Annotated in this window: 101 protein-coding genes and 2 pseudogenes (1 of these 103 cut by a window edge); 57 read left to right on the forward strand and 46 right to left on the reverse strand. The window is 64.5% G+C overall.

All coding sequences use genetic code 11. The features are described from left to right. The 3 genes in view from AC5P5R_RS04120 to AC5P5R_RS04130 are tightly spaced (at most 8 nt apart) and all read left to right on the forward strand, a layout consistent with a single transcriptional unit that may run on beyond the window. A protein-coding gene (locus AC5P5R_RS04120; RefSeq protein ID WP_021201906.1) for an efflux RND transporter periplasmic adaptor subunit crosses the window boundary here: on the forward strand, nt 1-487 show its 3' portion. It extends 464 nt beyond the left edge of the window; only the last 487 of its 951 coding nucleotides appear in the window; the start codon falls outside the window, past its left edge; the stop codon is at nt 485-487. Between the two features lie 8 nt (nt 488-495). Continuing rightward, nucleotides 496-3,687, forward strand: coding sequence for an efflux RND transporter permease subunit (locus tag AC5P5R_RS04125; protein ID WP_049402758.1), 3,192 nt, complete (start codon nt 496-498; stop codon nt 3,685-3,687). Next, the gene (locus AC5P5R_RS04130) at nt 3,684-3,959 is read left to right on the forward strand and encodes a hypothetical protein (RefSeq protein WP_019184735.1); all 276 of its coding nucleotides are present in this window, start codon (nt 3,684-3,686) and stop codon (nt 3,957-3,959) included. The genes AC5P5R_RS04125 and AC5P5R_RS04130 overlap by 4 nt, the downstream gene beginning before the upstream one ends. 15 nt (nt 3,960-3,974) lie before the next feature. Here the strand turns inward: AC5P5R_RS04130 and AC5P5R_RS04135 are convergent, their stop codons facing one another. After that, nucleotides 3,975-5,072, reverse strand: coding sequence for a UvrD-helicase domain-containing protein (locus AC5P5R_RS04135; RefSeq protein WP_043033512.1), 1,098 nt, complete (start codon nt 5,070-5,072; stop codon nt 3,975-3,977). Beyond that, entirely contained in the window at nt 5,050-6,630 is a 1,581-nt protein-coding gene (locus tag AC5P5R_RS04140) for an ATP-dependent nuclease (protein WP_026070029.1), read from the reverse strand. Before AC5P5R_RS04140 ends, AC5P5R_RS04135 begins: the two co-directional genes overlap by 23 nt. 274 nt (nt 6,631-6,904) lie before the next feature. Between AC5P5R_RS04140 and AC5P5R_RS04145 the strand changes: the two genes are divergently transcribed. Further along, on the forward strand, nt 6,905-7,957 hold the full coding sequence (locus AC5P5R_RS04145) for a DNA-binding protein (RefSeq protein ID WP_021201903.1): 1,053 nt from the start codon (nt 6,905-6,907) through the stop codon (nt 7,955-7,957). A 20-nt stretch (nt 7,958-7,977) separates the two neighbouring features. Here the strand turns inward: AC5P5R_RS04145 and AC5P5R_RS04150 are convergent, their stop codons facing one another. Continuing rightward, nucleotides 7,978-8,736, reverse strand: a complete 759-nt coding sequence (locus AC5P5R_RS04150) for a hypothetical protein (protein ID WP_223224790.1) — start codon at nt 8,734-8,736, stop codon at nt 7,978-7,980. A gap of 122 nt (nt 8,737-8,858) precedes the next feature. Here AC5P5R_RS04150 and AC5P5R_RS04155 point away from each other — a divergent pair, with 122 nt between their 5' ends. The 13 genes from AC5P5R_RS04155 to AC5P5R_RS04215 all read left to right on the forward strand — a co-directional run bounded on the left by AC5P5R_RS04155 (nt 8,859) and on the right by AC5P5R_RS04215 (nt 20,130). Further along, on the forward strand, nt 8,859-9,209 hold the full coding sequence (locus AC5P5R_RS04155) for a helix-turn-helix domain-containing protein (protein ID WP_043033515.1): 351 nt from the start codon (nt 8,859-8,861) through the stop codon (nt 9,207-9,209). A 174-nt stretch (nt 9,210-9,383) separates the two neighbouring features. After that, the gene (gene copL / locus AC5P5R_RS04160; RefSeq protein ID WP_012480218.1) at nt 9,384-9,803 is read left to right on the forward strand and encodes a transcriptional regulator CopL; all 420 of its coding nucleotides are present in this window, start codon (nt 9,384-9,386) and stop codon (nt 9,801-9,803) included. Between the two features lie 113 nt (nt 9,804-9,916). Continuing rightward, a complete protein-coding gene (locus tag AC5P5R_RS04165) occupies nt 9,917-11,785 on the forward strand; it encodes a copper resistance system multicopper oxidase (RefSeq protein WP_012480217.1) in 1,869 nt (622 codons plus the stop codon). After that, nucleotides 11,782-13,050: a copper-binding protein CopB gene (locus tag AC5P5R_RS04170; RefSeq protein WP_005413421.1), complete on the forward strand. Its 1,269-nt coding sequence runs from the start codon at nt 11,782-11,784 to the stop codon at nt 13,048-13,050. The genes AC5P5R_RS04165 and AC5P5R_RS04170 overlap by 4 nt, the downstream gene beginning before the upstream one ends. Before the next feature lie 12 nt (nt 13,051-13,062). Beyond that, nucleotides 13,063-13,833, forward strand: coding sequence for a c-type cytochrome (locus AC5P5R_RS04175; protein WP_005413420.1), 771 nt, complete (start codon nt 13,063-13,065; stop codon nt 13,831-13,833). After that, nucleotides 13,817-14,362, forward strand: coding sequence for a nuclear transport factor 2 family protein (locus tag AC5P5R_RS04180; RefSeq protein ID WP_223224792.1), 546 nt, complete (start codon nt 13,817-13,819; stop codon nt 14,360-14,362). The genes AC5P5R_RS04175 and AC5P5R_RS04180 overlap by 17 nt, the downstream gene beginning before the upstream one ends. 14 nt (nt 14,363-14,376) lie before the next feature. Beyond that, a complete protein-coding gene (locus AC5P5R_RS04185) occupies nt 14,377-14,901 on the forward strand; it encodes a DUF411 domain-containing protein (RefSeq protein ID WP_012480214.1) in 525 nt (174 codons plus the stop codon). 70 nt (nt 14,902-14,971) lie between these two features. Continuing rightward, the gene (locus AC5P5R_RS04190; RefSeq protein ID WP_012480213.1) at nt 14,972-15,322 is read left to right on the forward strand and encodes a four-helix bundle copper-binding protein; all 351 of its coding nucleotides are present in this window, start codon (nt 14,972-14,974) and stop codon (nt 15,320-15,322) included. Nucleotides 15,323-15,500: 178 nt separating this feature from the next. Continuing rightward, nucleotides 15,501-15,884 carry a copper homeostasis periplasmic binding protein CopC gene (gene copC, locus AC5P5R_RS04195; protein ID WP_005413416.1) on the forward strand — a complete coding sequence of 128 codons (384 nt, stop codon included), beginning with the start codon at nt 15,501-15,503 and terminating at the stop codon, nt 15,882-15,884. A gap of 10 nt (nt 15,885-15,894) precedes the next feature. Further along, nucleotides 15,895-16,824: a copper homeostasis membrane protein CopD gene (gene copD / locus AC5P5R_RS04200; RefSeq protein ID WP_017354978.1), complete on the forward strand. Its 930-nt coding sequence runs from the start codon at nt 15,895-15,897 to the stop codon at nt 16,822-16,824. Nucleotides 16,825-17,071: 247 nt separating this feature from the next. Beyond that, nucleotides 17,072-19,207 (forward strand): copper-transporting P-type ATPase, encoded by a 2,136-nt coding sequence (locus AC5P5R_RS04205; RefSeq protein WP_024957401.1) that lies wholly within the window; start codon nt 17,072-17,074, stop codon nt 19,205-19,207. Nucleotides 19,208-19,228: 21 nt separating this feature from the next. After that, on the forward strand, nt 19,229-19,504 hold the full coding sequence (locus tag AC5P5R_RS04210) for a hypothetical protein (protein ID WP_005413412.1): 276 nt from the start codon (nt 19,229-19,231) through the stop codon (nt 19,502-19,504). Between the two features lie 74 nt (nt 19,505-19,578). Continuing rightward, nucleotides 19,579-20,130, forward strand: a complete 552-nt coding sequence (locus AC5P5R_RS04215; protein WP_031269107.1) for a DUF305 domain-containing protein — start codon at nt 19,579-19,581, stop codon at nt 20,128-20,130. Between the two features lie 29 nt (nt 20,131-20,159). On the opposite strand, the gene AC5P5R_RS04220 is transcribed toward AC5P5R_RS04215, so the two are convergent. Beyond that, nucleotides 20,160-20,348 (reverse strand): arginase family protein, encoded by a 189-nt coding sequence (locus AC5P5R_RS04220; RefSeq protein WP_187756563.1) that lies wholly within the window; start codon nt 20,346-20,348, stop codon nt 20,160-20,162. A 46-nt stretch (nt 20,349-20,394) separates the two neighbouring features. On the opposite strand from AC5P5R_RS04220, the gene AC5P5R_RS04225 reads away from it, so the two are divergent. Both AC5P5R_RS04225 and AC5P5R_RS04230 read left to right on the forward strand, forming a co-directional pair. Further along, the gene (locus AC5P5R_RS04225; RefSeq protein ID WP_223025135.1) at nt 20,395-20,724 is read left to right on the forward strand and encodes a TonB-dependent receptor; all 330 of its coding nucleotides are present in this window, start codon (nt 20,395-20,397) and stop codon (nt 20,722-20,724) included. Nucleotides 20,725-20,750: 26 nt separating this feature from the next. Continuing rightward, nucleotides 20,751-21,581 (forward strand): DUF4198 domain-containing protein, encoded by an 831-nt coding sequence (locus AC5P5R_RS04230; protein WP_005413408.1) that lies wholly within the window; start codon nt 20,751-20,753, stop codon nt 21,579-21,581. Nucleotides 21,582-21,685: 104 nt separating this feature from the next. Here AC5P5R_RS04230 and AC5P5R_RS04235 read toward each other — a convergent pair whose 3' ends face one another. The 5 genes from AC5P5R_RS04235 to AC5P5R_RS04255 all read right to left on the reverse strand — a co-directional run bounded on the left by AC5P5R_RS04235 (nt 21,686) and on the right by AC5P5R_RS04255 (nt 28,508). Further along, the gene (locus tag AC5P5R_RS04235) at nt 21,686-24,826 is read right to left on the reverse strand and encodes an efflux RND transporter permease subunit (RefSeq protein WP_495226319.1); all 3,141 of its coding nucleotides are present in this window, start codon (nt 24,824-24,826) and stop codon (nt 21,686-21,688) included. Next, nucleotides 24,823-26,337, reverse strand: coding sequence for an efflux RND transporter periplasmic adaptor subunit (locus AC5P5R_RS04240; RefSeq protein WP_005413406.1), 1,515 nt, complete (start codon nt 26,335-26,337; stop codon nt 24,823-24,825). The genes AC5P5R_RS04235 and AC5P5R_RS04240 overlap by 4 nt, the downstream gene beginning before the upstream one ends. Continuing rightward, on the reverse strand, nt 26,334-27,638 hold the full coding sequence (locus AC5P5R_RS04245; RefSeq protein WP_170935783.1) for a TolC family protein: 1,305 nt from the start codon (nt 27,636-27,638) through the stop codon (nt 26,334-26,336). The genes AC5P5R_RS04240 and AC5P5R_RS04245 overlap by 4 nt, the downstream gene beginning before the upstream one ends. Before the next feature lie 73 nt (nt 27,639-27,711). Then, on the reverse strand, nt 27,712-28,107 hold the full coding sequence (locus tag AC5P5R_RS04250; RefSeq protein WP_005413404.1) for a hypothetical protein: 396 nt from the start codon (nt 28,105-28,107) through the stop codon (nt 27,712-27,714). A gap of 137 nt (nt 28,108-28,244) precedes the next feature. Further along, nucleotides 28,245-28,508, reverse strand: a complete 264-nt coding sequence (locus AC5P5R_RS04255; RefSeq protein ID WP_021201833.1) for a heavy-metal-associated domain-containing protein — start codon at nt 28,506-28,508, stop codon at nt 28,245-28,247. Between the two features lie 294 nt (nt 28,509-28,802). Between AC5P5R_RS04255 and AC5P5R_RS04260 the strand changes: the two genes are divergently transcribed. The 5 genes from AC5P5R_RS04260 to AC5P5R_RS04280 all read left to right on the forward strand — a co-directional run bounded on the left by AC5P5R_RS04260 (nt 28,803) and on the right by AC5P5R_RS04280 (nt 33,093). Beyond that, entirely contained in the window at nt 28,803-29,096 is a 294-nt protein-coding gene (locus AC5P5R_RS04260; protein ID WP_223224794.1) for a BPSL0761 family protein, read from the forward strand. A 2-nt stretch (nt 29,097-29,098) separates the two neighbouring features. Continuing rightward, a complete protein-coding gene (locus tag AC5P5R_RS04265; RefSeq protein ID WP_049401588.1) occupies nt 29,099-30,040 on the forward strand; it encodes an SseB family protein in 942 nt (313 codons plus the stop codon). Nucleotides 30,041-30,212: 172 nt separating this feature from the next. Next, on the forward strand, nt 30,213-30,845 hold the full coding sequence (locus tag AC5P5R_RS04270; RefSeq protein ID WP_021201832.1) for a hypothetical protein: 633 nt from the start codon (nt 30,213-30,215) through the stop codon (nt 30,843-30,845). An 88-nt stretch (nt 30,846-30,933) separates the two neighbouring features. After that, nucleotides 30,934-31,365 (forward strand): NIF family HAD-type phosphatase, encoded by a 432-nt coding sequence (locus AC5P5R_RS04275; protein WP_031269101.1) that lies wholly within the window; start codon nt 30,934-30,936, stop codon nt 31,363-31,365. 1,269 nt (nt 31,366-32,634) lie between these two features. Continuing rightward, complete coding sequence (locus tag AC5P5R_RS04280; RefSeq protein WP_021201830.1) at nt 32,635-33,093, forward strand: cyclin-dependent kinase inhibitor 3 family protein; 459 nt, start codon at nt 32,635-32,637, stop codon at nt 33,091-33,093. A gap of 314 nt (nt 33,094-33,407) precedes the next feature. On the opposite strand, the gene AC5P5R_RS04285 is transcribed toward AC5P5R_RS04280, so the two are convergent. The 3 genes from AC5P5R_RS04285 to AC5P5R_RS04295 form a co-directional block, all read right to left on the reverse strand. Next, nucleotides 33,408-34,082, reverse strand: coding sequence for a helix-turn-helix domain-containing protein (locus tag AC5P5R_RS04285; RefSeq protein WP_005413401.1), 675 nt, complete (start codon nt 34,080-34,082; stop codon nt 33,408-33,410). A gap of 242 nt (nt 34,083-34,324) precedes the next feature. Beyond that, the gene (locus tag AC5P5R_RS04290; RefSeq protein ID WP_401750236.1) at nt 34,325-34,909 is read right to left on the reverse strand and encodes a DUF6988 family protein; all 585 of its coding nucleotides are present in this window, start codon (nt 34,907-34,909) and stop codon (nt 34,325-34,327) included. 379 nt (nt 34,910-35,288) lie between these two features. Further along, the gene (locus AC5P5R_RS04295) at nt 35,289-35,549 is read right to left on the reverse strand and encodes a hypothetical protein (protein ID WP_049401600.1); all 261 of its coding nucleotides are present in this window, start codon (nt 35,547-35,549) and stop codon (nt 35,289-35,291) included. A gap of 61 nt (nt 35,550-35,610) precedes the next feature. Between AC5P5R_RS04295 and AC5P5R_RS04300 the strand changes: the two genes are divergently transcribed. Further along, nucleotides 35,611-35,811 (forward strand): hypothetical protein, encoded by a 201-nt coding sequence (locus tag AC5P5R_RS04300; protein WP_032966765.1) that lies wholly within the window; start codon nt 35,611-35,613, stop codon nt 35,809-35,811. Here AC5P5R_RS04300 and AC5P5R_RS04305 read toward each other — a convergent pair. The 8 genes from AC5P5R_RS04305 to merT all read right to left on the reverse strand — a co-directional run bounded on the left by AC5P5R_RS04305 (nt 35,808) and on the right by merT (nt 43,511). Next, the gene (locus tag AC5P5R_RS04305; protein ID WP_005413400.1) at nt 35,808-38,774 is read right to left on the reverse strand and encodes a Tn3-like element TnAs1 family transposase; all 2,967 of its coding nucleotides are present in this window, start codon (nt 38,772-38,774) and stop codon (nt 35,808-35,810) included. The two genes, AC5P5R_RS04300 and AC5P5R_RS04305, sit on opposite strands and share 4 nt — an antisense overlap. Before the next feature lie 3 nt (nt 38,775-38,777). Further along, a complete protein-coding gene (locus AC5P5R_RS04310; protein WP_010921730.1) occupies nt 38,778-39,338 on the reverse strand; it encodes a recombinase family protein in 561 nt (186 codons plus the stop codon). Nucleotides 39,339-39,513: 175 nt separating this feature from the next. Continuing rightward, nucleotides 39,514-40,503, reverse strand: a complete 990-nt coding sequence (locus AC5P5R_RS04315) for a DUF3330 domain-containing protein (RefSeq protein ID WP_164281485.1) — start codon at nt 40,501-40,503, stop codon at nt 39,514-39,516. After that, nucleotides 40,500-40,736 carry a broad-spectrum mercury transporter MerE gene (gene merE, locus AC5P5R_RS04320; protein ID WP_003132004.1) on the reverse strand — a complete coding sequence of 79 codons (237 nt, stop codon included), beginning with the start codon at nt 40,734-40,736 and terminating at the stop codon, nt 40,500-40,502. Before merE ends, AC5P5R_RS04315 begins: the two co-directional genes overlap by 4 nt. Then, nucleotides 40,733-41,098, reverse strand: a complete 366-nt coding sequence (gene merD, locus AC5P5R_RS04325; RefSeq protein WP_000995360.1) for a mercury resistance co-regulator MerD — start codon at nt 41,096-41,098, stop codon at nt 40,733-40,735. The genes merE and merD overlap by 4 nt, the downstream gene beginning before the upstream one ends. Before the next feature lie 17 nt (nt 41,099-41,115). Then, a complete protein-coding gene (gene merA, locus AC5P5R_RS04330; protein WP_003156770.1) occupies nt 41,116-42,801 on the reverse strand; it encodes a mercury(II) reductase in 1,686 nt (561 codons plus the stop codon). A 71-nt stretch (nt 42,802-42,872) separates the two neighbouring features. Beyond that, nucleotides 42,873-43,148, reverse strand: coding sequence for a mercury resistance system periplasmic binding protein MerP (merP, locus tag AC5P5R_RS04335; RefSeq protein WP_003131987.1), 276 nt, complete (start codon nt 43,146-43,148; stop codon nt 42,873-42,875). Between the two features lie 12 nt (nt 43,149-43,160). After that, the gene (gene merT / locus AC5P5R_RS04340; RefSeq protein ID WP_003131974.1) at nt 43,161-43,511 is read right to left on the reverse strand and encodes a mercuric ion transporter MerT; all 351 of its coding nucleotides are present in this window, start codon (nt 43,509-43,511) and stop codon (nt 43,161-43,163) included. Nucleotides 43,512-43,582: 71 nt separating this feature from the next. Here merT and merR point away from each other — a divergent pair, with 71 nt between their 5' ends. Together merR and AC5P5R_RS04350 are read left to right on the forward strand one after the other, a co-directional pair. Next, a complete protein-coding gene (gene merR / locus AC5P5R_RS04345) occupies nt 43,583-44,017 on the forward strand; it encodes a mercury resistance transcriptional regulator MerR (RefSeq protein WP_005413387.1) in 435 nt (144 codons plus the stop codon). Nucleotides 44,018-46,470: 2,453 nt separating this feature from the next. Continuing rightward, a complete protein-coding gene (locus AC5P5R_RS04350; protein ID WP_032966761.1) occupies nt 46,471-47,247 on the forward strand; it encodes a hypothetical protein in 777 nt (258 codons plus the stop codon). Here AC5P5R_RS04350 and AC5P5R_RS04355 read toward each other — a convergent pair. The 4 genes and pseudogenes from AC5P5R_RS04355 to nudI all read right to left on the reverse strand — a co-directional run bounded on the left by AC5P5R_RS04355 (nt 47,244) and on the right by nudI (nt 49,160). Continuing rightward, nucleotides 47,244-47,651 carry an HNH endonuclease gene (locus AC5P5R_RS04355; protein ID WP_349675278.1) on the reverse strand — a complete coding sequence of 136 codons (408 nt, stop codon included), beginning with the start codon at nt 47,649-47,651 and terminating at the stop codon, nt 47,244-47,246. The genes AC5P5R_RS04350 and AC5P5R_RS04355 overlap by 4 nt on opposite strands. A 172-nt stretch (nt 47,652-47,823) precedes the next feature. Then, nucleotides 47,824-48,006: pseudogene (locus AC5P5R_RS04360) on the reverse strand (hypothetical protein); the annotation flags it as partial. Between the two features lie 412 nt (nt 48,007-48,418). Further along, nucleotides 48,419-48,586 carry a hypothetical protein gene (locus AC5P5R_RS04365; protein WP_157803269.1) on the reverse strand — a complete coding sequence of 56 codons (168 nt, stop codon included), beginning with the start codon at nt 48,584-48,586 and terminating at the stop codon, nt 48,419-48,421. A gap of 142 nt (nt 48,587-48,728) precedes the next feature. Next, the gene (gene nudI, locus AC5P5R_RS04370; protein WP_043033528.1) at nt 48,729-49,160 is read right to left on the reverse strand and encodes a nucleoside triphosphatase NudI; all 432 of its coding nucleotides are present in this window, start codon (nt 49,158-49,160) and stop codon (nt 48,729-48,731) included. Between the two features lie 180 nt (nt 49,161-49,340). Here nudI and AC5P5R_RS04375 point away from each other — a divergent pair, with 180 nt between their 5' ends. Further along, nucleotides 49,341-51,536, forward strand: a complete 2,196-nt coding sequence (locus AC5P5R_RS04375) for an AsmA family protein (RefSeq protein ID WP_043033620.1) — start codon at nt 49,341-49,343, stop codon at nt 51,534-51,536. Nucleotides 51,537-51,623: 87 nt separating this feature from the next. Beyond that, nucleotides 51,624-52,109 carry a TspO/MBR family protein gene (locus AC5P5R_RS04380; protein WP_043033530.1) on the forward strand — a complete coding sequence of 162 codons (486 nt, stop codon included), beginning with the start codon at nt 51,624-51,626 and terminating at the stop codon, nt 52,107-52,109. Nucleotides 52,110-52,119: 10 nt separating this feature from the next. Here the strand turns inward: AC5P5R_RS04380 and AC5P5R_RS04385 are convergent, their stop codons facing one another. Then, nucleotides 52,120-52,413, reverse strand: coding sequence for a hypothetical protein (locus AC5P5R_RS04385; protein ID WP_111722989.1), 294 nt, complete (start codon nt 52,411-52,413; stop codon nt 52,120-52,122). A 250-nt stretch (nt 52,414-52,663) separates the two neighbouring features. On the opposite strand from AC5P5R_RS04385, the gene AC5P5R_RS04390 reads away from it, so the two are divergent. The 3 genes from AC5P5R_RS04390 to AC5P5R_RS04400 are packed head-to-tail and all read left to right on the forward strand — an operon-like array spanning nt 52,664 to nt 57,757. After that, a complete protein-coding gene (locus AC5P5R_RS04390) occupies nt 52,664-54,901 on the forward strand; it encodes an ATP-binding protein (protein WP_099473160.1) in 2,238 nt (745 codons plus the stop codon). Continuing rightward, nucleotides 54,898-55,365, forward strand: coding sequence for a response regulator (locus AC5P5R_RS04395; protein ID WP_019659676.1), 468 nt, complete (start codon nt 54,898-54,900; stop codon nt 55,363-55,365). Before AC5P5R_RS04390 ends, AC5P5R_RS04395 begins: the two co-directional genes overlap by 4 nt. After that, nucleotides 55,358-57,757, forward strand: a complete 2,400-nt coding sequence (locus AC5P5R_RS04400; RefSeq protein ID WP_099473158.1) for a hybrid sensor histidine kinase/response regulator — start codon at nt 55,358-55,360, stop codon at nt 57,755-57,757. The genes AC5P5R_RS04395 and AC5P5R_RS04400 overlap by 8 nt, the downstream gene beginning before the upstream one ends. 2 nt (nt 57,758-57,759) lie before the next feature. Here the strand turns inward: AC5P5R_RS04400 and AC5P5R_RS04405 are convergent, their stop codons facing one another. Genes AC5P5R_RS04405 through AC5P5R_RS04415 form a run of 3 tightly spaced genes read right to left on the reverse strand, consistent with a single transcriptional unit; the run spans nt 57,760 to nt 59,758 of the window. Continuing rightward, nucleotides 57,760-58,452 carry a Rossmann-fold NAD(P)-binding domain-containing protein gene (locus AC5P5R_RS04405; RefSeq protein ID WP_099473174.1) on the reverse strand — a complete coding sequence of 231 codons (693 nt, stop codon included), beginning with the start codon at nt 58,450-58,452 and terminating at the stop codon, nt 57,760-57,762. An 11-nt stretch (nt 58,453-58,463) separates the two neighbouring features. Then, a complete protein-coding gene (locus AC5P5R_RS04410; RefSeq protein WP_099473156.1) occupies nt 58,464-59,138 on the reverse strand; it encodes a ChrR family anti-sigma-E factor in 675 nt (224 codons plus the stop codon). Continuing rightward, nucleotides 59,135-59,758 carry a sigma-70 family RNA polymerase sigma factor gene (locus AC5P5R_RS04415; protein ID WP_100438525.1) on the reverse strand — a complete coding sequence of 208 codons (624 nt, stop codon included), beginning with the start codon at nt 59,756-59,758 and terminating at the stop codon, nt 59,135-59,137. Before AC5P5R_RS04415 ends, AC5P5R_RS04410 begins: the two co-directional genes overlap by 4 nt. 132 nt (nt 59,759-59,890) lie before the next feature. On the opposite strand from AC5P5R_RS04415, the gene AC5P5R_RS04420 reads away from it, so the two are divergent. The 12 genes from AC5P5R_RS04420 (at nt 59,891) to AC5P5R_RS04475 (ending at nt 71,730) form a co-directional block, all read left to right on the forward strand. Next, nucleotides 59,891-60,658, forward strand: a complete 768-nt coding sequence (locus AC5P5R_RS04420) for a hypothetical protein (RefSeq protein ID WP_099594719.1) — start codon at nt 59,891-59,893, stop codon at nt 60,656-60,658. Between the two features lie 81 nt (nt 60,659-60,739). After that, nucleotides 60,740-61,690 (forward strand): acyl-CoA desaturase, encoded by a 951-nt coding sequence (locus AC5P5R_RS04425; protein ID WP_099484198.1) that lies wholly within the window; start codon nt 60,740-60,742, stop codon nt 61,688-61,690. A 1-nt stretch (nt 61,691) separates the two neighbouring features. Then, a complete protein-coding gene (locus AC5P5R_RS04430; RefSeq protein ID WP_111722988.1) occupies nt 61,692-62,969 on the forward strand; it encodes an NAD(P)/FAD-dependent oxidoreductase in 1,278 nt (425 codons plus the stop codon). Then, nucleotides 62,966-63,733: a DUF1365 domain-containing protein gene (locus AC5P5R_RS04435; protein WP_099484200.1), complete on the forward strand. Its 768-nt coding sequence runs from the start codon at nt 62,966-62,968 to the stop codon at nt 63,731-63,733. Before AC5P5R_RS04430 ends, AC5P5R_RS04435 begins: the two co-directional genes overlap by 4 nt. Beyond that, complete coding sequence (locus AC5P5R_RS04440) at nt 63,730-64,989, forward strand: SAM-dependent methyltransferase (RefSeq protein WP_100438523.1); 1,260 nt, start codon at nt 63,730-63,732, stop codon at nt 64,987-64,989. The genes AC5P5R_RS04435 and AC5P5R_RS04440 overlap by 4 nt, the downstream gene beginning before the upstream one ends. 1 nt (nt 64,990) lies before the next feature. Next, nucleotides 64,991-65,536 carry a DUF2878 domain-containing protein gene (locus AC5P5R_RS04445; protein ID WP_024957374.1) on the forward strand — a complete coding sequence of 182 codons (546 nt, stop codon included), beginning with the start codon at nt 64,991-64,993 and terminating at the stop codon, nt 65,534-65,536. After that, the gene (locus AC5P5R_RS04450; RefSeq protein WP_100438522.1) at nt 65,533-66,318 is read left to right on the forward strand and encodes a DUF1295 domain-containing protein; all 786 of its coding nucleotides are present in this window, start codon (nt 65,533-65,535) and stop codon (nt 66,316-66,318) included. Before AC5P5R_RS04445 ends, AC5P5R_RS04450 begins: the two co-directional genes overlap by 4 nt. Further along, nucleotides 66,315-67,388, forward strand: coding sequence for an SAM-dependent methyltransferase (locus tag AC5P5R_RS04455; protein ID WP_100438521.1), 1,074 nt, complete (start codon nt 66,315-66,317; stop codon nt 67,386-67,388). Before AC5P5R_RS04450 ends, AC5P5R_RS04455 begins: the two co-directional genes overlap by 4 nt. Before the next feature lie 8 nt (nt 67,389-67,396). Further along, entirely contained in the window at nt 67,397-67,930 is a 534-nt protein-coding gene (locus AC5P5R_RS04460; RefSeq protein ID WP_099484205.1) for a lipocalin family protein, read from the forward strand. A 96-nt stretch (nt 67,931-68,026) separates the two neighbouring features. Continuing rightward, nucleotides 68,027-68,533: a GNAT family N-acetyltransferase gene (locus tag AC5P5R_RS04465; RefSeq protein ID WP_043033545.1), complete on the forward strand. Its 507-nt coding sequence runs from the start codon at nt 68,027-68,029 to the stop codon at nt 68,531-68,533. 30 nt (nt 68,534-68,563) lie between these two features. Continuing rightward, nucleotides 68,564-69,421, forward strand: a complete 858-nt coding sequence (locus AC5P5R_RS04470; protein WP_224119204.1) for a LuxR C-terminal-related transcriptional regulator — start codon at nt 68,564-68,566, stop codon at nt 69,419-69,421. Nucleotides 69,422-69,423: 2 nt separating this feature from the next. After that, nucleotides 69,424-71,730, forward strand: coding sequence for an ATP-binding protein (locus AC5P5R_RS04475; RefSeq protein WP_012480152.1), 2,307 nt, complete (start codon nt 69,424-69,426; stop codon nt 71,728-71,730). Here AC5P5R_RS04475 and AC5P5R_RS04480 read toward each other — a convergent pair whose 3' ends face one another. The 9 genes from AC5P5R_RS04480 to AC5P5R_RS04520 all read right to left on the reverse strand — a co-directional run bounded on the left by AC5P5R_RS04480 (nt 71,731) and on the right by AC5P5R_RS04520 (nt 81,887). Next, entirely contained in the window at nt 71,731-72,486 is a 756-nt protein-coding gene (locus AC5P5R_RS04480) for a SapC family protein (protein WP_012480151.1), read from the reverse strand. It lies immediately after the preceding gene. 110 nt (nt 72,487-72,596) lie between these two features. Continuing rightward, complete coding sequence (locus tag AC5P5R_RS04485) at nt 72,597-72,869, reverse strand: hypothetical protein (protein WP_005409616.1); 273 nt, start codon at nt 72,867-72,869, stop codon at nt 72,597-72,599. Between the two features lie 248 nt (nt 72,870-73,117). Next, nucleotides 73,118-75,154 (reverse strand): elongation factor G, encoded by a 2,037-nt coding sequence (gene fusA / locus AC5P5R_RS04490; protein ID WP_495226322.1) that lies wholly within the window; start codon nt 75,152-75,154, stop codon nt 73,118-73,120. A 483-nt stretch (nt 75,155-75,637) separates the two neighbouring features. Continuing rightward, on the reverse strand, nt 75,638-76,387 hold the full coding sequence (locus AC5P5R_RS04495) for a hypothetical protein (RefSeq protein WP_100438520.1): 750 nt from the start codon (nt 76,385-76,387) through the stop codon (nt 75,638-75,640). 64 nt (nt 76,388-76,451) lie between these two features. Then, nucleotides 76,452-77,213 (reverse strand): heme ABC transporter ATP-binding protein, encoded by a 762-nt coding sequence (locus tag AC5P5R_RS04500; RefSeq protein ID WP_087803521.1) that lies wholly within the window; start codon nt 77,211-77,213, stop codon nt 76,452-76,454. Then, nucleotides 77,210-78,253 carry a FecCD family ABC transporter permease gene (locus tag AC5P5R_RS04505; RefSeq protein ID WP_012480148.1) on the reverse strand — a complete coding sequence of 348 codons (1,044 nt, stop codon included), beginning with the start codon at nt 78,251-78,253 and terminating at the stop codon, nt 77,210-77,212. The genes AC5P5R_RS04500 and AC5P5R_RS04505 overlap by 4 nt, the downstream gene beginning before the upstream one ends. Next, nucleotides 78,250-79,299 (reverse strand): heme/hemin ABC transporter substrate-binding protein, encoded by a 1,050-nt coding sequence (locus AC5P5R_RS04510; protein WP_065183790.1) that lies wholly within the window; start codon nt 79,297-79,299, stop codon nt 78,250-78,252. The genes AC5P5R_RS04505 and AC5P5R_RS04510 overlap by 4 nt, the downstream gene beginning before the upstream one ends. 51 nt (nt 79,300-79,350) lie before the next feature. Next, on the reverse strand, nt 79,351-80,736 hold the full coding sequence (locus tag AC5P5R_RS04515; protein ID WP_100438519.1) for a YncE family protein: 1,386 nt from the start codon (nt 80,734-80,736) through the stop codon (nt 79,351-79,353). A 122-nt stretch (nt 80,737-80,858) separates the two neighbouring features. Beyond that, on the reverse strand, nt 80,859-81,887 hold the full coding sequence (locus AC5P5R_RS04520) for an alpha/beta hydrolase (protein WP_100438518.1): 1,029 nt from the start codon (nt 81,885-81,887) through the stop codon (nt 80,859-80,861). Between the two features lie 321 nt (nt 81,888-82,208). Between AC5P5R_RS04520 and AC5P5R_RS04525 the strand changes: the two genes are divergently transcribed. Next, nucleotides 82,209-82,583, forward strand: a complete 375-nt coding sequence (locus AC5P5R_RS04525; RefSeq protein ID WP_005413292.1) for a hypothetical protein — start codon at nt 82,209-82,211, stop codon at nt 82,581-82,583. 73 nt (nt 82,584-82,656) lie between these two features. On the opposite strand, the gene AC5P5R_RS04530 is transcribed toward AC5P5R_RS04525, so the two are convergent. From AC5P5R_RS04530 to AC5P5R_RS04550, 5 genes are all read right to left on the reverse strand, one after another. Then, entirely contained in the window at nt 82,657-83,046 is a 390-nt protein-coding gene (locus AC5P5R_RS04530) for a DUF805 domain-containing protein (protein ID WP_099523880.1), read from the reverse strand. Nucleotides 83,047-83,207: 161 nt separating this feature from the next. Continuing rightward, a complete protein-coding gene (locus tag AC5P5R_RS04535) occupies nt 83,208-84,506 on the reverse strand; it encodes a replication-associated recombination protein A (RefSeq protein ID WP_224119203.1) in 1,299 nt (432 codons plus the stop codon). Between the two features lie 338 nt (nt 84,507-84,844). Further along, nucleotides 84,845-85,483, reverse strand: coding sequence for an outer membrane lipoprotein periplasmic chaperone LolA (gene lolA, locus AC5P5R_RS04540; protein ID WP_024958744.1), 639 nt, complete (start codon nt 85,481-85,483; stop codon nt 84,845-84,847). A 111-nt stretch (nt 85,484-85,594) separates the two neighbouring features. Beyond that, complete coding sequence (locus AC5P5R_RS04545) at nt 85,595-87,538, reverse strand: DUF3857 domain-containing protein (RefSeq protein WP_100438516.1); 1,944 nt, start codon at nt 87,536-87,538, stop codon at nt 85,595-85,597. A gap of 39 nt (nt 87,539-87,577) precedes the next feature. Continuing rightward, nucleotides 87,578-89,938 carry a DNA translocase FtsK gene (locus AC5P5R_RS04550; protein WP_005413288.1) on the reverse strand — a complete coding sequence of 787 codons (2,361 nt, stop codon included), beginning with the start codon at nt 89,936-89,938 and terminating at the stop codon, nt 87,578-87,580. A 233-nt stretch (nt 89,939-90,171) separates the two neighbouring features. Between AC5P5R_RS04550 and trxB the strand changes: the two genes are divergently transcribed. After that, a complete protein-coding gene (trxB, locus tag AC5P5R_RS04555; protein ID WP_005409600.1) occupies nt 90,172-91,143 on the forward strand; it encodes a thioredoxin-disulfide reductase in 972 nt (323 codons plus the stop codon). Between the two features lie 102 nt (nt 91,144-91,245). Further along, nucleotides 91,246-92,370, forward strand: a complete 1,125-nt coding sequence (locus AC5P5R_RS04560; RefSeq protein WP_100438515.1) for a GNAT family N-acetyltransferase — start codon at nt 91,246-91,248, stop codon at nt 92,368-92,370. 108 nt (nt 92,371-92,478) lie between these two features. Here the strand turns inward: AC5P5R_RS04560 and AC5P5R_RS04565 are convergent, their stop codons facing one another. Further along, nucleotides 92,479-93,747, reverse strand: coding sequence for a hypothetical protein (locus AC5P5R_RS04565; RefSeq protein WP_111722983.1), 1,269 nt, complete (start codon nt 93,745-93,747; stop codon nt 92,479-92,481). 72 nt (nt 93,748-93,819) lie between these two features. On the opposite strand from AC5P5R_RS04565, the gene aat reads away from it, so the two are divergent. The 3 genes from aat to AC5P5R_RS04580 all read left to right on the forward strand — a co-directional run bounded on the left by aat (nt 93,820) and on the right by AC5P5R_RS04580 (nt 95,449). Continuing rightward, a complete protein-coding gene (gene aat, locus AC5P5R_RS04570; RefSeq protein ID WP_032966047.1) occupies nt 93,820-94,560 on the forward strand; it encodes a leucyl/phenylalanyl-tRNA--protein transferase in 741 nt (246 codons plus the stop codon). 86 nt (nt 94,561-94,646) lie between these two features. Continuing rightward, on the forward strand, nt 94,647-94,865 hold the full coding sequence (gene infA, locus AC5P5R_RS04575) for a translation initiation factor IF-1 (RefSeq protein WP_005409596.1): 219 nt from the start codon (nt 94,647-94,649) through the stop codon (nt 94,863-94,865). A 200-nt stretch (nt 94,866-95,065) separates the two neighbouring features. Next, nucleotides 95,066-95,449, forward strand: coding sequence for a hypothetical protein (locus AC5P5R_RS04580; RefSeq protein ID WP_062606987.1), 384 nt, complete (start codon nt 95,066-95,068; stop codon nt 95,447-95,449). Between the two features lie 78 nt (nt 95,450-95,527). Here AC5P5R_RS04580 and clpA read toward each other — a convergent pair whose 3' ends face one another. Beyond that, a complete protein-coding gene (clpA, locus tag AC5P5R_RS04585) occupies nt 95,528-97,813 on the reverse strand; it encodes an ATP-dependent Clp protease ATP-binding subunit ClpA (protein ID WP_005409594.1) in 2,286 nt (761 codons plus the stop codon). 138 nt (nt 97,814-97,951) lie between these two features. On the opposite strand from clpA, the gene AC5P5R_RS04590 reads away from it, so the two are divergent. Continuing rightward, on the forward strand, nt 97,952-98,764 hold the full coding sequence (locus AC5P5R_RS04590; protein WP_005413282.1) for an APH(6) family putative aminoglycoside O-phosphotransferase: 813 nt from the start codon (nt 97,952-97,954) through the stop codon (nt 98,762-98,764). A gap of 137 nt (nt 98,765-98,901) precedes the next feature. Here AC5P5R_RS04590 and clpS read toward each other — a convergent pair whose 3' ends face one another. Beyond that, the gene (gene clpS / locus AC5P5R_RS04595) at nt 98,902-99,228 is read right to left on the reverse strand and encodes an ATP-dependent Clp protease adapter ClpS (protein WP_005409592.1); all 327 of its coding nucleotides are present in this window, start codon (nt 99,226-99,228) and stop codon (nt 98,902-98,904) included. Between the two features lie 112 nt (nt 99,229-99,340). Between clpS and AC5P5R_RS04600 the strand changes: the two genes are divergently transcribed. The 6 genes from AC5P5R_RS04600 (at nt 99,341) to AC5P5R_RS04625 (ending at nt 103,692) form a co-directional block, all read left to right on the forward strand. Then, a complete protein-coding gene (locus tag AC5P5R_RS04600) occupies nt 99,341-99,811 on the forward strand; it encodes a hypothetical protein (protein WP_005409591.1) in 471 nt (156 codons plus the stop codon). Between the two features lies 1 nt (nt 99,812). Beyond that, complete coding sequence (locus AC5P5R_RS04605) at nt 99,813-100,274, forward strand: NUDIX hydrolase (protein ID WP_005413281.1); 462 nt, start codon at nt 99,813-99,815, stop codon at nt 100,272-100,274. Further along, on the forward strand, nt 100,271-101,413 hold the full coding sequence (mnmA, locus tag AC5P5R_RS04610; protein WP_005413280.1) for a tRNA 2-thiouridine(34) synthase MnmA: 1,143 nt from the start codon (nt 100,271-100,273) through the stop codon (nt 101,411-101,413). The genes AC5P5R_RS04605 and mnmA overlap by 4 nt, the downstream gene beginning before the upstream one ends. Next, entirely contained in the window at nt 101,410-102,024 is a 615-nt protein-coding gene (hflD, locus tag AC5P5R_RS04615; protein ID WP_005413279.1) for a high frequency lysogenization protein HflD, read from the forward strand. Before mnmA ends, hflD begins: the two co-directional genes overlap by 4 nt. A gap of 163 nt (nt 102,025-102,187) precedes the next feature. Continuing rightward, nucleotides 102,188-103,378 (forward strand): methyl-accepting chemotaxis protein, encoded by a 1,191-nt coding sequence (locus AC5P5R_RS04620; RefSeq protein ID WP_005409587.1) that lies wholly within the window; start codon nt 102,188-102,190, stop codon nt 103,376-103,378. A 98-nt stretch (nt 103,379-103,476) separates the two neighbouring features. Further along, nucleotides 103,477-103,692 (forward strand): hypothetical protein, encoded by a 216-nt coding sequence (locus AC5P5R_RS04625; protein ID WP_088428728.1) that lies wholly within the window; start codon nt 103,477-103,479, stop codon nt 103,690-103,692. 11 nt (nt 103,693-103,703) lie between these two features. On the opposite strand, the pseudogene AC5P5R_RS04630 reads toward AC5P5R_RS04625, so the two are convergent. Continuing rightward, nucleotides 103,704-103,828: pseudogene (locus AC5P5R_RS04630) on the reverse strand (IS110 family transposase); the annotation flags it as partial.

The following is a 103,828-nucleotide window of genomic DNA, read 5'->3' on the forward strand; positions in this document are numbered from 1 at the left end:
GTTTGAGGTCGCCGACCTGTCCACGCTGTGGGTGGACCTGCACATCTTCGGCGCCGACGCCCAGCACATCGGTGCTGGCGTGCCGGTGACGGTTACCCGCTTGAGCGATGGCGTCACCGCACAGACCACCTTGGAGCGCGTCCTGCCCGGCACCGCCACCGCCAGCCAAAGCACCATTGCGCGCGGCACGGTGGCCAACACCGATGGCCTGTGGCGGCCGGGGTCGGCGGTCAAGGCGCGGGTCACCGTGGATCGCCAATCGGCAGCGTTGGTGGTGCCGATCACGGCGCTGCAGACCGCAGAAGACCAGGACGTGGTCTACGTGCAGCAGGGCGAAACCTACCACACCCGGCCGGTGAAGCTGGGGCGCCGCGACGCCGAACGCGCCGAAGTGCTGGAAGGCCTCAAGGCCGGTGAACAGGTGGTGGTGGCCCAAAGCTTCCTGATCAAGGCCGACATCGAAAAGTCCACCGTGGAAGAAGAATGAGGCCCGCCATGCTCGAACGCCTCATTGGGCTGTCCATCCGCCATCGCTGGCTGACGCTAGTGCTCACCGCTGCGCTGGTTGCGCTGGGCGTGTGGAGCTACCGTCACCTTTCCATTGACGCCACACCCGACATCACCAACGTCCAGGTCCAGATCAACACCCAGGCCCCGGGTTACTCGCCGCTGGAGGCCGAACAACGGGTCACCTTTGCCATCGAAACGGCCATGGCCGGTCTGCCCAAGCTGGACTACAGCCGCTCGCTGTCGCGCTACGGGCTTTCGCAGGTCACCGTCGTCTTCAAGGACGGCACCGACCTGTACTTTGCCCGCCAGCAGGTCGCCGAGCGCCTGCAGCAGATCGCCTCCCAGCTTCCCGAAGGGTTGGACCCGGAAATGGGGCCGATCTCCACCGGGTTGGGCGAGATCTTCATGTACACCGTGGAGGCCGAGCCCAACGCTCGCAAGCCCGACGGCACCCCGTACACGGCCACGGACCTGCGCACCCTGCAGGACTGGGTGATCCGGCCGCAGCTGCGCACCACGCCCGGCGTCACCGAGGTCAACACCATCGGCGGCTTCGAGCGGCAGATCCACATCACTCCCGATCCAGCTCAGTTGGTGGCGCTGGGCTTCACGTTGAACGACGTGGTCGCCGCGGTCATGCGCAACAACCAGAACATCGGCGCCGGCTACATCGAGCGCAACGGACAGCAGTTCCTGGTGCGCGTGCCGGGCCAGCTAGCCAATCTGGAGGCAATCGGCAACATCGTGCTGGACCGGCGCGATGGCGTGCCCATTCGGGTGCGCGACGTCGCTAGCGTGGGCGAAGGCAAGGAGCTGCGCACGGGCGCGGCCACCCAGAATGGCCACGAGGTCGTGGTCGGTACCGCCTTCATGTTGTTCGGCGCCAACAGCCGGGAAGTCTCCCAGGCGGCCGCGGCCAAGCTGGATGCCGCCAACGCCAGCCTGCCTGCCGGCGTCCATGCCAAGGCCGTCTATGACCGCACCGCGCTGGTGGATCGCACCATCGGCACGGTGTCCAAGAACCTGATCGAGGGCGCGCTGCTGGTGGTGGTGGTGCTGTTCCTGCTGCTGGGCAATGTGCGCGCCTCGTTGATCACCGCGGCGGTGATCCCGTTGGCGATGCTGTTCACCATCATCGGCATGGTGCGTGGCGGCGTGTCGGGCAACCTGATGAGCCTGGGCGCGCTGGACTTCGGCCTGATCGTGGACGGGGCGGTGATCATCATCGAGAACTGTCTGCGCCGGTTCGGCGAGGCGCAGCACGCGCTAGGCCGCCAGCTCAACGATGAAGAGCGCTATGACCTGACCGCCTCGGCCACCGCCGAGGTGATCCGTCCCAGCCTGTTTGGCCTGGGCATCATCGCCGCGGTCTACCTGCCGATCTTCTCGCTGTCCGGGGTAGAAGGAAAAATGTTCCACCCGATGGCGATCACGGTGGTGCTGGCCCTGACCGGCGCCATGGTGTTGTCGCTGACCTTCGTGCCGGCGGCGATCGCCAGCTTCCTGCGCGGCCGTGTGGCTGAGCACGACAACCGCCTGATGCGCTGGTCGCGTGCCCGTTATACGCCGCTGCTGGATTGGGCCCTGCGTCGGCGCGTGGTGGTGCTGGCCGGCGCGGCCGTGCTGGTGGTGGGCTGTGGCGTGCTGGCCACCCGCTTGGGTTCGGAGTTCGTGCCGAGCCTGGATGAGGGCGACATCACCTTGCAGCCCATGCGTATTCCCGGCACCAGCTTGGAGCAGTCGGTGGCCATGCAGGAAACGCTGGAGAAGCGCCTGGCCCAGTTCCCGGAGGTGGCCAACATCTTCTCAAAGATCGGCACCGCCGAGGTGGCCACCGATCCTATGCCGCCGTCGATGGCCGACACCTTCCTGATGCTCAAGCCCCGCGACCAGTGGCCCGACCCGCGCAAGCCCAAGGCCGAGCTGGTGGAAGAGCTGGAGGCGGCGGCCAAGGAAATCCCGGGCAGCAACTACGAGTTCACCCAGCCCATCCAGATGCGCACCAACGAGTTGATCTCCGGCGTCCGTTCGGACGTGGCGGTCAAGGTCTACGGCGACAACCTTGACCAGTTGACGCGCCTGGCCAGCCGGGTCGAGCGGGTCATGCGTAGCGTCCCCGGCGCCGAAGACGTCAAGGCCGAGCAGGTCTCCGGCCTGCCGCTGCTGACCATCACGCCAGATCCGGCGGCATTGGCACGGTATGGCCTGAACCCGGGCGATGTGCAGGAAACGGTGGCCACCGCCATTGGGGGCAGTGTTGCCGGCCAGTTGATCGAGGGCGACCGCCGCTTCGACCTGGTCGTGCGCCTGCCCGAAGCGCAGCGCCAAGACCCCGCTGTGCTGGCAGATCTGCCCATTCCGCTGCCGGCAAGCACCAGTGTCGATGAGTCCAGCCGTCTGGCCGCCGGCGCCAATGGGGGGCCTCGCACGGTGCCGCTGCGGGAAGTGGCGAAGATCCAGGTAGAGCGCGGGCCCAATCAGATCAACCGCGAGAACGGCAAGCGCCGCGTGGTGATCACCGCCAACGTGCGCGAGCGCGATCTGGGCGGGTTCGTCGGCGAGTTGCGCACACGCATCGGCCAGGATGTCGCGCTTCCAGAGGGCTACTGGATCGATTACGGCGGCACCTTCGAGCAGCTGATCTCGGCCACCCAACGCCTGGGCGTGGTCGTTCCGGTGACACTGGCGTTGATCTTCGCTCTGCTATTCATGGCCTTCGGCTCGGCCAAGGATGCGGCCATTGTGTTCAGTGGCGTGCCGCTGGCGCTGACCGGCGGTGTGCTGGCACTGGCTCTGCGCGGGATTCCGTTGTCGATCTCTGCCGGCGTGGGCTTCATCGCGCTGTCGGGCGTGGCCGTACTCAACGGGCTGGTCATGATCGCCTTCATCCGCCGTCTGCGCGAACAGGGCGATCCGCTAGACGACGCTGTGCGCGACGGCGCCCTTGGACGCCTGCGACCGGTGTTGATGACCGCCCTGGTAGCCTCGCTGGGCTTCCTACCCATGGCCTTGAATGTCGGTGCTGGCTCGGAAGTGCAGCGGCCGCTGGCCACTGTCGTCATCGGCGGCATCGTCTCATCCACCGCATTGACCTTGTTGGTGCTGCCGGTGCTCTATCGTTGGCTGCATCGCGACCGAGCTCCCCGCGCCGGTAGCACTGCTTTGGAGTCCCCATGAACGAGCTCAACCTGGAACAGGTCCGTGCGGCGATGTTTACCGACCCGGGCGTGAAAGCGGTGGACGACCTGCGCCTGGTCGCCGGTGAGCATGGCCGTGCGATCGCGGCCACCATCACGGTCGCGGCGCCCTCGGTCGACCTGGACCTGGTGCATGCTGTGATTGCCCAGGTCCTGGCCGATCAATTCGGCATCGATCAGATCATGCTGTGTTTCAACGACCCGGGCCCGGTACCGCCGCCGCCCACCGCGGCGCCGTTAAAGAAGATGTGATCGCAGCCCCTGGCTCTATGCGTCTGCGCTGGCAGGCGCATAGAGCTGATGACCCGGCAACGCGCACGCGCCGGCATACACAAAGGCCACGCTTTGCCGCGCCCGGGTGAAGGCCACGTAGTATTTCGGCGGCGCGGTGATACGCGCTGCATCGGCCGTGCGCAGGTACTGCGTCAACGGCCCGTTCGGAAAGATGAGGACCCGACTGTAGGTGCGGCCCTTGCACTGCCCAAAGTTCACCGCCGGCAGTCCGTCGCACGCCTGCCGCCGGTCATGCCGGAGCACGGTGGGGGCGAACTCCTGCATGTACGCGGCCACATCCCCTGGAGCGACGAGGTAGATGCCATCGTGTCCGGTGACCTCGCCATTGCCTGATTGGGTCCGCGGCATCTGCGGATAGAGCGTGTCAGCCATATCGCACAGGGCCTGGACGCAGCGCAGACTGGTGAGGCGGTGATCCAGCCGGCATAAGCCGTCGGCCTCCCAAATCTGAAACAGCGCTGCCAGATTCGGACCACGGTATTGGCTGTACCTTTGCGCATAGTTGGTCGCATACGTGGCTTGGCGCGTATCGCCTACCAACGTGATGGCAATCTCGCTCTTCAACAGCCGTTCGACCAGATCCAGATCAAAGCCGGCCAGATCCTGGACTTCGTCGATGTAGAGCTCGTCGTACATCGCCGCCAATCGCGCCACGACCTGGCCTTGGGTCAGCTCATCGCAGCGCACAGCGAAATCGGCCGCTCGGTCCGAATACATCCGGTTGCCCGCCAGGTAGTGGCGCGCCACCTGGGTGCGTGGGGCGCGGTTGTTGGTGACACCTTCTACGAACAGGATGGTCTCGATGCGAGGCTCAGGGCAAAGCGCAGCCTGGTACGGGCGAATGCACTGGCGCAGCAGAAAGCCATACCAGCTGTGCAAGGTGACATGCGCGGGGACCGCGCCTGCGTGGGCCTCAAACGAGCGCCGGATCTCTTCCAGGTTTTCCAGCGTGTAGGTGACAATCGCGATGCGGCGCTCAGGTCGCTCCAAGGCCTGCCGGACCAGCAACGTGGTCTTGCCCGAGCCGGCTGCCGAGAGCAGGACCCGGTTAGGTGATGGCACGCTGGACATAGTCCGGGAACCTGATCGAGTGCGGGCTATTGAAAATCGCCAAGGCCGTATCGGTCTTATGGCCCTTCATGTACTTGAGCAGCGCCACCTCATCGGCAAAGGCCTTGCCCAGCACGGTATTGAGTTCGGCCAGCGAGTTGGCTTTGATCAGCTGCTCTTCCAGCGAAGGGGCGCTCTCGTCGGAATCGTAATAGATCGCGTTGATGTGCTCGGCATAGCGCTCTTGCACAACTGCGATATCACCGTCGTTGTCGGTGATCACCTTGGCCTGAATCCTCAGTCGATCGGCAATCTGCAAGAAGCGTTTGAATGCCAACGACTTGACCGAAATGATGTCTACGCCGTGAGCCATCGGCGCCACGCCGTGATGGTCACTGTAGGCACGCTGCACGATCAGTTCGTCGGAAGGGCCTTCCACCAGGATCGCCTGCTTGGCCAGGATCAACCGCAGCGTGTCGTGGCCCGGCAGCTTCATGAAATAGTCGTGGGTATCGCTGGGCAGCTGGTCCAGCTTCATCTGGCCTTGCGCGCTGAACAGGATCACGTTGTCCACGCCCAGCTTGTTCAACACGAAGCTGCTGTGGGTGGCGATGATCACCTGCTGGGCGGTGGAGAGGGCCGCAATCTTGTCGATCAGCTGGGTCATGCTGGAATAGGACAGATGGTTCTCCGGCTCCTCGATCAGCAGCACGTGAGCCGCGCCGGCCGCGTGCATCGCCAGCTTCATCTTCACCGCGCTTTGCTCGCCCTTGCCGGCCTGGGTGAACGGGAGCTCATCCAGGTAGGGTGACAGGCTGGTTTCCCACGTTGAGCGCGGCGATGTGTCCACGCCTACCGTCAATGCCCTGTGGCTGATGTCCCCGGTGTGCTCGGTCAAGTAGGCATTGATCGCTGCCACATCCGCTTCTTCGGAAAAGCTCTGCCGCATGCGGCGGAAGCTCAGCGACAGCGAGACGCGCTGCGCAGGCGTCAGTGCCTGCTCGATGATGCCGGCGATATAGCGATCGGCACCGGACAAGGTCTTGATGCCGTGCGTGTCGATGATGGTCGAGTCGAACGGAATACTACGGGCGGTGACGCCATTGTTGGCGAAGGAGTACCAGCGCACCGTGTAGTACTCCACCGGCAGGCTGACCGCGCCCTGGTGCTGCTGCAGGTAGGCGTTGAACTCCTCGCGGTAGTCGTCGTTGAGCTCGACCAGCAGCCGGATGCCGGCGGTATCCAGACGCAGGGAGTTGTTGGTGCCGCGTAACGACGCCAGCGCGGCGTCGGCGCCCAGATAGGCTTCGATGGAGATCCGTGGCGGCGAGGCCGGCGTGCCCGTGGCAAGCGCTCCCAAGTACTCCTGCACCGTGGGCTGGTGGAACAGGTAGGGCGTGAGCTCGTAGGCAAGATTGCGCCCATGCAGCTGGCCGGTGACCACCGCGTGGATGGCCTCCAGCAGGGTGGATTTACCGACCTCGTTGTCGCCCACCACCAGGTTCATGTGGGCATTGAGGGGCAGGTCCAGATGGCGAAACGACTTGAAGTTGTCGATGACGATACGTTCGATCGGCATGCACAGTCCTATGATGGCCAACGGGCTCGGTGGCGGAGCCTGCCTGCACCCTGGCTGGCCTCCTTTCCGCTCTGGGCCATACTACCCAGCGATCGCCGGCCCTGGGCGGTTTCGTACTGCTTGGGACGCCGGGAAGGGTCAGAATCCGCCTTACGCGGGATAATTCAATATTATCCCGTATAACTATTTTCGCCGACGAGCGGTCGTCTACCTGCTTTAATAGTATGTAATTACATGGTATGTAATACATTACGAAATAAAGTGAGGTGGCACGATGGCGCGCGCAGGACTCTATAAGAGTGACGTCCAGAAGGCGCGCGACGCGCTGCTGGCCCAACGCAAGAAGCCGTCAGTCGACGCGGTGCGAGTGGCCTTGGGCAACACGGGCTCCAAGACCACGATCCACCGCTACTTGCGTGAACTGGAAGGAGAGGAAGGCGGCGGTCCGGCGAGGACGGTAGCCGTTAGTGATGCTTTGCAGGACTTGGTTGCGCGCTTGGCCTCGCGGCTCCAGGAGGAAGCAGAGGCCATCCTCACCCAGGAGCGTGAGCGCCATCAGGCTGAGCTCCACAGTCGGCAACAGGCGCTTTCCGGTGCCCAAGAGGAGGCTGCCGCCTTGAGCAGTCGGCTGCAGCGCACCGAAGCAAGCCTGCACCAAGAGCAAGCTGCTCACGCCCTCCTTCAACAGAATCTAGGTGACAGGATCGCGGAAATCGCCCAGTTGAACGAGCGCATCGCTGGCATGACGGTGCGGCTGGCTGATCATGAGGCGCATACGCGTTCTCTGGAGGACAAGCATGCCCATGCCCGGGAAGCGCTTGAGCACTACCGCACTTCAACCAAAGAGCAGCGTGAGCAAGAGCTTCGCCGTCACGAGCATCAGGTCCAAGAGCTGCAAGTAGCCTTACGTCAGGCCAATGAAGCCTTGGGCGCGAAGAATCAGGAGCTGTTGGTGCTGAACCGCGACAATGGTCAATGGCTGGAGCGCCACGGGCGGATTGAGCGTGAGCTTGCCCAGCTACGACAGGCCCACGAAGGCCAACACAGCGAGGTCGTGGCGTTGCGCCAGACCGCGACGGACTATTTGGCACTGCAGGAGCGCTGGAAGACTGACGCCAAGACCTTGGATACCATGCGCAACGAGCTAGCTCAAGTTCAAGACACCCTTGCGCGGGAGCGTGAGCGCCGCGAGAGCGCTGAAGCCGATGCGTTGCGTGCCAATGCACGTCTTGAAGCGCTAGAGCCTCTACTGAATCAACTGACGCCAGCACAAAATGCGGTGAAGAAAACTCGGCGCGGCCATGCGCAAGATGGGGGAGCCGACTGACGAGGCTGCTCGTTTGTCTGCTAGCGGCTGGGGTGGCGCTCACCTGTCCAGTACGCCCATTCCATAGGGACGACCCAATCTACAAACAGTTTGGCTACTGAGGACTCCGGTGCCAAATGATAGGGCTTGAACATGCCTTGCTCGGGCGAACTGGTCATCAGGTAGCGCAGGCGCTTCTGGACCTCCTGAAAGATGGCTTCCCGCACATGGGCGCTGTCGTGCACGCCAAGACGCATCGCCACCGAGGCACCTTGGCGTACCGCCGCCCAGCAGCAGTAACGCCACCGCGCGATCGGCAAGCCCCGCGGTCCGGATTGAAAGACGAACCCCACATCACGTGCCCAGCCTGGGTCGAAGTGATGTTTGAGCAATTGCTGCTCCAGAAACTGCTCGGTCTCCCAGAGTGCAAGTTCATCCCACAGCTCCAGTTTCGCGTCCGCCAAGTCTACATCGTGTGCCATATCGCCGAGTTGGTCTTCCAGCACCGGGAGCAGGTGCCTGCGCTCGTGGGTAGACCAGGCGAAAGCCCATTGCAGATCTTCGATGGGCGTGACCTCGGCATCGGGGCGGATCTGCCATCGATCCGCTGGCCAGGGAACTTGGATCAAGGCCAAGTCTCGCAGCGTGTCCAGCACCAGCAAGGTGGAGCGGCGTGTGGGCGCCACCGGTAGGCGTCGTAGCTGCGCGGCTAACAGTGCGGCTAGGAAAAGGGTGCCACGAAGGCCCAACTCCTCGATGCTGGCGACCCCAGATGGCGTCATTGACGAGGTTCCGGGCATGCGGTTTCCGGGGATGAGGGAGCGGCGTGGCTCCTGGGGGGGGGGCGGCGCTACCGGTGTCGCCGGTTGCCTCAAAGCTAAGAATATCTTAGTATGCAAGGCTGGGTACATCCGCCATCCTTATGGGGTCTCCATGGGGTGCGCGCGTGACTTTGTCCGTCGACTCAACACCGACCTTCGCTCGACGCCTCAAACAAGCCCGCCTGCACACGGGTTTGTCGCAGAAGGAGTTGGGCATCCGGGCCGGTCTGGATCCTCACGTGGCCAGCCCCCGAATCAACCAGTACGAGCGTGGCAAGCACGAGCCCATGCTGGAGATTGCTGAGCGGTTGGCCCAAGCGTTGGGGATCCCCGCCGCCTTCCTTTACACCGACGATGATCTGCTGGCCAAGTTGCTCCTGCGCTGGGGCTCGCTAAGCAAGCAGCAGAAGCGCGAGTTGGTGAAGCTGATCGAGGCCACGCCCGAGAAGTAAACCGAACAAGCGCTCGCCCTATGGGCAACTCTTCGCCTCAACCCGCCCTTTGGGCGCTTCTGGAGGGAGCTGCAGTGTCCGCGGCTAGTGCGACTGACAAGTCGCGACATCTCAGGCTTACTTGAGATTTTGTTCACGACCGATACACACGCGCCTTGTCTAAAGTGATATACCATGTCGCCCGTGTCAGCCTCCTCACTTCTACTGCGACTGTTCCTGATCGCCATGCTCGTGCTTAACGGCGCGTGGTCGGCGTTTGCGTCCGTCAGTATGAACCCGGTCATGGAAGAGCAGGCCAGCGAAGTGGCTGCCGCGGTGCAAGTCGACGAAGACTGCTTCGCCCATCACAGTGCTGAGCATCATCCCGATGCCACATCGATTGAAAAGGCTGGCACTGGGCATGGCGACCATGCCGGTCCCGACTGTTGCAAGTCTTCTGCGTGCCGGTGCGCCTGCGTACACGCTTGCGCGAGCGCACTTCCTGCGCGCCTGCATGTTTCGGTGCAACTGGCCTTGGGCCTGGATGTCATGCCGCTGCCCCTAGGGCATGCGGCACCTGCCTTGCCTCATCTGATCCGACCACCGATCGGCTAAGCGTCCCTAGGCGCCGCAATGGCGCCGTTGGTGTGGCTTGCATGCCTGTTTAGGCCAGCCGCCCGCTCTGTACCACCGCCCGCCGGTGGCAACACGACGCTTGGAGCATTTTCATGTCGCATGATGATTTTCGTGGTCCACGCGGTGGACCGCTGCTGCCTTCGCGGCGGCGATTTGTCCAAGGCTTGGCCTTGGGAGGCGCAGTCGCAGGATTAGGTTTCTGGCCCAAAGCCAGTTGGGCGCTCAAGGGGCCGGGACAACCCAACGTACTATCGGGCACTGAGTTTGACCTGACCATTGGCGAGACGCCGATGAACTTCACCGGCAAGACCCGCACCGCGATCACGGTCAACGGGTCCGTTCCGGCGCCGTTGCTGCGGTGGCGGGAAGGCACCACGGTCAACTTGCGCGTCTCTAATGCATTGCCCGCTAACTCCATCCATGGCGCGGACACCTCCATCCATTGGCACGGCATCATTTTGCCGGCCAACATGGACGGCGTGCCGGGTCTGAGCTTTGACGGTATCGGACGTGGTGAGACCTACCACTACCGGTTCACCCTGCATCAGGGCGGAACCTACTGGTACCACAGCCACTCAGGGTTCCAGGAACAAGCCGGGCTCTATGGCCCGATCGTCATCGACCCATTGGAGCCGGAGCCCTTCAGTTTCGATCGCGACTACGTCGTGATGCTGAGCGATTGGACAGACCTGGACCCGACGGCCCTGTTCGATCGTTTGAAGAAGATGCCGGGCCATGACAATTACTACAAGCGCACGGTCGGCGATTTTGCGCGCGATGTGAAGCGCAACGGCCTGTCGGCCACGTTGGAAGATCGCAAGATGTGGGGCGTGATGCGGATGACGCCCACGGACCTGTCCGACGTCAACGCCAACACCTACACCTACCTGATGAACGGCACGACCTCACTGGGCAACTGGACCGGTTTGTTCCGCAGTGGCGAGAAGGTGCGCCTGCGTTTCATCAATGGCTCTGCCATGACGTACTTCGATGTGCGTATTCCGGGGCTGAAGATGACCGTGGTGGCGGCAGATGGCTTGTATGTCCATCCGGTTTCCGTCGACGAGTTCCGCATCGCGGTAGCAGAAACCTTCGATGTGATCGTGGAGCCCTCCGGGCAGGACGCATTCACCATCTTTGCCCAAGACTCCGGTCGCACCGGCTACATCAGCGGCACGCTCGCTGTGCGCGAAGGATTACGCGCGCCCGTTCCGTCTGTGGATCCCCGGCCGCTGCTGACGATGGCAGACATGGGCATGGATCATGGGTCGATGGATATGTCTGGCGGCAGCAAGGGCATGGAAGGCGGCTGTGGTGCGGCCATGGGCATGCCTGGCATGACCCCACCTGTCAGCGGTAACGCGACCTCGGCCCATGCAGGCCATGCGATGCCCGCCGCCGGCGATGGTGCCATGGCAGGCATGCAGCACGGGGGCATGCAATCACACCCTGCTAGCGAGACCAACAATCCCCTGTTGGACAACCAAGCCATGAGCGTGAGTTCGCGCTTGGATGATCCGGGCAATGGCCTGCGCGATAACGGCCGTCATGTGCTGACGTATTCCATGCTCAAGAGCACCTTTGAAGACCCTGACGGACGCGACCCCGGTCGCGAGATCGAGCTGCATCTGACCGGACACATGGAGAAATTCTCCTGGGGCTTCAACGGTCAGAAGTTTTCCGATGTCGAGCCGCTGCGGCTGAACTACGGCGAGCGTATGCGCATCGTATTGGTTAACGACACGATGATGACCCATCCCATCCATTTGCACGGCATGTGGAGTGACGTGGAGGACGACAACGGCAACTTCATGGTGCGCAAGCACACGGTGGATATGCCGCCAGGTAGCCGACGCACGTATCGCGTGCGTGCCGATGCGTTGGGCAGCTGGGCGTTCCATTGCCACCTGCTTTATCACATGGAAGCCGGAATGATGCGCACGGTGAGGGTCGACGAATGAACATCAATAGACGCGATACCACCCTGACTGCGCTGACGGCTATCTCGCTGGCCCTGGCCAATGCGGCCAGCGCCCAATCTATGCAGCACGGCTCCATGCAGATGGAGCAGGGCGCGCAGACCCAGACTCAGGATCACTCTGCACATCAGGCACCGACATCAAAACCTGCGCCAGCCCAAAAGCCTGCAACACCGGCCAAGACGAGCGAAGCGACGATCGATCATGCGGCGATGGGCCACGCCGAGCCGCAGGCTAACGCAGCCGAGCCTGCCATGCAGGGCATGGACCATTCGCAGATGGGGCACGGCTCGCCCGCGAGCACACCTGCGGCGCCCACAGCGCAGGCGCAGTCGATGCAGGGCATGGATCACAGTCAGATGGCACAGCCCGCTGCAGCCGACACCTCCGGCACGGCCACGCCTGCGATGCAGGGGATGGACCATTCGCAGATGGGCCATGATTCGCCCGCGCCCGCTACACCAGAAGCGGGAATGCAATCGATGGAGGGCATGGACCACAGTCAGATGGGACACGGGCCTGCAGCGCCAACGCAGCCGCGCACCCCGATTCCCGCGGTGACGGACGCGGATCGCAAGGCGGCCATCGCGCCGGAACACGCGCATCCGGTGCATGACAACTCGATCAAGAGCTACGTGCTGCTCAATCGCCTGGAAACCTGGGATGCCGATCCGGGCACCGGGCTGGGCTGGGAGGGCCAGGGCTGGATCGGTACGGACCTCAATCGCGTCTGGCTCCGCAGTGAAGGCGAACGCACGGATGGTCAGACCGAGTCGGCTGATCTGGAAGTGCTTTACGGCCGCAGTATCTCCACGTGGTGGGATGTGGTGGCCGGTGTGCGTCATGACTTCAAGCCTGGGGCATCGCAGAACTTCGCCGCTATCGGTGTACAGGGCTTGGCGCCGATGAAGTTCGAAGTGTCCGCCACAGCCTATCTCGGCGAAGGGGGCCAGACTGCCGCCAATGTCGAGGCCGAGTACGAATTGCTGCTAACCAACCGGCTGATCTTGCAGCCGCTGGTGGAAGTCACCGCCTATGGCAAGAACGATCCATTGCGCGGGATAGGTTCGGGTCTGAGTGCCGCTGAGGCGGGGCTACGACTTCGCTATGAGTTCACCCGAAAGTTCGCTCCCTACATCGGCGTGGTGTACGAGCGCGCGTTTGGCAATACCGCAGACATGCGACGCGAGCATGGCGAGTCCTTTGAAGACACGCGCTTGGTCATCGGCCTTCGTACCTGGTTCTAAGGGGAACTGACAATGAAATCCAACAAAAAGATGTGGGTATGGCTCGGTGCCGGCGTGGCATTGGTTGCGGTGGTCGCAACCGCCACGCTCTCTCTGGGCGTGTACAACGTGGCCGCCGACGATCCGCATAGTCGCCCGGTGTATGCGCTACTTGAAACGGCGCGCGAGCGTTCCATTGAGGTGCGCGCCGCCAAGCTTCAGCTACCCACGAACCTTGATGATCCTGAGCGTATCCGCCAGGGTGCGGGCAACTACAACGCCATGTGCGTGACCTGCCATCTTTCACCAGACGCGGCGGCCACCGAGATGAGCAAGGGCCTGTACCCCGCGCCACCGAACCTAAGCAAACAGCCGGTCGCTCCAGCTGAGGCGTTCTGGGTGATCAAGCACGGCATCAAGGCCAGCGGCATGCCCGCTTGGGGCGGCAGCATGGACGATGAGTTCATATGGAACATGTCGGCCTTCCTGCAGAAGTTGCCCACGCTGGACGCGACTGCGTACAAGGAACTTGTCGACAGCAGCGAGGGCCATTCGCATGGCGGCGGCGAGACGCAAGGCCACCATGACGACGAAAAGGCCGAGGATCACCCTGCCTTATTCGAGCCGGGCAACAACTCCATGCCGCATGCGCACCCGCCGGGCGTGGACGACGATCACCACGGCCCGACACCCAGCGACACGGAAGTCGGGTTGGTGAGCCACGGCCATCCCGACGGCAAGGTGGAGTCGCACCCTGCACCACACACGCCCGTGGCCGATGACGGCCATGCGCACCCCCATTGATCTTCTTGGAGCCCACGCAATGAACGCAACAGCAATCTCGTTCACCCTCGCACTGGCACTGGCCGTCGTGTCCCCCGCAATGGCGCAGGCGACACAGCCGCACGCACATCACCCCGCTGCCGCGGCATCTGCGGACGTCGACGTCCCAGTCACTGCAGAGGCCGCGGTCGCCGTAGCGGAGCGTTTCAACAGGGCCCTGTCTAGCGGCGATCTGGCCACGGTCGAAGCCCTGCTCGCTGCCGACGTTCTCATCCTCGAGTCCGGGGGCGCCGAACGCAGCCGCGAGGAATACATGGGCCATCACGCAGTCAGCGATGCGGCGTTCCTCAAGGGCGCCCATCGCCAGCTGCTCCGTCAGCGCGCACGAGCCGCTGGCGAGTTCGCGTGGGTCGGAACCGAAAGCGAGTTGCATGCCCAGAAGGACGGCCAGCCACTGACCGTCCAGAGCGACGAGACGATGGTGCTGAAGGAGACCGCGGACGGCTGGCGGATCGTCCACATCCACTGGTCCTCGCGGACCAAGCGCTGAGTCGAGAGATTGAAATGACTACGCTCACATTGCACCGTCTGACTTTTGTGGTCCTTGCCGTGGCTGGTCTGGGTGCTTGCACCCAGGATGCTTCATCCGCGCAACCCACGACCTCGCCCTCCGCACAGGTTGTCGTCCAATCAGCCGACGCGACTCCAGCAGCCCTGCCACGCATGACCGTCCACAAGACCCCGACCTGCGGGTGCTGCGGTGTCTGGATCGACCACGTGCAGAAGGCGGGATTCACCGTGGATGTGCACGACATGGATGACCTGGGTCTGGTCAAGGAGCGGTTGGGTGTCCCCTATGCAAAGGGCTCCTGCCACACGGCCGAGATCGGCGGATACGTCATCGAAGGCCACGTTCCGGCCGCGGACATCAAGCGTCTCCTCGAAGAAAAGCCGAACGCACGCGGCCTGGTCCTCCCAGGGATGCCGCTTGGTTCTCCGGGCATGGAGGTCCCGGAGGGACGCCAGCAGCCGTTCACGGTCGAGCTGATACATCGCGACGGAACCACTGAACCGTTCGCACAGCACTGATCCGTCGCAGCAACAGGGGACGGTGTTGCGGGCGCGCCGATTCTCGCCCGCGAGGAAGAAGGAGAACTACATGACTCACCATTCCGCAGCACACCGGCCCCAGGCCATGAACGAGTGCATCGACAACTGCACGCAATGCCATGCGATCTGCCTGGAGACCATCAACTACTGCCTGACCAAAGGAGGTGTTCACGCGGCCCCGGAGCACATCGCCCTGTTGGCGACGTGTGCCGATACCTGCGCAACCAGTGCCGACGCGATGCTGCGCGGTGCCAGCGTTCACGACGTGGTTTGCGGTGCCTGCGCGGAGATCTGCCGCCAGTGCGCCGATGCATGCGACGCCATGAACGACCCTGAGATGACGCGCTGCGCCGAAGTTTGTCGCCGCTGCGCGGAAAGCTGCAGCGCCATGGCAGCGTAATGCGTCGAGGATCCCGCCTGAGCCGGTGGGATCCTCGTCTCGCGAAAGCGGAAGTATCAAGAAAATCCGACAAATCGTGGTTTCAGTGACAGTCCGACATCTAACGCTTGTCGCATCGAACACAGCGCGGCCCCTCCCGAACGGGCTTTGCATCACATTCCAATGAGGATTTATCCATATGAAGTCGTCCAACGTCATTCGCTCCTTCGCGCTCGTCCTCGCAATCGCGGCCGGGCAGTTTTCGCTGCAGGTCGCGCACGCCCACGCCGCGCTGCAGCAGTCCACACCGGCGGCAAATGCGGTGGTGGCCTCGCCAGGCCAGATCGATCTCGTGTTCAACGAGACATTGATTCCGCGGGCGTCGCGTCTCAAGTTGCTCATGAAGCACGGCAGTTCCACCATGCCGATCGAGAATTTCACGACCGAGATCGTCAACAACGGCAAGACCCTGCGTGCCAAGTTGCCTGGACCGCTGGCTCCGGGCGTCTATACCGTGGAATACCGCGCCGTCGGTGGTGACAACCACCCCATGCCGGGCAGCTTCAGCTTCACGGTGCGCTGAGGAGTCGCGAATGTTCGACCTGTCGGCTTATGCACTGAGATTCTTGGAATACCTTGTCATCATGGTTCTTTTCGGGGTTCCACTCTTCGGTTGGTACGGGTCGCGTCGATCGGCACTCGCCGACGCCTTGGCCGGGTGGTCACTCATGGGCGTTCTATTGGCGGGTGCCGTAGCCGGTCTCGTGCTCACCGGGCTCGATGTCGTCTTCAAGACCGCGGGCATCATGGGAATGCCGCTTGCCGAGGTTGATCGCGCATCGCTTGGCTGGTATCTGCTCGAGACGTCCGCGGGCCGGGCAGCCATGGCGAGAGGCGCGCTGCTGGTCGCCCTGATGTTCGTGCTCGGATGGCATCGTCGCCGCGGGAAGGTGGAGACCGCCTTCCCGCTGGGGGCGATGCTGGCGGGCGGCGCACTCGCTTCGCTGGCATGGAACGGCCACGCCGCCGCTGGCGAGGGCTTGGCAGGCGCGGTCCGGCTTGCTGCAGGCATCGTCCATCTTCTCGCGGCAGGCGGCTGGATCGCAGCGGTCCTGATGTTCCTTGCCATGCTGCTGCGCGGCAAAGAGACGAACGGCAGCGGGCGTCTGCGATCAACGCATGACTTTCTGCATGGTTTTTCGACGCTGGGAACGATCTTCGTTGGTGCGCTCATCGTGTCCGGCATCGCGCACTACGGGGATCTCACCGCGTGGTCGTTTTCGGCCCTGTTCCAGAGCACCTACGGGAAGTTGCTGCTTTTCAAACTGGCCCTGTTCGCTGGAATGCTGGGTTTGGGAGCGCTGCACCGATGGACGCTGGTGCCGCGCTTGGAACGAGCGCTGACCAGCGGAGATCCCGCGCAGGAGGTGCGGGCTTTGCGGCAGAGTGTTACGGCTGAGGCCGCGCTGGCCATCTTGATCCTGATTGTTGTTTCAGTGCTCGGGACGCTCAGCCCCGAATAGCTGTGTAACCCGCAATGGCACACTGCCTTGGCAGTCCATCCCCACTAAAGCGAGCATCGGCATGAACTCACCGTCGTCCCATGACCATCACCATTCTGCAGGCGCAGCCCCTGTCGAGGCTGCGGATGGACGGGTCATCACCAATCCCGTCCGCTATACGGACGATGCTCCCCAGCAAGTTGAAGTGACCGCCCCAGCAGCGGTGGCCCAACCCAGCGGTACCCACGCCACGGTCTACACCTGCCCGATGCATCCGCAGATTCGTCAGCCAGGTCCCGGCACCTGTCCGATCTGCGGCATGGCGCTGGAGCCGGAGATGCCCTCGCTGGAGGAGGACGACAATCCAGAGTTACGCGATTTCACCCGAAGGTTCTGGTGGACGTTGCCTTTGACGTTGATCGTCCTGGTCTTGGCCATGCTGGGACACCGTCTGCCCGGCTTGTCCACGCAGGCGCGCACCTGGATTGAGCTCGTGCTGAGCGCCCCGGTGGTGCTCTGGGCGGGGTGGCCTTTCTTTGAGCGCTGCCTACAGTCCATCGGCAATCGCAGCCCCAACATGTGGACGCTGATCGGCATCGGCGTGGCCGCCGCGTTTGGCTACAGCGTGGTGGCCACCGTGGCACCGGACCTGTTTCCGGACTCTTTCCGCGAGCATGGACGGGTAGGGGTCTACTTCGAGGCGGCAGCGGTCATCGTCTCGCTCACCCTGCTCGGACAGCTGCTGGAACTGCGGGCGCGTTCCAAAACCTCGGCGGCCATCAAGTCCCTGCTGGGATTGGCGCCCAAGACGGCTCGCCGCGTCAAACCCGATGGGGGCGAAGAGGACGTTGCGCTGGATCACGTGCACGTGGGTGATCTGCTTCGCGTACGACCGGGCGAGAAGGTGCCGGTCGATGGGGAAGTCATCGAAGGCCGCGCCAGTGTCGATGAGTCGATGCTGACCGGTGAACCCATTCCGGTGGAGAAGGCTGTCGGTGATCACGTTATAGGCGCCACGCTCAACGGGACGGGCGCCTTAGTCATCCGGGCGGACAAAGTCGGATCCGGGACGGTACTGGCGCAGATTGTGCAGTTGGTAGCCCAAGCCCAGCGCTCCCGCGCGCCGATGCAGCGTATGGCGGACAAGGTGGCGTACTGGTTTGTCCTGGCCGTGCTGGCCACGGCGGTGCTCACGTTCTTCGGATGGGGTCTGTTTGGACCCGAACCGTCCTGGACCTTTGCCGTCCTCAATGCCGTATCGGTTCTGATCATTGCTTGCCCGTGTGCCTTGGGTTTGGCTACCCCCATGTCGATCATGGTCGCCACTGGCCGCGCTGCGCAGGTCGGGGTCCTGTTCCGCGATGCTCAGGCGATCGAGCAGCTACGTCTGATCGACACGTTGATCGTGGACAAGACCGGTACGTTGACCGAGGGGCGTCCAGCCTTTCGCGACACGCTCTCCAACGCCGGCTTCGACGCCGATCAGATCCTTTGTTTGGCCGGCAGCTTGGAGCAGGGCAGTGAGCACCCCTTGGCCGAGGCCATCGTGGCTGAAGCCCAGCGACGTGGCTTGAACCTGGTGGCCGCCCAAGATTTTGATTCGCTCACCGGCCAAGGCGTCCGCGGGCGCGTGTCCGATCAGGATGTCGTGCTCGGCAACCAAAGCCTGATGGCGTCGGTTGGCGCCGATGTAGCACCTTTGCAAAGCAGCGCCGAGCGTCTTCGGAAAGAAGGCGCTAGCGTGATGTTCCTGGCGGTCAATGGTCGGTTGGCCGGCGCCATTGCGGTGGCTGATCCCATCAAAGCCACGACCTTGCCTGCCTTGAACCTGCTACGTGCCGATGGCCTGCACGTGGTGATGGCCTCCGGTGACGCACAGGCGACGGCCGAGGCCGTGGGGCGCACGCTGGGCATCGAGGATGTGCGTGGTGGCGTCAAGCCGCAGGACAAGGCCGACCTGGTCCAGCAACTCAAAGCCCAGGGTCGTCGCGTGGCCATGGCTGGCGATGGCATCAACGATGCGCCGGCCCTGGCGGCAGCCGATGTGGGCATCGCGATGGGGACGGGCACGGATGTGGCCATGTCCAGCGCCCAGCTCACCCTGGTCAAGGGTGATTTGAGGCGCATCGTGCAAGCCCGTGCCATCTCGTCTTTGACGGTGGCCAATATGAAGCAGAACCTGGGCTTCGCCTTCGTCTACAACGCCATCGGCGTGCCTATCGCCGCCGGCTTGCTGTATCCCAGCTTCGGCCTTTTGCTCAGTCCGATGATGGCGGCCCTGGCCATGAGCCTGAGCTCGGTTTCGGTGGTCACCAATGCCCTGCGTTTGTCCGGCTCCACCGTTGTTGCCACCCCCCACCCTGACCGCGCCGATGAGCCTGCGCGCGGCCATTCCTGTCACTGATATCCCACAAGGAGTACTGCAATGAAGCGTTATGCCTCCCTCTCGATGATGGCCTTGTTCCTGATGGCGGGCGCGGCCTTCGCCGGCGGCCAGACCACCACGCCCACCACCGACCACGGTCAGCACAAGCCGGCGGCGGCCGATGCCGATTTCACCAAGCTCGATGCCAACAAGGACGGCTCGCTGTCCAAGGAAGAACTGGCCAAGCACAAGCTGGCGCCGCACTTTGGCATGCTCGATAGCAACAAAGATGGCAAGCTGAGCCCGCAGGAATTCGCTGCCGGCAAGGGTATGTAAGTGTTCTCAGCCCGGGAGCTGTTCCAACAGTTCGCGGGTTCTTCCGCCGTTCTGCCATTCCCACGGAGATTGTTATGTCCTCTTCGCACGGTACGCACGAAAACGCGCAAGACCCGCAGTCCCAGCACGCAAAACCGCACGCCTCACACCAACCTGCCCACCAGGCACAACAAGGGCATCAAGGCCATTACGGCCGCCTGTTGTTGATGATGGGCCTGTCTTTCGTGGCCATGTACGCATTGATGTACGCAATGGTCGATCAGTGGGCTAACGTCTATAACAACGTGAACCAGTTCTACATGGCGGGCCTGATGGCCGCTCCCATGCTGCTGATCGAGCTGTGGCTAATGTCCAGCATGTACCCCGATCGCCGACGCAATCTGATTCTGGCTGGTCTGACGGTGGCGTTCATGCTGTTCTGCTGGTGGGGCATTCGCACTCAAGCAGCGGTCACTGACAAACAGTTCATCCGTTCGATGATTCCCCACCACGCTGGCGCCATCCTGATGTGTGAGGAGAATCGTCTGAAGGATCCTGAGTTGGTGAAGCTCTGCCAGGACATTATTACCTCGCAGACACAGGAGATCGCGCAAATGAAGCAGTTGCTGGCTGAGCGTTCCCATTAGCTCACTGCCTTTTGCCAGCCGATATCACTTCACTGAGCCTGCGCACTGACCATTCGGTGGATCAAACGCGCGGCCACACGTGCGGTGGCTTGATCCGGATCCAGGGGCGGACACAGTTCCGCCACGTCGACCACACGTACCTTGCCCGAGGCCATGACCAGATCCAGCAGGGCTTCCAGGACCTCCAGACTCACCCCGCGTGGGTTGGGGGCGCTCACGCCCGGGGCCACCACCATTGAGTACGCCGGCAAGATCACCAGCGGCTTGGGTAGCTACACCCAGTGGCGTGGCTTGGGCTCACTGCGTATGGGCAAGAACCGTTGGACCGGCGTCTATTCGGCGCAGTACATCGGCAGCGCGGACGACATCATCGCCGTGCCCGACACGATCGGCTCGCATGTGTCCAGCGTGGTGTACCACAGCCTGCAACTGAGCTACGGCATCAAGAAGAAGTGGGATATCTCCGCCGGCGTTGAAAAAGTGCTCGATAAGAAGGCGCCGTTCGTGAAGAACAACCCCAACACCGACACCGACACCATGACGTACGACTTGCTGGGTCGTCGCTGGAATGTCCGCTTTGGTTACCACTGGTAAGCCACGATCACGAGGAGCTACACATCATGAGAAACACGCAACTATCCGCCACACTACTGCTGTTCGCTGTGGCCGGCAGTGCCGGTGCGCACGACCTGTTTGTCGCTTTCTCCAAGCCTGGCACCGCAGCGGGCGAGGCGAACACAGCGTTGGTGAACAATGGCACCTTCGATGAAAGTGCAGGTGCAGTCACCCGAGCGCGTCTACAGGACGTTTCGCTGAGTCAGGGCGGCGCTAAGGCTGCACCGGACTTGGCCAGTTGGAAAGAGGTCGGCAAGCAGAGCCAGCTCACCGTGCATCCGGCGGGCGAGGGCACCTATCTGCTGGGGGTCTCGACGATGGCCTCCACCAGCACGCGTACGGCCAGCGAGTTCGGCAAGTACCTGGAGTTGGAAGACTTGCCCGATACCCTGGCCACCTATGATGCGAGCAAGTTTCCCAAAGGGGTCACCTATAGCTATACCAAGCATGCTCGTACCATTGGACAGGTGGGCACAAAACTGACCGACGATTTCGCTGCCTCGCTGGGCTATCCGCTGGAGATCCGCTTGGCCCGCAATCCTGGAAGCGTGAAGGTCGGCGAACAGCTGTCGTTCCAGGTGCTGCAGCAGGGCACGCCAGTGCCCAACCTACGCGTGTACGTCGGTCATCGTGCTGACGCACCGGTCAAGGGTGGGCACGGTAGCGCTACGCTCCTGCGCACCGATGCCCAAGGCCAAGCCAGTTTCCAGGTGACCACCGCCAAGACCTGGTACATCCACACCAATCACATTGTGCCCTCTACACAAAAGGGTTTGGATTTTGTGTCGGATCGGGCGTCGCTGAGCTTTGAGATTTCCCCGCACGCCGGGCACTGATAAGTAAGCATGTAGGCGGTACTCTCCCCTTTGACGCCAGTCATGACTTCTTCCATGACTGGCGTCTTTTTGTGGGGACTTACCTCAAGTGCTCAGTCTGTCTCTCATTGGTCGCCCCGCGCCGCGCGCAATCCACGTCGCCGCACTAGATAGAACGCTGCGGGAATCACCACCATAGAGAGCACCGGTGCGGTGAGCATGCCACCCAGCATCGGCGCGGCGATACGTTGCATGACCTCCGAGCCGGCACCGGCACCGACGAAAAGCGGAAACAACCCGGCCAGGATGACGGCTACCGTCATCGCCTTCGGGCGCACCCGTTGCACGGCGCCTTCGTAGATAGCCTCTTGCAGGGTAGACACATCTTCCGGCGCACCGCTGGCCAAGCGCTGCTCCCAGGCATGACGCAGGTACAGCAGCATGATGACGCCGAACTCAGCCGCAACGCCGCCCAGAGCGATGAATCCGATCATGCTGGCCACCGAAATCGCATGGCCCAGCCCCCAGATCAACCAGAAACCGCCCACCAACGCCAAGGGCAAGCTGAGCAGGATGATGGATACATCGCTAAGCCGGCGAAACACCATCCAGATGACCAGGAAGATGATCGCCAACGCCGCGGGCACCACCCATTGCAGGCGTGCCAAAGCCCGTTGCAGATACTCGTACTGCCCCGACCACGCCAGACCATAGCCGGCAGGCAAACTCACCTGGGTCTGCACCGCGGCTTGCAGGTCCTGGACCACCGATCCCAAGTCGCGATCGGCCACATCCACGTAGATGTAGCCCACCAACTGGCCGTTATCGCTCTTGAGCATCGGCGGGCCTGGGCTGATTGACAGCTCCGCCACCTGGCTCAAGGTCAGTTGCACACCGCCTGGCGCGATCAGCGGCAGATCCTGCAAGGCCTGCAACGAGTCACGCTGGCCACGGGGGTAGCGCAAGACGATGGGATAGCGTTCGCGCCCCTCGATCGTTTCCCCGATTGGATCACCGCCAACGACCGTGGCAATCAGTTGCTGGAGTTGGCCTTGAGTGAATCCGTAACGTGCAGCGATTTCCGGGCGCACCTGTACATCGACATAGCGCCCACCCGTGACGCGTTCGGCCAGTGCCGAACTCACGCCGGGCACAGTCTTGGCCACCTGCTCGATCTGCTGGCTCAGGCGCTCGATCTGCTCCACATCGGGTCCGGAGACCTTGATCCCAATCGGGCTCTTGATGCCGGTGGCCAACATATCGATGCGATTGCGAATGGGCGGGACCCATAGGTTGGTCAGACCGGGAATCTTGACCGCTGCGTCCAACTCCTGGCGTAGCTTCTGGGGGGTCATGCCCGGGCGCCATTGATCCCGCGGCTTGAAGGTCACGGTGGTCTCAAACATTTCGATCGGTGCCGGATCGGTCGCACTTTCGGCACGGCCCGCCTTGCCGAACACGTGCTCAACCTCCGGTACGGTCTTGATCATCCGGCCCGAGAGCTGGAGCAACTGACGGGCCTTGTCGGCGGACAGGCCGGGCAGGGCCGTGGGCATGTACAACAGGCTGCCTTCTTCCAAGGGCGGCATGAACTCACTGCCCAACCGGCTAAAGGGGATCAAGGTGAGCACTAGCAGCAGGCCGCTGAGCAGCAAGGTGACACCGGGATGTTTGAGGACCCACAGCAGGATGGGCCGATAGCCAGCGATCAGGATGCGATTGATGGGGTTCTGCTGTTCCGGGCGGATGCGGCCGCGGATCAGGTAGCCCATCAAGACGGGGATCAAGGTCACCGACAACCCTGCTGCGGCGGCCATCGCGTAGGTCTTGGTGTAGGCCAGAGGCGAGAACAATCGCCCTTCCTGCGCCTGCAGGGCAAAAACCGGCACGAAAGACAGGGTGATGACCAGCAAGCTGGCGAACAGGGCCGGTCCGACCTCGGCCGCCGAGCGGGCCATCAGCTGCCAGCGCTCCTCACCCTGAGGTTCCCGGCCGTGCGCCTCCCGCCAGTGCTCCAGATGCTTGTGTGCATTTTCGATCATCACCACCGCTGCATCGACCATCGCACCAATGGCGATGGCGATGCCGCCTAATGACAGCAAGTTGGCGGAGATCCCCTGGGCGTGCATCACGATGAAGGCCGCCAGGATACCCAAAGGCAGGGTGATGACGGCCACCAACGCCGAGCGTAGGTGCCACAGGAACAGCAGGCATACCAGCGCTACGACCAGAAACTCTTCGCCAAGCTTGTGGGTGAGGTTGCGTACCGCATCCTGGATCAGCTCGGAGCGGTCGTACACCGGCACCACTTCCACGCCCTCGGGCAAGCTGGATTGCAACGCCTGCAGTCGCGCTTTGACGTTCCGAATGGCCCCCAAGGCATCCTTGCCGGTCCGCAGGACGATCACGCCGCCGGCCACCTCACCTTGACCATCCAACTCTGCGATACCACGACGGAAGACCGGCCCGCGACTGATCGTGGCCACCTCGCCGAGCAGGACGGGGATGCCGTCGTTGCCGGTTACCGGCACCTGTTCGAACGCCTCCTGTGTGCGCAGGTAGCCTTCGCTGCGCACCATCAGTTCGGCTTCGCCTTGTTCGATCACCGAGCCCCCGGTAGCGCCGTTGGCCGCATCCACCGCCTCGATGAGCTCGGCCACCGTCAGTCCACGGGCCGCCAACGCCTGCGGATCGGGCTGGATCTGCCAGGCGCGCACCGCACCGCCCACACTGGCTACTTCAGCCACGTCCGGCACGGTTTTTAGCTCATAACGAAGAAACCAGTCCTGCAACGCACGCAGCTGCCCCACATCACGTTGACCTGTCCGATCCACCAAGGCGTACTGGTAGATCCAGCCCAGTCCTGTCGCATCAGGACCCAGCGCCGGATTCACATTCGGCGGAAGTCGATCGCGTACCTGGCTCAAGTACTCGAGCACTCGAGAGCGCGCCCAGTAAAGATCAGTGGCATCGTCAAACAGGATGTAGACGAATGAATCACCGAAGAAGGAGAAGCCGCGTACCGCCTTCACGCCCGGCACGGACAACATCGTGGTGGCCAACGGGTAGGTGACCTGGTCTTCGATGATGCGCGGGGTTTGCCCCGCCCATTGCGTGCGGATGATGACCTGGGTATCGGACAGGTCCGGCAGCGCATCCAGCGGCGTGTTCTTTACCGACCAGATACCGACCACCGCCAGCAGCGCGGCGGCAACCAGCACCAGCACGCGATTGGCGATGCAAGCATGGATCAGGCGCGCGATCATGGTGTGCCCTCCATCGCTTCGGACATGACCTCGCTTGCCTGGCAATCAGCGGCTGCGGCGGGGCCGAACTTGGGTACCAACTGCATATCCATGAACGGTGACTTGCCCGGCTTGTCGAAATGCTTCTCCGGCACCATCGGGTCATACCAGTACTGCACCGGGCAGCGCGGCGGCGTAGAGGTGGAGGTGTCTGGCGCGACAGGCGCCGGCTGTCTGGACGGTGACGGCACGACAGTGCGTGGTTCGTGCCCGGCGTCATGGCGCTCGTGCACACCTGATGCGCTGGCAGGGCGTGTCGGTTGTGCAGCACCCAGGCGCTCCAACGCACCGGAGAGACTGGCTTCGGAGTCGAGCAAGAACTGACCCGAGACGACCACGCGTTCACCACCGGCCAAGCCTGCCACGATCTGCGTGCGCCCTTGCACGCTACGTCCCACACTCACCCGCACTGGCCGGAAGCTCCCGTCCGGATCCTGCACGATGACCCGGCTGTCCCGCCCGGTGGCGATCAGCGCCTCCGTGGGAACGACTGGCAGGGCCTGCTCGGCGTCGGGCTGCACCAGAACCTCGGCGAACATGCCCGGCACCAGCCGACGCTGCGGGTTGCGCAGCACAATTCGCGCCCGCTGCGTGCGACTAGCCATGTCGACCTGGGGAAGCAACGCCTGGATCTGTCCGGCAAAGCGCTCTGCCGGCCAGGCACTGACCGTGGCCTGCACTGAGGTCCCCGGCCGCAAGGTGCCCAGCGCTGCCTGGGGTACCGAGGCCTCCAGCCACAACGTGTCCAGCCCATTGATCTTGAACAGTGGCGTACCGGGCATCACCGTCTGTCCCTCGCGTGCCAGGATCTCGGTCACGACACCACTGTGGTCTGCGCTAAGCACGACGCCACTTCTGGCCGAGGCGCCAGAAGGAACACCCAACGAACGCAACCGTTGTTGCGCCGCACCCTGCAGCTCACGCGCGCCCGCGGACTGAGCTTGGCTCAGGGCATGTGCTTCGGCGATGGCCGCGTTCCATGCCGGGGCCTGCACGGTGGCCAGCGTTTGACCACGACGAACCTCGGTAAACGGCGCCTTTACCTGCACGTGGGTGATCAAGCCTTCCATGCGCGCACTGATCACGCTTTCCTGGGTCAGATCCCACGTCAGTGTGCCCGGCACGCGTACGGCAGTCCCTAGTAACTCTACCGTCACTTCCTGAGTGCGTATGCCCACGTTCTGCTGCAGGCGCGGATCGATCTGCGTTCCGCCCCCTATGGCCTCATCTGCGTATTTGGGCAGCAACTCCATATCCATGAACGGAGATTTGCCCGGCTTGTCGAATCGCTGCTCCGGCGCCATGGGGTCGTACCAGTACAGCACCTTGCGTGCTTGATCTGCGACGCTCGTGCCGGGGGGCGGGGTGGTATCAGAGGTTCGAGTCATCCAGGCGTAGCCGCCGGCAAAGCCGAGCGCCAGCAACCCGAGGGCCACGGCGAGCTGTGTGAGACGCGTCTTGGTCGGGCTCATGGCGTGTTCTCCTCATGGGGTAGCAGATAGGCCAGTGCCGCCCAGGCACGGCCCTGTTCGCCCAGCAGACGGGCGTTCTCCAGGTGCAATTCGATCTCATCGCGCCGCGCTTCCAGCCACGGCTGCAGGTCGGCACCGGCGCCGTAGGCGGCCAACGCCGTGCGTGCACGATCGCGCGCCAAAGGCAGGCTCTGCGTGTTCTGGCGCTCCAACTGGCCGGTTAACCCGCGCCATCGCGCTATCGCGCGTTGCACCGACTCGGCTTGGATGCGCCGGGCCTCATCGCGCTCTGCGGACACCGCCTCCAGCTCGGCCCGCCGTGCCGCGATGCCTCGTGCTTGGCGGTTCTTCTGGAACAGCGGCAGGCCCACACCCACTTCCACCATGAGCATGTCGCTGCGCGCCATGCCGTCGGGTGCGCGCTCGCGACGTCCGTAGGTGAGCTCCACACTCCAATCCGGGCGGGTTTCGGCCACGGCCGCATCCACCTGGGCCTGGGCTAAGCTCTCGCGTGCCTCCCAGCCCAGTAGTGGCGTGTGTTGGTCCAGTTTGGCCAGCAGTTGGGTGGGCTCCAATGGCAACTGCGAAAAATCCGGTGCCGCACCACTGGCCAAGATCGCCTCTGGTGCAATACCCAACCACCGCGCCAGGCCGGCCTGCGCGGCGGCGTGCTCCGCATGTACCTGCTCCAGGCGATTGTCCAACTGCAGTAGGGCGGCCTGGGCGGCAAGCACATCACTGGCCCCGGCCGTGCCGCCTGCCAAGCGAGCACGCGCCGCACGCTCGGCTATACGGGCCGGCTCGCGCAGACCTTCCAACGCATCTACGGCTTGCTGCGTACTCCACAGCTCGATCCAGGCCAGCGCGGCCGCTTGGGCCACCATCTGCTGTTCGGCCATCGACAGTGAGCGCGCTTGCGCCAGCGTCGCTTGCGCCAACGCGTGCTCGGCACGTCGTTTCGCACGCGCAGGAAACTCCTGCATCAGACCGATTTGCTGGGTGGTCATCTCATCGGCCCGCAAGCTGAAGGCATCGGGTCCGCTGACGGGCCAGTTCGCCAGCCCCACGATCAAACGTGGGTCGGGAAGCGCGCCAGCACGCGCGGCTTCTTCGGTACTGGCATCGATCTGCGATCGGCGCACCTGCAGGGTTGGGGCGTTAGCAAGCGCCCGTTGTAGGGCTTCTGTGTAGCTGATCGGGATAGCGGGCGATGCCGCCAGCACAGGACCACTGAGCGCCAGGGCAAACACGAACCCACACGCCATCTTGCGCCTTGCACGCAAGAAGAAAGACATCTCCATAAGACCTCCGGGAAACGACAACGAGCGCGCTGCAACGCATGCAGCACGAGCACGGGTCAATCCAGGAGGGGGCTTAAATCAGCAGGCTACAGAAGCGCTGCAGGGGAGGCGGATCGGACACGCACACCGGAACATCCCGATACAACTGCGCGTGTACCGGTGGCAACAGAGCCTGCACCAGCGCGAAGGCGGCCAGCGCGGGCTGGTAAGGCACTTGAGGGGCCTTCGCATCGGCCGTGGCGATGTGATCGCGCTGGCAATGCTGGTCGCACAACGCCGGAGCATCGGGATCCGGCGTGGACATCTCTTCGCAACCGACCATCAGGGTCGCTTGTCCAGCTTCCACCGATTCCAGCGGACAGGCGTAAGCCACCAGCGCGAGTTGCTGCAGCAGCAGCGCCCACAGTCCCAGCCATGCCAGTCGGGCACGAGAACGGGGTCGCCGCCATCGCCTCAGCAGCCTCACCATGACAGCTCCCGCACGCCCGAAGCAGCGCCTGCGGACGCTGGGCAGATCAGGGCAGGGGACGTGCGAGCTCTCATGATGGCCAGTCTAGCCCTCTTGGGGCCGACTGTCATTGATCAGGATCAAGCCCTCGCGCGGACTCAGCGGTGGCATCCGCCGCAGCAGGAGGATGCGACGGCCGGGGCGGCCGGCGTACCAGCCTCAGAAGGGAGCACCGCAGCGATCACATAGCCTTGCCGCTGGATAGCCTCAACCGCCTGTTCTACGGCAAGCAGGCCCTCGATCTTGACCACGCCACTGCCCAGATCGACGTCCACCTGGGCGTGGGGGTCAAGGGCCTGAATGGCTTGGGTGACCGTTCGGACACAGTGACCACAGGTCATACCTTCAACAACGAGATTCATGGACAACCCTCCAAAAGCATCGGCGGTTTGCCGACGGCGTGACGATGAGCCTTCCCACGGTGGGAAGGTCAAACGACAGGCAAGTTGAGTGGTAATCCGTCCCGCGTTGTTGACCTTCCCATCATGGGAAGGCTCAGGCTACCTGCTCGTTCCTATTGGCCCTCACTCCATGGACATAACGCTCACTTATGCGAATTAAGTTATTGATTATATTACATTAATACAGGAATCGCAAGGTCTGTAGTTGCACCGTGCCCTGGCCGGCCACAAACGCGATAAGCTAAGCATTCCTTAGTGCTAGTCATTCTTGATGTCATGACGATGCCATCTGAGCGCACCCGCAATGTGCTGCAGGCGGGCGCGTTCCTCAGGCAGCTAGCGGCCAGCCAAGCCGTGCCTAAAGAGGTGCGGCAAGAGGCATATCGACTGCTGCGGCACTATCCAACCGTCAGCGACATCGAGGCGATTGCTGAGCACGAAGAGCGGCTGCGAGCGCTGACCCAGTCGGCCTTCGTACGACCCTACCTGAGCAGCGAGATCGAGGCGGATTGGTTCTCCGGGTACCCGCTCGGCCCTCATCGCATCTGACCATGAAGCAACCGAGCAGGCCGCGTGGAAGAGGGACTACGTCTGCGGAGACAGCGCTGGAGGCTTCCTTTGAACGGGCCCGCGACAGTGCGGCCGAGGAACGCGCATTCTTCAAGCGACTGATGGATGCGATCGTGTACGTGCATGCGCCCATCTCGGACGACGCGCAGACACTGCGGCTGGTCCAGTTCCGCCATCCTGACGGTTTCGATGCGATCCCTTTCTTTACCTCGCTCGACAAGGCGCAGGCGGCCAGCTCGTCTGCTGTCAGAATTCTGGGAGTTTCAGGCCGTGAGCTGCTAACCGGTACTCGCGGCGCGACGTTGATGCTCAATCCCAACTACGGCGGCGTTGTCCTGTACCCGGAAGAGGTTGCGACATTGTTGGATACGGGCTTTCTGGCCAGGGTGGAACGTCTGGCGCCGGCGGAGTTCGCGGTGAGACCTGCCCAGGCCGCGCCGGCTTGGCTCGCTCCGGCCATCAGCGGCAGCCTTGAGCACGCCGACTTCGTCTCGTCGGCCTATCTCCTGGAAACTCACTCGTCAGGGGGCGTCGAACAGCCTCCCGGTCTGTTGATCTGGCTGGTGGTGGACCTGGCTTTCGCCGAGCGGGCGGCTCGTCTGGTGACCACCGCCATACAGCCCTTATGCTCAGATTTGGACGTCATCATCGACTTGGCGGTCCACGACGTATCGCTGCCTTTGCCGGCGGGCTTGGATGATCCCCAGATCCTGCCCATATTTTTTCACGAGAATCAAGCCAACTTGAGCACAGCTCATCGGCCTATGAGCCCTGAAGATAAGCTACTAGCACTCCTTCCGGGATTGACCGAGGAAGAGAAGGAACGGCGGACCCGCGAGGGTATGGCCGACGTCGACGCTGGACGTACGATCCCGCACGAGGAACTACTGCAATGGATCAGGCGACGGTCAGAGCCTTCTTGAAGGTTTCCGTTGGGTCAGGAGCGTGGAAACTCTTGAATCCAATATTCAAGAAGGGCACGCGTGCCTGAGCAGTACTCCAGGAATGCCTGTGTCACGCGGCTTCTGGTTCAATCAAGCCTAGGTCTGTAATCCACGAACTGCCTGACGTCGAGGGGTGTTTCCTCGTTGAATCATGGTGTTAGAGACGATTCGGCTGTTTTTCTCACGAATCCCTGCCGACCTTCTTGAAAAACTGAACCAGACCTACCCAAACGCTTCCGTAAGGCAGGTGGTGAGAGGGCAGGTTAAGCACATCAGGGATAGCAATCCCAAGGAGATAGAAGCGCTACGACAGGAGGCCAACGATCAACTTCCTACTATCGCCGAGCTAAAGAGGGTCAGTGCGGTTGATCCAGAGTTCCGGATGGAAAACAGCTTCTTTGGGCCCAAGCCAGTCATCACCGCCCGCATCATCAACCGCTCAACACTGCCATTGAGCGAAGCGAGCTGGAATGCGGCGCTGTACATCAATGGCGATGTACAGCCTGTAGCCACGTCGAAGGTGCGCAGCGATTTCCGTTCCATCGAAGGCCTCAAGCCCGAACACCATGTTACGGCTCGATTCACTGTCGGATTCGTCAAGGGCGATAAGGCCTGGACCACCTTGGCGATTCGTCAAGCTACATCCACACGCGTCGAGCTGGAGATGATCCCTGAGACAGCAATGGACTTTACGGACAAAGCCTATCTAAGTGCCGATCTTCAGAAGCGCATTGATTTCCTTGAGAACCAACTCAAGCAAGCGAGCGAGTTCGAAGATGTCTGATGCTACCAAGCCCCGCCGGCGGATCACCCTCCGGCGGGGCTTGGTAGCGGTACCGACGTTCACCCCCGCCAAAGAGGACCATTACACAATGCGCCCCTCCATCCTCGCCTTGGACTTAGAAGGAACGCTGATTTCCAACGCTGTAAGCCAGATCCCGCGCCCGGGCCTCTACGAATTTCTGGAGTCGGCAAAGTCGCTCTTTGAGGGTCTAGTCATCTTCACCACAGTTCCGGAGCCTAGATTTCGCGAGATTGCCGACCTATTGGCTTGCGAAGGAGCGGCCCCGGGTTGGTTTGCCCGCTTGCCATACATAGACTGGACTGGGCCGACGAAGGATCTTGCCAACGTTTCCCAGCCCATCGGCTCTGCATGGCTACTAGATGATTACGCCCCCTATGTACAACCGGGACAGGAACATTGCTGGGTCCCGGTTCAACTGTTTTGTTCTCCTTACCCCGAGGACGACGCGGGACTGGACGATGCCATCGAGGCAATCCGTAAGCGACTGAACGAGTACTAGAGGGCCATCTCTTGGCCAGCGTCCAATGGGCCACAGGCTCGCCGGTCAACCAAGGTCCAGCGCTTCGTTGGAGAACCGTCGATATAGACCTGGGGGGGCGTTTACCGCGATAGAGTCCTGAGCCCCCTCAAACCATCTCATGGACCCGTGGCAGCTGGTCGGTCTACTCAGACTAGAAGCTAAAGCTGCCAACTGCCGCTAGGTTCCAGCCAGTACGCCATGCCCAGCGGCAGGAAAGTCTCCATTGCAACGTCCAGGATCAACGGCTGACGCCAACCCTGACCAGGCAAGAAGCAAAAATCCTTCCGGGCGAGGGTTCCAGCTTGCTCGCGTCCAGCTAACCAGATGCATCTGCGTTTTATCTCGCGATCAAGTGCTCGCCTCGCGGCATGCTCATCCAAACCGCTTTGTATGAACTCCGAGGCAGAATTTCGCATGCTCGCCCACAGCACGTAGCGCTTACGCCCCAAGCTGAGCGCATTCCATTCAGGCGATCCAATCGACTGAAGCCCGTCGCCTAGCTTCGGGTCCAACCGATGCTTCCGCAGAAGGTTTGCCAAGTACGCTCGAGCTTCGGTGGATGCCAGTGAAATTCCGAGATTCCGCCTCGCACTGGGCGTGCACTCAGCCGCCCACTGGGTGAGCGACCGGGTCAATGCCGACTCAAGGTTCAAGTCACTGCGAGACCACGGAGATTTGTAGGACCAAGCCAGGGGCTCATACAGAGATCTTGCGGCAAGCCGAGAACATTCGACTGGTTCGCGATGGAGGACGCGCAGCGTCGCAAGCGTGTCAAGTGCCTGCGAGGCCAACCCCTCAGCAGCTACCGGCGAACTAGCCGTTCTTGAGCGCTCTAGCGCGCACCACGCGCACGCAAGAAAGGGACCTATTGAACGAACGAAATTGTCCAGTTCTGGCCAGGGCGCGATGAGGGTCGGTTGGCTAACGACATAGGCCACACAGCCCTCAAATCGCGATACCAGTTGTCAGGATATCAACCTGCCCACAGACTGTCTATCTGACTTTCCGATATTGACCCTTAGGTGTTCTCTCCAGTTCAACGATATCTGAACATCCGATATCCTAGCCGTGCAGCGAATGAGCGGGGAGCGCCCCGGCGCACGACGCAGAACGTTACCGCATGTTGGGAGAGCCGAAATGATGCGCACCAGCGCTAGCCACCCGTTACTGATTGCAGAGTTGCCTGTTGGAGCCCATGGAGGCGGCATAGGGGTGACATTTGCGCCAGGCAAGTACCAGGAAGTCGCCATGACTGGAGCATGGGCGAGAGACCTAGATGTGGACGTCTCGGCTATTCAGGACTGGGGTGCCACTCACCTAGTCACCTTGCTTGAGCCTTGGGAGCTCAAGGACCTTCGAATCGAGAGCTTACCGGCGATAGTGGCGGGGAAGGGCATCTCTTGGCATGGACTGCCAATCACTGATGGAGCCGCACCAGACGACAGACTCCTCAAAGATTGGCTACAGCTAAGTGCTGAGCTCGTCGCTGACATGCTGAGCGGTCAAAGGATCGTGGTCCACTGCAAGGGGGGGTTGGGACGCGCGGGAACGGTCGCTGCCATGCTTTTGCTGCAGTCTGGCGAGGCCAAGCGGGCATCGGATGCCATCCACATGGTGCGGCATGCCAGGCCAGGCGCAATCGAAACGATTGCTCAAGAGGAGTTCCTAGAGTACTGGGCGCAGAGCCTTCACCCGGGCGGAGCTTGACCACTCAGGTGCGCAGTCAGGAACTCAAGGACGAGTTGCCTGTGGATCCAGAACTCGAGGGCTTCTTAGGTCTGGATCCAGAAATCGACGGCGTCTCCATAGTGGATCTTCGCGAGGGTTCAGGGCACATCAAAAATTCGCTGCCTCGAAAGCTAAGAACCTTGCTGTCGCACGAATCAGGGTCTTGTGCTGGGGCCGGACCAGCGCTATCGCTGACTAAGGCAGGGCAACCTCCAGGGACTGTACTGCGACGGCGCGATCAATAGACATCTGTCAGATGTATCGCCACCACTATCGATCTAATGAATGCTGACTCAGCCGATGCGTGCTGCCTTAGGAGTTACGATCTGACTGCACTCGTGGCCGAGGCGAAACGCCACGACGTACAGGACCGTGGCATCCATCGGCATACCTGAGCCCATCCGAATGACGACCTTACGCTGACCGTGCGACAGTGATACTCCCAGTTCCCGCAGGACCTCAATGCGCTGCTGCAGCCCGTCGTAGATGTCTAGCTTGTCGACTTCTGAATACAGGTCTTGGCAGTCGCGATACTCACGGTAGTAGTCGACCAGTGCAGCAAACTCGCTCGCCGCCTCGCGCGACAGCTCGAAAGCCGGTTCGGACAGATCCATGTCGCACGAAACGATCAGGCTGGCCAGCTCGCGCCCAGCAGCAAGCGGGGACACCGCCAGGGTGATGTAGTCGCGCTCAAACTGCGCTTGCGCCGCCTGCAGTTCCTCGTCTGTCGGCAGCGAGAAAGGCTTGTTGAGTGCATCGATGTCATTGAAATCGAAGGCGCGCGCCAGTGCGCGACGGGTGTCGAAACTGGCCGAGTCACCCTGCTCAACCCGCTGAACTGTTCGCACGTTCAGGCCCGAGATCTCGGCCAATTGTTCTTGCGACCAATGACGCAACTGGCGGAACTGGCGAATGCAGGCGCCAACCTCAGCAGCGGTAAGCAGGCGAGGCGGGGTCTTGGTGGTCATAGAAGATAACTCCGGAGGGGTAGGGAGCCCAGATTAGGAGGGTGCCGAACTTGGAAACATGACAGTCGCCCGACAGGCCCCCGACACAGATCAACTGCCAGGACTTGCCCCAACGAGAAATCCGGGGCAACTGCTTATGCGCCCGTGATGTTCTCCCCGTGCCCCCAGAGGGGGGCGAGGCCCAACTGCCTAGTCACTCACCACAGACCCCACCCTAGACGCGCAGGCGATCCGGGACAGCTCTATGGCGAGGGCTGATGGGGGGTCAATGGCTCCAACTCTGGCAAAACACCCCCAAATTGATGATGCAGTGCATTCATCCATGCCAGAACTGGTTCGCCTGGCCACAGGTGCGCCAGATTCAGAAGGGTTAGCATGGCAAGCGCATTGCTGTTCATGGCCACCCCCGCCAGAAGCGCGCCCGGGTAGCCATTTAACTGCCTTGCCAAGGGGTGAATCCCGGCATGGAGATAGGAGTTCAAGCCGACATAAAGGCATTGTCTGGCTCTGCCCAACAACTGTGATGCTCCTCGGGGCCCAGAGGACTCAAGCTTTACGAGCATGTCCTGAACGCCAGGGAGCCTCTTTGCCGCTTGCTGACTCTCCAGAGTCAGGGGCGCAAGAAGCTTCTCGATGTCGGTGTCGGTAGCTGCATAACATGCCCAGGTTGCACGCACGAGGGCCTCATACTGGGGCCGGACCAGCGAGATTGCTGACTGGGGCAGAGTAGCGATCAGGGACTGTACTGCCACGGCGTGATCAAGGGACATCTGGCAAAGTGCCGCCACCGCCGTCGATCTTCGGTCACGTCCATGCTCTATCTCCATCCAAGCGGCTCGAATTTCACCCAAGAGCTCTAAGGAGCCCTCCAGCACAGACGCCCGATCCTGGTCAGCCGATTGAGGCACAAGTCATCCTAGAATCGTGATCTGCAGGCAAGAGTAACGGCTCGTCCATCGGGCAAAGCCCTCAGTTGGCCGGCTGGGCTGCAGCATCTGTTAGCCGGTAATCTCTGCATTGCATCATCCGTGCATCAGCAATTTCTGCGTTGCGTCAGTCGCAAGTCAAATTTTTCTGCAATGGACCGTCTTGCACTGAAATTTTATTCCTCAAAAGCTGAAATCTCTGCAATGGCACCCTAAGAATGTCTGCGATGAACAGCGTTCTGGTCCGCGCGCGATTGCTTCCTATATTGCAACCATACGCTCAGCCAGCCAACCGCCGGGATCCATGATCGCGCGAGCGGACGATCCCGGTCGCAAATGGCTGGCTGCCGTCACTCTCGTGGCTTTGAGCGATCAAGGGGAGCAGTCTGGCCCACGTGTCGAACAGAAGCCTTGGATCTTGGTGGATCAGAAGCGAAACCCGCAGCGCATCTTCCATCGCCTTGAGGTAGCCGCGGCGTATCTCAAGTGCGTTCTCGCAAGCATTGGGGCGACCAAGAATTTGTGTGATCGCGGAGGCCATAGCAGTCTGGACAGGAGGGGAGGGGAAGGCGATAGTCTGCAAACGTCTAGACGATCCCGCAATGAGCATCCTCAACGTTCTCCTCACTCGTGACCACCTCGTCGTCGCAGCGGATACCCTGGCAGAGGATGCTCTCACAGGGGCGTATTCCGCGGGGGCAAAGCTGCTGCTGATCCCTCAGCACAACGTAGTGCTTGCTGCGCGCGGGTCTACGCAATTCTTCCTGGGGGGCTCGCAGAATTCGGAAAAAATCGTACGCTAAGGTTTTCCGGGCATCCGTAGGGGCCGAAACTTCCCGTCTTCCAGTCTGCGGCTCTGCCGCCAGACGTAATCGCCGGTGAGGTTGATGTGCTCCCAGCCCAGCGGCGACAGGAATTGCAGCAGCTCGCCGTCCACCGGCTTGCCGGCCTCGACCAACCCCTGGGTGGCGCGCTCCAGGTACACCGTGTTCCACAGCACGATAGCCGCCGTCACCAGGTTGAGGCCGCTGGCCCGGTAGCGCTGCTGCTCGAAGCTCCGATCCCTGATTTCCCCAAGGCGGTTGAAGAACACCGCCCTGGCCAGCGAGTTGCGCGCCTCACCTTTGTTCAGGCCGGCATGCACGCGGCGGCGCAGCTCAACACTTTGCAGCCAGTCTAGGATGAACAGCGTGCGTTCGATCCGGCCCAGCTCGCGCAGGGCCACGGCCAGGCCGTTCTGGCGCGGATAGCTGCCGAGCTTGCGCAGCATCAGCGAGGCAGTGACGGTGCCCTGTTTGATCGAGCTGGCCAGGCGCAGGATGTCGTCCCAATGGGCGCGGACGTGCTTGATGTTCAGGGTGCCGCCGATCAGCGGCCGCAGCGTCGGGTAGGTCTGCACGCCCTGCGGCACGTACAGCTTGGTTTCGCCGAGGTCGCGGATGCGCGGCGCGAAACGGAAGCCCAGCAGGTGCATCAGGGCGAAGACGTGATCGGTGAAGCCGGCCGTGTCGGTGTAGTGCTCCTCGATCCGCAGGTCGGACTCGTGGTACAGCAGGCCGTCGAGCACATAGGTGGAATCGCGCACGCCGACATTCACCACGCGGGTGCTGAACGGCGCGTACTGGTCGGAGATATGGGTGTAGAACAGCCGTCCCGGCTCACTGCCGTACTTCGGGTTGACGTGTCTGGTGCTCTCGCCCCGGCCGCCAGCCCGGAAACGCTGGCCATCGGAGGATGAGGTGGTGCCGTCGCCCCAGTGGGCGGCGAAGGCATGCTGGTACTGGTGGTTGACCAGCTCGGCCAGGGCCGCCGAATAGGTCTCGTCGCGGATGTGCCAGGCTTGCAGCCAGGACAGCTTGGCGTAGGTCAGACCGGGGCTCGACTCGGCCATCTTGGTCAGCCCGAGGTTGATCGCATCACCGAGGATCGCGGACAGCAGCAACGTCCGGTCTTTGGCCTCGGCCCCGTCCTTCAGGTGGGTGAAGTGGCGGCTGAAGCCCGTCCAGTCGTCCACGTCCATCAGCAGTTCGGTGATCTTGATGCGCGGCAGTAACTGACTGGTCTGGTCGATCAGCGCCTGCGCCCGATCCGGCACCGCCGCATCCAGCGGGGTGATCTTCAACCCGGACTCGGTGAGGATGGCATCGGGCAGCTCGTTGTCCTTGGCCAGGCGGGCGACAGTGGCCAACTGCTCGTCCAGCAGCTGCAAGCGCTCTTCCAGATACTGGTCGCTGTTCGGGTTGATCGCCAGCGGCAGGGCCTGTTCCCGCTTGAGCGCGGCGAACTTCTCGGCCGGCAGCAGGTAGTCGTCGAAGTCGCGGAACTGCCGCGAGCCCTTGACCCAGATGTCGCCGGAGCGCAGGGCGTTCTTCAGCTCGGACAGGGCGCAGATTTCGTAGAAGCGCCGGTCGAGGCCTTCCGGGGTGATCACCAGTGGCTTCCAGCGCGGCTTGATGAAGGCGGTGGGAGCATCGGCCGGCACCTTGCGCAGGTTGTCGGCGTTCATCTCGCGCAGCGTCTGCACGGCTGCCAGCACGCCCTGCGCGGCCGGGGCGGCGCGCAGCTCCAATACCTCCAGCAGAGCCGGCGTGTAGCGGCGCAGGGTGGCGAAGTTCTCGCCGACCAGGTGCAGGTGGTCGAAGCCCTCCGGCCGGGCCAGCAGCTCGGCTTCGCTGACGCTCTCGGTGAACTCGTCCCAGGGGATCACCGCCTCGATGGCGGCATAGGGGTCGCTGCCGGCTTCCTTGGCCTCCAGCAGCGCCTGGCCGATCTTGGAGTACAGGCGCACCTTGTCGTTGATCGCCTTGCCCTGCTTCTGGAACTGCTGCTGATGCTTGTGCTTCGCGCCGCTGAACAGCTTGACTAGGATGCGGTCGTGCAGATCCACCAGCTCATCAATCACGGTTGCAGTGCTCTCCAGCACCACGGCGGCCAGGGTCGCATAGCGCCGCTGCGGCTCGAACTTGCCGAGGTCTTTGGGCGTCATCTGCCCACCCTCGCGGGCCAGCTTGAGCAGGCGGTTCTGGTGGATGTGCCGGCCCAGGACTTCGGGCAAGTCCACCAGCTGAAATGTCTTCAGCCGCTCGATGTGCTCAAGCATGTGCCGAGAGTTGGGTTTCAGCGGTGCCTGGCGCAGCCAGGTCAACCAGGTGATGCTGCTGCCGGCCTTGAGCTTCAACAGCTCGTCCAGCTTGGCCCGATGCGAGTCCGTGAGCGGTTCAACCAGGGCGCGGTAGACCCGCCGATTGGCCCGTGCAATGGCCTCCGAGCAAGCCCGGTCGATCACGCTCAACGCCGGCAGGATGCGTCGCTTCTGCCGCAGGCTCTCCAGCGCCTGGCCGGCCAGCAGCAAGCCCTTGTCGGTCTGCTGGGCCAGTTCGGTCAGCTCGCGCACCAGGGCGCGGAAGTCGGACAGGCCGAACGGGGCCAGTTGAAGGTAGGTGCGCAGTTCCTGGGCGTGCTCGCGACGGGTCACATCGCGCTCGCCGTACTTCGTCCAACTCGCCGGATCGGTCTGGACTTGCTTGGCCACCCACAGGATGACCGGTTCGGGCAGCTCGCTGTCAGTGCCCAACGCATAGCCGGGGTAGCGCAGCAGGCAGAGTTGCACGGCGAAGCCGAGGCGGTTGGCGTCGCCGCGCCGCTGACGGATCAGCGACAGGTCGGAGTCGTTGAAGGTGTAGTAGCGGATCAGGTCATCCTGGCTTTCTGGCAACGCGAGCAGGGTGCCCCGCTCCGTGGCCGAGAGGATCAAGCGACGCGGCATGTGTCAGTCGTCCGTGCGGAGGTACTGGTAGAGGGTTTCCCGGCTGATGTTGAACTCGCGGGCAAGCTGCGCCTTGGGCTCGCCGGCCGTCGCTCGCTGCCGCAGGGTAGCAGCCTGCTCATCGGACAGGGCTTTCTTGCGGCCCCGGTACGCGCCACGCTGCTTGGCCAAGGTGATGCCCTCACGCTGCCGCTCGCGGATCAGGGCGCGCTCGAACTCAGCGAAGGCCCCCATCACCGACAGCATCAGGTTGGCCATCGGCGAGTCCTCGCCAGTGAACACCAGGCCCTCCTTCAGGAACTCGATGCGCACGCCGCGTTGAGTCAGCTTCTGTACCAAGCGACGCAGGTCATCGAGGTTGCGGGCCAGCCGGTCCATGCTGTGCACCACCACTGTATCGCCTTCGCGGACGAAGCTCAGCAGCGCTTCGAGCTGGGGGCGCTGGGTGTCCTTGCCCGATGCCTTGTCGGTGAACACCTTGCTCACCTGTGTCTGTTCCAGCTGGCGTTCCGGGTTCTGGTCGAAGCTGCTGACCCGGACGTAGCCGATGCGGTGCCCCTGCACGATGTCTCCTTGGTTGAAGGCGGCTTAAGTGCTCCTTCTGTTCCGTTGTGCCTCAAACCCCGTTTCTGTCAGGCTGAAATCTATGACCTTCGCAGGCATGTGTCAAAAAATGCGAAAGATGACTCTATTCTGACTAAGCGGCGCGGCCCTGCCTGACATCCAGTTAGGGTATGCCTCAATCTGACGGTAGCGAGTCGCAGGCGTTCGGATCGGCATCGGTTTCGTTCCCTGTCTTGGCACGCGCTTCGAAGCGTTGATAACACTCCAACCCGCAGAAGTGCTCGACGTATTCCGCGCCTTCCGGGGTGAAGGCGGCATCGAGCGGGATTTCCTTGCAGCACACGCAGCAACTGGTGGTGGTCGAGTCACTTGCATTCATGGTGGCACCCCTCCATTGACTGACGAAGACGGCGAATGCCGCCGCCGGCATTGGCTTCGCGAACAGGAAGCCTTGTCCTGTGTCGCAGTCCGCTTGTCGCAATAGATCAAGACTCGCCGATGTTTCCACGCCTTCAGCCACCACATCCATGCCCAGCCCGTGCGCAAGCTGAATCACGGTGTGCACGATGGTTTGGTCGCGGCGGTCGTTGGCGAGCCCGGCGACAAACGATTGGTCGATCTTGAGCGTGCTGATTGGGCAGCACTTCAGATGTTGCAGACAGGAATACCCCGTCCCGAAGTCATCGGCGGAGAAGCGCACACCGATCTGCCGCAAGGCGTCCAGGGCGGGGAAGATCGCCGGATCACCAAACGCGACCGATTCGGTCAGCTCGATTTCGAGATACTCGGCGGGCAACTCGGCATCAGCCAGCACGCCCTTTACCCACCCGTCGAAGTCCGGTCCCACTTGGCTCGCCGAAACATTGACGGCCAGCCGGAACGGTCGCCATGCCAGCATTCGCCAGTCACGCATCTGGCGGCAGGCTTCGCCCAGCACCCAAGCGCCGATTTCAGGCATCAGGCCGGACGATTCGACCACGGGCAGGAACTGGCCCGGTGGCAATAGTCCAAGCGTCGGATGACGCCAGCGCAACAGGGCTTCCGCGCCGACAATCCCACCACTGCGCAGATCGACGACGGGCTGGTAGTGCAGTTCAAGCTGCCCGCGCTCGACCGCTTGGGCCAGTTCCGGCGTCGTCCATCCATCCGGCCGGAAAGCGCTCATTCTCTTTCCCTGAATGCCCGCAACGCCCGCGACAGGGACAGAAGGAACAGGCCGGTCAAACCGAGCGCCGCGATGACCCAATGCTCGCCGAGGAAAGCACCGGCGGTTGTGCCGGCCAGCACGACAGCGAGGATGGGCAGGTGGCAGGGGCAAGTCAGCACAGCCAGTCCGCCCCACAGGTAGCCGGTGATCGGTTTGTGCGTCTCGGACGGCAAGCGCTCGGGGTTGTTCATGGCAGACTCTCCGCGTGCTGTGCCGGCTCGGTCGGCAGGGTGGCCAACTGCACTTCCAGATCGGCCAACGCTTCGCGCCGACGCTCGACGAACTGACGCAGCAGGGCAAGCTGCGCGGCCGCTTCGTCGCCGTCCGCCGCATCCAGCGCCCGGCACAGCCGCGCCAGCGCGTCGAGGCCGATGCCCGCCTCGAAGGCCGCCCGCACGAAGCACAGCCGTTGCAAGGCGGCGTCATCGAACAAGCCGTAGCCGCCTGGTGTGCACGCCACCGGGCGCAGCAATCCGCGCAGCAGGTAGTCGCGCACGATATGCACGCTCACCCCGGCATCAAGAGCCAGCCGGGACACCGTGTAGGCGTTCATTGAACACCTCCTTTTTCTCACCCGGCGCAGCAGGAAAGCTGCTTCACATCCTTGTTGAAGGTCTGCGCCGCGAGCTTCAACCCCTCGACCATCGTCAGGTAGGGGAACAACTGGTCGGCCAGTTCCTGCACCGTCATGCGGTTGCGAATGGCCAGAGCCGCCGTCTGGATCAGTTCACCCGCTTCCGGCGCGACCGCCTGTACGCCGATCAGCCGATGGCTGCCTTCCTCGATAACCAACTTGATGAAGCCGCGTGTGTCGAAGTTGGCGAGCGCACGCGGCACGTTGTCCAAGGTCAAGGTGCGGCTGTCGGTCTCGATCCCGTCGTGGTGGGCTTCCGCCTCGCTGTAGCCCACGGTCGCCACTTGCGGATCGGTGAACACCACGGCCGGCATTGCGGTCAGGTCGAGCGCCGCATCGCCGCCGGTCATGTTGATCGCGGCACGGGTGCCGGCCGCTGCCGCCACATAGACGAACTGCGGCTGGTCGGTGCAGTCGCCGGCCGCGTAGATGTTCGGGTTGCTCGTGCGCATGCCTTGGTCGATGACGATGGCACCTTGCGCATTGACAGTGACCCCCGCTGCGTCCAGCGCGAGGCTGCGCGTGTTCGGTGTCCGACCGGTGGCAACCAGCAGTTTGTCGGCGCGCAATTCACCGTGCGTGGTGGTCAGCACGAATTCACCGTCCATATGGGCGACCTGGCTGGCTTGCGTGTGCTCCAGCACCTCGATGCCCTCGGCACGGAAAGCGGCTGTCACCGCCTCGCCGATGGCCGGGTCTTCACGGAAGAACAAGGTATTGCGCGCCAGGACCGTGACCTTGCTGCCCAGCCGGGCAAAGGCTTGCGCCAGCTCCAGCGCCACCACCGACGAGCCGATTACGGCAAGGCGTTCGGGAATGGTGTCGCTCGCCAGGGCCTCGGTGGAAGTCCAGTAGGGTGACTCTTTCAAGCCCGGAATCGGCGGGACCGCCGGGCTGGCACCCGTGGCGACCAGGCAGCGGTCGAACATCACGACGCGCTCGCCACCCTCGTTCAAACGGACGGTAAGGCTCTGGTCGTCCTTGAAGCGCGCCTCACCGTGCACAACGGTGATGGCCGGATTACCGCCCAGGATGCCTTCGTACTTGGCGTGCCGCAGTTCGTCGACGCGGGCCTGCTGCTGGGCCAGCAGCTTACTGCGGTCAATCGTAGGCACAGTTGCCGCAATACCGCCATCGAACGGGCTTTCCCGGCGCAGATGGGCGATGTGGGCGGCGCGGATCATGATCTTGGACGGCACACAGCCGACATTGACGCAGGTGCCGCCGATGGTGCCGCGCTCGATCAGCGTGACCTGCGCGCCTTGCTCGACGGCCTTCAGCGCCGCCGCCATCGCGGCTCCACCGCTGCCAATGACCGCTACCTGCACCGGGGGCTCGTTGCCACTGTGCTTTTCGGCGGCGGCCATCCATCCCCGCACCTTGTCGAGCAGTCCGACGCGGTTGTCCGCCAGTGGCGCATCGGCTAGCGTTGCCTTGTAGCCCAGTCCGGCCACGGCGGCAGTCAGCGCGTCCGGCGATGTGCCCGGCACGATGGCGAGTTGCGCTGTGCCCTTCGGATAGGACACCAGCGCCGACTGCACGCCTGGCACTTTTTCCAGCGCTTCCTTGACGTGCGCCGCGCACGAGTCGCAAGTCATGCCGGTGATTTTTAGATGGGTCATGCAACAGATCCTTTATCGTTTGTGGCGCCAGACAATGACGTCCGTTGTGCTGCGGTGCCGTTTTCAGTGACTCACTGCTTGACGCTGGACGGATAGCCCGCGTCTGCGGTTGCCTTGGTCAGCTTCTGCACGCTGGTCTTGGCATCGTCGAAGGTGACGACCGCTTGGCGTGTCTCGAAAGTCACGTCAACTTTGCTGACGCCTTCGACCTTGGAAATCGCCTTCTTGACAGTGATCGGGCAGGCGGAGCAGGTCATGCCCGGTACGGACAGCGTGACGGTCTGGGTGGCGGCCCAGACGGGGGCAACAACGGCGGCGAGGGCGAGGGAGGCAAACAGTTTCTTCATGGTGAACTCCGATCAGTAGAAAAATGGCATGACGTAGGGAAATCCGAGCGCGACCAGAACCAGCGCGGCCACGATCCAGAAAATGAGCTTGTAAGTAGCTCGCACTTGGGGAATCGCGCAGACCTCACCCGGTTTGCAGGCCGCTGCCTGCCGGTAGATGCGCCGCCAGGCGAAGAACAACGCCACCAGCGCCACGCCGATAAAGATGGGGCGATAGGGTTCCAACACCGCCAAGTTGCCGATCCAAGCGCCGCTGAACCCCAAGGCGATCAGAACCAACGGCCCGAGGCAGCAAGCCGAGGCGAGGATGGCGGCAAGCCCTCCAGTGAAGAGCGCGCCGCGCCCGGTTTTTGGTTCAGACATGCGCTTGTCCTTTCGAATTGAAATTGGATAGCGTAACCTTACTTCCGTACTCATGTACGGAGTCAAGCGATATGGAAAACAATTTGGAGAACCTGACCATTGGCGTTTTCGCCAAGGCGGCCGGGGTCAATGTGGAGACCATCCGTTTCTATCAGCGCAAGGGCTTGTTGCTGGAGCCTGACAAGCCCTATGGCAGCATCCGCCGCTATGGCGAGGCGAATGTAACGCGGGTGCGCTTCGTGAAATCAGCCCAGCGGCTGGGCTTCAGCCTGGATGAGATCGCCGAGCTGCTGCGGCTGGAGGATGGCACCCATTGCGAGGAAGCCAGCAGTCTGGCCGAGCACAAGCTCAAGGACGTGCGCGAGAAAATGGCTGACCTGGCGCGCATGGAGGCCGTGCTGTCTGAGTTGGTGCGCGCCTGCCATGCGCGAAGGGGGAACGTTTCCTGCCCGCTGATCGCGTCACTACAGGGTGGAGCAAGCTTGGCAGGTTCGGCTATGCCTTAGCGTGCTTTATTTTCCGTTTTCTGAGACGACCCCTTAGAAAGCCTAGTCAAAGAGCTGTCACGAGAACACCGTTAGCTTAGCGTACGATTTTTTCCGAATTCTGCGGTTCCCCCTTCCTCCGCATCTACGAGCTTGCACTGCAGGCCAGCTTCCGCGCAGATTTCACAATAGAACAGCTATCTGCCGAGCTAGGGCTGGTGGTGGACCAACTCTGGCCGAACTTTGAGAAAGCGGTTAGCGAAGCGGGATTGCCGATCGAGCAACTCGGGACCGAGTTGGTGCTTGGTGGATGGTCGTTGAAGAACGGCCGGATGATGGCCACGGCGTATGCGAAGAGTGACAGCCGGCGCCCTTGCGTTGTCCAGCCGATCGGGGGGCAGATGGCGTCGCCGGGCGAACCGCTCCAGGCCGCGACCCCTAGCATGGCCCAGGTGGATCTGCTGGCCCATGCGCGTCTCCAGGTCAGCTACCTCAATGGGCAATTGGGCCGGAAAGTAGCAGGAGGTCGACTGCTAGTTGGGTTTCTGCAGAAGGGGCAAGCCCTGCTCAAGGATCTAGGAGAGATCTAGGTCGCGGGAGTCAAATACGCTAGGGGCTGAAATCGAAGTTCAGGTCTGGCCCTAAGGCAGAAGGCCAAAGCAGACCAAGGTCGTCCGTGGATTTGGGATGTTTATCGAGGGCAGGGTGGATGTCCGCTTCTGGCCGGAAGCGGACATTGGGCGGCGACCGGCCCGGTGATGGCATCCGCCTTCGACCCAAAGCGGGCATCGTTCTCGACACACCTGAGTTGATCCGTACTCCAAAGCCTGTTTCCGCTACCCCTTGTAGTGCTCGACGTAGAGCCCCAAAGCTGCCAACGACGCATACACGGCGGACCCAGCGTTGGTCGCGTACAAGGCAAAGGGAACCGGAGGATCGCAGGGAACTGTTGCGATGAACCACGGAGCTGAGCTCGTCAAGCTCGTCCTAGGTGATGTGAGGAATCCTAGCTCCCTACGCATACCTAGCGCCTCGCGGACGTACGCCTTGTTCCAGCCGCCAGTCTTGCACGAGACCCCAAGAAGTAACTCCGTAAATGCGGGATAGCGACGGGTCTTAATCGGACGATATACACCGACGTCAATCTCGTGACGGTCAGCCGCTTTGACCACCGTCGTGCCTTTCCAGCTATGGCTTAGTGTGGTGACCTGCACTGAAATCCTAATCTCGAGCTTCTCAGTAGACGTAGATCCACTGATGTAATCGTGATCCGGATGGTTTGCTTTGCATGGAGATCCTCCAAACGTCAGGACGCCTGCCATCTTGGGGGTACACGTGAGCTTGTAGCCCGCACTATCGATGATTCGCAGAAGCCTAAGCAGCACCCGAAGTTCGTAAGCCTTTCCTTGCGCGTAGGGAGACCCGCTCGCCTTAGCACGCGAAATGGCTGCTTTCACAGCGTTGAGGATTGCTAACTTACTGATCGTCACAGTCGCGGTCCTCGTGGCGCGTGTTCCTCGCGAGGGTCGTCCGGTGGCAGATATCGAGCGATATAGGCCTCAAGATCTGCCTGCTCGTGATCCGTCAAACGCTGGGGTGATACAGTTGGTAGATGTGACCGGATTGAGCGAACTCGGCGACCTTCTGGTGTCTCAACAGTGTAATGAACGTCCTCCAGTCCGGTGAGACCTTGGACCAGCTTCCCGATCTCACCCAAGGTTTGCGAGAGGGCGTCTTGGGTCGTCACAGGTCTAAAATCGAGAACCGCCGCAAGTGCGGCTGCAGCTTGTGCATTCGTGTCGTCCTCGTAATCAGACATCGCCTGAACAATCGCGGAGCGAAGCGATCTAACAATTTGTGGATCAAGCTCAGACGCAAGGGCTAGCGCCTTCCCTATCTCCCTAATTACCTCTTCACCACCTTGATCTTCTGCCATTCACAACTCCACAGCTGTAGACATTAACGGGCCGCGCGGGATGAACCGCCCGGATTCTCTAAATTCAATTGCCGAAGGTTGCCGTTGGCAATGTTCCTTAAGAGTAAGGCACAGTGCGGTTTGGTTCCATAAGCGGATCGCGCTGGCTGTATCCCGAAGTGTGCGATGACGCCGAAGCTGGATAGTGTCGCTGAATTGGACCATCAGGCACTTAGGTCTGAGCCCTGATACAGATTGATGATATGACTCCAAGTCGCGTACGGGCTGCGAAGAGCACCGGCTACTTTGGTCCGCTTCTGACCGAAAGCGGACATTCGTTTAACCAAGGGTGAAGGAAACTTTTAGGGCCAGGATGGACTTCAACTCTCTCGTTCGCTCGCTTCTATCCGATGCGAAGATGCGCCGTAACAAGCCTCTGCGAGACTAGTGCGCGAGCCAGGTCGCTGACATTGCTCCATGGCCTATGACGTGCCCCGCACCCGCTGGTCAAATGGAACCGCCCTCGGCACCATGGGCACGACCATCTAAGGAGTTCTTCATGCTCTACCAAGATAAGTACGTCGCCTTCATCGACATGCTCGGGTTCTCCGCACTTGTCCAAGAGTCGGCAGCCGACATGAGCAAGCTTGATGAAATAGCAGAGGCCATCGACAGACTAAAGAACACAGCGTGCTGCAACCCAGCAACAGGACTTTTGTTCACTTACTTCAGCGACTGCATCGTCATATCAAGCAGCCGCTCTCCTGCTGGCCTTGCCGACATCCTGAGCTGCATCAGAATGTTGGCCGAGAACCTGCTAGTGGTTGATATATTGATACGTGGAGGGCTCACAGTTGGAAGCATTCATCATGATTCTCAGATGATCTTCGGACCGGCGATGCTGGACGCCTATCGCATGGAATGTAAGGAAGCACGCAATCCCATGGTGCTCGTGAGCGAAGAGGTGCGATCGGATGCTCGCGCTGCGGGGTTAAGCAACCTGTTGACGTGGGATGACGAAGAGCCAGACCGCCACTATGTCCACTATCTGATCTCGTACAGCGCTTATGACTCTAATCCAAGGGCGGGCGTCGTGATTCTCGATAGCCAGGCCGCTCTCATCCGGCATTTCATCGCCAAGAGGCTGCTAGGCGCTCCGGGTAAGATCCTGGATAAAGCCGAGTGGATGGAACGATATTGGAACGAGAAGGTGGCGACAGGTGGAATTCTCGGACGTGTTGACAGGGTCGCAGACCTTGTTAGGCCCAATGCGCGACCATTTCGCAGCAGACTCGCCGTTCTAGCACCGCAACCGGGCGCCACTAGTGTGGACTAGCGAATCAGGCAAGCAGCTGCCGATTCCTTGCAAAGATTCAATTCAATTGGCCATACGGAAGCACGTGCAATCCCTGATGGCAGTCGGGACCACCATCTCCCCATTGCCAGCCGCGTCTGAACCAGCGCCCGGAACGCTTCAGCGGAAGGGGCTGGTCCCTTCCGCTGGTGCCTGCCCTGGTTGCACCGGCTATGCGCGGCCACCACGTTCCCGGACACGTCTCTGCCCCCGTCCTGTTGGGCCACCAGGTGCTCGGCGGTGCATTGAAAGGCTCGGGCCTTACTGGCCTTCAGCCCGAGCTCTGAGGGTGCAGTGAGCCACATCGGCAGGCCGCAATAGAAGCAACGGCCCGATTGGGCGTAGAAGGCAGAAGTGCGAAGGGATCTGCGGCGTTTGGCGGTCATGGATGGCTCCGGAATCGAAGGATTCCCGTGCCCCCATTGGGTGGACCTCGGGCACCCGGAGCCTATTGGCTATGCGGGCACAACACCGGCGCTTTATAGCGACTGGCTAAGGCGTTATAGCTCAGCGCTTGAGCCGCTACAAGGCCCAGATGCCGACCAGAACGGGAGGGAGTCACCGACGCCCAGTTAAGGTCAAAGCTTGGTCAGGGGGCGAGCGACGCGCTTGAGCAGGTGGAGCGGGGCGTGGCGCGTCACCCAGGGAAGTCGCGGTGTTGTAGTCCTGCTCAACCCGCTGAACTGTTCGCACGTTCAGGCCCGAGATCTCGTCTAATTGTTCTTGCGACCAATGTCGCGACTGGCGGAACTGGGAAGTGCAGGCGACAAGCTCTGACCGATCAGGTGCGCAGTTGGGAACTCAAGGGCGAGCTGGATGTGGAGCCAGAAATCGAGGGCGTCTTAGGTGCGGATCCAGGAATCAAGGGCATCTTTGGGGGAGATCTGGAAATCGCGGGCGTCCTTGTGGGGAAATACGGGCGGACAGCTGTGGGATCTGGGGCGTTTCCGTTGTGGCAGTCAAGGGAGGCAAGAGCCAAGCCAGAGCCGCAGCCATTGCCAAGAGGACCCGACGAAGGCCCAGATTCGGCGGATACGACATTTCGCATAATGTATATTATGTTCAAAGCATCCCCGGGGACGCTGGCGTACCGTTCGCCTCAATCCCCTCGCGGCCTGGCAGCTACGGCTTCCTCCATCGTCCGATCAGGGTCTTATGCATGCCCCAGGCGATCCAGCCGCAGACCAAGCCGACCCCCCGCGACAATGATCTCTTCCTCTTCAAAGGCGGCTCCATTCAGTCCTTGATAGGTCACGAAAGCCAACGCTCTCAATGACAGCAAGGCAAACAAAGCTGTAGGCGCCCAAAGCAGGACCTTCATCGTTCTCCCGCCTCCAATTGCATCGGCCGGTCACTTGCCCTGACAGGAACGTGATTTCCGCCCGGCGTGACGCGTCACGTTAATGGTCTATGGCAGTCCGCTGCCGCAGGCCCTCTATCTCAACCTGGCGCCCCTTTCTGCACTAGCTCGAAAGCAGCCCCTTCGCCAGAAGCGTGATTCGGGTCGCCGCATTGAGGTCGTACGCACCCAGATCCTTCGGTTCCACCCAGGCATGGGCATCAAACTCTTCGTTGATCGTAACGTCACGGTTCAGTGCTTCGCAGTCGAAGATCAGGTAGATCATGTGGATCTGCTCGCTGGAACCGTCCGGATAGAGCTTGGTGCGGATGTCGTCGCGGAAGGTCCATGGTTGAACGGCATCGATCTGCAGCGCGTGCCCCAGCTCTTCGCGGATCTCCCGGCGCAGGCCTTCCTCGATGCGTTCGGCGGGCTCCAGCCCGCCGCCGGACAGTCCCCATTGGCCTGGGAATGCACCACGGTCCAACGGCATGCGGCACAGCAGATAGGCGCCCTGGTTCTGGATCAGCGGGCATACGATGACGCGTTGTCTCACAGGGTCTTCCTTGGATGTTGGGCAGATGACGGAAGGATTGTATGAAACCCCGCGGCATCCCGATGGGTTGCAATTGATTTAGCGTGGCAGGTCACAACGAATCTGCGCGACGCGCCGGCTTCACACCCTGCCGCCGGTCACTTCGCAATAGTGCGGGGGTCCTCGTTGTTCGAGTGGTTCATGTCCCCTCCTCCTGCGCCCGTACATCACCTGCCCTGGCGACGGCGCATTGCCATCTACATCCTGCTGGGCTTGTATGTTGCCTACCTCCTGGCCGGCAACATCTTCCTCAACACCCCGCTGTTCGACCAGGTCACCAACCGCAAGCCGCACAAGTTCGTGATGACTACCGGCCCAGCCGTCACCTTGCTGCCCGGCCACGTGATCGCCTGGAACGTGCACATGCGCGGCCACGTCAACCACACCGTCTACGTGCTGCATGCCGACCGGGCAAGCGCCAGGCTGGCAGTCCTGCCGCTGTTCCAGCGCGAAGTTCGGGTTCCGCGCCTGCAGGCCACGGGCGTATCGGCCGAGATCAGCCGTGTTGAAGAGGCCATCCCGCCGCCCCCGCGCAGCGACCAGGGCTGGACGCTGCGTTTCGATGCCATCCACAGCGACAGCATCCGCAGCGCCCGTTTCGGCAAGCTGCTGATCATCGGCAAGGGTCAGGGCACGGTCGGCTTCGTCAAGCAGCTACGCGGCGGTCCTTCGGAACTGCTGGATTCAACCGTCACGTTCAAGGGGGCGGACACCAGCTTCGATGGCGTGCAGCTGCTGGGTGACATGAACCTGGCTGCACGCTTCAGCTACCCGCGCCATTACCGGGACCAGGCACCTGGGCTCGCCAAACTGAAGATACTGCATGCCCAGCTGGATGTTGATGCACGCAGCCAGGGCCTGCGCATGGATACGGATGCCACCACCCCGAAGATCTCCAGCGCACCGGTGCCGGGCCACCTGCAGCTCTCGGCACACCTGATCGCCGGCCAGCTGCAGCCCGGCGACCACGCTCTATGGCAGGTGCCGCTCTATCTTGGGGACGGCGCTCCCGATCGCGGCGTGCTGGCCCTTCAGCTCAATGTGGCCAATGACCTGCGCCTGCAGGCACGCCTGCCAGCCCGACCCGGCTCGGGCAGCGAAGTGGATGCGGACCTGCACGTCACCGGTCGTGACATTCCCTTCCAGGATCCGGCGCAGTTGCTGGAGCGAAGTTCCGGCACGGTGCGCGGCGAATGGACGTTCACCTCGCTCAACTGGATCCCTGCCCTGTTCGTCCGCAAGCCGTGGCTGCAACTGGACGGTGGCGGCACGCTGAAGGCCGACCTGCGGCTGCGCAATGGCGAGCTGAGCGAAGGCAGCACGGTGGACATTCCCTCTGCCGAAGCAGTCGCCGAGGTCGCCGGCGTCCGGCTTGCCGGTACCGCCAGCGCGCATGGGGAACTGAAGGCGGGCTCTCCCAACCAGGCCCTGCTTGCCGTCCGCCTCCCCCGCTTCACCGCGCGTCCCACCGATGCCAAGGACGTTCGGCTGTTCGATGGTCGTGATCTGGCGCTGGATCTGACCGGCGACGGTCGCCTGCAGGAGCTGCGCAAGGGCGTGCGCGCGCACCTGAGCTTCAGCGAAGCCACCATTCCAGATCTGTCGGCCTACAACCGTTATCTCGGTTCAAAACAGGTGCGCCTGCTGCGCGGCACCGGCTCACTCAGCGGTGATGCCACCCTCGATACCGATGGCCGCGTTGGCCATGGCACGGCCCGGCTGTTGGGGCGCAACGCCAGTGCCAAGGTGGCGGGGCTGGACATGGGCGGCGACGTCGACGTGAACGCTACGCTGCGCCGTGGCGACTTCAACCAGCGCCACTTTGATCTGTCCGGCACCACGGTCGAGCTACGCAACGTGCAGGTGGCGGGTACGGAGCGCGCAACCGCCTGGAAAGGCCGCGCGGCCTTCAAACGTGGCCGTATCGATGCGCAGTCGCCATTCCAGGTGGATGCCACCACGGATCTGGATCTCAGCGATGCCCGTCCGTTGCTCGCGCTGTTCGCAGAGCGCACCGACTACCCACGCTGGACGCTGTCCCTCCTCGATTCCGGTCAGGTGCAGGCACAGGCGACGCTGCGCTGGCGCCCTGGCCATCTGGTCATCGATGGACTGCAGGCCGAGAATGATCGCCTGTCGGTACGCGCGCGGCTGGATCTTCTGGAACAGCGCAAACGCGGCGATCTCTACCTGCGCTGGGGACTGCTGGGTGCGGGCATCGAGCTGGACGGTGACCGGCGCCAATGGCATCTGTCCAAGGCACGTGAGTGGTTTGATCAACAGCCTTCCCTGCTGCCGGCAAGCCAGGGCACGAGCGCCGCCGGCTCTTCAGACTGAGAAGGCCCGCAGCCTGCATCCATTCGCGGCCTCTGCGCGTACACGGGATCATGCGCATCAGGGATGCTGGACGGTATGAAGCGGAGTATGAAGCGGAGTTCGCAGGTTTTCGGGCTGCTGGGATGGGTGGCGATCACCTTCGTCGCGGCCGCCCTGGGCGCGTGGGCGTCCACATCCGCAGCCAGCTTCTACGCCACCCTCGATCTTCCCCCGTGGGCACCACAGGCCAGTGTCTTTGGTCCGGTGTGGACCCTGCTCTACGCCATGATGGCGATTGCCGCGTGGCTGGTGTGGCGCGAACGCGGCTGGCGCGGGGCACGACCGGCGCTGATGCTCTACCTGGTGCAGCTTGCCGTCAATGCGCTGTGGAGCTGGCTGTTCTTCGGCTGGAAGCTGGGCGCCCTGGCCTTCGTTGACATTCTTGTATTGATTGCGCTGGTTTGCGCAGCGATCGTCGCGTTTGCGCGCATCCGTCCGACTGCGGCGGCGCTGCTGCTTCCCTATCTGGCCTGGATCTCGTTCGCCTCGGCGCTCAACTTCGCGGTATGGCGAGCCAATCCCGGGCTGCTGTGATCTCCGCCGCTTACGCCTGGGCAACGGCCTGCGGGCGCCAGGTCCGCAGCAGGGCCGGCTTGAACGCCTGCTGCCCGCAGCCGGTAGGGCATCGCACCACCCGCGCCGCAGTATGGCTGACCAGGCCCTGCCCTTCTTCGGCCTTGAAGATCGTCTCGCAGGACAGGCAGTGGGCAACCAGCGAATACAGGTGCAGCAGCCGGCCACTGGCCGGGTCCTGCAGCGCATCCACATCCAGCAGTTCAAACTGGCAGCTGTCAGCCAGCATGCGGTACGGGGACAGGGGCGCGGGCTGCAGGTTCACGGGGCGGTCGCTCAGGGAAGTGGATCCACTCTAGGCAATGATCTGTCGAGCTGATGTGCAGCGTAGATGTATTCTTCGCGAAAACCTCAAGTGCTCGACCTCGTCCCTACATGAAGAATTCAGCTTGGACAGAAGCACGCTTCATACGCATACACTGGTAGGCGAATGCACGATTTTGCTTCACCATTGATGGGTACCGGATGTACCACTGGGCCTTCCAGCCATCCACGAATGATGAGTCCCGCCCTTGATGCCTTCTGCTGAGTCCGCGCACGACACTGCCTTGTCCAGTTGCGCGCGCGAACCGATCCACACCCCCGGCGCGATCCAGCCCTACGGTGTGCTTCTGGTCGTTGAACCGCAGTCCCTGCAGGTGCGCGAGCGCGCCATCAGCCAGCCCGGGCTGCTGCTGCAGTTCGGCGAACCGTTGATGCGGCACGTCAGTGAGGTGTTCGGCGGCGTGCTGGCGCCGTTCCAAGGCTTGTTCCAGCAGGCCGTGATCGGCAGCAGTGCCCATGTCGGTGCCGTGCATCTGGATGGCCACGGCCGGCATCAGCTGCTGGTGCACCGTTCCGCCACCGATCTGCTGGTCGAGCTGGAAGCACCGGTTCCGGGCCAGCCCGGCTCGCTGGAAGAGCTGTATCCGGCCATCCGCGAGCTGATGGCCGGCATCGAGTCGGCCAGCACCGTGGAAGATCTCTGCCAGCTGGCTGCCGCGCACATGCGCCGGCTCACCGGCTTCGACCGCACCCTGGTCTACCAGTTCGATGCTGGCTGGAACGGTGTCGTGGTGGCCGAGGATGGCAACGGCCTGTTGCCGTCCTACCTGGACCTGCGCTTCCCCGAATCGGATATTCCAGCACAGGCGCGCGAACTCTACCGCCGCAACCGGGTGCGCCTGATCGCGGACAACAGCTACACCCCGGCCCCGCTGATGCGGACCGAGGATCAACGCGACGCGCCGCCCACCGACCTGAGCATGGCGGTGCTGCGCAGCGTCTCGCCGGTGCACCTGCGCTACATGCGCAACATGGGGACCGGCGCGTCGATGTCGGTATCTCTGGTGCATGAAGGCCGCTTGTGGGGCCTGGTGTCCTGCCACACCGTGCAGCCACGCCGCCTGCCCTACCACGTGCGCACTGCCTGCGAGTTCATGGGCCAGATCCTGTCGCTGCAGATTGCGTTGAAGGAGCGAGCGCGTGCGATCGAAGAGCGCGTTGCCCGTCGTTCCATACTGGTCAAGCTACTGGGTCGCATGGCCGGCGACGAGGACTTCATGGCGGCCCTGCGCCAGGACGAGGCCAGCCTGCTGTCGCTGACCGGCGCGGCCGGCGCGGCGATCGTGCACAAGGGCGATTGCCTGCGTGTTGGCCAGTGCCCTTCCTCCAGCGACGTGCTGGCCCTGGCGAACTGGCTGGCCACGCAGCAGGCCGGCCAGGAAACCTACTGCACCGATCACCTGGCAGCCGACTGGTCGCCTGCCGCGCACCTCGCCGACGTCGCCAGTGGCCTGCTGGCGGTGTCCATTTCGCAGTTGCATGACAGTTACCTGATGTGGTTCCGCCCGGAAGTGGTGCGCACCGTGCGCTGGGGTGGCGATCCCCGCAAGGAAGCAGCACCGGGCGTGGCGCTGTCCCCGCGCAACTCGTTCGAGGCCTGGAAGGAGACCGTGCAGCAGCGCAGCCTGCCGTGGAGCGACGCTGACTGCGACGCGGCACACGAGATGCGCACGGCCATCGTCGATATCGTGTTGCGCAAGGCCGAGGAAATGGCCGAACTGAACGAGCAGCTGCTCCGCAGCAACAAGGAACTGGAAGCCTTCTCCTATTCGGTCAGCCACGACTTGCGCGCTCCCTTCCGTCACATTGTCGGCTATTCCGAGCTGCTGGGCAGCTCGGCGGGCGAACGCCTGAACGATACCGAGCGCCGCTTCCTGGACACGATCGTGGAATCGGCCAAGTCCGCCGGCACGCTGGTGGATGACCTGCTCAGCTTCTCGCAGATGGGACGCTCCACGCTGGGGCGTGTGCGGCTGGACATGACCGCGCTGGCCGAGGATGTGCGCCGGAGCCTGGCCCTGGACTACACCGGCCGCGACGTGCAGTGGACGCTCGCACCGCTGCCGGAGGTTGAAGCCGATCCGACGATGCTGCGCCTGGTCTGGCAGAACCTGCTGGCCAACGCGATCAAGTTCACCCGCGAGCGCGAACATGCAGTGATCGAGGTTGGTCACGAGCGAAACGACGAGGAAGACCACTTCTTCGTGCGCGACAACGGCTGCGGCTTCGACATGCGCTACGTGGACAAGCTGTTCGGCGTGTTCCAGCGCCTGCACCACGTCGAAGAGTTCGAAGGCACCGGCATCGGCCTGGCCAATGTCCGCCGCATCATCGGCCGCCATGGCGGCCGCACCTGGGCCGAGGGCGAGCCCGGCAAGGGCGCGACCATTCACTTCACCCTACCCCGCTCCACAGGAGAACACCCATGAGGGACCTGCGGCCGATCCTCCTGGTAGAGGACAGCCCCAAGGATGCAGAGCTGACGATGGCCGCGCTTGAGCGCTGCCAGCTGTTGAACGATGTCATCCATGTACGCGACGGCGCCGAAGCGCTGGATTACCTGCGCTGCGAAGGCAAGTTCGCCGGTGCCATGCACGGCGGCCCGGTGGTGGTGCTGCTGGACCTGAAGCTGCCCAAAGTCAATGGCTTGGAGGTACTGGAGCAGGTCCGTGGCGACCCGTACCTGAGCAGCACCCCGGTTGTGATGCTGACCTCTTCGCGCGAGGAGCAGGATCTGGTGCGCAGTTACGAACTGGGCGTCAACGCATTCGTGGTCAAGCCGGTCGACTTCAAGGAGTTCTTTGACGCCATCCAAGGACTGGGCATGTTCTGGGGCATCACCAACCAGCCACCACCGCACCGGCCCAGCGGCTCGGGGCAGCACAATGCGTGATGGATCGCGCCGCAGCGAGCGCCTGCGCATCCTCATGCTGGAGGACAGCGCGCTTGATGCGGAGCTGATCACCGCACAGCTGCGGCGTGCCGGCCTGGAGTTCGAGGTCGAGCGCCTGTGGACGCGCAATGCGTTCATCGAGGCCATCGACAGCCGTGCGTTCGACGTGATCCTCGCCGACCACGTGCTGCCCGGATTCGATGGCGATGCGGCCCTCGCACTGGCACGTGAGCGGATTCCGCAGACCCCTTTCATCTTCGTCTCCGGCACGCTGACCGAAGAGCTGGCGGTGCAGGCGCTGACCCGTGGCGCGCGCGACTATGTAGTCAAGCAGCGCCTGCAGCGCCTGCCGGATGCGATCCGTCGCGCCCGTCAGGAAGCCCATGAGCGCAACCAGCTGCTTCATGCGCAGGCTGCGCTGAATGAGAGCCAGGCGCAGCTGCAGCAGGTGACGGATGCCGTACCCGCGCTGATCGCCCAGCTCGACAACGCGCATCGCTACCGGTTCGCCAACAAGGCGTTCCTGGACTGGCATGGATTCAGCCTGGCCGAGTTGCTGGGCCGGACAGCGCGCGATGTCAGCGGCATTTCCGCCTTCGAACACGCCCTGCCGAGCCTGGAACGGGTGCTGCAGGGCGAACGCACCAGCTTCCAGGTCGAACTGGTGCACCGCAGCGGCCAATCACGATTCGTGCAGATGGACTGCGTGCCGGAGCATGCGGCCGATGGCAGCGTGGCCGGCTACATCTGCCTGGGTAGCGACGTCTCGCAGCTGAAACAGGCCGAGCTGGCCCTGCGCGAGGACAACCAGCTGCTCGAGCAGCAGGTGCAGGCGCGCACGGCCGAGTTGCGCGCCAGCAAGCGGCGCCTGCAGGCGATCTTCGAATCCAGCTTCCAGCATCAGATGCTGCTGGATCTGTCCGGGCGCGTGGTGGATGCCAATGACGCGTCACTGGCCGCAGTACTGGCGGACAAGAAGGACGTCGTTGGCCAACGCTTCGGTGAATCGCTCTGGTTCGCCACAACCGATGGCATCGGCGCGCTGATCGATCGGGCCGTCGCTGCAGCCGTGCAGGGCCGGAGTTCGCTGCATTCACTGGAGCTGGAACTCCCGACCGGGCCGCGCAGCTTCGATTTTTCGTTCCGTCCGCTGCTGGATGCCGAAGGCGTGGTCACCGCCGTGGTCTCCGAGGCCGTGGAAACCACGGCGCGCCTCCAGGCCGAACACGCACTGCGCCAATCACAGAAGATCGAGGCGGTCGGCCAGCTCACCGGCGGCATCGCGCATGATTTCAACAACATCCTGACGGTCATCTCCGGCAACATCGAGCACGCCATGCTGCTGAACGAGCGCGCGGGCGAAGCCGGAGCGACGGTCAGCCGCGCCCTGGACAACGCGCTGAAGGGTGTCGGGCGTGCCGCCAGCCTGACCCAGCGCCTGCTGGCGTTTGCCCGACGCCAGCCGCTGCACAGCCAGGCCGCCAACCTCCACGAGCGCCTGCTGGACATGCACGACATGCTGCAGCGTGCACTGGGTGAGCTGGTGCAGCTGGAGATCCGCAGCGCCGAGGACATCTGGTGCGTGGAGATCGACATCAGCCAGCTGGAGGCCTCCGTACTGAACCTGGCGGTGAATGCCCGCGATGCGATGCCGCACGGCGGGCGGTTGGTGATCGAGGTCGACAACAGCCACCTCGACCACGACTACGCTGCCCTGTTCCCGGATGCAACACCAGGCCAGTACGTGATGTTGCGGGTGCGCGACAACGGCCATGGCATGGACGCGGCCACCCTGGCCCGCGTGTTCGAACCGTTCTTCACCACCAAGCAGGTCGGCCGCGGCACCGGGCTGGGACTGTCGATGGTACATGGGTTCGTCAAACAGTCCGGCGGCCACGTGCTGATCGATTCGGTGGAAGGCGGCGGCACCAGCATCACCATGATGTTCCCGCGCTCGCCGCTGGCCCTGCCCCGCGAAGCACACATCCCGCAGACCGGCCTGGCCGGCTACTCATCGCGCGAGGAAACCATCCTGGTGGCCGAGGACAACGACGATGTCCGCGCCCACACGGTGGATTCGCTGCGGCTGCTCGGCTACCGCGTGCTGGAAGCCCACGACGGCCCCTCCGCACTGCGGTTGCTGGAGCGCCCCGATACCAGGGTGGACCTGCTGTTTTCGGACGTGGTGATGCCCGGCATGTCGGGCTGGGAACTGGTCCGTCAAGTCCGCGAACGCTGGCCGGAAGTGGCCGTCCTGTTCACGTCGGGCTATCCACGTGACCACGATCAGGCGGGGAGCCAGGGACGCGCGGTTGCCCTGCTGCCGAAGCCGTTTACGCGAAGTGACCTGGCGCTGGCGGTACGCACTGCGCTGGAGGCCGCGCCACACTGAGCTCAGGAGGCCGGGTCGCCTGCGCCAGCGGCGATCCGGTTGATGTCCGCGCACTCCACCGTGGCCGGCGGATGCTCCCTGCCGGCCAGTGCAATCATCGCCTGACCGAGAGCCAGATTGCTGGTCATCAGCGATGGCGCAATCGCGCTGGCCAGCTTCATCAACGGCGCACCGCTCCAGTACAGGGGCTTCAACAGGGCATGACGGGTGCCGGTGCCCGGGACCGGCCTGACACCGCCCGGGCGCAGCATCACGGTGCGCACCGGCAGGCCCTGCAATGCGACCTCGGTCTCGCCCTTGATCGTCAACGGCATCAGCCGGCTCCGAGGGTCCGCGCCGGCACCGGATACATACAAAAAGCACCCTTCGGGATTCGCAGCCGCCCAGGCACGGGCCACCGCCAGGGTGGTATCCAGGGTCACGCGTCGGTACTCGGCCTCTGCCGTGCCAACCGGAGGCGCCCCGGCACAGTAGAAGCAGGCATCGAACCCGGCCAGTTCATCCGACCGGTCCTGGATACGCAGGAAGTCCGGAACGATCAGTTCGCTGCCGGCGCCGCTCAGACTTCCCGGATGGCGGACCAGCGCTGTCAGGCCGGACACCTGTGGTGAGCGTTGGCAGGCCAGCGCCACACCCTGCCCGACCAGGCCTGCGGCACCGGTCAACAGAATCCGTAATGCGCCCGTCCCGGCCATCGTCATCCCCGCTAGAGTTTCACGAAACGCTGGATCTTCCGCGCCAGCCAGCCACTGAACACCAGCGGCGCATCCAGCGCTGACACGCAGATGCAGGGGACACCGGGCGCGGTCACCGGTTGATGTTCCACGTCTTCGTCCAGATCTGCCACGTCACCCGGTGCGAACAGCCCCAGCGCATCGTTGTAAGAACCCCGCAGGATCTGGGTCAGTTCGCTGCGGCCATGGCTGTGCATGGGCAGGCATTTGCCCGGGGCGATCTTCAGCATGATCAGCGAAGGCATCTGCTCTGCACGGATGCAGTGCACGCCCGGCGCCATCCAGCGCCAGCGCAGGTCGCTGAGCGAGGCGCCGAAGTACGGATGCAGCGATGCAGGCAGATGGTCCGGATTGGCCTCGGGGCGCTCCTTCGGCACGGAGCGTGCGACCCCAGCCATGGGCACCGGCGCTTCCGCGGCCAGCTGCATCAGCATTGCCTCGCGCAGTTGTTCGCGTCGCGTCTCCGCTGCAGGTGGCTGGGTCTGCTCCAGCAGCACCGAGCCGATCGCTTCGGCGTCGCGCAGGCGCTGTCGGCAATGCGGGCACTGCTCCAGATGGGCACCGGCGACGATGCTCAACGGCGCCGGCAGCGCGCCGGCGGCATAGCTCATCAGGGTCGATTCGTGCAGATGGTGGTGCGGGTTCACAGCGCACCTCCCACTTTGGCCTGAAGCTGCAGAAAGGCGCGGCGCAGGTGCGATTTGACCGTTCCCAGCGGCATGCCCAGCGCCTCTGCGATCTCGCTGTGGCTCTTGGCCTCGAAATAGGACATCCGCACCAGCCGCGCCTGCACCGCGGGCAACTCGTTGATGCGCTGGCGCAACCTGGCCTGGTCGGCGAACTGTTCGGCGCTGCTGCGGTCGACCACGTCCATCATCGCGGCGTCCTCCACCGCCACCTGCACCTGCATCCAGCTGCGCTCGCGACGCACACGGTCGATATGCAGGTTGCGGGCGATGCGGTACAGCCAGGTACTCAGGGCCCCCTGCGCGGCATCATAATCAGCCGCACGCAGCCACAGGCGCAGCAGGCATTCCTGCGCCAGCTCCTCGGCCACCGCCTCGGGCGCGCCCAGCCCGCGCAGATAGACGCACAGGCGCGGCATGAAATGGTCATAGATCCGCATGAAACAGTCGCGGTCGCGCAGCCGCGCGACACCGTCCATGTCACCGGCCCAGTTTTTCGGCTCACTGCTGGCCTGCTGGGAGCTGGACACGATGCGTGCGCTGTCTAGGTTGGCAAGGGTGCTGGCGGCGTCAGGGTACATCTGCTTTCGCGGCGGGCGAGTGAAGGTCTGTCCCCTGTACGCGCGGGAATGGCAATTGGATGCAGCCCGCATTGCGCATCCAACCCGCCCCGCCTGCCGTACGACCTGGACCCGCCCTTACGGATGAATGCCATGCGCATCGCCTGGCTGTTGTTGTGCCTGCCCCATGCCGCGCTGGCGGCCCCCATGCTGCGGAGCGAGGGCATAGCCACCTCCCCGCAGGGCCGGGTCCTCTACCGTGAAGTGCACTGGCGCCGCGATGCGAGCGAGGGTGCCGAACGCTGGGTGCTGTACCAGTGCCCCGGCGGCCAGCCGTTCGCCCGCAAGCACCTGCCGGCCAGCACCCGTCCGCAGGCACGCGGCTATTCACTGGAGGACCGGCGCAGTGGCCAGACAGCCGAGATCGAGGCCGTCAGCGGCGCAGTATCGGTGGCCTGGAAGGAGGATGCCGCCAGTCCGCTCCGGCAGCGCAGGCTCGATCTGCCGCAGGACGCGGTGATCGATGCGGGATTCGATGCGGCGGTCCGCCTGCACTGGGCGGCGCTGATGAAGGGCGAGCGCCTCTCGCTGCCGTTCCTGGTGCCTGGGCGACAGCGCTACTTCCCGGTGCAGGTGCGGCATACCGGCACCCTGCGCTGGCAAGGCATCGACGCCCAGTCGTTCGAGGTCAGCCTCGACACCTGGTATGGCGGCATCGCGCCCCGCCTGTCGCTGGTCTATGCCAGCGCCGACCGGCGCCTGCTGGAATTCAACGGCACCAGCAACCTGCGCGATGCGCGGGGCATCTATCCGCAGGTGACGGTGCGCTTTGGCTCGCCACCCGCGCAACGCCCCACGCCTGAGTGGCAGCAGGCATGGGCGCAGCCGCTGGTCGACCGCTGCCCCGTCACGAACACGTGAAGCCGACATTCACTGCAACACGTCGCATCCATTACGCATTCTGCTGCGTACAGGAAGACACGACACCCGCCGAGATCCGCCATGGCCTCTGTATCGCCCCTCCCCCATCGACGCTGGCGCCTGCTGCGCACGCTGCAGCGCTGGGTCGATACCGGCAATGCCGCGGACGCCGGCACGGAACCGCCGGGCCGCATCGATTGGCTGCGTGCGGTGCCGTTCGCACTGATGCACCTGGCGTGCATCGCGGTGATCTGGGTGGGCGTGTCGTGGACGGCGGTGGTCGTGGCCGCGGCGCTTTACGCAGTGCGCATGTTCGCCATCACCGCCTTCTATCACCGCTACTTCTCGCATCGCACCTTCCAGGCACCGCGCGCGGTACAATTCGTGTTCGCGGTGATCGGCGCCTCCAGCGTACAGCGCGGTCCGCTGTGGTGGGCTGCCCACCATCGCCACCATCACCGCCACGCCGACCAGCCGCTGGACCCGCATTCGCCGCGCGAAGGCGGCTTCTGGCGCAGCCACATGGGTTGGTTCCTGACCCGCGAAGCCTTCGCCACCGACCTGTCGCGGGTGCCTGACCTGGCGCGCTTCCCGGAACTGCGCTGGCTGGACCGTTTCGATACCGCCATTCCCGTGCTGCTGGCCATCGGATTGTATGCATTGGGTGCAGCACTGGAGCGCTGGGCGCCAGGCTTGCACACTTCCGGCCCCCAGTTGCTGGTGTGGGGATTCTTCATTTCCACCATCGTGCTGTTCCATGCCACCGTCACCATCAACTCGCTGGCCCACCGCTTCGGCCGTCGACGCTTCGAGACCCGCGATGACAGCCGCAACAACCTCTGGCTGGCGCTGCTCACCTTCGGGGAGGGCTGGCACAACAACCACCATTTCTTCCCAGGCACCGTGCGCCAGGGCTTCCGTTGGTGGGAGATTGACCTGACCTGGTACGGACTGCGCGCGATGGCGGCGCTGGGTCTGGTCAAAGGCCTCAAGCCCATCCCCGAATGGGTGCTGGCCAAGGCGAGGTACTGACATGCGCATCGCCATCATCGGTTCAGGCATCTCAGGTCTGGCCAGCGCCTGGTGGCTGCAGGAACGGCACGACGTGACGCTGTTCGAGGCAAGCGACTACCTGGGCGGGCACACCCACACCCACGAGGTGCAGGTGGAAGGCATACGCATGGCCGTGGACACCGGCTTCATCGTCTTCAATCCCCGGCACTACCCGCTGCTGACGGCACTGTTCGATGAGCTGGGGGTTGCCTCGCAGCCGACCACGATGAGCTTCTCCATGCACAGCGAGCGCAGCGGCGTGGAGTACAACGCCACTTCGCTGGATGGCCTGTTCTGCCAGCGGCGCAACCTGGTGTCGGCGCGCTTCTGGGGCATGCTGGCCGATCTGCGCCGGTTCTACCGGGATGCGCCGCTTTTGCTCGCCGAAGAGGAAGGCCCGACGCTGGGCGAGTATCTGCGCACCCAACGCTATGGCGAGGCCTTCATTGAAGAGCACCTGCTGCCGATGGCCTCGGCGCTATGGTCGTCGCCCACCGCCACCGTGCGGGACTTCCCCGCGCGCTATCTGGCCCAGTTCATGGCCAACCACCAGATGCTGCAGATGACCGGACGGTCGTCCTGGCGGGTCGTTACCGGCGGGTCGGCCCGTTACGTGGATGCACTGCGCCGCCGCTGGCGGGTGCATGAGCGCCTGCAGTGCCCGGTCCAGCGGGTGGAGCGCATCCCCGGGGGTGCACGCGTGCACAGCGCCGCCGGCGTCGAGGCCTTCGACGAAGTCATCCTGGCCTGCCATAGCGATCAGGCGCTGGCCCTGCTGGGTGATGCCGACCCGGTCGAGCGCGAGGTACTGGGTGCCATCCGCTACCAATCCAACGAGGCGGTACTGCACACGGATGCGTCCTTGCTGCCCCGCAACCGCAAGGCCTGGGCGGCCTGGAACGCGCATGTCCCGCAGGATCCAGCCGCGCCCTGCACGGTCAGCTACTGCATGAACCTGCTGCAAGGCCTGCCCGGCAACACGCCGCTGGTCGTCACCCTCAATCGCAGCGGGGCCATCGATCCGGCCAGGGTGCTGCGCACGCTGCACTATGCCCATCCGGTGCACGATCACGCCGCGGTCCGCGCCCAACAGCGCTGGGCAGAGCTGCAGGGCCATCGCCACACCTGGTTCGCAGGGGCCTACTGGGGCTGGGGCTTCCATGAGGATGGCATCCGCAGCGCCCGCCGCGTGGTGGATGCGCTGCAGGCCTGCGCATCGCACCGCGAGGTGTCGCTACCGGGCGAGGTGGCGGCATGAGCGCCAGCGCCCTCTATTTCGGGCAGGTGGTGCATCGCCGGCATCATCCGCATCCGCATGCGTTCCGTTACCCGGTTGCACAACTGCTGCTCGACCTGGATGAACTGGAGACCGTGTTTGCTGGGCGCTGGCTGTGGTCGGTCAATCGCCGCAATCTTGCCGAGTTCCGGCGCAGCGACTATTTCGGCGATCCCGCACAGCCTTTGGGCGATGCCGTGCGCGACCATGCCGCGAAGACGCTCGGTCATCGACCTTCCGGGCCGGTGCGCCTGCTCACCCACCTTCGCTTTGCCGGGCATGTGTTCAACCCGGTCAGCTTCTACTACTGCTACCAGGCCGACGGCAACACGCTGGACTGCATCGTGGCCGAGATCACCAATACTCCCTGGAAGGAACGGCACGCCTATGTGCTGCCGGTCGCTACGGCCACGAACGAAGGCGCATCACTGCGGTGGCAGTTCGACAAATGCTTCCACGTCTCGCCGTTCATGCCGATGGACTGCCGCTACGACTGGCGCTTCAGCAGCCCCGATGAGGACCTGCGCGTGCACATGCAGGTCTGGCGCGACGGCATCCGGCAGTTCGATGCCACCCAGACGATGCACCGCCGGCCCCTGGATGGCCTCGGGCTGGCGCGGGTCCTCGCCGGCTACCCACTGATGACCACCCAGGTGGTGGCTGCCATCCACTGGCACGCGCTGCGGCTATGGCTGAAGCGCAACCCCGTGCACGACCACCCCAGCCTTGCCGGAAAACCGCGATGAACTCGATCATACCTTCGGTCACCCTGCCGCGCCCTGGTGCGTTGGATGCCTTCCTGCGCCGTCGCCTGCTGGCACAGCTTGCCCCGCTGCGCGATGGCCACCTGTGCGTGCGCGATGCCCTTGGCGAGGTCCGGCTGGGCAACGCCCACGCAGGGCTGCAGGTAACGGTGACCATCGATGACCCCGCGTTCTACCGGAAGGTCGCTGCGCAGGGCAGCGTCGGCGCTGGCGAGAGCTACATCCAGGGCGAATGGCACTGTGATGATCTGGTGGCACTGATCCGGCTGCTGGTACGCAATCGCGACCTGCTGGACGGCATGGAGCGTGGCCCGGCCCGCGTGGGTGGCTGGCTGCTGCGGGGCTGGAACCGCCTGCGCCGCAACAGCCGTGAGGGCAGCCGCCGCAACATCGCCGCGCACTATGACCTGGGCAACGATTTCTTTGCCCTGTTCCTGTCGCCGGACCTGATGTACTCGTCGGCGTTGTTCGCCAGTGAGTCCGAACCACTCGAATCGGCCTCGCGGCGCAAGCTGGACCGCATCTGCCAGCAGTTGCAGCTCAAACCCGGCGACCACGTGGTGGAAATCGGCACCGGCTGGGGTGGTTTCGCGGTCCATGCCGCCCGGCACTATGGCTGCCATGTCACGACCACCACCATCTCTGCAGAACAGCATGCGCTGGCCGCCCGGCGCGTACGGGAGGCGGGCCTGCAGGACCAGGTCACGCTGCTGATGCAGGACTACCGCGACCTGCAGGGCCAGTTCGACAAGCTGGTGTCGATCGAGATGATCGAAGCGATCGGCGCCGAATACCTGGACACCTACATGGCCACGCTGCAGCGCCTGCTCAAGCCTGATGGCGTTGCCCTGCTGCAGGCCATCACCATCGAGGACCACCGCTACGAACAGGCCCGGCGCAGCGTCGATTACATCAAGCGCTATGTGTTCCCGGGCAGCTTCATCCCATCGATCAACGCGATCATGGCCGCCAAGAGCCGATCCAGCGACCTGCAGCTGATCGCCCAGCAGGATTTCGGCCACTCCTACGCATTGACCCTTCGCGCCTGGCGCCAACGCTTCCTGGCCCAGCTGCCGGCAGTGCAGGCGCAGGGCTTTGACGCGCGCTTCTGCCGACTGTGGGAATTCTACCTGGCCTATTGCGAAGGTGGCTTCCTGGAACGTTCGATCGGCGTCTCGCATCTGCTGCTGGCCCGTCCGGACCACCGGCCCATTTTCGCTGCGACCGACAGCCACTGACATGCATCGCTTCTGGGCCAATCTGCTCGGCAACCAGCTGGTCTGGCTGTGTGCCGTGGCCGGCGCGGGCCGCGGCTGGCAGTGGCCCGCGCTACTGGCCGCGTCGCTCTACATCGGCAGCCAGCTGCTGACCTCACCGCGCCCCCGGCTGGATCTGCGGCTGTTGCTGTTGGCACTGGCCTGCGCATGGCTGGTCGACGCCAGTGCCGCCGCCAGCGGCACGGTGCGCTACGCGGCGGCCCCACTGGGTTGGGCGCCACCGCCGTGGATCATGGCGTTGTGGGCGGCGTTCGCGATGACGCTGACCACGTCGATGCGCTTCCTGCAGCACCACCCGGCCCTACCGGCCCTGTTCGGCCTGCTGCTGGCACCTCTGGCCTATCTGTCTGCCGCACGCGGTTTCGACGCAGTGCGGTTCGCGGATCCTGTATGGCCAGGACTGCTGGTGCTGGGCGCGGGCTGGAGCATTGCGCTTTCCCTGCTGTGCCGGACCGCCCGTCGCGGCATGCACATCCCGCAGCCGCCCTTCGCAGGAGCGTCGTCATGATCAATCTGATGTGGGTCCTGCTGTACGCCGTACTGGTGATGAGCTGGGGCTGGGCCTGGCAGCGCCGCCACCACAACATCGGCGTGGTCGATGTGCTCTGGGCAAAGGGCGTGGGCGCCTCGGCGCTGTTGCTGGCGCTGCTGGGCGACGGTGCGGTGATGCCGCGGATCGCGCTGGGCGTGCTCGGCGGCCTGTGGGGCAGTCGACTCGCCCTGCATCTGTGGCACCGGGTCCGTCACGAAGAAGAGGACGGACGCTACCGCTACCTGCGCCAATACTGGCACGGCCACCAGGGCAAGATCTTCGGCTTCTTCATGGCGCAGGCGCTGCTGATCGTCCTGTTCGCCCTGCCCTTCGTGGCGGTGGCTGCCAATCCTCGGGCCGGCCTGACCCTGTGGGTGGTGGCCGCAGCGCTGGTCTGGCTGCTGAGCGTCGGCGGCGAAAGCCTGGCCGACCGCCAGCTGGCGCGTTTCCGCGCCGACCCGGCGAACAGGGGCCGCACCTGCCGCGTCGGACTCTGGCGCTATTCCCGCCACCCCAACTACTTCTTCGAGTGGCTGCACTGGTTCACTTATGTCCTGCTCGCGGTCGGCTCGCCACTGTGGTGGCTGGCCTGGGCCGGCCCGCTGCTGATGTACGTGTTCCTGCGCTATCTGAGCGGCATTCCATTCACCGAGAAGCAGGCGCTGCGCAGCCGCGGCGACGACTATCGCGCCTACCAGCGCAGTACACCGATGTTCTTTCCCTGGTTTCCCCGTTCTTCCAAGGAGCATTCCGCATGAGCGCGATCCCGTCACTGAACCCAGCCGAAGATGCGGAAACCGGGCTGATCGCCTGGGCCGAACGCGGGCTGGTCCCCGATGCGGCGCTGCGTGCGGGCATCCGCCGCTTGTGCGCGCAGCGCCTGCATGAGGAAAGCGAGGGTGGCATCGAAGGCCAATCGGCACGATTCAGCCGGCGCATCGCCGAGCTGGCCGACAGCCCGCTCGCGTTGCATACCGACGCAGCCAACCGCCAACACTATGAAGTGCCGGCAGCCTTCTTCCAGGCCTGCCTGGGCAAGCGACTGAAGTACAGCAGCTGCTACTACCCCACCGGGCGCGAAACGCTGGACCAGGCGGAGGACGCCATGCTGGAACTGTACGGCCAGCGCGCCGGACTGGCCGATGGCCAGCAGATTCTTGAGCTGGGCTGCGGCTGGGGCTCGCTGACGCTATGGATGGCCGAGCGCTATCCGCACGCAGCGATCACCGCGGTATCCAACTCGCACAGCCAGCGCCAGCACATCATGGCCCAGTGCAAGGCGCGCGGGCTGCACAACGTGCAGGTGCTCACCCGTGACGTGAACCAGCTGGAGTTGCCCTCGGCGCAGTTTGATCGCTGCGTTTCGGTCGAGATGTTCGAGCACGTGCGCAACTACGAGCGCCTGCTGGCGCGCATTGCGCAGTGGCTGAAGCCGGACGGTGCGTTGTTCGTGCACATCTTCGCCCATCGCACGCTGATGTATCCGTTCGAGGCCGAGGGGGGCGACAACTGGATGGGCCGCCACTTCTTCACCGGCGGCCTGATGCCGGCGGCCGACACGCTGCTGCATTTCCAGCACGACCTGCGGCTCGATCAACGCTGGCTGCTGGAGGGCACCCACTACCAGCGCACTGCCGAGCATTGGCTGGCCAACCAGGATGCAGCCCGCGAGAGAGTGATGCCGGTGCTGGTCGCCACCTACGGCCAGGCAGCGGCGAAGATCTGGTGGCAGCGCTGGCGGATGTTCTGGATGGCGTGTGCCGAACTGTTCGGCTACGACGACGGCCAGCAATGGCTGGTGGCCCACTACCTGTTCCGTCCCCGCTGAGGTGTGACATGCGCATGTTCACGCTGCTTCCGCTGATCGCGGTCGGCCTGTTCGGCTCAGGCTGCTCCTCCAGCGATACCCGGCCACTTCCGCAGGCGCCTTCGGTGGATGTGCCACGCTTCATGGGCGACTGGTACGTGATCGCCCATATCCCGTCCTGGCCCGAACGCGATGCCTACGATGCAGTGGAAAGCTATGCCTTGAAGCCCGATGGGCGCATCCAGACCACCTTCACCTATCGCAAGGGCAGCTTCGATGCCCCGCAGAGGTCGATGCACCCCATCGGCCATGTTGAAGAGGAAGGTCATGGCGCGGTCTGGGGCATGCAGTTCATCTGGCCGATCCAGGCCGAGTACATCATCGCCTGGCTGGATGACGACTACCGCCAGACCATCGTCGCGCGCAGCAAGCGCGACTATGTCTGGTACATGGCACGTACGCCGCAGGTGGCCGATGGCGACTACCAGAAAGCCGTGCAGCGCATCGCCGAAATGGGCTACGACATCCGCCGGCTGCGGCGCGTGCCGCAATCCATCCGGTAGTGCGTGGCAACAACGACCCGATTGCGCCCTGCGTCATGCATCACCCGGCAGAGGATGCCAGAATTCCCGGACAGACCTGAGCCGGGGATCAGCACGATGGGCAGCCACGCAGAAGCGACATGGAACGGGCTTGAAGTGCGGCAGATCCGTGCGAGCGACCTGGATGTGATCTGTGCCCACCGCGAAGCCATGTTCCGCGAGAGTGGGCGGACCGAGGAGGTCCTGCGGGCGATGGCGGCTCCTTTCCGTGCCTGGCTGGCGCCGCGCCTGGCCTCGGGCGAGTACTTCGGCCATGTTCTTGCAGACCAGGGCAGAACCATCGCCGGCATTGGCCTGATGCTGATCGACTGGCCACCCCACCCTGCCCATCCGGAACAGGGCTGCCGCGGCTACGTCCTCAACGTGTATGTGGAACCGGAGTACCGCCGCCGGGGCATCGCCCGGAAGCTGATGGTCCTGGCAGACCACGCCTTCGCCGAGCGTGGCGCCACCTACGCGGTCCTGCATGCCACCGCGCAAGGGAAGCCGCTGTACGCCGACCTTGGCTGGGCGGGAACCAGCGAGATGGCACGCAGCCTGCGCGACGAGGGGCGAACGCCCTGAAGTCGATCCCGGCCGGTGCGGATCGGTGGCATGCCGCACCGGAAGCTTCCCGATGACATCCACGCCAAGCGCCATCACGCTTGCGGAAACGGCTTGTTTCCGCCCTGGCAATCCATCCCGCCAATGGATAGCCCCGAATCGATGGATAAAGCGCATCGATTCTTAGGAATAATCGCAAAAATCAAGCATTTTCGATGTTCGCCGCGACAGCAGCGCCAGAATGGTCATCACGCCCCATGGGCGCCGATCACCTCCCTGCGCATGAATGGACCTCCTGCCCCGCGCCCGCTGCGACTGGCACTACTGGACGACCACGAAGTCGTCCGTCGCGGCACTGCCCTGCACCTCTCCCGCGACGCCCGCTTCCGTATCGTCGCCAGCCACGCCCGCAGCGACGAACTCATCGACAGCCTCCAGCAGATGCGGGTGGATGTCGCGATCATCGATCTGACCCTGGCCCGCGACGATCGCAGCGCGTCCGAGCTGACCCCGCTGCTGCGCGAGCACTTTCCTCGCGTCACCCTGCTCGCTTTTGCGACCCTTTCACCCTCGATCCACATCAACCAGCTCATCGCCACGGGTGTCAGCGGCGTGGTCAGCAAGGCCGAACCACTGCCGATGCTCGCGGACGCGATCGTGCGGGTATCGCAGGGCCTTCCGCGACTGCCACCCGACTGCACGCTGCCGGGAGACTGCGAAGAGCTCAGCCGCAACGAGCGCGAAGTACTGGAGCTCCTGCTGGCGGGCCTGACCGTTTCGGAAATCGCGCTCCGCCGCCATCGCAGCATCAAGACCGTCAGCACACAGAAGGTTGCGGCCCTGCGCAAGCTCAGGCTGCGCAACGATGCCGAGATCTACGCCATGCGGCAGCAGCTGGAATCACCGTGAAGATGCGCGATCGAATGCGTACATCCACCCTCCTGCTGTTGGCGCTCATCCTGCTTCCCGCCGCGTCGGCCGAGGATGCGTCATCACTTGAATGGGGGCCGGGGCGCGAAGTCCGGGTGGCGACCACGCCGTCGCTGCACCCGGTACCCGCTGCACTCGCTGGCGGCACGACGTTGCCAAGCCTGGCCCATGGCTACGCCAATCTGGTTGCACGGCGTTCGCAGCTGCAGTTCCAGGAGCACCAGCATCCCAGCACCGGCGCATCGGTGGCTGCCGTCTGCAGACGCGAAGCGGATCTGGTACTGGTGATTGGCAACCACCTGCAGCCACCCTGCCCCGGCCTGGTGGCATCCAGCACGTTCCGCGGTGGCAAGACGATGCTCGCCGGCCGCAGCGGCGAACGCCTGCCACGCGATATCACGGAACTGGACCACCAGGTCCTGGCCGTGCTCGAAGGGGGGCCGTATGCGGGATGGCTGGCCGCGCGCCATCCGCACGTCCGCCTGCTACACCTGGCCGATCGGCACGCCACGCTGGCAGCTGTTGAAAACGGCACCGCCGATCTGGCAATCGGCCTGGAAACGACCCTGCGGCCCCTGATCCGTCGGCATTTCGCCGGGCACTTGCACCTGCAGCCTTTCGACAGCGATTTCTCCACCGACCTGCACCTGCTTGCGCGCCACGAAGATCGCCAGCTGCTGGAGCGCATCGAGCGGGCATTGCACGACATTACGCTGGAGGAACATGCCGGCCTGTTGCAGCTATGGGCCCAACAGGCGGCCCCCGCCTCGCTGGAGCACGTCCTGGACTGGATGCGTCAGCTGCCCCCGCAGTGGCTGCCGGCCCTGGCTGCCGCATTGGCAGTCGCCCCGTTCCTGTGGCATGCCTGGCACAGGCGCCTGCGTGCTGAAGGCCGTGCCCGCGCCCGCGCGATTGGCATGTTGAGCCACGAGGTGCGCAATTCGGCCCAGGCAGTCCTTGCCTCGATCGACCTGCTCAGCCAGCCGTCGGCGCCCATGGGGCAGCGAGAAGCGCTGGCGGCTGCACATGCCGCGGGCTCCTCGCTGCGCAACCTGCTCAACCGCTCGCTGGAGTTCTCACGCCTGGCCAGCGGCACCTTCAAGCCGCACGTAGAACCTTGCGACATTGCACGACTCTGCCGCCAATCGCTGGATGCAATTCGTCCCCAGGCTCGGCAGCGCGGGCTGGCGCTTCGCTTCGACTGCCTCCCCGAGCCCTGCCCCATTGTCGCCATCGATCCGGAAGGACTGCGCCAGATCATCGACAACCTGCTGGGAAACGCACTCAAGTTCACCGACGTCGGCGGCATCGAGCTGCGCCTTCAACTGACGCCAGGCAACCACCCTCGTGAGCTCATGCTGGATGTGATCGACAGCGGAATCGGCATCACTGCAGAGCAACTCACCGTGCTGTTCCAGCCATTCCAGCAGGGCGGAGACGGCAAGGAGCGCGGAGGCAGCGGATTGGGACTGATGATCGCGCATGCGCTTGCCCGCGCAATGGGCGGCAACCTGTCAGTACACAGCGTCCCCGGGCGCGGCAGTCGCTTCACCCTGCGCCTGCCGGTACGCCCCGCCAAGGCCAAGGTCACGTCAACCGCCAGCGCCGGCGCGGGAACGCCGCTGGGCGGGGTTGAGCTGCTGCTGGTGGAGGACCACGCCCTCAATCGCCGGGTCATCAGCGAGCAGCTGCGCCGCCTGGGTGCCGATGTACACGCGTCTGGCGACGCCGCCAGCGCGCTTGCCGAGCAGGCCGTGAGACCGCGCAGCGTGATCCTGCTCGACATCGGGCTCGGGGACATGGATGGCTATGCGCTGGCCATGCAGTTGCGCAGGCAGGCGCGTGCCCCACTGCGACTGATCGCGCTGTCGGCACGCCGTGATCGTCGGCATGTGGCGCGCTGCCGGAAAGCAGGGTTCGACGCCACCCTGACCAAGCCACTACAGCTTGAGTCACTGCTGCGGGCGCTGGAGCTGCCGGCGACCGGACAGGCCATCGCAATGGGCACAGCCGCAGGCGACGCCGCCTACATCACGGACATCGGCCACGAGCTGCTGCGGATCGAACAGGCCATCGATGACGCCAGTGCCACTGACCTATGCCATCACGCGCACCGGCTTCAGGGGGCCCTGCAGATATACGGAGCTGCCGTAGAGGCGGACACGGCGGGCGACCTGTGGGAGCTGGGTCGCGACGCCACACCCGACTGGGCCGATGCGCGACGCCTGTTGCGCGTCCTTCAGCAATGGCATGGCTCCCGCGCTGCGGAAGCCATGCCCGGGGCCTGATCAGGCCGCCAGACGCTCGACCTGGCGACGGGTCAGGTCGTTGAAGCGACCCAGCGACATCAGGTGCTGGTGGATCAGCGCCAGCCAACCACTGCGATGCCACTCGACCACAGTGGCTTCCGGCAGCGCGACGAACTTCTCGACGTCGACGACCTGGAAACCATTGAGGTTGAACTCACGGCCATCCGGGGTACGCACGGTGGCGTTGCGCTCGACCAACAGGCCGTTGTCGATCAGGGCCTTGGAGAAAGCCTGGGTCTGTTCGTGCTCACGGGTGAACTGGCCACAGAACTCCAGCGCCTGCTGCACCATGTCGGTGGCCTTGCCATCGACGAACAGCGGCTGGCCTTCGTCACCGCCCTTGACCACGCGCGAGCTCTCTTCGTCGATGCCCAGCAGGAAATCATTGTCCGAGCCGGTGTCGATGAAGATGAAGGGGTGGCGACGCAGGTAGGCCGGGATATAGGCCTCGTCTTCCCACAGGCCATCCTTGATGAACAGGTTCTGGTCGGATACGCCAACGGCAGCCATCGGCACTGCGGTCGGGCCAGCGAAGAGGATCGGGAAGTGGTGCAGCGCCAGCGAGAACTCGCCGAGCACCAGCGGAATGGCGTTGTTGCCCGCGGCAAACTCGAGCCTGCCCGGCAGGATGCGCAGGTCGGCGTGCACATCGGCCTGCAGCGGCACCGGACGGGTGTAGAACAGGGGGGCGTTGCTCGGCGCCGCTTCGGTGGTGGTGTCGCTGGTGGTGGTCATCTTGGGAACCGTTCGATCATGCGCGCCTGCCATCCCGGGCGCGCCAGCGGGAACAACCTGAATCCCGCATTATCAACAAGCTCGATGACAACGGCCACCCCATCGTCGGCCTATTTCAGCTGCAGGGGGTACCGCTGCCAGAGCACATGGACCAGGAAACCGGCCAGTTCGGTGTCACGCGCGCTGACCGCTGCGCGGATCTTGTCCAGCAGCACCATGTCCGAACAGGAGCGCACATCCGCGTGGTTGGCCTGCCCTGCCCGGCGCGCGCGGTAGCGCGCGGCCCGTTGCGCGTCACTCATGGCGTACCCGAACTTGGGCGGACGGCCGCGCTTTCGCGGCAGGGTCAGCTCCAGGGTTCCGGGGTCTTTGTCATCACGCATGAGAAGGGTGCGGGCGGCGGCGAGCAACGGGGGGTGCGCAATTTATCGTGAGGCATCACTTTAATCCAGCCTTTTCTGCAGTTTTGTTGCGATGCAATGCAAAAAATCGCATCCCGAGGGCCCCATCCCCGCATGGAGTGGATCTACTGCAGAGCTCGCGACCCGATCGCCCGGTAGATCCACGCCATGCGTGGATGCGCGCCCCGAACACAAAAAGGGGAGCCCGCGAACGGGCTCCCCACCTTTCCTCATGCAGCGCGTACCGGCTCGTAGCCGTGCAGGTGCGCCTCGCTACTCGCCCGCCCCTGGCTGAGCGAACGCAGCGACGTGGTGTAACCCACCAGCTGCGCCAATGGCGCAAAACCGCTGACCTCAGCGCGACCGTCCTGGCCCTCGATGCGGGCGATGCGACCGTGGCGCCGGTTGAGGTCGCCGACCACATCGCCCACCGACGCCGACGGCGAATGCACCGTCACCGCCATCACCGGTTCCAGCAGCTGCGTGCCACCTTCGGCCAGCGCGGCCTTGATCGCCTCGGCACCCGCGCGATGGAACGCCATCTCCGAAGAGTCCTTGGCATGGGTCTGGCCATCGACAAGACTGACCTCGATGCCGACCACCGGATGACCCTGCGGCCCTTCCGACAGCGCGGCACGTACACCCTTCTCCACCGCAGCGATGAAGCTGCGCGGCACCACGCCACCGACGATGCGGTCGTTGAACACCACCTGGTCGTCCTCACGCGGCGACACATCCAGCACCACGTGCGCGAACTGGCCCTGGCCACCGGTCTGCTTGACCAGTCGCCCGACGACGCCGGTCATCGCACGCAGCGGCGTCTCCTGGTAGGCCACGCGCGGCGCACCTACGCCCACGTCCACCTTCCATTCGCTGCGCAGGCGCTCGACCATCACCTCCAGGTGCAGCTCGCCCATGCCCCAGACCAGGGTTTCCGCCGTGTCGCGATCGGTTTCGACGCGGAACGACGGGTCTTCCTGGGCCAGGCTGGCCAGGCCCTGCGCCATCCTGATCAGTTCGGCCGCACGCGCCGGCTCCAGGCGCCACGCCAGCACCGGCGCCTGGGCCTGGATGTTCTCCAAGCGCAGCGGCTGCGCACGGCCGCTCAGCGTTTCGCCACTGACCGCATCCTTCCAGCCCAGCACCGCGACAATGTCACCGGCCACGGCCTGCTCGATGTCGTGGGTCTGGTCGGCCTGCACCCGCACCAGCCGGCTGACACGCCGTCCCTGTGGGTGCTGCGAGCTGGCCACCGCGTCGCCCACCTTCAAGGTCCCCGAGTACAGCCGCACGAAGCTCAGCGCGCCGTGCTGCTGGTGGGTGATCTTGAACAGCAGGCCCGCCAGCGGACCGTCCGGATCCGGCGGCAGCACCACCTCGCCGCTCTCGCTTTCGGCGGTCACGGCAGGGCGATCCAGCGGCGACGGCAGGTAATCGACCACCGCATCCAGCAGTGTCTCGATACCCTTGTCCTTGAACGCAGCACCGGCCAGCACAGGCACGCCCGCACCCGCCAGCGTCGCCCGGCGGATCGCCGCGCGCAGCTGCCCGGCATCGATCACGCGACCTTCCAGCCAGGCATCGGCCAGTTCTTCGTCATGATCGGCCACGGCCTCGACCAGCGCATCGCGCTGAACCTGCCACTGCGCGCGTGCCGCGTCGTCCCACGGGGTGATGACCGTCGCCGCACCGTCGCGCCACTGCAGCACGCGCTCGTCGACCAGGTCGACCCAGCCATTGAAGTCGCTTTCGCTGCCCAACGGCACGCCCAGTGTCCACGGTCGCGCCTGCAGCTTGTCCTGCAACTGCTCCAGCACGCGCTCGAACGAAGCGCCGACGCGGTCCATCTTGTTGACGAAAGCGATCAGCGGCACGCGATGGCGGCGCGCCTGGCGCCACACCGTCTCGGACTGCGGTTGCACACCGTCGACGGCCGAGAACACGGCCACAGCACCGTCGAGCACGCGCAGTGAACGTTCGACTTCGATGGCGAAGTCGATGTGGCCGGGGGTGTCGATCAGGGTCAGCCGATGCGGCGGCAGGTCACGCGGCGCCCACTGCGCCTGCACGGCGGCAGCGCCGATGGTGATGCCGCGTTCGCGCTCGATCGCCGAGAAATCGGTGGTTGCATTGCCGTCGTGCACTTCGCCGACGCGGTGGATCTCGCCGCTTTTCCACAGCAGGCGTTCGGTCAGCGTGGTTTTGCCGGCGTCGATGTGGGCAATGATGCCAAGGTTGCGACGACGGGAAAGGACGTGGGTGTTCATAAAGAGGTTCCTGCAAAGCCAACTTCAGGGGCCGCACACCCCGGTTGGCGACAGGGTGCGCGGCTAGCGTTCGGTCTCGGCGATCTGGTGCATGGCACGTTCTCCTTCGCAGTACTGGGTAGAGTCGAGTAGGTAGCGTCGACTGGGTAGAGTCGACTGGGTAGAGTCGACTGGGTAGAGTCGACTGTTAGTCGACTAATGAGAAACAAAAACAAAAAGAGCGCCCCGGAGGGCGCTCTGTCGAAGGTCCAGCGATGGCCGCTTCAACGGCCTCGTGGGGCTCCAGGCAGACACGCCCGTTCCGCGCTTGCGCGGGTCAGGGTGAAAAACTTCAGGAGCGGCATCCGGTTCATGGGGCGCATTCTAGACCTGCCAATCTGGCGCGCAAGTGAATATTGCACACATTAATAGAACGATGAGGCCGAACGACATCGGGGTCGGATCCCTTTGCCCAAAGCAAAGGGCTCTGACCCCTGCCATGTCCTACTTGCAGTCGTGCAGCTTGCGCGCCTCACCCACGGTCGCCGCCTGGTCGTCGCCCATCGAGATCCAGCCCTTCAGCGACGTCGCCGGGTCCATGTGCGGCAGCCGTGCGCCACCGTGGATCAGCACTTCGGTCCAGCTCCCCACCGGCGCCAGCTCGGACAGGCGTGCCGCCTGATCGTCCTCGGTACTGAACATGTCGTCCAGGCCCGCCGGAGGCGCGGTATTCACGGTTTCCGTCTTGCGGGTCCGGACCCGAAGTGCACCGTCCGGCAACCGCTGGGTGATCACCTCGTATCGCTCAACACCATACGCCCAGCTGCTTTCGCCAACGCTGCGGGTCTCGCTGCCGTCATCGGCCACGGCCACCACCTCGCCGGCCGGCCCGATGACGCCCGCGACAGCCCCCAGGCCTGACATCAGCGCCTGATAGACGATCATCTGCCGCTGTTCGGAGGTCAACGCACCGACCTTGAGCTTGGTCGCAGGAATCTTCAGGTACGCCGTCTCCCTGCACAGCACCAGCACCTGCTGGTCGTCCCAGCTCACCGACATTTCCTCGTTGGCGAAGTACTGCGTCTTCATCGACGTCACAGCGGCACCGTCGCTATTGGAATGTCGGGTCTCGATCAGCGAGGCGTTCTCGGCCGCGTCGGTCAGCGAAACCTGAGAGGTCGACGCCGCATTGGCAGCGCAAGCGGAAGCAATCATTGCGGCGAGCAGCACGCTGCAGGTAACGGTGCGGAACATGGCATCAGTCCATTGAAGAAAACGAAGCAATCATGATACCCGGAGCAACCTGGCGGGCCCTCGCTCAGGTCACCACCACCAGCGGCACGCCGCGCCGCGGGTGCTCCAGCACCACCACATCCTGCTGGTAGACCCGCTGCAGGTTGTCTTCGGTCAGCACCTGCAGCGGCGTGCCATCGGCTGCCACCCTGCCTTGCTCCAGCAGCACGATGCGATCGGCATAGCCGGCGGCAAGATTGAGGTCGTGCAGCACCACGATCACGCACGCACCGGCTTCGGCACAGGCGCGCACACTGCGCAGCGTGCGCTCCTGATGGCGCAGATCCAGCGCGGCGGTCGGCTCATCGAGCAGCAGCAACGGCGTGTCCTGCGCCAGCACGCGCGCGAACGTGGTGCGGGCGGACTCGCCACCGGACAGCTGCTGCACCTCGCGCAGGCGCAGCGCCTGCAGTTCGGCGGCATCGATGGCCGCTTCCACCCGGGCTTCGTCCGTGACCGGGTCCGGCGGGTGTGGCAACCGGCCCATCGCCACCACCTCCTCTACGCTGAAGGCGAAACGAACGCCGTGCTCCTGCGGCATTACCGCGCGCTCGCGCGCCAGCGGCCCGGCCTTGTAGCTGGCCAGCGGTTTGCCCAACAGGCTCACCTCGCCCGCATCGGCGCGCAGGTCGCCGGCCGCTACCGCCAGCAACGTGGACTTGCCTGCGCCGTTCGGGCCAACCAGCGCAGTCACGGTACCCGGCTCGAACGCCAGCGAGATGCCATGCAGGATCTCGCGCTGCTGGCGGCGCACCACCACCTCGTGCAGCTTCAGCAGTACGCTCATGGCGCCGCCTTGCGGCGCTGCTGCAGCACCAGCCAGAGGAAGAACGGCGCGCCCAGCGCGGCCGAGAACAAGCCCAGCGGAATCTCCGCCGGCGGATCGAGCGTGCGGGCCGCGGTGTCGGCCACTACGATCAGCAGCGCACCGAGCAGGCCGGACAACGGCAGCAACCAGCGATGCCCGGGGCCGACCAGCAGGCGTGCCACGTGCGGCACCACCAGGCCCACGAAACTGATCGAACCGGCAAAGGCCACCGCCGCGCCCACCAGCAGCGCACTGAACGCCACCAGGCGACGCCGCGTGCGGGTCACGTCCAGCCCGAGGTGCTGCGCCTGGCGTTCGCCCAGCGCCAGCATGTCCAATGGCGTGGCCAACCGCTGCAACGCGAACACGCCGATCGCAAACAGGGGCACCACCGCCGCCACATCGGCCCAGTTGGCACGCGCTAGCGAGCCCATCTGCCAGAACACCAGCGACTGCAGTTCGCTTTCGCTGGCGATGTAGGTGAGGAAACCGATCAGCGCCGAGCAGAACGCGGCCATCGCGATGCCGACCAGCAGCAGCGTGGCATTGCCACTGCCTTTCCCGGGCCGCGCCAGCGCATAGGTCAGGCCGATCGCCAGCGCACCGCCAACGAACGCGGCCACTGGCACCAGCCAGCCTGCCGCACCGGCGGCCCCCAGCACGATGGCAGCCACCGCACCCAGCGCAGCGCCCTGGCTGACACCGACGATCCCGGGGTCGGCCAGCGGATTGCCGAACAGGCCCTGCAGGCTGGCACCGGCCATCGCCAGCGACGCACCGACCATCGCGCCCAGCAAGGCACGCGGAATGCGCAGCTGCCAGACCACGGCGAGGTCGCGACTGCTGACCGCCTGCGGATCGAGCAGCCCCAGCTTCACCGCCAACGCCTGCATCACCTCCAGCGGCGGCAGCCGCAGCGGGCCCACGGCGAACGAGGCCAGCACCGCACCCAGCAGTGCCAGCAACGCCACCAGCAACATCGTCCGCCCGCGACGGCGGCGCCGATCCGCCGGACTCATGCCTTCGGCAACGCCGCCAGGGCCTTGGCCAGCGCCAGCGCGCCCGCACCGGAACCAACACTGGTGTACTTCAGCTGCACGTCCGGCATCACCCAGACCCGATTGGCCTGCCCGGCCGGGGTCTGCTTCAGCGTCGGGTACGCCTTCCACAAGCCCTCGGCACCGCCGAACAGCTGCAGGTCATGCTCGGTCACCAGGATCACCTCCGGCGCTGCGGCGACCACGCCTTCATTGCTCAGCTGCGAGTAGTTCTTCACCCCCGCCTCGGTGCCGATGTTGACGCCGCCAGCCAGCGCAATCAGCTGCGCCGAGGCGCTGTCGGCACCGGCAACAGTCGGTGAGCCGCCAGCGCCGGTGGCCGATACGTGGATCAGTCGTGGCGCATGGCCCAGGCCCTTGCCAATCGCTGCAGCCTCGTCGAGCTGACGCTGCACCTGCGTGGCCAGTGCTTGCCCTGCCTCGGCCAGCCCTAGTGCCGCGGCGACCTTGCGCACCTTGTCCGGCGCCGGCTGCAGGTCATCGATGACCACCGCCGGCTCGCCCACCTCGCGCAGCTTCCTGGCCAGTTCGGTGTGGCGGCGCAGGCTGTTGCCGAGGAACAGCGAGCCCTGCAGGCTCAGCACGCCCTCCACGCCAGTGGTGCGGTTGAACAGGAACTGGTGCGGCGCGGCCAGGCCGGCCTGGGTGGTGGTGTTGGTCGGCGCGGCAAATACCTGCTTGCCCAGCCCCAGTGCTTCGATCACCGCGATGACGTCGTCGCCACCGGCGATGATGCGACTGGTATCGGCCACTTCGATATCGGCGCCATCATCGGAATGCACCTTGGCCGGCAGCACCGCCTTCTGGCCGTGCACGGCCGGCATTTCGGCTCCTGCCACGCGCTGCCAGCCTGCCGGCAGCGCGGTTTCCGCAGCGGCCGCCGTTGCTGGGGGCGACTCGGCAGGCGTATTGGCATCAGAGGGAGCCGACGAGCCGCCACAGGCAGCCAGCGCCAGCGAAACAGCGAACGGAAGCGCACACAGGCGCAGACGGGACGCGATGTTCATGCACTTTCTCCTTGCTGGCAGGGCGACGCGCACGCCGCCCCACCGTGTGACTTACTGCTTCGGGGTGATGCGGGTGATGCGGGTGATGCGGTCACCCTTCGGGTCTTCAGCGCCGCGCGACTTGTTCACCGCGAACACGTTGCCCTTGCCATCGGCGCGGACGTGGTTCGGCAGCGTGCCGCCATCAAGATTGGCGACCACCTTGCCGTCACCGTTCACCACGGTGACCGTGCCAGCGCCACGGTTGCTGACGTAGGCCAGGCCGGAGGCATCATCGAAGGCGACGTTCAGCGCGCCGGCGCCGACCGGCACATCGTGCAGCACCTTGCCGGCGGCCACGTCGACGATCAGCAGGTTGTCGGTGCCCTGCGAGGCCACGTACAGGCGGTTGCGCGCCGCGTCGAAGGCCACGCCCGAGGCACTGATCGAATTGCCCAGATCGATGACCTTCTCGACCTTGCCGCTGGCCACATCGATCACTGCCGCCTCCGGGGTGCCGATGCTGACGGTGAACAGCTTGCCGCCCTTCTCGTCCAGCACCAGGCTCATCGGGGTGAACTTGCCGTCGTCCACGCCGGATTCCAGCGTCACCTGCGGCAGTTCCTTGAAGGTCTTCGCATCGAACACCGACAGGTGGTCCTCGCCGGTGGCAGAGGCGAACACCTTGCCGCGCGTGCCGTCGACCACCACGTCGCGCGCGTGCGGCACGGCATCGACCGGGAACTGGTGGACCAGCGACAGGTCCTTCTGGCCATAGACCGCGATGGAATTCTGGCGGGTGTTGGTGACCCAGACATTGCCGTTGGTGTCATCCACGCCCACGCCGTAGACCGCATAGACCGCACCGTTGGTGCTGCCCGGCACCTGCGCCGGGGTGATCGCCTTGGTCACCTTCAGCGACTTCGGGTCCAGCTTCAGCAGCTGCGACTGGGTCACCGGCGGGCGACCCACCGCCGAGGTCACGAACACTGCGTTGCTGGCGGCGCTGTAGGCGGACTGGTACAGGCCCGGCACCAGCTTGTTGGACTGGGTGGCGAACTGCGCCTGGCCGGACAGCGGCAGCTGCGGCGAAACGCGCAGCTTCAGCACGGTGGCCGCAGCCGGTTGGCTGGCGCGCACCACAACCGGATGGGTGCCCGGCACCGCGTCGGCCGGAATGCTCAACTGGGTCTTGAAGTTGCCATCCGCGTCGACCACCAGCGGCTGCGCGTTGAGCACGTTATCGCCACGCAGCAGGCTGACCTTCTGGCCCGGCACGAAACCGCGGCCGACCACGTCGGCAGTGCTGCCGGGAACCACGTTCTCACCGCGTGAGACGACTTCACCCTTGAAGGTGGCGTTGGCCGGCTGGTCGAACACCGGCTGCGCGGTGGCGGTCACCGCCAGCAACAGGCCGGCGGCGAGAGAGGTGAGACGGAAAGACGGACGGAACGACATGGAAGGCTCCTTGCACACGTAGGCCGCGCCACGTGACGCGGGATTCATCGGTTGCCTGGGCCGCTGCACGCCGGCAGCCTCGCCTGGGTAGTGGGGTCGCACGGCATCGCGTGCGAAGGGATTCACTCGGCGGCGTTGTCACCACCCGTGGGGGCACCGTCACCGGCGCTGCGGTCGGTCACGCCGTACAGTTCATGCAGCGCGGCATGGAACGCGGCCGGCAGCATCGGGCCGTGTCCCAGCCCCGGGAACTCGCGGTACTGCACGCTCATGCCCGGCACCTTGGCCAACCGTTCTGACAACTGCATCGCCGCATCCGGCGTGGCGCCACCGATGCGGCGCAGATGCGCGACCACCCGTGGGTTGCTCATGTCACGCTTGCCACGATCGCCAACACGCTCGGCACCGCCCAGCATCAACCAGAGCTTTGCCGGCTGGCCATGCACGTTCTGCACGAACTGCTGTTCCGGATCACCCAGCGCCGCGCCCTGGCTCCACCACAGCGAGGGACTGGCCGCCAGATAGGACTGGAAGGCGGCGGGACGGGTGTACAGCGCATTGAGCACGAACAACCCACCCAGCGAGTGGCCCCACAGCGCTTGCTGCTGCGTATCGATGCGTGCGCGACGCTCGACTTCCGGCTTGATGCGGCGTTCGATCACATCCAGAAAGGCCGCAGCACCACCGCCGACCGCCTGGGTCGTACCGCTCTCATCGTCGGCGCGGTCGATCCACGCGGTGTAGTCGCGGGTGCGCGCCTTGGAATCGATGCGCAGGTCATTGTCGTAGCCGATCAGCACCAGCACCGGCGGCGCCTCGCGCGCGGCCAGTTCGGCCAGCAGCGGCTGGTCCAGCACCATGGCGACGGCATTGCCATCCAGCGCGTAGAGCACCGGGGATGGCGTCTTGCCGGCCTTGGCCGGAATCACCAGGTTCACCCGCCAGCGGCGTTGCTGGTCGGGACTGTCCACCACGAAATGCTCGAAGCGATAGCTGGCCGCCGGCTCGTCGAGTACGGTGTGGCCAATTTTCTGCAGTGGATTGCGCTGCTGCGCATGGGCGTACGGGGTGGCCAGGAGCAGACCCATCATCAAGGCGGCCAGGCCGCGGGCCAGCGGACCACGGCGCGAAGGCGGGACGAAATGCATCATCAGCGGCGGCAGGAGCGACCAATGGCCGCCGGTTCATAGGGGACCGCAGTCTACCTTAAACGCGAATGATTATCACATCGATCAAACGTCACACTGTGTATCACGCGCGCGATACGTTCATTTTCCCGGTTGCACCGGAAACACTGAATCCACTATTTTGCCCGGCAGCGGGGCGCAGGAGCGCCCTACCCTCGCAGGGCTGCGGATGGATGGGTGATCGAGCCATCGGCCGCGCCCTGTCTATTGCCAAACCTATCCACGCATGGCGTGGATCTACTGACCACCACCCACGGGAATGGATCCCGTGACTGCGAGAACACCTTGAAGCGCACCACCCTGATCGCCCTTTCCCTTGGCCTGCTCGCACCGCTGGCCGCCCATGCCGCACAGGACCTGCCAACGCTCTACCAGGCCTTTGAAGAGGCCGGCAATTCGTCACTGGGCATGGACCAACTCAACCAGACGGTGACATTCACTGCCGTAGCACTGAGCGTTTCCAGCAACCTGGCGGGCGAGCCACTGATCGAGGCCGGCGATGACCAGGGCAATGTCCTGGCTCGGCTGACCAGCGACGACGAACAGCAGGCGGCCAAGCTGGGCGCACTGGAAGAAGGCGCGACCTTCACCGCCAGCTGCACGTTGCAGTTCAGCTCGGGCACCGATTACCTGTCCTTCGGCGATTGCACCATCAAGTAAAGATGAAGCCGGCAAAATGCCGGCTTCATTTCTTTGCCTCTGTAGCGTCGAGCCATGCTCGACTCATGCATCATCACGGCCCCGTAGGCACCGGACCATAAACGTTCTCCTGCGGCGTGCCCGGCAGCAGCGAGAAGATCATGATCACGATCCCGCCCCCCGGCACCAGCGCCAGCAGGAACAGCCAGCCCGACTGGTTGCAGTCATGCAGGCGGCGTACGGTCACTGCGATCAGCGGCACGATCGTGGCCAGCCACATCACACACAGCAGCACCACCATGCCGATCAGGATGCCGGCCAGCGCTTCGGCACTGTTGCGCAGGAGGATCGCCAGCACGCCGGCCAGCAGCATCACTGCCGTTGCGACCAGGAACAGGAACAGCTGGTACATCCAGTACTCGCGGCGGTTCGCGCGGCCCTCGAACTGGGCGTAGCGCTTCAACGGCAGAATCATGTCCTGCACGGCATCGATCCTTGAAAAAGTAGCCGCGCAGTGTGCCAAATGAACGTGCCGGGAACAATGTTGCCACTGCAGGGTCGAGCCGTGCTCGACTGCCTTACCGAATATGCCAACAAGCCTGCCAAGAGCGAAGTCGAGCATGGCTCGACGCCACATAAACCGGGTCAGCGGCCCTTCGCGGCGCGCGCAGCCTCGCGCTCGGCGCGCAAACGATCCAGCTTTTCCTTCAACTTGATTTCCAGCCCGCGCGGCACCGGGTTGTAGTACACCCGTTCGCCCATCGCATCCGGGAAACCGGTCTGGTCCAGTGCGATGCCCCCTTCGGCATCATGGTCGTACTGGTACTCGGCGCCGTAGCCCAGTTCCTTCATCAGCTTGGTCGGCGCATTGCGCAGGTGCAGCGGCACTTCTTCTGTGCCGCTCTCGCGCACATCGGACTTGGCCTGGTTGAAGGCCGCATAGCCGGCATTCGACTTCGCCGTGCTGGCCAGATAAAGCGCCAGTTGGGCGAACGCGAGCTCCCCCTCCGGACTGCCCAGCCGCTCATAGATGTCCCACGCTTCCAGCGCCATGCTCTGCGCACGCGGGTCGGCCAGGCCGATATCCTCGATGGCCATGCGGGTCAGCCGACGCGCCAGGTACGACGGATCGCAGCCACCATCGAGCATGCGGGTCAGCCAGTACAGCGCGGCGTCCGGGTTGGAGCTGCGCACGGATTTGTGCAGCGCCGAGATCTGGTCGTAGAACTGCTCGCCGCCCTTGTCGAAGCGGCGGGTACGATCGGCCAGCACCTGGGTCAGGGTCTGCGGCGTGATGCGCCCACCCTCCCCGCCCGCCAGTTCGGCGGCGATTTCCAGCAGGGTCAGCGCACGACGCACATCACCGTCGGCGGCGGTGGCGATTTCCAGCAGCAGCTCGGGAGCGACCTCGATGTGCTCTTCACCCAGGCCGCGTTCGCGGTCACCCAGCGCACGCTCCAGCGCCTCAACGATGTCTGTGGGCGAAACGCCTTCCAGCACATGCACGCGGCAACGCGACAGCAGCGCCGAATTCAGCTCGAAGGATGGATTCTCGGTGGTGGCACCGACGAACAGGATGGTGCCGCGCTCGATATGCGGCAGGAACGCATCCTGCTGCGCCTTGTTGAAGCGATGTACCTCATCCACGAACAGCACGGTGCGGCGGCCTTCGGCGAAGCGTTGCGCGGCCTCGGCCAGCACCTGGCGCACCTCCGGCAGGCCGGACAGTACGGCAGAGATGGCGCGGAATTCCGCATCGGCGTACTCGGCCAGCAGCAGCGCCAGCGTGGTCTTGCCGCAGCCCGGCGGCCCCCACAGGATCATCGAATGCACGCGACCGGATTCGACCGCGCGGCGCAGCGCACTGTCCGGCGCCAGCAGGCGCTTCTGCCCCACCATTTCGTCCAGGGTGCGGGGGCGCATGCGCTCGGCCAGCGGGCGCATGTGTTCCCGATCGACGCTCAGCAGATCGGGTCCGGGGAATGAAGTGGAGCGATGTCTTGGCACCCGGTCATTGTACCGCGCCGCCCAACGGTAGCGCCGGGCCGTGCCCGGCGGGCGGGACGCGATGTCTGGTAGTGCCGGCCGCTGGCCGGCAGATCAACAGCGTGTCAACCAAGGTTGACACCCACCAAGGCGGTGCCGGTTGAAACCCACCAGAGCAGAAAGCGCCGGGCCATGCCGGCGATCAGGCCACACGGGTGGTAGTGCCGGCCGCTGGCCGGCAGATCAAAAGCATGTCAACCAAGGTTGACACCCACCAAAGCGCCTCCGCCCACAGATCAATTACCGATGACGTCGGTGCCCTTCGGCGGGGTGAAGCTGAAGGTGCCGGCCGCGAAGCCCGGGTTGCGCTTCCAGCCACTGAAGCTGATCACGGTACGCTGGCCAACCGCATCGGTGATTTCCATCTTGGCCAGCCCCTGCGCGTTGAAGCCCAGCGCGGCGTACTGGAAGCTGGCTTCGGTCTCGCGCTTCGGCGACAGCGACAGCCACTGCAGGCCGTCGCGCTGCGCGGCCTCTTCGCTGACGTCGTACTGCTGCTCCAGCAGCGCCGGGTTGATCAGCGCGGTCAGCGGGCTGTTCTGCTCTTCCTTGCCCTGCTCGCGTACGGTGGCCTGCTCCAGGTCCGGCTCGTACATCCAGACCTTCCTGCCGTCGGCCACGATCAGCTGCTCGTGCGGGCGCACGTATTCCCAACGGAACAGGCGCGGCGCCGACAGGGCCACGCGACCACTGGTTGATTCCTTCACCTTGCCGCGACTGTCGAACACCTGCTGGCTGAACTGGCCATCCAGGCCCTTCAGGCCGCTGGTGAAGGTCTTCAGGTCATCGCGGGCGCCAGCCCAGGCGCTGCCGGCGGCGGCGCAGGCCACGGCCAGGGTGGTGGTGGCAAGGAAACGGCGGAAGCGGAAGTTCATGCGGGAATCCTGTGGGCGCGGGCGCCAGGAAAGGTGGTTGCCAGTGTGCCCGGGGAAAGATGAATGGGCGATCAGGGCGACATTATGCCGCCCTGAACGTCCATCGGCGATTCAGCCACGGGATCCCGGCAGCTTGCCGTACAGCACCTGGCCACGGAAGCCACGCCGCACTTCGCGATACAGCGCGCGGAACGCCGGATAGTCCTGCGGCTGGCACAACGCCTCTGGCCCACGCACTGCATTCTGCTGCAAGCGGTGGTGCACGATCACCTCCTGCCCCTCGCGACTCCAGTCCACCCGGTACTCGCCGGCTGCATTGGCGAAACGCTGGCTGGCCGGGATGGCGATGATCGGCGCATTGGCCGGGAACTGCAGGCGATAGGTTTCCTCGCGCAGGCTGGCATTGCAGTAGAACGGTGTCTCGTTGGCCGGCGCCGAGGCGGTGGCGTACAAGCCACGCACCGACTCGCCACCCGGCGGGTCCGGCACGGCCATGCCGCCGGCCACGCTGAAGTCGGCGTAGTCCTCGGCCTGGAACGCCATGCGATAGCCAAACGGCCGGGTCAGATCGACCGGCACGCCCTGGATCTGCAGCTGCCCTCGCCCATCGAAACCGGAGGCGGCCATGATCTGCTCTTCAGCGCGCGCACGGTTCTGCGCGTTGAGCTGGGAGAACTGGGCACGCATGCCGATCTCGGCGTTCTCGCCCAGTTTCGGAATCGTCTCGCCGCGCAGGTTGCCGTTGGCGTCGAAGGTGAAACGCACCTCCATCGAGGTGGCATTGCGCTCCGGCGTATTGGCCGGGGTGCGTGCCAGCGTGGCGTCGCGGGTACGCATCACCGGCGCACCCAGATCACCTTCCGGCAGCTGACCGAAGCGCGCCCACGCGGTGGTCGAATCCAGGTAGAGATCAAACTCGGGAATGTAGGTGATGGCGTGGTTGAAGCGGCCCAGCACCGGAATCTTCGGCAGCGTCGGACCGCCGCCGGCACCGATCAGCACCGGCGAGCTGGCGATGCCCTTGGCCGCCAGCAGCGCCTCCAGGATCGTCACATGGTCCTTGCAGTCGCCATAGTGGTTGTCGAGGATGCTCTGCGCGCTGTTCGGCTCCAGCCCGCCATTGCCCAGGTACACCGCCACGTAGCGGATGTTCTGCGCAACCCAGCGATACAGCGCATCAGCCTGCTCGCGGCGGTCGCTGATACCCGCGGTGATCTCATCAGCCAGCGCCTGCAGCGCCGGGGTCACCTCGGCCGCCGGGCCCGCCTTGAGCTGGTAGGCGCGACCCATCTGCGACCAGTCACGATAGGTACTGGCCATGATGTTCGGGCCGAACTCCCAGCCCGCCGCCGACCAGTTCTGCGCCGGCATCGCCTCGCGACGCTGGTAGCGCCAGCGCCACTGCGCCTGGCCGTTCTTCACCGTCGGCCGATCGCTGCCCTGCACGCCGCGGCTGTCGATGAACATCGGCAGGTTGGCCGGCGCACTCAGGGTGACTTCGGCGTCCTCGTACTCGGTGAACACATTGAAGGTCTCCCACAGGCCGAAATAGCCCGGGAAGTACGGCGTGGCCTGGGTGCGGCGCACCTGGTAGTACAGACGGGTGCCCGGGGCCAGGTTCGGGAACACGATCACCCGCACCTTGCGGTCGGCATACATCGCCGCCGAGGCGCTGGAGTAGCTTTCCTGGGTGTAGATGCGGTCGGCCGGCACGTCACGGCGCTGGCCGTCGGCGGTGATGGTGTAGGCGCCAAGCACCTCCAGGGTTTCCATCTTCTCGCTGTAGCTCAGCCGCACCTGGCTGAACTGCTCGACCGAGGCCTTGGTCTTGAGCAGCACTTCGTAGGTTTCGGTCTGCACATTGCCGGCATCCGGCCGCACCTGGTAGTCGGCGCGGTAACGGACAATGCTGAAGTTATTGCTGGCTTCGGTATCGCCGCTGGTGGAAGGCGGCGCCGTGGCGGGCGCGGAGGTGGCGGTGTCTGCCAGTGCCGGGCCGGCAGCCAGGAAGGCTGCCAGCGCCAGTGCCAGCGCGCTTGGTACGGGGTGAAGCATGCGTCGGTTCCTTGGACGTCGTGGGGGATACGTCGGGTCCTACTTCGGCGGCGGCGGTGCCAGCACCGTGCGGTCGCCGTTGTGCTCGGGCGGGCTGACCACGCCGGCCGCTTCCATGGCCTCGATCAGTCGCGCTGCACGGTTGTAGCCGATCTTCAGCCGGCGCTGCACGCCGGAAATCGATGCACGGCGGGTCTCGGTGACCACCCGCAGCGCTTCGTCATACAACGGGTCGGACTCGTCGCCGGACGAACTGTTCTCGGGCAGGCCGGTGGCGCCGACGACCACGCCGTCGCCCATCGTCTGCACTTCGTCCAGCACGCCGTCGACATAGTCGGCAGGGCCCATCGCCTTGAGGTGCTCGACCACGCGATGCACTTCATCGTCGGACACGAACGCACCATGCACGCGCTCGGGTAGCGCGGTGCCCGGCGGCAGGTACAGCATGTCGCCGTGGCCCAGCAGTGTTTCCGCGCCGGACTGGTCGAGGATGGTGCGCGAGTCGATCTTGGAGCTGACCTGGAAGGCGATTCGGGTCGGGATGTTGGCCTTGATCAGGCCGGTGATCACGTCCACCGACGGGCGCTGCGTGGCCAGGATCAGGTGGATGCCGGCCGCACGTGCCTTCTGTGCCAGGCGCGCGATCAGCTCTTCCACCTTCTTGCCGACGATCATCATCATGTCGGCGAATTCGTCGATGAAGATGACGATGAACGGCAGCGTTTCCAGCGGGCGCGGTGCCTCGCCCAGTTCCGGGTTCGGCTTGAACAGCGGGTCCATCAGCGGCTGTCCTGCGTCCTGGGCTTCCTTCACCTTCTTGTTGAAGCCGGCCAGGTTGCGCACGCCCACTGCGCTCATCAGCTTGTAGCGGCGCTCCATCTCGGCCACGCACCAGCGCAGGCCGTTGGCGGCCTCCTTCATGTCGGTGACCACAGGTGCCAGCAGGTGCGGGATGCCCTGGTAGACGCTCAGTTCGAGCATCTTCGGGTCGATCATCAGCATCCGTAGGTCTTTCGGCGAGGCCTTGAACAACAGGCTCAGCACCATCGCGTTGACCGCCACCGACTTGCCCGAACCGGTGGTACCGGCCACCAGCAGGTGCGGCATGCGTGCCAGGTCGGCCACGGTCGGGCGACCGGCGATGTCCTTGCCCAGCGCCAGGGTCAGCACACTGGCCGACTTGTCATATTCCTTCGAGCGCAGCAGCTCGGACAGGAAGATCATCTCGCGGGTGACGTTGGGGATTTCCAGGCCGATCACCGACTTGCCCGGAATGACGTCGACCACGCGCACCGACTTCACCGACAAGCCGCGCGCGATGTCCTTGTCCAGCGAACTGATCTGGCTGACCTTGATGCCCGGTGCCGGCTCGATCTCGAAGCGGGTGATGACCGGGCCGGGATTGGCGCCGACCACCTGCGCATCGATGCGGAAGTCCTTCAGCTTGAACTCGATCTGCCGCGACAGGGTCTCCAGCGTCTCTTCGTCGTAGCCCTTGGGCTGCGGCTTGGGATCATCCAGCAGCGCCAGCGGCGGCAGGTCCGAGCCATCACCGTTGACGCCGCGGAACATCGGAATCTGGGTATCGCGCTTGGCCCGATCGCTCTTCTCGATCACCGGCTCCGGACGCGGCTCGATCTTCACCGGCTCGCGCTTGGCGCGCACCTCGGCGTCGGCCTTGCGCACTTCCTGGCGCTCCTCGCGCATCACCCGGGTCTGCTTCCACTCGGTGACTTCTTCCTTCTTGCGTTCCAGCAACGGCGCCAGCGACATCACGCCGCGGCCGATCTTCTCCATCACCGTGAACCAGGACAGCCCGGTCGCGAGCGTGATCGAGGCCAGCAGCAGCACCAGCACGAACAGGTTGGCGCCCAGCGCGCCGAAGCCCACCGTAAGCGAATTGCCCACCAGCTTGCCGAGGATGCCGCCGGCACTGGAGACGTCGCCACTGAACAGGCGCACGTGCAGGAAGCCGGTGCCGGCGATGAGGAAACCGACCAGGCCGACCAGGCGCAGCGCCGGGTCCAGGTCGTTCTCGCCCTTGCTCTCGCGCTTGAGCCCGAACATGGCGATCCACGCCAGCGCGCCCAGTACCACCGGCAGCAGGAAGGCGATGTAGCCGAACAGCTGCAGCAGCACGTCGGCGATCCAGGCCCCGGCGCGGCCACCCAGGTTGTGCACTGGCGCGACCACACTGCCGGTATGCGACCAGCCCGGATCAGTCGCTGAATACGTGAAAAGACTGGCCGCCAGGTACAGCAGGGCCGGCGCGATGGCGATCAGGCCCAGATCGCGCCAGAGACGCTGGCGGCGTGGATTGTCGGTCGTCGCCGCCGCGGCCGTGCGACGTGACGCCTTGCTGTCGTCGGACTTGGAGCGTTCGGGGACCTGCTTCGCCACCTTAGACCATACCTTTGGAATGCGCTGTTAGTGATTGATAATAAATGAGACGGCGTCAGTTTTCAGTTATGCGACGTCCGGCAGGCCAATCCGGGGGCCGAAACCACTGCTGGATGACGGCGTTCCGTTCATCGGCTTGAATCGCCCTGCCCCAGCCGCCACTCTATGACCAGCCAAGGATGCTGCGCAAACATCGCCAGCGCCTTGTCCCATCTACCTTTTCGCGAGTTTACATGAGCACCAGCCTGCCCTCCCGCCACCAGCGCCTCGTCATCCTCGGTTCCGGCCCGGCCGGTTGGACCGCCGCCGTCTACGCCGCCCGCGCCAACCTGAAGCCGGTCGTCATCACCGGCCTGCAGCAGGGCGGCCAGCTGATGACCACCACCGAGGTGGACAACTGGCCGGGTGACGCCCACGGGCTGATGGGCCCGGACCTGATGGCGCGCATGCAGGCCCATGCCGAACGCTTCGAGACCGAGGTCATTTTCGACCACATCCACACCGCCGACCTGTCGCAGCGCCCGTTCAAGCTGATCGGCGACAGCCACGAGTACACCTGCGATGCGCTGATCATCGCCACCGGCGCCACCGCCAAGTACCTTGGCATCCCGACCGAAGACGAGTTCAAGGGCCGCGGTGTGTCCGCCTGCGCCACCTGTGACGGCTTCTTCTACCGCGACCAGGACGTGGTCGTGGTCGGTGGCGGCAACACCGCCGTGGAAGAGGCCCTGTACCTGTCCAACATCGCCCGCAAGGTCTACCTGGTCCACCGCCGCGACACACTGAAGGCGGAAAAGATCATGCAGGACAAGCTGTTCAAGAAGGTGGCCGAAGGCAAGATCGAGACCGTCTGGCACCACCAGGTGGAAGAAGTGCTGGGCAATGATGCCGGCGTGACCGGCGTGCGCGTGAAGTCCACCCTGGACGGCAGCACCCGCGACATCGACGCCCACGGCTTCTTCGTGGCCATCGGCCACCACCCGAACACCACCCTGTTCGACGGCCAGCTGGCAATGAACAACGGCTACCTGGAAATCCGTTCGGGCCTGGGCGGCAATGCCACCCAGACCTCGGTGGAAGGCGTGTTCGCCGCCGGCGACGTGGCCGACCAGCACTACCGCCAGGCGATCACCTCGGCCGGCTTCGGCTGCATGGCCGCACTGGACGCCGAGCGCTACCTGGACGCACAGGGCAAGGCCAGCTGAGAGGTTGACCCGCTCCTGTAGGGTCGAGCCACGCCCGACTCCGGATGAAAGGCCGACGCCAGTGCGTCGGCCTTTCTGTTTCATCTGCCCTATCCTTCCCTCATGCCTTCCCCCCGCTTCCTCGACTCCCTGCAGTCCATCCCCGCCACCGACTGGGATGCCCTGCACGACGGGCAGAACCCCTTCGTCAGCCACGCCTTCCTCGCAGGCCTTGAACAGCACGGCTGCCTGCGCGAGGACTGGGGCTGGCAGCCCCGGCACTTCACGCTCTGGGAAGGCGACAGCTTGGTCGGCGCCATTCCGGGCTACCTGAAGACCAACTCGCACGGTGAGTTCGTGTTCGACCATGCGTGGGCCAACGCGTATGCACGTCATGGCCGCGACTACTATCCGAAGTGGCTGGGCGCGGTGCCGTACTCGCCGGTCACCGGCCCGCGGTTGCTGGCCCGTCACGATTCAGATCGCGCCACCTTGCTGTCGGCATTGCGCGAGGCGCTGCCTGCACTGGACGTGTCCTCGGCCCATATCAACTTCCACACCGCAGTGGACGAGGCACTGTTCGGCGATGACTGGCTGCTGCGCGAAGACGTGCAGTTCCAGTGGCAGAACCCGGGCGATTGGGCCACGTTCGAGCAGTTCCTTGGCGCGATGAACCACAAGCATCGCAAGAACATCCGCCAGGAACGGGCCAAGGTAACCCGCCAGGGCATCACCTTCCGCGTGGTGCACGGCGATGAAGCCAGCCGCGCGGACCTGCAGGCGATGTATCGCTTCTACCTGCAGACGTTCCTCGAGTACGGCAACGCCCCGGCGCTCACCGAGGCCTTCCTGCGCCATCTGGCCATTTCATTGGGCCGCCAGCTGGTGCTGTTCCTGGCCGAACAGGACGGCGAGCCGATTGCCGGCGCGCTGTGCCTGCGCGGTGGCGACACCCTGTACGGCCGCTACTGGGGCGGCGCCACCCTGCCCGGCCTGCACTTCGAGGCCTGCTACTACCAGGGTATCGAATACTGCCTGCGCGAACGGCTGACCCGATTCGAACCGGGTGCACAGGGCGAGCACAAGCTGGCGCGGGGCTTCCTGCCGACGCTGGTGCGCAGCCGGCACTGGGTGGCCGATGCGGATTTCGCAGAAGCACTGCAGGACTGGTGCCGGCAGGAACGGCGCGATGTGCGGCGCTACCAGCAGGAGCTGCAGGGGCATGGACCGTTCCGCGTAGAGCCGTAGAGTCGGGCTTGCTCGACTGGCGCGGCGCCGGGAAGCGTGCCAACCAGGGTTGGCACCCACCAGGGCATAAGGTTGGTGTCTTCCAGTGCAATGGCGAGCACGCTGCGCTCAGGTGCACTGCCAGAAGTGCCCACTCACCCGACACGTCGCGCACCAGAACGTATAGAGCATGCCGCCGCTGCCCCACAGCAGCGTGCCCTCACTCGTGGTGGGCAGCGTCGAATCCAGCTGCATCACGAAGGGCATCTCCTCGCCGCAATCGATGCACGCCGGGTACCAGGCACTCTGCACCCAGCTGGGCGCGCCGCCAACGCGCGACAGGTTCTGCCGATGGTTGGACTGGCCCCAGTCCTGCTGCTGCCACCGCCTGGTATCCATGGCGACCAGGCCGATTTCGGCACGCATCAGGTCACCGCTGTCGGTCGGCGTGGCCGGCACCTCCAGACGCTGGCTGGGGTGGCAGCTGGGCAGGCCGACGGCATCGTGGCGATAGAAGCGCACGGGCGGGTCTTCCCAGCCGCAGCAGTCCAGGCACAGGCCCAGCGTGATCTCACCCGCCGCGCCCGGCTGCAGCGCGGCAGCGTCGGTTCGCATCAGGCGCTGCAGCGGTGCATGGCAGCTGCCACACAACGCTTCCAGCGGTCCTCCCATCTGCCCCGCATGGTGCACCTGCCCACCATTCCAGGTCGGGTGCAGGCGCCAGATACGCTTGCGCCAGCTCGGTTCGTCCGCCTGCTGCGCGCGATGCTGCTCGCGGCCAAAGCGGATGTGCAGCGGCCGCTCCCCATGCAGGCGGCGCGGCAGCGGCCCATCAGCCACGCCGGCCCAATGCGCCCAGACCTCAGCATCCAGCGCGCCCCAGTCAGCGAGGTAGCCGCGGGCAACGGCATAGCTCTCGGGCTGCGCCGCGAGCAGCAGCGCCCTGGCCCGCGCCATTTCGCGATCGTCATCGGCTTCGGCCAGAATCTGCGCCCACTGCACGGCAGTGGCAGACGGCAGGCCCCGCCACACCTGCGAAGCCAGCTGCAGCTCATTCTCACTGGCAATCGCCAGCAAGGCCTCCCAGTCGTCCTGCAGCACCTGCGGCGCCTGGTAGCTGGCGAATTCGATCACGCTGGCCAGCAGCTCACCGCGCTCGCCATCACGATAGCGACGCCAGGCCTCGGCACTGACCGGCGCAACCGCTTCGTCGGGCAGCAGATCCAGCGCCATGTCGAGAAAGGCCGAGCTGGGTGAACGCCGGGCAAGGGCCAGCCGCATCAGCGCACCGAGCTGGCCCGGCTGCTCAGTCGCCAGCGCCAGCAGCATGCTCTGGCTGTCGTTGCACGTGCGCGGGTTGTCGTGCACATCGAGGATAGCGGTGATCGCGTCACTCATGCGTGGGCTCCTTGCCGTTGGACGCTGATGGTGCCAGACATCAGCGGTCACCACGGCGAATACAATGAGGGCATGACCCGCCAGCTGCCCTGGCGCCTGGCTGATGCGCCGGACGCCCCCTTTCCTCCAGCCGAGACCGCGCTGCGCCAGCCCGATGGCCTGCTCGCCGTCGGCGGTGACCTGCACCCGGTGCGCCTGCTCAATGCCTACGCTGGCGGCATCTTTCCGTGGTTCAGCGAGGGCGAGCCGATCCTGTGGTGGTCGCCGGACCCGCGCATGGTGTTCCGCACCGAGGGCGTGCATCTGTCCAGCCGGTTCCGCCGCCAGCTGCGCAGCAGTACGTGGGAGGTCACCGCCGACACCGCCTTCAGCCGCGTGATGCGCGCCTGTGCGGCAGCACCGCGGCCCGGCCAGGACGGCACCTGGATCAGCCCGGCGATGGTCGAGGCCTACGGCCAGCTGCACGACCTGGGCTTCGCCCATTCGTTTGAAGTCTGGGACCGGCAGACCCTCGTCGGTGGCATCTACGGGGTGGCAATCGGGTCGATGTTCTTCGGCGAAAGCATGTTCAGTGGCGCCAGCGGCGGCTCCAAGATCGCCCTGGCCGCCCTGGCATCCACCCTGCATGGTTGGGGCTGGGAGCTGATCGATGCCCAGGTGGAGAATCCGCACCTGTTGCGGATGGGCGCCGAGCACCTGCCGCGCGCGGAATTCCTGCAGCACGTGCGCCGGGCCGTGCGCGGTGACGGCCGGGAAGGCCCGTGGACCCAAGCGGTTGGACGCCTGCCAGCACGGCGTTTGGCCGGGGGTTAACACAAACTTTGCAAGCTGGCGCCGTCACGCGTAAAATACCGCGCCTTAGGCCCAGCGTGGCCGTTTTCTGAACCGCACAGGACTACATGTCGAAAGACGATTCCATCGAGTTCGAGGGCACCGTCAGCGAGACGCTGCCGAACACCACTTTCCGCGTTCGCCTGGAAAATGGGCACGAAATCATTGCCCATATCTCCGGCCGCATGCGCAAGAACTACATCCGCATCCTCACCGGTGACCGGGTCAAGGTTGAAATGACCCCGTATGACCTGACCAAGGGTCGTATCACCTACCGCATGAAGTAAGCGGTCGGCGCCTGGCGCCACTCGAAAAGGCCAGCCCTGGTTGCTGGCCTTTTGTCATGCCCGGAATCCGGCCCTGCCGGAGGTCACCGTGACCGAGCTCACCGTGGCGTCGGTCAGCCCCGCTTGCGGCAGATTCGCGCCTGCAGCCGCCGCGGCATCGTGGGATCCGATCCAGTCCGGATCGCCATCCCCTCCCGATCATGAACGCCCTGCTCCCGCACGTCCTGCTGCCGGCAGTTCTGCTGGTCAGCCTCCCCCTGGCGGCATTCGCCGCTGAACCCAGCAAGCCCTCCAACGCGTCCGAGTGCATTGCCCTCAGCGCCAATCGCGATATCCGCCCCTCCAGCACGGAACGCGAGGTGTTGCTGCGCGACGGTGACAACCACTATCGGGTGCACCTGCAGAAGCGCTGCCTGGGCGCTGCCGCCTCGGCCAGCTATGTCTTCTTCACGCCCAGTACCCCTGAACGGATCTGCGGCGATGCCCGCAGCACACTGAAAACCGACAGCAACCACTGCACCGTGACCCGGATCGAACCGATCGATGCGGCGACCTTCAGGCGGCTGGCGCAGCAGGGGCGTTGAGTTGCAGTGCATGCGACAAGGGCGGCCGAAGCCGCCCTTGTCATTTCCAGTCTTTCACGCCAAGCCTGCGGCGTCAGCTCATTCCACCGTGACCGGCAGCAGCCGCTCCGGCTCGGCCTGGGTCTCGACCACCAGCTCGTCGTCGCGCACGTCGATGCTGACCTTGCCGCCGTTGACCAGCTTGCCGAACAGCAGTTCGTCGGCCAGCGGACGCTTGATCTTGTCCTGGATCACGCGGGCCATCGGACGGGCACCCATCAGCGGGTCGAAACCATGGTGGGCCAGCCAGTCGCGCGCGGTCGGGGTGGCCGACAGGCTGACGTGCTTGTCCTGCAGCAGCATCTCCAGCTCGATCAGGAACTTGTCGACCACGCGCAGGATGTGCTCGAAGCCCAGCGCCTGGAACTGCACCACCGCGTCAAGACGGTTGCGGAATTCCGGGGTGAAGCTGCGGCGGATGGTCTCCATCGCGTCGGTGGCATGGTCCTGCTTGGTGAAGCCGATCGACCGCCGCGAGGCCTGCGCGGCGCCGGCATTGGTGGTCATCACCAGCACCACGTTCTTGAAGTTCGCTTCGCGACCGTTGGTATCGGTCAGCACACCGCGGTCCATCACCTGCAACAGGATGTTGAAGATGTCCGGATGCGCCTTCTCGATCTCATCCAGCAGCAGCACGCAATGCGGCGTCTTGACGATCTTCTCGGTCAGCAGGCCGCCCTGGTCGAAACCGACGTAGCCCGGAGGCGCGCCGATCAGGCGGCTGATCGAATGCGGCTCCATGTACTCGGACATGTCGAAGCGGACCAGCTCGATGCCCAGCTGCAACGCCAGCTGCTTGGTCACTTCGGTCTTGCCGACGCCGGTCGGGCCGGCGAACAGGAAATTGCCGATCGGCTTTTCCGGGTTGCCCAGGCCCGAACGGGCCAGCTTGATCGCCGAGGACAGCGTCTCGATGGCCGGGTCCTGGCCGAAAATCACCATCTTCAGGTTGCGCTCCAGGTGCTGCAGCACATCCTTGTCGGTGGCACTGACCTGCTTGGCCGGGATCCGCGCCATCTTGGCCACGATCGCCTCGACCTCCTCGACGTCGATCAGCTCCTTGCGCTGCTCCTCGGGCAGCAGGCGCTGGCGGGCACCGGCCTCGTCGATCACGTCGATGGCCTTGTCCGGCAGCAGGCGGTCGCCGATGTGCTTCACCGACAGGTCCACTGCGGCCTGCAGGGCCTCGTCGGAGTAGGTCACACCGTGATGCAGCTCGTACTTGGACTTCAGGCCCTGCAGGATCTCGTAGGTCTCGCCCACCGTCGGCTCGACGATGTCGATCTTCTGGAAGCGGCGCGCCAGCGCCCGGTCCTTCTCGAAGATGCCGCGGTATTCCTGGAACGTGGTCGAGCCGATGCAGCGCAGCTCGCCCGACGCCAGCGCCGGCTTGATCAGGTTGGACGCATCCATGGTGCCGCCCGACGCCGAACCGGCACCGATGATGGTGTGGATCTCGTCGATGAACAGCACCGCGTTGGGCACCTTCTTCAGCGCGGTCAGCACGCTCTTCAGGCGCTTCTCGAAGTCGCCACGGTACTTGGTACCGGCCACCAGTGCGCCCAGGTCGAGCGAGTAGATCACCGCGTCGGCCAGCACGTCGGGCACCGAGCCTTCGATGATGCGGCGGGCCAGGCCCTCGGCGATGGCCGTCTTGCCTACGCCCGCCTCACCGACGTACAGCGGGTTGTTCTTGCGGCGGCGGCACAGGACCTGGATGGTGCGCTCGATCTCGTCGGCACGGCCGACCAGCGGGTCGATGCGACCTGCCCGCGCCTGGTCGTTGAGGTTGCTGGCGAATTCGGTCAGGGCATCCCCCTTGGGCTCGCCCTCCCCGCCTTCCATGCGGCTCTCGCCCTCCGGGGACGAAGACGACTGCTCGCCTTCATCGCCCAGCTTGGCGATGCCATGGGACAGGTAATTGACCACATCCAGCCGGGTCACATCCTGCTGGTTGAGGTAATAGACGGCGTGGGAGTCCTTTTCGCCGAAGATGGCGACCAGCACATTGGCGCCGGTGACCTCCTTCTTGCCCGAGGACTGCACGTGGTACACGGCCCGCTGCAGCACACGCTGGAAGCCCAGGGTCGGCTGGGTGTCGCGGCCATCGTCTTCCGCCAGGCGGGACACGGAGGCCTCGATGGCCTGCTCCAGCTCCTGGCGCAGGCGGTCGGCATCGGCACCACAGGCCTTCAGTACGGCCTGGGCGGACGGGTTGTCGAGCAGTGCCAGCAGCAGGTGTTCGACCGTCATGAACTCATGCCGGGCCTCACGGGCGCGCTTGTAGCACTGGCCGATGGTGTGTTCGAGGTCTTTGCTGAACATGGATTACTCCGGCGGCAGATGGGGACAATATGCGGCCTGACTACGCGATTTCCATCACCCTAGCGGATTGCTGCGTTCAGATGGCGTTAGCAGTACAGATCGCTTGATCTTCATTCACTCCAGGACAGCCCACCCAGCATGAGCGAACCCTACCTGAGCCGCTGGCGATTGCGGCGTGATGGCCCGGCCATCCGTACGCCCCACGCCCGGCTCTGGCCGGTGCTGACCGCTGCGGACGAGCCAGCGATGCTGAAGATCAGCAGCGAAACCGAGGAGCAGAACAGCCATCGCCTGCTACGCTGGTGGAACGGCGATGGCGCCGCCCGCCTGCTGGCCCACGAGGGGCCTGCGATCCTGATCGAGCGTGCCCGCGGCGACTCGCTGCGGCAACGCTCGATCAAGGGCGACGATGACGCCTGCACCGCGATCCTGTGCCAGGTCCTGCAGCGGCTGCACCGGCCACGGAGCGCACCGCCAGCGAAACTGGTCTGCCTGCGTACATGGTTCGCCGACCTGCTGCAGCCAAGGGCTGTGCTGCCGCCACTGCTGGAACAGTGCAGATCACTGGCGGAGGGGCTGCTGCGTGACGAACAGGAGATCCGGCCGCTGCACGGCGACCTGCACCACGACAACGTGCTGGATTTCGGCCCGCGCGGCTGGTTGGCGATCGACCCGAAGCGACTGCTGGGGGACCGTGCGTTCGATTACACGACGATGTTCAGCAACCCGGACCTCTGTGGTCCGGGCATCCACGTTGCGACGCGGCCCGAGCGGTTTGCGATCCGCCTTGAGCAGGTCTGTGCGCTGGCCGAACTGGAACGCACGCGCCTGCTGCGCTGGATCGCGGCCAGCACTGCGCTGTCGGCGGTGTGGTTCAGGGATGACGGCGACCCGGCCGATATCGACGAGACAGTCGCCCGGATGGCCCTGGAGGCGCTGGCGGAGAGGTGAGGCCCGCGCTTGGTAGGTGCGCGCCTTGGCGGGCACGCCCCATCCACGGTCGATACAGGCTTCTGCCTTGGTAGGTGCCCACCTTGGTGGGCACACCCATCCGGGATCGATGCGCCCGGACGAGAATCAGCGGCCGGTCAGGCCTTTTCCATCGTGCACAGCAGCGGGTGCTGGTTCATCCGCGAGTACTCGTTGACCTGGGCGACCTTGGTCTCGGCCACTTCGCGGGTGAACACCCCGCACACGCCGCGGCCGCGGGTATGGACGTGCAGCATCACCTGCGTGGCCTTGTCCAGGTCCATGCTGAAGAACTGCTGCAGCACATCCACCACGAAATCCATCGGGGTGTAGTCGTCATTGAGCAGCATCACCTGGTAGAACGGCGGCGGCGCCACTTCCGGGCGCGCGGCCTCTACGGCGACGCCGTGCTCGTGCTGGGAATCGGGGGAAGACTCATGGGGCATCGGGCCATTATAGAGGCTCGGGCGCGCCTGCGTCGGCCTGCCGCAGATTGGACGGCACGCACGCCCACCGTCACAATTGCACCCTCTCTCAACACTGTTTCACAGGATCTTCATGAAAAGGACCCTTCTCCCCGCACTCCTGATCGCTCTGGCTGCCACCGGCTCCGCTGCCGCCGCAGACGCCGACAAGGCCGTGGCCCGCCACCTGGACAAGCTGGGCTACACCTACGAAGTCGATGAGGACGGCGACTACCGCATGGTCTTCGACGTCGAGGGTGACCGCACCCAGATGGTCTACGTGCGTTCGTCGGTGGAAGATTTCGGTACCCACAACATCCGCGAGATCTGGTCGCCGGCCTACAACGCGAAGACCAAGCAGTTCCCGGTGGCCGTGGCCAACCGCCTGCTGGAAGATTCGCAGGATGCCAAGATGGGCGGCTGGGTAAAGCAGGACACCACCGCCATGTTCGTGGTCAAGATCGACGCCGATGCCACTGCCGACCAGCTCAGCGACGCCATCGATGCGGCCATCCGCACCGCCGACGCCATGGAGCTGGAACTGACCAAGAAGGACGAGTTCTGAGTTGAACGCCACGCCGGACCCGCGCTGGGCACCGCACGCCACCGTTGCCACGGTGGTGGTCGACGGCGGCCGCGTGTTGCTGGTTGAAGAGACCATCGATGGCAGGCAGGTGCTGAACCAGCCGGCCGGCCACCTCGAGCCGGGCGAAAGCCTGGCCGAGGCAGCCCTGCGCGAGACCCGCGAGGAAACCGGCTGGACGGTACAGCTGATCCATTTCATCGGCTGCTACCAGTGGACTGCCGGCGACGGCACCGCCTTCCTGCGCTTCTGCTACGCGGCGCGCCCGGTCTCGCACGACCCGGCGCAGCCACTGGACACCGGCATCGACCGCGCGCTGTGGCTGACCCCGGCCGAACTGCAGGCCGCTGGCGAGCGCCAGCGCAGCCCGCTGGTCTGGCAGGTGGTGGCTGATTACCTGGGTGGCCAGCGCCATCCGCTTTCGCTGGTCCGGGAGGTCGCATGAGCACTCCGCGCGTGATGGTGGGCGTCTCCGGAGGTGTCGACTCTTCGGTCGCCGCCTGGCGCCTGGTACAGCAGGGCGAAGCCGTGGCCGGCCTGTTCATGCAGAACTGGGCCGACGACGGCAGCGGTGACTGCCGCGCCGAGGACGACCGCCGCGATGCGGTGGCCGTCTGCGGCCTGCTCGGCATCCCGTTCCACTTCCGCGATTTCTCAAGCGAGTACTGGCAGGGCGTGTTCGAGCACTTCCTGGCCGAGTACGCCGCCGGTCGCACTCCGAATCCGGACGTGCTGTGCAACCGCGAAGTGAAGTTCAAGCACTTCCTGGATGCCGCCCGCGAGCTGGGCGCCGAACGCATCGCCACCGGGCACTATGCACGGGTGACCCAGCGCGGCCACCAGTGGCTGCTGCTGCGCGGCGCCGACCGTTCCAAGGACCAGAGCTACTTCCTGCACCAGCTGGGCCAGGAGCAGCTGGCGGCCACCCTGTTCCCGATCGGCGACCTGGAAAAGACCGACCTGCGCCGGATCGCGCGTGACGTCAGCCTGCCGACCCACGCCAAGAAAGACTCCACCGGCATCTGCTTCATCGGCGAGCGTGACTTCCGCGAGTTCCTTGGCCGCTACCTGCCGGCCAGGCCCGGCCAGATCCTCGACCCGGCCGACGGCAGCGTGATCGCCGAACATCCGGGCGTGTTCTATTTCACCCTGGGCCAACGCGAGGGCCTGAACATCGGCGGCGTGCGTGGACGCCCGGCCGCGCCGTGGTACGTGGTCGGCAAGGATGTGGCCAGCAACGTGCTGTACGTGGACCAGGACCGCGACAGCAAGTGGATGCTGTCCGAGCGCCTGCGTTCGGAAACCGCGCACTGGATCGCCGGTTCGCCGCCGGCACGGCGCTTCGAATGCACCGCCCAGACCCGCTACCGCCAGCCCGATGAGCCGTGTACGGTCCAGGTGCTGGACGATGGCAGCGTGCTGGTCACCTTCGCGCGCCCACAGCGCGCCGTTACCCCCGGTCAATCACTGGTGCTGTATGACGGTGACGTGTGCCTGGGTGGCGCGGTGATCGCCGCCACCGATGCGCCGCTGGAACAGCGCCTGCGCACCACCCCTTCCCCTTTTGAGGTAATCGCTGCATGAGTTTCACTGTCGACGACCGCGTCCTGGCCCTGGCCGGCATTGCCCAGGCCCTGCAGCAGGTACGCCGTATCGCCGATACCGGCCATTCCGACGCCGCCGCCGTGCGCACCGCCGTGGACAGCGTGTTCCGTGTCGATGCGTCCTCGCCGCAGGAGGTGTTCGGTGACCGCCATGCACTGAAGTCCGGCCTGCGCCTGCTGCACAACTACTTCCGCAGCCAGGGCCAGGACCCGATCCTGCCCAAGCTGGCCCTGTCGGTGCTGCAGCTGGAGCGTCGCTTCGTTCAGGATGGCGCCACCGTGAACAAGGTCGCCTCGGGCATCGAGCGCGCCCAGCGCCAGGCCACCGAACTGGGCGACAGCGGCCACCCGGACGTGCTGGCCAACCTGGGAGGCCTTTACGCCGACACCATCAGCCACCTCAAGCCGCGGGTCATGGTGCAGGGCAACCCGCACTACCTGGGCCAGGCTGGCGTGGTGGCCGAGATCCGCGCCCTGCTGCTGGCCGCGGTGCGCGCTGCGGTGCTGTGGCGGCAGCTGGGCGGCAGCTACTGGGACTTCCTGTTCAGCCGCAAGGCGATGATCGAGGCCGTGGACCGGCAGCTGGCCTGAGGGTGTGGGGTCGGATCCCTTTCCGGCACGGAAAGGGCTCGGCCCCCGAAGCCGCCAAGGCGCCGGAAAACCGGCGCATTCAGAATGCACTTCGAGGCACATCGACGTTAAAGAGAAAGGGGGTACGGCCGATACATCCTCCGTGCACCTCCCGAGAACGTCCATGTACTCACGCATTTTCATCCGTCTGGCCGCCCCCCTGGCTCTGACCCTGCTGCTCCCCTTCGCCATCGGTTTCGAATGGCCGGCCGCCCTGCGCTGGGCGATCCTGACCACGATGACGCTGAGCTGGCTCGGCTTTGCGTGGTGGACCACCCGCGCCCAGGCACACCGTTCCCCGGAACACGCCCGTGTCCTGCGTGAGCAGGACCAGCTGCTGACCGAACTGCGCAATTTCGTCGGCAACGAGATCGAGGGTTCGCGCGGCGAAGTGGAACGCGCCCGTGACCTGATCCGCCAGGCCGTCTCCAGCCTCGGTGGCAGCTTCGATGCGATGAACCGCAAGTCGCGCCAGCAGAGCCAGGCCCTGTCGCGCATCGTCGACCGCGCCGGTGACGAAGGCAATGCCGGCCTCGACGTTGCCCGTTTCGCCCAGCACGCCAGCCACCGTATGGAACAGCTGGTCGAAGCGCTGGAACAGGTGAGCGGCCAGAGCAGCACCACCGTGCAGCACATCGACCAGATGGCGCAGCACCTGGATGGCATCTTCGCGCTGCTGGAAGACGTCAAGTCGATCGCCGACCAGACCAACCTGCTGGCCCTGAACGCTGCCATTGAAGCGGCACGTGCCGGTGAAGCCGGTCGTGGCTTCGCGGTGGTCGCCGACGAAGTGCGCAACCTGTCCGAGCGCTCGACCACCTTCAACGAGCAGATCCGCAAGCTGGCGCATAGCTCCAAGGACGCCATCGCCAAGGTGCGCGAGACGGTTTCGCACATGGCCTCGCGCGACATGGACCGCTCCCGCGAAGCGCGCCAGGAAGCGGCGGCGATGCTCGACAACGTCGCGCAGATCAACGCCTCGCTGGGTGACGGCATGCGCGAAGTGTCCGAGTGCGCCCGTTCGATCGATGGCAGCGTAGCCGAAGCCGTGCGCGCCCTGCAGTTCGAAGACATCGCCACCCAGGCGCTGGGCGGCGTGCACACCCACCTGGACCGCCTGACCGCGATCAACCGCGAAGCGGTGGCCCTGCAGGAACTGCTGCACCGCAATGGCGGCGTATTCGACGAAGAGATCGCCACCGCCCTGCAGCGCACCGGCAGCCGCCTGCGCGAACTGCGCAGCGAGTGGGAACGCCCGCCGCACAAGCCGGTTGCCCAGCAGAGCATGGGCGCCGGCACCGTCGAGCTGTTCTGATCCTGATGTCCGCTGCCCTCGCCGGCAGCCCGCAAGGCCCCGGTTCGTCCGGGGCCTTTGCCTGTGACCCGCCGTTGGATGCATCCTGTACCCGCACCATGACCCTGATCCGCGCCCTGCCCTCCCTCACCGATACCGAGCGCCCGCGCAACGCGAGCGTGCGTGAGCAGCTGCAGCAGCTGGAAGAGGTCGCCCGCGAAGAGATCCGCGAACTGCAGCAGCTGGCGGACGCGCGCCCTGCCCCGCCGCGGGCGGACGAGGCGCTGCTGGGACTGGCGTGGGACCTGGGGTTGGATGGGGAAGCGCTGAAGTAGCAACTGTCTTGTCAGGGGCAGCCGAGGGCCACCTCGGCGTCTCGCTTACGGGCGTTGAGGATCACCAGCATTTTGCGCATGACCGCCACGAGCGCCACCTTGCTCGCTTTGCCCTTGGCCTTCAGGCCAGCGTAAA

The sequence above is a fragment of the Stenotrophomonas sp. YJH_SMC_19 genome (assembly GCF_059367915.1).

Coding starts and splice junctions, on each gene's coding strand:
- AC5P5R_RS04130 (WP_019184735.1), top strand. CDS start 3,684: ATGAACGAGCTCAACCTGGAACAGGTCCGTGCGGCGATGTTTACCGAC.
- merT (WP_003131974.1), bottom strand. CDS start 43,511: ATGTCTGAACCAAAAACCGGGCGCGGCGCGCTCTTCACTGGAGGGCTT.
- AC5P5R_RS04425 (WP_099484198.1), top strand. CDS start 60,740: ATGGCCTCTGTATCGCCCCTCCCCCATCGACGCTGGCGCCTGCTGCGC.
- hflD (WP_005413279.1), top strand. CDS start 101,410: ATGAGTTTCACTGTCGACGACCGCGTCCTGGCCCTGGCCGGCATTGCC.
- AC5P5R_RS04455 (WP_100438521.1), top strand. CDS start 66,315: ATGAGCGCGATCCCGTCACTGAACCCAGCCGAAGATGCGGAAACCGGG.
- copL (WP_012480218.1), top strand. CDS start 9,384: ATGTCGCCCGTGTCAGCCTCCTCACTTCTACTGCGACTGTTCCTGATC.
- AC5P5R_RS04155 (WP_043033515.1), top strand. CDS start 8,859: ATGGGGTCTCCATGGGGTGCGCGCGTGACTTTGTCCGTCGACTCAACA.
- AC5P5R_RS04560 (WP_100438515.1), top strand. CDS start 91,246: ATGCCTTCCCCCCGCTTCCTCGACTCCCTGCAGTCCATCCCCGCCACC.
- AC5P5R_RS04265 (WP_049401588.1), top strand. CDS start 29,099: ATGAAGCAACCGAGCAGGCCGCGTGGAAGAGGGACTACGTCTGCGGAG.
- clpA (WP_005409594.1), bottom strand. CDS start 97,813: ATGTTCAGCAAAGACCTCGAACACACCATCGGCCAGTGCTACAAGCGC.
- AC5P5R_RS04135 (WP_043033512.1), bottom strand. CDS start 5,072: ATGTCCAGCGTGCCATCACCTAACCGGGTCCTGCTCTCGGCAGCCGGC.
- mnmA (WP_005413280.1), top strand. CDS start 100,271: ATGAGCACTCCGCGCGTGATGGTGGGCGTCTCCGGAGGTGTCGACTCT.
- AC5P5R_RS04620 (WP_005409587.1), top strand. CDS start 102,188: ATGTACTCACGCATTTTCATCCGTCTGGCCGCCCCCCTGGCTCTGACC.
- AC5P5R_RS04275 (WP_031269101.1), top strand. CDS start 30,934: ATGCGCCCCTCCATCCTCGCCTTGGACTTAGAAGGAACGCTGATTTCC.
- aat (WP_032966047.1), top strand. CDS start 93,820: ATGACCCGCCAGCTGCCCTGGCGCCTGGCTGATGCGCCGGACGCCCCC.
- AC5P5R_RS04470 (WP_224119204.1), top strand. CDS start 68,564: ATGCCGCACCGGAAGCTTCCCGATGACATCCACGCCAAGCGCCATCAC.
- AC5P5R_RS04395 (WP_019659676.1), top strand. CDS start 54,898: ATGAGGGACCTGCGGCCGATCCTCCTGGTAGAGGACAGCCCCAAGGAT.
- trxB (WP_005409600.1), top strand. CDS start 90,172: ATGAGCACCAGCCTGCCCTCCCGCCACCAGCGCCTCGTCATCCTCGGT.
- lolA (WP_024958744.1), bottom strand. CDS start 85,483: ATGAACTTCCGCTTCCGCCGTTTCCTTGCCACCACCACCCTGGCCGTG.
- AC5P5R_RS04390 (WP_099473160.1), top strand. CDS start 52,664: ATGCCTTCTGCTGAGTCCGCGCACGACACTGCCTTGTCCAGTTGCGCG.
- AC5P5R_RS04475 (WP_012480152.1), top strand. CDS start 69,424: ATGCGCGATCGAATGCGTACATCCACCCTCCTGCTGTTGGCGCTCATC.
- AC5P5R_RS04375 (WP_043033620.1), top strand. CDS start 49,341: ATGTCCCCTCCTCCTGCGCCCGTACATCACCTGCCCTGGCGACGGCGC.
- copD (WP_017354978.1), top strand. CDS start 15,895: ATGTTCGACCTGTCGGCTTATGCACTGAGATTCTTGGAATACCTTGTC.
- merD (WP_000995360.1), bottom strand. CDS start 41,098: ATGAACGCCTACACGGTGTCCCGGCTGGCTCTTGATGCCGGGGTGAGC.
- AC5P5R_RS04250 (WP_005413404.1), bottom strand. CDS start 28,107: ATGGTGAGGCTGCTGAGGCGATGGCGGCGACCCCGTTCTCGTGCCCGA.
- AC5P5R_RS04600 (WP_005409591.1), top strand. CDS start 99,341: ATGAAAAGGACCCTTCTCCCCGCACTCCTGATCGCTCTGGCTGCCACC.
- copC (WP_005413416.1), top strand. CDS start 15,501: ATGAAGTCGTCCAACGTCATTCGCTCCTTCGCGCTCGTCCTCGCAATC.
- AC5P5R_RS04125 (WP_049402758.1), top strand. CDS start 496: ATGCTCGAACGCCTCATTGGGCTGTCCATCCGCCATCGCTGGCTGACG.
- AC5P5R_RS04460 (WP_099484205.1), top strand. CDS start 67,397: ATGCGCATGTTCACGCTGCTTCCGCTGATCGCGGTCGGCCTGTTCGGC.
- AC5P5R_RS04510 (WP_065183790.1), bottom strand. CDS start 79,299: ATGAACATCGCGTCCCGTCTGCGCCTGTGTGCGCTTCCGTTCGCTGTT.
- merE (WP_003132004.1), bottom strand. CDS start 40,736: ATGAACAACCCCGAGCGCTTGCCGTCCGAGACGCACAAACCGATCACC.
- AC5P5R_RS04210 (WP_005413412.1), top strand. CDS start 19,229: ATGAAGCGTTATGCCTCCCTCTCGATGATGGCCTTGTTCCTGATGGCG.
- AC5P5R_RS04350 (WP_032966761.1), top strand. CDS start 46,471: ATGCTCTACCAAGATAAGTACGTCGCCTTCATCGACATGCTCGGGTTC.
- AC5P5R_RS04450 (WP_100438522.1), top strand. CDS start 65,533: ATGATCAATCTGATGTGGGTCCTGCTGTACGCCGTACTGGTGATGAGC.
- AC5P5R_RS04420 (WP_099594719.1), top strand. CDS start 59,891: ATGCGCATCGCCTGGCTGTTGTTGTGCCTGCCCCATGCCGCGCTGGCG.
- AC5P5R_RS04290 (WP_401750236.1), bottom strand. CDS start 34,909: ATGGAGATAGAGCATGGACGTGACCGAAGATCGACGGCGGTGGCGGCA.
- AC5P5R_RS04580 (WP_062606987.1), top strand. CDS start 95,066: ATGAACGCCCTGCTCCCGCACGTCCTGCTGCCGGCAGTTCTGCTGGTC.
- AC5P5R_RS04315 (WP_164281485.1), bottom strand. CDS start 40,503: ATGAGCGCTTTCCGGCCGGATGGATGGACGACGCCGGAACTGGCCCAA.
- fusA (WP_495226322.1), bottom strand. CDS start 75,154: ATGAACACCCACGTCCTTTCCCGTCGTCGCAACCTTGGCATCATTGCC.
- AC5P5R_RS04500 (WP_087803521.1), bottom strand. CDS start 77,213: ATGAGCGTACTGCTGAAGCTGCACGAGGTGGTGGTGCGCCGCCAGCAG.
- AC5P5R_RS04170 (WP_005413421.1), top strand. CDS start 11,782: ATGAACATCAATAGACGCGATACCACCCTGACTGCGCTGACGGCTATC.
- AC5P5R_RS04185 (WP_012480214.1), top strand. CDS start 14,377: ATGACTACGCTCACATTGCACCGTCTGACTTTTGTGGTCCTTGCCGTG.
- AC5P5R_RS04240 (WP_005413406.1), bottom strand. CDS start 26,337: ATGAGCCCGACCAAGACGCGTCTCACACAGCTCGCCGTGGCCCTCGGG.
- AC5P5R_RS04505 (WP_012480148.1), bottom strand. CDS start 78,253: ATGAGTCCGGCGGATCGGCGCCGCCGTCGCGGGCGGACGATGTTGCTG.
- AC5P5R_RS04485 (WP_005409616.1), bottom strand. CDS start 72,869: ATGCGTGATGACAAAGACCCCGGAACCCTGGAGCTGACCCTGCCGCGA.
- AC5P5R_RS04480 (WP_012480151.1), bottom strand. CDS start 72,486: ATGACCACCACCAGCGACACCACCACCGAAGCGGCGCCGAGCAACGCC.
- AC5P5R_RS04590 (WP_005413282.1), top strand. CDS start 97,952: ATGAGCGAACCCTACCTGAGCCGCTGGCGATTGCGGCGTGATGGCCCG.
- AC5P5R_RS04305 (WP_005413400.1), bottom strand. CDS start 38,774: ATGCCGCGTCGCTTGATCCTCTCGGCCACGGAGCGGGGCACCCTGCTC.
- AC5P5R_RS04405 (WP_099473174.1), bottom strand. CDS start 58,452: ATGGCCGGGACGGGCGCATTACGGATTCTGTTGACCGGTGCCGCAGGC.
- merA (WP_003156770.1), bottom strand. CDS start 42,801: ATGACCCATCTAAAAATCACCGGCATGACTTGCGACTCGTGCGCGGCG.
- AC5P5R_RS04270 (WP_021201832.1), top strand. CDS start 30,213: ATGGTGTTAGAGACGATTCGGCTGTTTTTCTCACGAATCCCTGCCGAC.
- AC5P5R_RS04245 (WP_170935783.1), bottom strand. CDS start 27,638: ATGGAGATGTCTTTCTTCTTGCGTGCAAGGCGCAAGATGGCGTGTGGG.
- merR (WP_005413387.1), top strand. CDS start 43,583: ATGGAAAACAATTTGGAGAACCTGACCATTGGCGTTTTCGCCAAGGCG.
- AC5P5R_RS04415 (WP_100438525.1), bottom strand. CDS start 59,758: ATGTACCCTGACGCCGCCAGCACCCTTGCCAACCTAGACAGCGCACGC.
- merP (WP_003131987.1), bottom strand. CDS start 43,148: ATGAAGAAACTGTTTGCCTCCCTCGCCCTCGCCGCCGTTGTTGCCCCC.
- AC5P5R_RS04165 (WP_012480217.1), top strand. CDS start 9,917: ATGTCGCATGATGATTTTCGTGGTCCACGCGGTGGACCGCTGCTGCCT.
- AC5P5R_RS04230 (WP_005413408.1), top strand. CDS start 20,751: ATGAGAAACACGCAACTATCCGCCACACTACTGCTGTTCGCTGTGGCC.
- AC5P5R_RS04205 (WP_024957401.1), top strand. CDS start 17,072: ATGCATCCGCAGATTCGTCAGCCAGGTCCCGGCACCTGTCCGATCTGC.
- AC5P5R_RS04445 (WP_024957374.1), top strand. CDS start 64,991: ATGCATCGCTTCTGGGCCAATCTGCTCGGCAACCAGCTGGTCTGGCTG.
- AC5P5R_RS04150 (WP_223224790.1), bottom strand. CDS start 8,736: ATGCCCGGAACCTCGTCAATGACGCCATCTGGGGTCGCCAGCATCGAG.
- AC5P5R_RS04435 (WP_099484200.1), top strand. CDS start 62,966: ATGAGCGCCAGCGCCCTCTATTTCGGGCAGGTGGTGCATCGCCGGCAT.
- AC5P5R_RS04515 (WP_100438519.1), bottom strand. CDS start 80,736: ATGTCGTTCCGTCCGTCTTTCCGTCTCACCTCTCTCGCCGCCGGCCTG.
- AC5P5R_RS04430 (WP_111722988.1), top strand. CDS start 61,692: ATGCGCATCGCCATCATCGGTTCAGGCATCTCAGGTCTGGCCAGCGCC.
- AC5P5R_RS04565 (WP_111722983.1), bottom strand. CDS start 93,747: ATGAGTGACGCGATCACCGCTATCCTCGATGTGCACGACAACCCGCGC.
- AC5P5R_RS04545 (WP_100438516.1), bottom strand. CDS start 87,538: ATGCTTCACCCCGTACCAAGCGCGCTGGCACTGGCGCTGGCAGCCTTC.
- infA (WP_005409596.1), top strand. CDS start 94,647: ATGTCGAAAGACGATTCCATCGAGTTCGAGGGCACCGTCAGCGAGACG.
- AC5P5R_RS04180 (WP_223224792.1), top strand. CDS start 13,817: ATGCGCACCCCCATTGATCTTCTTGGAGCCCACGCAATGAACGCAACA.
- AC5P5R_RS04365 (WP_157803269.1), bottom strand. CDS start 48,586: ATGAAGGTCCTGCTTTGGGCGCCTACAGCTTTGTTTGCCTTGCTGTCA.
- AC5P5R_RS04625 (WP_088428728.1), top strand. CDS start 103,477: ATGACCCTGATCCGCGCCCTGCCCTCCCTCACCGATACCGAGCGCCCG.
- AC5P5R_RS04520 (WP_100438518.1), bottom strand. CDS start 81,887: ATGATGCATTTCGTCCCGCCTTCGCGCCGTGGTCCGCTGGCCCGCGGC.
- AC5P5R_RS04175 (WP_005413420.1), top strand. CDS start 13,063: ATGAAATCCAACAAAAAGATGTGGGTATGGCTCGGTGCCGGCGTGGCA.
- AC5P5R_RS04190 (WP_012480213.1), top strand. CDS start 14,972: ATGACTCACCATTCCGCAGCACACCGGCCCCAGGCCATGAACGAGTGC.
- AC5P5R_RS04295 (WP_049401600.1), bottom strand. CDS start 35,549: ATGGCCTCCGCGATCACACAAATTCTTGGTCGCCCCAATGCTTGCGAG.
- clpS (WP_005409592.1), bottom strand. CDS start 99,228: ATGCCCCATGAGTCTTCCCCCGATTCCCAGCACGAGCACGGCGTCGCC.
- AC5P5R_RS04215 (WP_031269107.1), top strand. CDS start 19,579: ATGTCCTCTTCGCACGGTACGCACGAAAACGCGCAAGACCCGCAGTCC.
- AC5P5R_RS04495 (WP_100438520.1), bottom strand. CDS start 76,387: ATGTTCCGCACCGTTACCTGCAGCGTGCTGCTCGCCGCAATGATTGCT.
- AC5P5R_RS04400 (WP_099473158.1), top strand. CDS start 55,358: ATGCGTGATGGATCGCGCCGCAGCGAGCGCCTGCGCATCCTCATGCTG.
- AC5P5R_RS04465 (WP_043033545.1), top strand. CDS start 68,027: ATGGGCAGCCACGCAGAAGCGACATGGAACGGGCTTGAAGTGCGGCAG.
- AC5P5R_RS04355 (WP_349675278.1), bottom strand. CDS start 47,651: ATGACCGCCAAACGCCGCAGATCCCTTCGCACTTCTGCCTTCTACGCC.
- AC5P5R_RS04300 (WP_032966765.1), top strand. CDS start 35,611: ATGAGCATCCTCAACGTTCTCCTCACTCGTGACCACCTCGTCGTCGCA.
- AC5P5R_RS04255 (WP_021201833.1), bottom strand. CDS start 28,508: ATGAATCTCGTTGTTGAAGGTATGACCTGTGGTCACTGTGTCCGAACG.
- AC5P5R_RS04280 (WP_021201830.1), top strand. CDS start 32,635: ATGACTGGAGCATGGGCGAGAGACCTAGATGTGGACGTCTCGGCTATT.
- AC5P5R_RS04235 (WP_495226319.1), bottom strand. CDS start 24,826: ATGATCGCGCGCCTGATCCATGCTTGCATCGCCAATCGCGTGCTGGTG.
- AC5P5R_RS04145 (WP_021201903.1), top strand. CDS start 6,905: ATGGCGCGCGCAGGACTCTATAAGAGTGACGTCCAGAAGGCGCGCGAC.
- AC5P5R_RS04140 (WP_026070029.1), bottom strand. CDS start 6,630: ATGCCGATCGAACGTATCGTCATCGACAACTTCAAGTCGTTTCGCCAT.
- AC5P5R_RS04535 (WP_224119203.1), bottom strand. CDS start 84,506: ATGCGCCCGCTGGCCGAGCGCATGCGCCCCCGCACCCTGGACGAAATG.
- AC5P5R_RS04380 (WP_043033530.1), top strand. CDS start 51,624: ATGAAGCGGAGTTCGCAGGTTTTCGGGCTGCTGGGATGGGTGGCGATC.
- AC5P5R_RS04440 (WP_100438523.1), top strand. CDS start 63,730: ATGAACTCGATCATACCTTCGGTCACCCTGCCGCGCCCTGGTGCGTTG.
- AC5P5R_RS04285 (WP_005413401.1), bottom strand. CDS start 34,082: ATGACCACCAAGACCCCGCCTCGCCTGCTTACCGCTGCTGAGGTTGGC.